This is a genomic window from Salisaeta longa DSM 21114, from assembly GCF_000419585.1.
Taxonomy (GTDB): domain Bacteria; phylum Bacteroidota; class Rhodothermia; order Rhodothermales; family Salinibacteraceae; genus Salisaeta; species Salisaeta longa.
This window is the reverse complement of sequence record NZ_ATTH01000002.1, coordinates 1-115,343: the sequence shown is the minus strand read 5'-3', so window position 1 is coordinate 115,343 and position 115,343 is coordinate 1. Positions and strand designations below refer to the sequence as shown.

The 115,343-nt window shown below is 63.2% G+C and carries 89 protein-coding genes and 1 tRNA gene (1 of these 90 running past the window's edge); 39 read left to right on the top strand and 51 right to left on the bottom strand.

From position 1 onward, the window contains the following. Positions 1-1,179, top strand: the 3' portion of a protein-coding gene (locus SALLO_RS0113820) for an ABC transporter permease (protein WP_022836893.1). The gene continues 15 nt to the left of window position 1, outside the view; 1,179 of the gene's 1,194 nt are visible here — the last part of the coding sequence; its start codon lies off the left edge, out of view; it ends in the stop codon at positions 1,177-1,179. A 382-nt stretch (positions 1,180-1,561) separates the two neighbouring features. Here SALLO_RS0113820 and SALLO_RS0113815 read toward each other — a convergent pair whose 3' ends face one another. Further along, positions 1,562-2,884: an ABC1 kinase family protein gene (locus SALLO_RS0113815; protein WP_028567280.1), complete on the bottom strand. Its 1,323-nt coding sequence runs from the start codon at positions 2,882-2,884 to the stop codon at positions 1,562-1,564. A gap of 31 nt (positions 2,885-2,915) precedes the next feature. Next, on the bottom strand, positions 2,916-3,584 hold the full coding sequence (locus SALLO_RS0113810; protein WP_228702832.1) for a hypothetical protein: 669 nt from the start codon (positions 3,582-3,584) through the stop codon (positions 2,916-2,918). A 146-nt stretch (positions 3,585-3,730) separates the two neighbouring features. Between SALLO_RS0113810 and SALLO_RS17425 the strand changes: the two genes are divergently transcribed. Further along, entirely contained in the window at positions 3,731-4,630 is a 900-nt protein-coding gene (locus tag SALLO_RS17425) for a sterol desaturase family protein (RefSeq protein ID WP_022836891.1), read from the top strand. Positions 4,631-4,635: 5 nt separating this feature from the next. On the opposite strand, the gene SALLO_RS0113800 is transcribed toward SALLO_RS17425, so the two are convergent. Beyond that, positions 4,636-5,511, bottom strand: a complete 876-nt coding sequence (locus SALLO_RS0113800; protein WP_022836890.1) for a glycosyltransferase family 2 protein — start codon at positions 5,509-5,511, stop codon at positions 4,636-4,638. Between the two features lie 2 nt (positions 5,512-5,513). After that, on the bottom strand, positions 5,514-6,239 hold the full coding sequence (locus tag SALLO_RS17420; protein WP_022836889.1) for a DUF2459 domain-containing protein: 726 nt from the start codon (positions 6,237-6,239) through the stop codon (positions 5,514-5,516). A 78-nt stretch (positions 6,240-6,317) separates the two neighbouring features. On the opposite strand from SALLO_RS17420, the gene SALLO_RS0113790 reads away from it, so the two are divergent. Then, positions 6,318-6,521, top strand: coding sequence for a hypothetical protein (locus tag SALLO_RS0113790; protein ID WP_022836888.1), 204 nt, complete (start codon positions 6,318-6,320; stop codon positions 6,519-6,521). Positions 6,522-6,543: 22 nt separating this feature from the next. On the opposite strand, the gene SALLO_RS0113785 is transcribed toward SALLO_RS0113790, so the two are convergent. Further along, positions 6,544-6,900 (bottom strand): DoxX family protein, encoded by a 357-nt coding sequence (locus SALLO_RS0113785; protein ID WP_028567278.1) that lies wholly within the window; start codon positions 6,898-6,900, stop codon positions 6,544-6,546. 32 nt (positions 6,901-6,932) lie between these two features. After that, the gene (locus SALLO_RS0113780) at positions 6,933-7,850 is read right to left on the bottom strand and encodes a calcium/sodium antiporter (protein ID WP_228702831.1); all 918 of its coding nucleotides are present in this window, start codon (positions 7,848-7,850) and stop codon (positions 6,933-6,935) included. Positions 7,851-8,097: 247 nt separating this feature from the next. On the opposite strand from SALLO_RS0113780, the gene SALLO_RS17415 reads away from it, so the two are divergent. The 9 genes from SALLO_RS17415 (at position 8,098) to SALLO_RS18320 (ending at position 18,047) form a co-directional block, all read left to right on the top strand. Next, positions 8,098-8,529, top strand: a complete 432-nt coding sequence (locus tag SALLO_RS17415; protein WP_022836886.1) for a LexA family protein — start codon at positions 8,098-8,100, stop codon at positions 8,527-8,529. A 79-nt stretch (positions 8,530-8,608) separates the two neighbouring features. Next, a complete protein-coding gene (locus SALLO_RS0113770; RefSeq protein ID WP_022836885.1) occupies positions 8,609-9,961 on the top strand; it encodes a Y-family DNA polymerase in 1,353 nt (450 codons plus the stop codon). Positions 9,962-10,240: 279 nt separating this feature from the next. Continuing rightward, positions 10,241-10,645: a hypothetical protein gene (locus SALLO_RS0113765; RefSeq protein ID WP_157621522.1), complete on the top strand. Its 405-nt coding sequence runs from the start codon at positions 10,241-10,243 to the stop codon at positions 10,643-10,645. A gap of 192 nt (positions 10,646-10,837) precedes the next feature. Then, on the top strand, positions 10,838-11,203 hold the full coding sequence (locus SALLO_RS0113760; RefSeq protein WP_022836883.1) for a DUF2294 domain-containing protein: 366 nt from the start codon (positions 10,838-10,840) through the stop codon (positions 11,201-11,203). Positions 11,204-11,476: 273 nt separating this feature from the next. Continuing rightward, the gene (locus SALLO_RS0113755) at positions 11,477-12,967 is read left to right on the top strand and encodes an NADP-dependent isocitrate dehydrogenase (RefSeq protein ID WP_022836882.1); all 1,491 of its coding nucleotides are present in this window, start codon (positions 11,477-11,479) and stop codon (positions 12,965-12,967) included. A gap of 100 nt (positions 12,968-13,067) precedes the next feature. Next, positions 13,068-14,474: a proton-conducting transporter transmembrane domain-containing protein gene (locus SALLO_RS0113750; protein WP_022836881.1), complete on the top strand. Its 1,407-nt coding sequence runs from the start codon at positions 13,068-13,070 to the stop codon at positions 14,472-14,474. Next, positions 14,464-16,836 (top strand): DUF2309 domain-containing protein, encoded by a 2,373-nt coding sequence (locus SALLO_RS0113745; RefSeq protein ID WP_022836880.1) that lies wholly within the window; start codon positions 14,464-14,466, stop codon positions 16,834-16,836. Before SALLO_RS0113750 ends, SALLO_RS0113745 begins: the two co-directional genes overlap by 11 nt. A gap of 31 nt (positions 16,837-16,867) precedes the next feature. Continuing rightward, positions 16,868-17,203 carry a P-II family nitrogen regulator gene (locus SALLO_RS0113740; RefSeq protein ID WP_022836879.1) on the top strand — a complete coding sequence of 112 codons (336 nt, stop codon included), beginning with the start codon at positions 16,868-16,870 and terminating at the stop codon, positions 17,201-17,203. 55 nt (positions 17,204-17,258) lie between these two features. Beyond that, on the top strand, positions 17,259-18,047 hold the full coding sequence (locus SALLO_RS18320) for a VOC family protein (RefSeq protein ID WP_022836878.1): 789 nt from the start codon (positions 17,259-17,261) through the stop codon (positions 18,045-18,047). A 107-nt stretch (positions 18,048-18,154) separates the two neighbouring features. Here SALLO_RS18320 and SALLO_RS0113730 read toward each other — a convergent pair whose 3' ends face one another. After that, a complete protein-coding gene (locus SALLO_RS0113730) occupies positions 18,155-18,898 on the bottom strand; it encodes a hypothetical protein (protein ID WP_022836877.1) in 744 nt (247 codons plus the stop codon). Positions 18,899-19,065: 167 nt separating this feature from the next. On the opposite strand from SALLO_RS0113730, the gene SALLO_RS0113725 reads away from it, so the two are divergent. Both SALLO_RS0113725 and SALLO_RS0113720 read left to right on the top strand, forming a co-directional pair. Then, positions 19,066-19,917, top strand: coding sequence for a PhzF family phenazine biosynthesis protein (locus SALLO_RS0113725; protein WP_022836876.1), 852 nt, complete (start codon positions 19,066-19,068; stop codon positions 19,915-19,917). Between the two features lie 12 nt (positions 19,918-19,929). Next, a complete protein-coding gene (locus SALLO_RS0113720; protein ID WP_022836875.1) occupies positions 19,930-20,961 on the top strand; it encodes a DUF2279 domain-containing protein in 1,032 nt (343 codons plus the stop codon). A 39-nt stretch (positions 20,962-21,000) separates the two neighbouring features. Here the strand turns inward: SALLO_RS0113720 and SALLO_RS0113715 are convergent, their stop codons facing one another. Further along, entirely contained in the window at positions 21,001-21,318 is a 318-nt protein-coding gene (locus tag SALLO_RS0113715) for a hypothetical protein (RefSeq protein WP_022836874.1), read from the bottom strand. 62 nt (positions 21,319-21,380) lie between these two features. Beyond that, positions 21,381-21,578, bottom strand: coding sequence for a hypothetical protein (locus SALLO_RS0113710; RefSeq protein WP_022836873.1), 198 nt, complete (start codon positions 21,576-21,578; stop codon positions 21,381-21,383). Between the two features lie 504 nt (positions 21,579-22,082). Here SALLO_RS0113710 and SALLO_RS17995 point away from each other — a divergent pair. Further along, positions 22,083-23,099 carry a winged helix-turn-helix domain-containing protein gene (locus SALLO_RS17995; RefSeq protein WP_084696344.1) on the top strand — a complete coding sequence of 339 codons (1,017 nt, stop codon included), beginning with the start codon at positions 22,083-22,085 and terminating at the stop codon, positions 23,097-23,099. Here the strand turns inward: SALLO_RS17995 and SALLO_RS17990 are convergent. Next, on the bottom strand, positions 23,030-25,798 hold the full coding sequence (locus tag SALLO_RS17990) for a serine/threonine-protein kinase (protein WP_022836871.1): 2,769 nt from the start codon (positions 25,796-25,798) through the stop codon (positions 23,030-23,032). The two genes, SALLO_RS17995 and SALLO_RS17990, sit on opposite strands and share 70 nt — an antisense overlap. Before the next feature lie 709 nt (positions 25,799-26,507). On the opposite strand from SALLO_RS17990, the gene SALLO_RS17400 reads away from it, so the two are divergent. Continuing rightward, on the top strand, positions 26,508-26,873 hold the full coding sequence (locus tag SALLO_RS17400) for a Crp/Fnr family transcriptional regulator (protein ID WP_022836869.1): 366 nt from the start codon (positions 26,508-26,510) through the stop codon (positions 26,871-26,873). A gap of 15 nt (positions 26,874-26,888) precedes the next feature. On the opposite strand, the gene SALLO_RS0113685 is transcribed toward SALLO_RS17400, so the two are convergent. After that, the gene (locus tag SALLO_RS0113685) at positions 26,889-28,955 is read right to left on the bottom strand and encodes a tetratricopeptide repeat protein (RefSeq protein ID WP_022836868.1); all 2,067 of its coding nucleotides are present in this window, start codon (positions 28,953-28,955) and stop codon (positions 26,889-26,891) included. 188 nt (positions 28,956-29,143) lie between these two features. Here SALLO_RS0113685 and SALLO_RS0113680 point away from each other — a divergent pair, with 188 nt between their 5' ends. Further along, a complete protein-coding gene (locus tag SALLO_RS0113680; RefSeq protein ID WP_022836867.1) occupies positions 29,144-30,235 on the top strand; it encodes a mechanosensitive ion channel family protein in 1,092 nt (363 codons plus the stop codon). A gap of 24 nt (positions 30,236-30,259) precedes the next feature. Here SALLO_RS0113680 and SALLO_RS17395 read toward each other — a convergent pair whose 3' ends face one another. The 11 genes from SALLO_RS17395 to SALLO_RS0113625 all read right to left on the bottom strand — a co-directional run bounded on the left by SALLO_RS17395 (position 30,260) and on the right by SALLO_RS0113625 (position 45,478). Further along, positions 30,260-32,038 (bottom strand): acyl-CoA dehydrogenase family protein, encoded by a 1,779-nt coding sequence (locus SALLO_RS17395; RefSeq protein WP_022836866.1) that lies wholly within the window; start codon positions 32,036-32,038, stop codon positions 30,260-30,262. Between the two features lie 71 nt (positions 32,039-32,109). Next, complete coding sequence (locus SALLO_RS0113670) at positions 32,110-33,933, bottom strand: dihydrolipoyl dehydrogenase family protein (RefSeq protein WP_022836865.1); 1,824 nt, start codon at positions 33,931-33,933, stop codon at positions 32,110-32,112. Positions 33,934-34,101: 168 nt separating this feature from the next. Next, positions 34,102-35,004, bottom strand: a complete 903-nt coding sequence (locus tag SALLO_RS0113665; protein ID WP_022836864.1) for a hydrogen peroxide-inducible genes activator — start codon at positions 35,002-35,004, stop codon at positions 34,102-34,104. A gap of 409 nt (positions 35,005-35,413) precedes the next feature. Further along, a complete protein-coding gene (locus SALLO_RS18545; protein WP_022836863.1) occupies positions 35,414-35,587 on the bottom strand; it encodes a hypothetical protein in 174 nt (57 codons plus the stop codon). Between the two features lie 112 nt (positions 35,588-35,699). Then, the gene (locus SALLO_RS17985) at positions 35,700-37,073 is read right to left on the bottom strand and encodes an SDR family oxidoreductase (RefSeq protein WP_022836862.1); all 1,374 of its coding nucleotides are present in this window, start codon (positions 37,071-37,073) and stop codon (positions 35,700-35,702) included. A 112-nt stretch (positions 37,074-37,185) separates the two neighbouring features. Beyond that, the gene (locus tag SALLO_RS0113650; RefSeq protein WP_022836861.1) at positions 37,186-37,575 is read right to left on the bottom strand and encodes a RidA family protein; all 390 of its coding nucleotides are present in this window, start codon (positions 37,573-37,575) and stop codon (positions 37,186-37,188) included. Between the two features lie 82 nt (positions 37,576-37,657). Then, a complete protein-coding gene (locus SALLO_RS0113645; protein ID WP_022836860.1) occupies positions 37,658-38,131 on the bottom strand; it encodes a DUF4440 domain-containing protein in 474 nt (157 codons plus the stop codon). A gap of 72 nt (positions 38,132-38,203) precedes the next feature. After that, positions 38,204-39,262 (bottom strand): nuclear transport factor 2 family protein, encoded by a 1,059-nt coding sequence (locus tag SALLO_RS0113640; protein WP_169577939.1) that lies wholly within the window; start codon positions 39,260-39,262, stop codon positions 38,204-38,206. A 556-nt stretch (positions 39,263-39,818) separates the two neighbouring features. Further along, complete coding sequence (locus SALLO_RS0113635; protein ID WP_157621520.1) at positions 39,819-40,223, bottom strand: hypothetical protein; 405 nt, start codon at positions 40,221-40,223, stop codon at positions 39,819-39,821. Positions 40,224-40,513: 290 nt separating this feature from the next. Beyond that, positions 40,514-44,758 carry a hybrid sensor histidine kinase/response regulator transcription factor gene (locus SALLO_RS0113630; RefSeq protein ID WP_169577938.1) on the bottom strand — a complete coding sequence of 1,415 codons (4,245 nt, stop codon included), beginning with the start codon at positions 44,756-44,758 and terminating at the stop codon, positions 40,514-40,516. A 222-nt stretch (positions 44,759-44,980) separates the two neighbouring features. Continuing rightward, the gene (locus tag SALLO_RS0113625; RefSeq protein WP_022836856.1) at positions 44,981-45,478 is read right to left on the bottom strand and encodes a Uma2 family endonuclease; all 498 of its coding nucleotides are present in this window, start codon (positions 45,476-45,478) and stop codon (positions 44,981-44,983) included. A 152-nt stretch (positions 45,479-45,630) separates the two neighbouring features. Here SALLO_RS0113625 and SALLO_RS17385 point away from each other — a divergent pair, with 152 nt between their 5' ends. From SALLO_RS17385 to SALLO_RS17375, 5 genes are all read left to right on the top strand, one after another. Continuing rightward, a complete protein-coding gene (locus SALLO_RS17385; protein WP_040606381.1) occupies positions 45,631-46,797 on the top strand; it encodes a DUF3179 domain-containing protein in 1,167 nt (388 codons plus the stop codon). A gap of 13 nt (positions 46,798-46,810) precedes the next feature. Next, on the top strand, positions 46,811-47,371 hold the full coding sequence (locus SALLO_RS0113615; protein WP_022836854.1) for a peroxidase-related enzyme: 561 nt from the start codon (positions 46,811-46,813) through the stop codon (positions 47,369-47,371). Between the two features lie 61 nt (positions 47,372-47,432). Next, on the top strand, positions 47,433-48,158 hold the full coding sequence (locus SALLO_RS0113610) for a flavodoxin family protein (RefSeq protein WP_022836853.1): 726 nt from the start codon (positions 47,433-47,435) through the stop codon (positions 48,156-48,158). A gap of 156 nt (positions 48,159-48,314) precedes the next feature. Further along, positions 48,315-49,289 (top strand): hypothetical protein, encoded by a 975-nt coding sequence (locus SALLO_RS17980; RefSeq protein WP_022836852.1) that lies wholly within the window; start codon positions 48,315-48,317, stop codon positions 49,287-49,289. 212 nt (positions 49,290-49,501) lie between these two features. Next, positions 49,502-49,795, top strand: a complete 294-nt coding sequence (locus SALLO_RS17375) for a cupredoxin domain-containing protein (RefSeq protein ID WP_022836851.1) — start codon at positions 49,502-49,504, stop codon at positions 49,793-49,795. A gap of 168 nt (positions 49,796-49,963) precedes the next feature. Here SALLO_RS17375 and SALLO_RS0113595 read toward each other — a convergent pair whose 3' ends face one another. Beyond that, complete coding sequence (locus SALLO_RS0113595; RefSeq protein ID WP_028567270.1) at positions 49,964-50,782, bottom strand: class II glutamine amidotransferase; 819 nt, start codon at positions 50,780-50,782, stop codon at positions 49,964-49,966. 196 nt (positions 50,783-50,978) lie between these two features. On the opposite strand from SALLO_RS0113595, the gene SALLO_RS0113590 reads away from it, so the two are divergent. Continuing rightward, positions 50,979-51,578 carry an RNA polymerase sigma factor gene (locus SALLO_RS0113590; RefSeq protein WP_022836850.1) on the top strand — a complete coding sequence of 200 codons (600 nt, stop codon included), beginning with the start codon at positions 50,979-50,981 and terminating at the stop codon, positions 51,576-51,578. A 4-nt stretch (positions 51,579-51,582) separates the two neighbouring features. Beyond that, positions 51,583-51,912, top strand: a complete 330-nt coding sequence (locus tag SALLO_RS17370) for an anti-sigma factor family protein (protein ID WP_022836849.1) — start codon at positions 51,583-51,585, stop codon at positions 51,910-51,912. Positions 51,913-51,984: 72 nt separating this feature from the next. On the opposite strand, the gene SALLO_RS0113580 is transcribed toward SALLO_RS17370, so the two are convergent. The 3 genes from SALLO_RS0113580 to SALLO_RS0113570 all read right to left on the bottom strand — a co-directional run bounded on the left by SALLO_RS0113580 (position 51,985) and on the right by SALLO_RS0113570 (position 55,091). Further along, on the bottom strand, positions 51,985-53,022 hold the full coding sequence (locus tag SALLO_RS0113580) for a replication initiation protein (RefSeq protein ID WP_022836848.1): 1,038 nt from the start codon (positions 53,020-53,022) through the stop codon (positions 51,985-51,987). A gap of 784 nt (positions 53,023-53,806) precedes the next feature. Next, on the bottom strand, positions 53,807-54,223 hold the full coding sequence (locus tag SALLO_RS0113575) for a hypothetical protein (RefSeq protein ID WP_022836847.1): 417 nt from the start codon (positions 54,221-54,223) through the stop codon (positions 53,807-53,809). Positions 54,224-54,281: 58 nt separating this feature from the next. Then, entirely contained in the window at positions 54,282-55,091 is an 810-nt protein-coding gene (locus tag SALLO_RS0113570) for a ParA family protein (RefSeq protein WP_022836846.1), read from the bottom strand. 413 nt (positions 55,092-55,504) lie between these two features. Here SALLO_RS0113570 and SALLO_RS17365 point away from each other — a divergent pair, with 413 nt between their 5' ends. Further along, positions 55,505-56,461, top strand: a complete 957-nt coding sequence (locus tag SALLO_RS17365; RefSeq protein ID WP_022836845.1) for a fructose-bisphosphatase class II — start codon at positions 55,505-55,507, stop codon at positions 56,459-56,461. Between the two features lie 115 nt (positions 56,462-56,576). On the opposite strand, the gene SALLO_RS0113560 is transcribed toward SALLO_RS17365, so the two are convergent. From SALLO_RS0113560 to SALLO_RS17355, 5 genes are all read right to left on the bottom strand, one after another. Further along, on the bottom strand, positions 56,577-57,134 hold the full coding sequence (locus tag SALLO_RS0113560; protein ID WP_051141463.1) for an iron transporter: 558 nt from the start codon (positions 57,132-57,134) through the stop codon (positions 56,577-56,579). A gap of 102 nt (positions 57,135-57,236) precedes the next feature. Then, positions 57,237-60,446: an efflux RND transporter permease subunit gene (locus SALLO_RS0113555; protein ID WP_022836843.1), complete on the bottom strand. Its 3,210-nt coding sequence runs from the start codon at positions 60,444-60,446 to the stop codon at positions 57,237-57,239. A 64-nt stretch (positions 60,447-60,510) separates the two neighbouring features. Next, a complete protein-coding gene (locus SALLO_RS0113550) occupies positions 60,511-61,743 on the bottom strand; it encodes an efflux RND transporter periplasmic adaptor subunit (RefSeq protein WP_022836842.1) in 1,233 nt (410 codons plus the stop codon). A gap of 26 nt (positions 61,744-61,769) precedes the next feature. Continuing rightward, on the bottom strand, positions 61,770-63,314 hold the full coding sequence (locus SALLO_RS17360) for an efflux transporter outer membrane subunit (protein WP_022836841.1): 1,545 nt from the start codon (positions 63,312-63,314) through the stop codon (positions 61,770-61,772). Positions 63,315-63,327: 13 nt separating this feature from the next. Further along, positions 63,328-63,978, bottom strand: a complete 651-nt coding sequence (locus tag SALLO_RS17355) for a TetR/AcrR family transcriptional regulator (protein ID WP_022836840.1) — start codon at positions 63,976-63,978, stop codon at positions 63,328-63,330. Positions 63,979-64,208: 230 nt separating this feature from the next. Between SALLO_RS17355 and SALLO_RS0113535 the strand changes: the two genes are divergently transcribed. The 3 genes from SALLO_RS0113535 (at position 64,209) to SALLO_RS17975 (ending at position 69,565) form a co-directional block, all read left to right on the top strand. Then, positions 64,209-64,922 (top strand): Bax inhibitor-1/YccA family protein, encoded by a 714-nt coding sequence (locus SALLO_RS0113535; RefSeq protein WP_022836839.1) that lies wholly within the window; start codon positions 64,209-64,211, stop codon positions 64,920-64,922. A 551-nt stretch (positions 64,923-65,473) separates the two neighbouring features. Continuing rightward, positions 65,474-66,517 carry an endonuclease gene (locus tag SALLO_RS17350; protein ID WP_084696340.1) on the top strand — a complete coding sequence of 348 codons (1,044 nt, stop codon included), beginning with the start codon at positions 65,474-65,476 and terminating at the stop codon, positions 66,515-66,517. A gap of 114 nt (positions 66,518-66,631) precedes the next feature. Further along, positions 66,632-69,565, top strand: coding sequence for a lamin tail domain-containing protein (locus SALLO_RS17975; RefSeq protein ID WP_022836836.1), 2,934 nt, complete (start codon positions 66,632-66,634; stop codon positions 69,563-69,565). Positions 69,566-70,212: 647 nt separating this feature from the next. On the opposite strand, the gene SALLO_RS17970 is transcribed toward SALLO_RS17975, so the two are convergent. Beyond that, positions 70,213-71,826: a T9SS type A sorting domain-containing protein gene (locus tag SALLO_RS17970; RefSeq protein ID WP_022836835.1), complete on the bottom strand. Its 1,614-nt coding sequence runs from the start codon at positions 71,824-71,826 to the stop codon at positions 70,213-70,215. A gap of 348 nt (positions 71,827-72,174) precedes the next feature. Between SALLO_RS17970 and SALLO_RS0113510 the strand changes: the two genes are divergently transcribed. Both SALLO_RS0113510 and SALLO_RS17965 read left to right on the top strand, forming a co-directional pair. Beyond that, the gene (locus SALLO_RS0113510; protein WP_084696339.1) at positions 72,175-74,742 is read left to right on the top strand and encodes a TonB-dependent receptor; all 2,568 of its coding nucleotides are present in this window, start codon (positions 72,175-72,177) and stop codon (positions 74,740-74,742) included. Positions 74,743-74,796: 54 nt separating this feature from the next. Next, positions 74,797-76,842 (top strand): alkaline phosphatase D family protein, encoded by a 2,046-nt coding sequence (locus tag SALLO_RS17965; RefSeq protein ID WP_022836833.1) that lies wholly within the window; start codon positions 74,797-74,799, stop codon positions 76,840-76,842. Between the two features lie 87 nt (positions 76,843-76,929). On the opposite strand, the gene SALLO_RS0113500 is transcribed toward SALLO_RS17965, so the two are convergent. Both SALLO_RS0113500 and SALLO_RS0113490 read right to left on the bottom strand, forming a co-directional pair. Next, positions 76,930-78,738 carry a PepSY-associated TM helix domain-containing protein gene (locus SALLO_RS0113500; RefSeq protein ID WP_022836832.1) on the bottom strand — a complete coding sequence of 603 codons (1,809 nt, stop codon included), beginning with the start codon at positions 78,736-78,738 and terminating at the stop codon, positions 76,930-76,932. Between the two features lie 282 nt (positions 78,739-79,020). Then, positions 79,021-81,447 carry a TonB-dependent receptor gene (locus tag SALLO_RS0113490; RefSeq protein WP_022836831.1) on the bottom strand — a complete coding sequence of 809 codons (2,427 nt, stop codon included), beginning with the start codon at positions 81,445-81,447 and terminating at the stop codon, positions 79,021-79,023. A 172-nt stretch (positions 81,448-81,619) separates the two neighbouring features. On the opposite strand from SALLO_RS0113490, the gene SALLO_RS17330 reads away from it, so the two are divergent. Beyond that, positions 81,620-81,985, top strand: coding sequence for a DUF4112 domain-containing protein (locus SALLO_RS17330; RefSeq protein ID WP_022836830.1), 366 nt, complete (start codon positions 81,620-81,622; stop codon positions 81,983-81,985). Positions 81,986-82,005: 20 nt separating this feature from the next. Here SALLO_RS17330 and SALLO_RS0113480 read toward each other — a convergent pair whose 3' ends face one another. The 6 genes from SALLO_RS0113480 to SALLO_RS0113455 all read right to left on the bottom strand — a co-directional run bounded on the left by SALLO_RS0113480 (position 82,006) and on the right by SALLO_RS0113455 (position 92,531). Continuing rightward, positions 82,006-82,221: a hypothetical protein gene (locus tag SALLO_RS0113480; RefSeq protein ID WP_022836829.1), complete on the bottom strand. Its 216-nt coding sequence runs from the start codon at positions 82,219-82,221 to the stop codon at positions 82,006-82,008. 20 nt (positions 82,222-82,241) lie between these two features. Beyond that, positions 82,242-82,607 carry a DUF6686 family protein gene (locus SALLO_RS0113475; protein ID WP_022836828.1) on the bottom strand — a complete coding sequence of 122 codons (366 nt, stop codon included), beginning with the start codon at positions 82,605-82,607 and terminating at the stop codon, positions 82,242-82,244. Positions 82,608-82,621: 14 nt separating this feature from the next. Then, a complete protein-coding gene (locus SALLO_RS0113470; protein WP_157621518.1) occupies positions 82,622-82,984 on the bottom strand; it encodes a hypothetical protein in 363 nt (120 codons plus the stop codon). A gap of 642 nt (positions 82,985-83,626) precedes the next feature. Next, complete coding sequence (locus SALLO_RS17960) at positions 83,627-84,073, bottom strand: fibronectin type III domain-containing protein (RefSeq protein ID WP_022836826.1); 447 nt, start codon at positions 84,071-84,073, stop codon at positions 83,627-83,629. 94 nt (positions 84,074-84,167) lie between these two features. Then, a complete protein-coding gene (locus tag SALLO_RS17955; RefSeq protein WP_022836825.1) occupies positions 84,168-89,876 on the bottom strand; it encodes a T9SS type A sorting domain-containing protein in 5,709 nt (1,902 codons plus the stop codon). A 264-nt stretch (positions 89,877-90,140) separates the two neighbouring features. Further along, positions 90,141-92,531 (bottom strand): hypothetical protein, encoded by a 2,391-nt coding sequence (locus SALLO_RS0113455; protein ID WP_022836824.1) that lies wholly within the window; start codon positions 92,529-92,531, stop codon positions 90,141-90,143. 736 nt (positions 92,532-93,267) lie between these two features. Between SALLO_RS0113455 and SALLO_RS17315 the strand changes: the two genes are divergently transcribed. Beyond that, positions 93,268-94,965: a helicase HerA domain-containing protein gene (locus SALLO_RS17315; protein WP_051141461.1), complete on the top strand. Its 1,698-nt coding sequence runs from the start codon at positions 93,268-93,270 to the stop codon at positions 94,963-94,965. Between the two features lie 159 nt (positions 94,966-95,124). Continuing rightward, complete coding sequence (locus tag SALLO_RS0113445) at positions 95,125-99,231, top strand: ATP-binding protein (protein ID WP_022836822.1); 4,107 nt, start codon at positions 95,125-95,127, stop codon at positions 99,229-99,231. Here the strand turns inward: SALLO_RS0113445 and SALLO_RS0113440 are convergent. Then, complete coding sequence (locus SALLO_RS0113440; RefSeq protein WP_022836821.1) at positions 99,228-99,947, bottom strand: ABC transporter ATP-binding protein; 720 nt, start codon at positions 99,945-99,947, stop codon at positions 99,228-99,230. The two genes, SALLO_RS0113445 and SALLO_RS0113440, sit on opposite strands and share 4 nt — an antisense overlap. Positions 99,948-100,327: 380 nt before the next feature. Here SALLO_RS0113440 and SALLO_RS18540 point away from each other — a divergent pair, with 380 nt between their 5' ends. Next, a complete protein-coding gene (locus SALLO_RS18540) occupies positions 100,328-100,495 on the top strand; it encodes a hypothetical protein (protein ID WP_022836820.1) in 168 nt (55 codons plus the stop codon). A 115-nt stretch (positions 100,496-100,610) separates the two neighbouring features. Here SALLO_RS18540 and SALLO_RS0113430 read toward each other — a convergent pair whose 3' ends face one another. From SALLO_RS0113430 to SALLO_RS0113415, 4 genes are all read right to left on the bottom strand, one after another. After that, entirely contained in the window at positions 100,611-101,375 is a 765-nt protein-coding gene (locus SALLO_RS0113430) for a sulfite exporter TauE/SafE family protein (protein ID WP_022836819.1), read from the bottom strand. A 125-nt stretch (positions 101,376-101,500) separates the two neighbouring features. Continuing rightward, entirely contained in the window at positions 101,501-102,952 is a 1,452-nt protein-coding gene (locus SALLO_RS0113425; RefSeq protein WP_022836818.1) for an MBL fold metallo-hydrolase, read from the bottom strand. A 79-nt stretch (positions 102,953-103,031) separates the two neighbouring features. Beyond that, positions 103,032-103,514, bottom strand: coding sequence for a DUF6691 family protein (locus tag SALLO_RS0113420; protein ID WP_022836817.1), 483 nt, complete (start codon positions 103,512-103,514; stop codon positions 103,032-103,034). A 50-nt stretch (positions 103,515-103,564) separates the two neighbouring features. Then, positions 103,565-104,125, bottom strand: coding sequence for a YeeE/YedE family protein (locus SALLO_RS0113415; RefSeq protein ID WP_022836816.1), 561 nt, complete (start codon positions 104,123-104,125; stop codon positions 103,565-103,567). Between the two features lie 371 nt (positions 104,126-104,496). Here SALLO_RS0113415 and SALLO_RS0113410 point away from each other — a divergent pair, with 371 nt between their 5' ends. Then, a complete protein-coding gene (locus tag SALLO_RS0113410) occupies positions 104,497-105,081 on the top strand; it encodes a hypothetical protein (RefSeq protein WP_022836815.1) in 585 nt (194 codons plus the stop codon). Positions 105,082-105,152: 71 nt separating this feature from the next. On the opposite strand, the gene SALLO_RS18535 is transcribed toward SALLO_RS0113410, so the two are convergent. Then, positions 105,153-108,239: a hypothetical protein gene (locus tag SALLO_RS18535; RefSeq protein ID WP_169577937.1), complete on the bottom strand. Its 3,087-nt coding sequence runs from the start codon at positions 108,237-108,239 to the stop codon at positions 105,153-105,155. 157 nt (positions 108,240-108,396) lie between these two features. Between SALLO_RS18535 and SALLO_RS18530 the strand changes: the two genes are divergently transcribed. Beyond that, positions 108,397-108,972, top strand: a complete 576-nt coding sequence (locus SALLO_RS18530; RefSeq protein WP_157621514.1) for a BrnA antitoxin family protein — start codon at positions 108,397-108,399, stop codon at positions 108,970-108,972. Positions 108,973-109,016: 44 nt separating this feature from the next. On the opposite strand, the gene SALLO_RS18835 is transcribed toward SALLO_RS18530, so the two are convergent. The 3 genes from SALLO_RS18835 to SALLO_RS0113370 form a co-directional block, all read right to left on the bottom strand. After that, entirely contained in the window at positions 109,017-109,196 is a 180-nt protein-coding gene (locus tag SALLO_RS18835; RefSeq protein WP_084696347.1) for a CPXCG motif-containing cysteine-rich protein, read from the bottom strand. A 122-nt stretch (positions 109,197-109,318) separates the two neighbouring features. Beyond that, entirely contained in the window at positions 109,319-109,516 is a 198-nt protein-coding gene (locus tag SALLO_RS0113375) for a hypothetical protein (protein WP_022836810.1), read from the bottom strand. A 193-nt stretch (positions 109,517-109,709) separates the two neighbouring features. Continuing rightward, positions 109,710-109,913, bottom strand: a complete 204-nt coding sequence (locus SALLO_RS0113370) for a cold-shock protein (RefSeq protein ID WP_022836809.1) — start codon at positions 109,911-109,913, stop codon at positions 109,710-109,712. Positions 109,914-110,229: 316 nt separating this feature from the next. On the opposite strand from SALLO_RS0113370, the gene SALLO_RS0113365 reads away from it, so the two are divergent. Further along, positions 110,230-110,303, top strand: a tRNA-Asp gene (locus SALLO_RS0113365). 75 nt (positions 110,304-110,378) lie between these two features. Here SALLO_RS0113365 and SALLO_RS0113360 read toward each other — a convergent pair. Continuing rightward, the gene (locus SALLO_RS0113360) at positions 110,379-110,660 is read right to left on the bottom strand and encodes a GNAT family N-acetyltransferase (protein WP_022836808.1); all 282 of its coding nucleotides are present in this window, start codon (positions 110,658-110,660) and stop codon (positions 110,379-110,381) included. A gap of 208 nt (positions 110,661-110,868) precedes the next feature. On the opposite strand from SALLO_RS0113360, the gene SALLO_RS0113355 reads away from it, so the two are divergent. After that, positions 110,869-113,484 (top strand): AsmA family protein, encoded by a 2,616-nt coding sequence (locus SALLO_RS0113355; RefSeq protein ID WP_022836807.1) that lies wholly within the window; start codon positions 110,869-110,871, stop codon positions 113,482-113,484. Positions 113,485-113,545: 61 nt separating this feature from the next. Here the strand turns inward: SALLO_RS0113355 and SALLO_RS0113350 are convergent, their stop codons facing one another. Next, a complete protein-coding gene (locus SALLO_RS0113350; RefSeq protein WP_022836806.1) occupies positions 113,546-114,877 on the bottom strand; it encodes an APC family permease in 1,332 nt (443 codons plus the stop codon). Between the two features lie 214 nt (positions 114,878-115,091). Here SALLO_RS0113350 and SALLO_RS17310 point away from each other — a divergent pair. Beyond that, positions 115,092-115,343 (top strand): hypothetical protein (locus tag SALLO_RS17310; protein WP_157621512.1); only part of this gene is annotated, 252 nt, incomplete at its 3' end.

The window sequence follows — 115,343 nt, the reverse complement described above, 5'->3', positions numbered from 1 at the left end:
ACCGTCTTCAAGAAAGAGCTGATTGACACGCTGCGTGACCGCCGCACCATCATTGCCATGGTGGTAGTGCCGCTCGTGCTGTTTCCGCTACTGTTTGTAGCGTCGACGTGGATCATGCAGTCGCAGAGTGAACAGGCCGCCCAGCGGACGCTGCGCGTGGCGCTCGTCCACGGCGCGCAGGCCGACGGGCTGGCCGAGCGGCTTGCGGCGGCGCCCCAGGTGGACGTCGTCACCAGGCTGGCGCCGGACTCGGCGCGGGCGCGCGTCCGGCGCGAGGTGCTGGATGCGGCCTTCATCGTAGCCCCGTCCTTCCAGGACGCCGTGCAGAACTTGCGCGCGGGCGCCATCGAGTTCGTCTACAAGTCGGGCGACAACACCGACATCCTGCGGCGCCGGCTGCAGCAAGTGCTCGACGGCTACGAGCGGCAGCTGTTAGAGGAGCGGTTTTCGACCCTGCAGCTCTCGCTCGACGCCACCGAGGCCGTGCAGGTGCGCGACGTGGACGTAGCCACCGCGCAGGAGAAGATCGCGCGTAGCATCGGCGGCTTTCTGCCCTACGTCTTTATTCTCTTCTGCTTCCTCGGCAGCATGTACCCGGCCATCGACCTGGGCGCCGGGGAGAAAGAGCGCGGCACGCTGGAGGCGCTGCTCTCCACCCCGGCGAGCCGCCCGCAGATCCTCCTCGGCAAGCTTGGCACCATCGTGCTGACGGGCGTGGCCTCGGCCGTGATCGCCATCGGAAGCGTCGTCATCTCGCCGATGCTCGTCGACGACGTTCCGCAGTCGCTGCTCGACGCGGCGTACGACATTCTCGACCCCGGCGTCATGGCGGCGCTGCTCACGATGCTCGTGCCGCTGACGCTCTTCTTCGGTGCGGCGCAGCTCTCGCTCTCCTTCTACGCCAAGTCGTTCAAGGAAGCGCAGAGCATCATCAACCCGCTGACCATCGTGGTCATCTTCCCGGTCTTCATCGGCCTGCTGCCGGGCATCGAGCTCGACGCGGTGACGGCGCTCGTCCCGGTGTTGAACGTCTCGCTTGCCACCAAAGGCGTGATCGCGGGCGACATCGCCCTGGGCATGCTGGCGCTCGTCTACGGCTCGCTCGCGGTGTGGGCCGCGCTGGGGCTGGGCGTGTGCGCCTATCTCTTCCGGCAGGAAAACATCATCTTCCGGACGTAGTGCACGGTCCATCGTGGTGTGCACGGTCCATCGTGGTGTGCACGACCGACCGATGACGCGTCCTCTCGGACGCCACGGACACCCTCCGCGCACGCCTCCCCGCCGGACTTGCCCCTGGCTCGTACCGCTACGCCCTTCCGATCCATGCGGACGAGGATGCGGCAAATTCACGGCCTGTAAATGTTACGCCCCCATCGTTTACGGTACGTGCCCCGTAAGCGGCACGCTGGGGCATGCCGGGGGGTGTGCGCTTCACTCCCGCCGCAGCAGGCGAGGCGAAATTCGCTGCCTTAGAACCGATGCTGGCGAGGGATCCGACGACGCCCGCTGTGGATCAGCGAGACGCACGCGCCCGATCGAGGAGTGCGGTCCCGCCCGGTTGCTACAGCGCCGTGACGGTGCCTTCCAGCAGGGTGCGGCTGCGTCGCGTGTCGATGACCGGCCCCAGCTGGCCCATCAGGTTGAAGATGCCCACCAGCACCTTGTTTAAGAACACGAAGTGCGGCGAGCCGGTCGTTTCGCGGAGCTCCGAGGCTTCCCGAAAGCGGGCCTGCAGCTCTTGGTGGAAGGTGGGCGCGCCGAAGTCGAAGCGGTCGGTGCGGTACGGGCGCACAATCAACGACCCGAAGCGGTCAAAGAAGTCCCGCAGGCGCGCGCGGGCCGCGGCATCCATGCCTTCGTGCAAAATGTCGAGGCGGTAGAGCAGCGGCTCGATGGCCGCGCTGTCATCCGCAATGCGCGCCCGCCACAGCCGCAGCATATCGTCGCGAAAGTCCTGCGGAAACGTCTTCACGCACCCAAAGTCGATAACGCCCAGGCGGCCGTCGGTGCGAAAGAGGAAGTTGCCCGGGTGCGCATCGGCGTGGATGGTGCGGTGGTCGCTCGCAATCTGTTCGTGGATGAAATCCCACAGGCGCTGTCCAAAGTGGTCGCGGCGCGCTTGGGGCGGGTCGTCGGCCAGAAAGGCGTCGAGGTGCTGCCCCTCCACGTACGTCATGGTAAGCACGGTTTCGGCGGTGTACGCCCGAACCGGCTGCGGCGTGACGACCGCATCGCTCGCATATTGCTCGGCAAAGAAGGCGATGTTTTCGGCCTCGTTCAGATAGTCGGTCTCTTCGTTCAGCCGGGCGCGCACCTCGTCCATGTACTCGTCGAGGTTGGGACTCTTCACGATCCGCTTGATGATGGAGCGGGCCATCGCGAGGTCCGAGGCAATGGTTTCGCGAACGTTGGGGTACTGCACCTTCACCACCACGGGCGTGCCGTCGTCGAGGCGCGCGCGGTGCACCTGCCCGATCGACGCCGCCGCCAGGGCCTCGGCTTCAAACGCGTCAAACAGCTGCGCCGGGTACGCGCCCAATCCGTCGCGGATGCGCTTTTGCACCAGCGCCTTGTTCATCGGCGGCACCTGATACTGCGCCTGCGCCATCACATCCATGAACTCCTCCGGCAGCACCCCCGTGTCCATGCTCATCGACTGCGCCAGCTTCAGGGCCGTGCCGCGCAGCTTGGTAAACTCGCGGAAGAGCTCCTGGGCGTTGCGGGTGTTCAGGTCACGCTTGCGCGTGCCATCGTCTTTGCCCTTGGTGACGCGGTCGGCCAGGTACTTGGCGTAGTTGGCACCCACCTTGAGCCCGGTCTTGGCAAAAATCTTTCCACGGTCGAGCTTAGAGGCGGGAAAGGAATCGTCCGATGCGTCCGACATGCAGGTCCATCATTATCCAGCAGAGCACGTGTTACGACCCAAACCAGCGCCCCACAACGGGCAAGCGCTTGAGGCCCAGCAGATCGGCCCGGGCAAGGTACCAGGCGAGGTCTACGCCGCGTTGCACGCCACCAAACATCACGAGTTCAGCAATGAACGCAACGAGCTTGTCGACGAGCGCGGTGGTGGCTTGCTGCTCGGCGCTCTCGTCGGCCACCCAAAAGCGGAGCACCGCCATCGTCACCTCAACGAGGACCGCCTGCACCGGCCACAGGCCCGTGATGAGGCGGTTGGTGTTGGGCACATCGGCGCTGGTGAGCAGCTCCTTGAGGGCCGCGCGAAGGTCTGCACGCAACGACGAGCGCGTGCGCACGGCCGTCTCGAAGGTGGCCTGCACGAAGGCACGCTGCTCGGCCAATCCATCGAGCAAAATGTAGTGGAACGACGCCAGGCGCTCCTCGAACGAGAAGTCGCCAAACCCTTCCGTGGAGGCGGTGATGAGGCGATACTGCGGCACCAGCAGGTTGTAGAAGGCCGTGAGGGCCTCCTCGGGATGGGTGAAGTGACGATCGAACACGTCGGGCGGCTGCCCGCTGCGCTCGATGATCGCGGCCCGCGTGCACGCCGCCGCCTCGTCTACGTAACACGCGGCCGCCGCCTGGGCAAGCGGCTGTTGCTCGGCAAAATCGTCGGGAGACACGCGCACAGAAGCACTAGGGAACGGACTGGCGAAGCGTCGTACGTACCGGCGGTCTGCGGTTGTTGTTTTGCGCGCGCCGCGGAACCTACGCCCTCACACCGAATTTCTACAGATGTAATAACATGTCATACAAATAAAAAAGCACCATGGCGGCCCTACTCGGTGCCCTTCAGCAAACCCAGACGCTGGCCATGCTGGCCGGACTGGTGGTGTTGCTGCTGTGGGAGCACGCCCATCCGTTGTTTGATTTCTTTCGCGGCGATGCCCGCGCCCGCGGCACACATGCGCTGCGGAACCTGTTGCTGGGCGGACTCAACGCCGTCATCATCTCGGTGGGCTTTGTGGGGCTGTGGGGCGCGGCGGCCCTGTGGGCGCAGCAGCACGACGTGGGGCTGCTGCATGCGTTGCCCGCCGCGGCGGGATGGACGCCCTGGGTGCATGCCCTGGGCGCTGTGTTGCTGCTTGATCTGTGGACGTACCTGTGGCACCGCCTGAACCACGTGGTGCCGGTGCTGTGGCGCTTCCATCGCGTGCATCACCACGACCCCACGATGGACGTAACGACGGCGAGCCGCTTTCACACCGGCGAAATTGTGCTGTCGTCTCTTTTCCGCATCGGCATCATCGTGGCGGTGGGCGTGCACCTGTGGGAGCTGGTGCTGTACGAAACCCTAATGTTTGCGGTCGTCCAGTTTCATCACGCCAACATCGCGCTCCCCCCGGCGCTCGACCGGGCACTGCGCGCCGTCATCGTGACGCCCAACATGCACAAGATCCACCATTCGCGCTGGCAGCCCGAAACGGATTCGAACTACAGCGCGCTGTTCTCGTGGTGGGACCGCCTCGGGCGCACCTTTCGGATGCGCGCCGACGTGTCGGCGATCCGGTTTGGGCTGGACGGATGGGATGCCCCGGCGCATCAGTCGGTTGCAGGCGTGCTGCGCACCCCGTGGCGCGCGCCCGATCCCGCAGGCGACGCCTCGGCCGACGCGGCACCTGCAGATGCTGCGTCGTCGGTTCCACCATCGCCCGATGCGTCTACTTGATTGTTTTACAATAACGGATCACGTCCGGCGCAAACGGCCCGTAGCCCGCGCTGCCAGCCCCTGCAGCGCGCCCGGTCGCCGGCCCGCCAAAGCGCCAGCCCCTCACCCAGCGCGGCCCACGCGTAGGCCAAACGCTCCCACGCTGCAAAGTGCTTGCGCACAAACCACCAGCGGTGGATGAGGGCCCGCTCGGTGTAGCGCGCGCGGTCGAAGCGGGCCGTAGGCGTGCGCCGATGCTCCAACACGGCCCCTGGCACCGCCCGCAGCGGATGCAGCTGCCCCACGCGAAACGAGAAGTCCAGGTCTTCCAGCATTGCATACCCACGCAGGCGCTCGTCGAACCGAAACGCATCAAAAACGGCGCGCCGGTAGGAGCAGGCACACCCCGGCAGCCACTCGACGGGCGTAGGCCCCGGGGGCGCCGGTTCCGGATACGAGGTGTGTCCCGAGGCAAGCACGCGGCCCGGACGCGGGTGGTCGAGCAGAAAGAGGCGGCGGAGCGCCGTGGCGCCCGGCGTGTGGGCGTGGGCCTCGACGACGCGGCCGCCCACGCCGCCCCATGACGGATGCGCACGCAGCGCATCTGCCAGGCCCGGCCGCACCGTCACGTCGTCGTCTACAAAATGCAGACAGCCGACCGATGGCGGGAGGGCGTCGACGCCGGCGTTGCGTTGAGCGGCGGTCGAGGGCGGCTTTGCATAGCGTCGGTAGTGCATCGATGGACCCTCGCAGCAAGCCGCCGTGGCTTTAGCCTGCGCCGCATCGCTCGCATCGATCACCCACAGCGTGCGATGAGCGCCGAGGGCGTGCCGGATGCTGCGAAGCGTGATGCGCAGTTCCGCCGGGCGGTTGCGCGTGCAAATGACGATGGCTTCGTGCATGGCTACTGTGCTGTGCGTGATGAAGGCATTGCGGCTTCGCACCGGCGCGCCTGCCGAAGCACCGCGCCTACGGTAAGCGCCCGCCAGCGCGTCGTTGAGCACCCGGCCGCCTCCAGCGCCTCGGCCACCCAGTGGTTGCAGTTCTGAAATAGGTGGTACGTGAGCGGCGAACGCACAAACTGGCTGGTAGGATACCATCCCGGAGCCGCCCCCACGGCCCGCCCCGTGCTCCGAACGACGACGGAGGCGCGGAGGTAGCGCAGCAACGCAGCAAGACTCGGCTCGGTGATCCGAAGCCGCACCATAGGCTGGCGCGGAAAGCGCGCGGTGAGCGCGGTTGTCACCGGCACCAGATGCACCACGCTGCCGGTCGGCCAGGCGCCCGCACGCACCGTGGCCCACCATCCGGGATCGGGCGCCGGGTAGTAGCGGGCCTCGCCCCACCCCATTTCCACAAACTGCACCGTGGGCCCAAGCACGTCCTGCACCCACGCCACCGAATCGAGCGCGGCGCGCGGCACCGCGAGGCCCGCGTGCCATCCGTGGCGAATCAGTGTAATCGTGACGCGGCTTGTGTCCGCCGGCGCCCGCTCTGTGCGCACAGGCTCCGGCAATCCGCACCCCACAAGCAGCACCGCCAGGGCCCACCACGGGCGTCGCAGCAGCGAGCAGCCGCCCGTACCGACGGTAAAGAAGCGTTCTCTGAAGAGGAGCATGAGCGGTTTCATACGCCGGTGTCCGGTGCGCGCGTCGTGCTACGCATAAAAAGAAACCGTCAGTTGTTGAACCGTTTCCACCCCTTACGTATGGAGTTATTTGAGCGCTTACCGTTCATTGCCGCCTTTGTGGGCCAGCTCTGCCTGTTTGGCGGCATCGTTGGCCTCTTCGAACTATTCGTGCAGGGGCCGCTGGCCGTCCTCAACAGTGCCTTCGCGCACATCCCGCTGCTCGTGCTCGCGCTTCTTTTGGAGCTATACGCCATCCTGTTCTTTCTCAATCGCGGGCAATGATGCCCTGTAGCCGCCGGCCCCGCTACGCCACGGCGGCCGCGTACACCCAGGCGATGAGGACCACCTGTAAGGGCAACCGGAGGTAGAGCGCCCACGCAGGAATTGGCCGAAAGGCCGCGGGATGCAGCGCCATGTGGACGTTGGCGGGGAAGACGGCGATGAGCAGGAGGATGAGGCCCCATCCGGCAAGCGGGCGCCAGGTGGACACCAGCAACCCCGCACCGCCCGCTATCTCAAAAACACCGCTGATGTACACCAGCAGCAGCGGACGCGGCAGATACGGCGGCACGATGCGCACAAACGTCTGCGGCATGATGAAGTGCAACAACCCCGTGCTCACAAAGAGGGCGGCGAGGACATAGCAGGAGAGTGTCGCCATCGGTGGGTTTGATCCATAAACTTGGCAGCCTGTCAGGTTACCAGATACGCAACATACGCGGCGTAGATCACGAGGAGGGGCCCCCCTTCCCAGCGGCGCAGTTGCCCTTCAGTGCGCATAAGCGGAAGCAGCAGCACCGGCAGTCCGACGAGCATCGCGCCGTCTGCCCATTGCAAATCGGCGGTTGACAGCGGCTGCACCAGGGCCGTGATGCCGAGGATGCACAGGATGTTGAACAGGCACGAGCCTACGGCATTGCCAATGGCGATGTCGCCCTCGCCGCGCCAGGCCGCCACCACGGACGTGGCCAGCTCCGGCAAGCTAGTGCCCACGGCCACCACCGTAAGTCCGATGACGGCTTCGCTGACGCCCAGCGCCCCGGCGATGGTAATCGCGCCGCCCACCAGCAGATTGGCGCCGCCCACCAACAGCCCGAGTCCGCCGGCCACGTACAGCGCATCGAGGCCCCACGCGCGCTGCGGCGGCACCCCCTCCTCGTACTCGGCCGCCACCGCCGGATGCTGTTCGCGCCGGGCCGCCCGGATGCTAAAGACGAGGTACGCCACCAGCGCCGCTACGAGCAGTCCGCCTTCGAGGCGGCTGACGGTGCCATCGTAGAGCAGCGCCAGCAGGCCCGCCGATACCAGAACGAGCAGCGGCACTTCCACGCGAATGACTTGCGCATTGACGTTGAGGGCCTGGATGAGCGCGGCCGTTCCGAGGATGAGGCCGATGTTGGCAATGTTTGAGCCCACCACGTTGCCCAGAGCCACCGCGCTGCTGCCGCGCAGGGCTGCGCCCAGGCTGACGACGAGCTCCGGCGCGCTGGTGCCAAACGCCACCACCGTAAGTCCCACCAGAAGAGCCGACATGCCCAGGCGCCGGGCGAGCGACGACGCGCCGCGCACCAGGCCTTCCGCGCCGATGGTGAGCAATGCGAGTCCTGCCATGAGTGCCAGGGCAGCTGATGCCATGGAGGTGCGGGCTTTCGTCTGTGGAGAACCGGCGCGCTCCAAAGAGCAACCTGAGGCGCAGTTCCCCAGGCGGTGTGCGCTTTGGGCAACGCGCCGGGTATCGTTCCCACGTGGCGAGCGGATCGCGCGGGCATCGTAACGAAATCAAAAACATGTTTGAAATATGTGTGGGCGTTCGTATGTTAAGAAACCGCCTGCTATCAATCACAAACGCCATGCGCTCATGCCGCTTCTTGCCTCCTCGCCGGGCCCCCTCCGGCTGCACGGCCTTGCCCATCCGCTCTTTTTGTCCACCGTTCCCGCCGGCTTCCCCAACCCGGCCGACGACTACGTGGAGACGGCTCTCGACCTAAACGAGTACCTCACCGGCGGGCGGCCCTCGGTGTTTTACGTGCGCGTTCGGGGCGACTCGATGACGGGCGCCGGCATCCACGATGGCGACCTGCTGGTGGTTGATCGCGCGCCGCGGCCGCGGGCGGGCGACGTGGTCATTGCTGCGCTGGATGGCGACCTGACCGTGAAGCGCTACGAGGTGCGGCGCGGGCAGCCGTACCTCGTGCCCGAGAGCCCCCATCACGCGCCCATCCGCATCGCGGACGGGCAGGACCTGATGGTGTGGGGCGTGGTGCAGCATGCCATCCACGCGGTGTCTTGACGGCCGGATCGCGGCGCGCGGCTTACGACGCGGCATTCACCAACACGTATTCGTTTGTCTCACGTACCCGGTGCCTCGCATGTCTGCTGCAGACGTGATTGCGCTCATCGACTGCGAAAACTTTTACGCCTCGTGCGAGCGGGTCTTCGATCCGTCCTTGCGCGGGCGCCCGGTGGCGGTGCTTTCAAACAATGACGGCTGCATCGTGGCCCGTTCATCGGAAGTGAAGGCGGCGGGCATCCCGATGGGCGCTCCGTTGTTTCAGTGGCGCGCCGCCCTCGATCGCATCGACGCAGCGGTGCTGTCGAGCAACTATCCGCTGTATGCCGACATGTCGCAGCGGGTGATGCGGGTGCTGGAGCGGGCGGTGATGGACCTGGAGGTGTACTCGATCGACGAAGCCTTTGCGACGCTGCCCGCGCTACCGGTCGATCGGCTGCGGCGCGTGGCCCGCCGGATGCGGCAGACCGTGCGGCGGCACGTGGGGGTTCCGGTACGCGTGGGCATCGGCCCGACGAAGACCCTCGCGAAGGTAGCCAATGCGAAAGCAAAAGCGACCGACGGCGTCTTTGTGTGTCCGCCCGAGCCGGCCCTAACGGAGGTGCTGCGCGCCACGCCCGCCGGCGACGTGTGGGGCATTGGCCGCGCGCATGCCAAGCGCCTGTCGGCCCGCGGCGTGACGGACGCGGCGGCGTTTCGGGCGCTTCCCGACGCGTGGATCCGGCAGCACATGGCCGTGACTGGGCTGCGCACCGCGCGGGAGCTGCGGGGCGAGCGCTGCCACGCCGTTGACCCGCCCGCGCCCCAGCGCAAGACGCTGATACGCAGCCGCTCGTTTGGACAGCGCGTGTACAGGCAAGATGTCCTGGCCGAGGCGCTGGCCCACCACACCCAGCGCGCCGCCGAGAAGCTGCGCCACGAAGGGCTGGACGCCGGCGGAATGCAAATTTTTGTGACCACCAAGCGGTTTGGGCCGCCGCCGCACTACAGCAACCGCGCCGCGCAGGCCCTGCCGCAGCCCACCAGCTACACGCCGGTACTTGTATCCACCGCCCGCCGCCTGCTGGCCACCGTCTACCGGTCTACCATTGCCGGCGAACGGGTGGGCTACAAGAAGTGCGGCGTGCTGCTCTATGCCCTCCGCCCGAAGCGCGCGCGGCAGTTGGGGCTGTTTGCCGCCGATGCAACCGGCACCGCCCCCGCAGCGCCTGCACTACGCAGCCAAGACGCCTTGATGCGCGCCGTGGACGCCCTGAACGCGCGCATGGGGCGGGGCACCGTCTACATCGCCCGGACGGGCCGCGGGCACGTCCGCGAACCCGACGCTTGCGCCTGGGCCATGGCGCAGCACCAACGCTCGCCGTGCTACACCACGCGGTGGACGGATGTGCCCCGGGCCATGGCCCGATACGTGCGCGGGCCTGCGGGTTGAGCTGATTGAACCCGCAAACCATGAAGAGCAAGCAAACAAGTATTGCATTCGATTTCTTTCTGCCGTATGTCTTAAATCTGAACAGCTTACCTTAGAGCTGAAATGCATCCGCACAGCAGCGACCATGCGATGTCCAGAAAAAGCGACATCTGCCCTTCGCGCTACGCCGGCGGCTGCAAGGACCAATACACGTGGTCCTGAGATCGTTGGCATAGCCTTATCTTCGCCGCCGCGCGGGTGCCGATCGTGCGCTCCGTTTCACTACACGCATGCTCCGTTATGAAACGCTTACCCTCGGTTGTCTCCGCACTCCTGTTATTCATAGCCCCCGCGCTCTGCCATGCGCAAGGAACCGCTCCGACCTATACGGTGCAGATACGCGCTGCGGATGGAGCGGCCCTCACAACCGTTGAGGTGCTAGACTGGAGCGCCCTGGACAGTCCGCCGAAGAAACCCTCGCAGCTCACCGTGCCGTTTGAGACCACCACGCTGGCCAAGCGCTTCAAGGCCGTGGTGCGCGCGCCAAAAGAAGCCGATGGGCGAATCCGAGTGCGCGTGATGAAAGACGGGGTTCAGCAATTTATGGCCATTGGCAAGCGTGTCGCTGTGCTGTACGACGAGCTGCGCGAGGCACCCTACATAAAAGCGTGGGATACGCGCACGCCCCAAGACGCCCGGCGTTAGTCCACCGCATACATCATGACATGCGTACGGGCTGCGCGGCCGTGCGCGGCATACGACACGACGTCGTGAGGCGCGCGTTAGGGCATGGTTCACCGGATGTCCACCGCGCGGCGGTTGCATGCGTCGCGGCCATCGGATAGATTTGATGCGCCCCTGTGCGCCTGTCCGTTCCCGTTTGCCTACTCCCCGCCGATGCCCACCAAAGGACAAGTCGAAGCGGCCGTTACCGAGGCCATCACCAAGTTCGAGCGCGACTACCTGGGCCGCGGCCCCAAGGAGGCGCGCACCTTCATCATTGAGGACCTCGTGGTGGTGCGGCTGCAGGGCATCTTGAGTCCGGCCGAACAGCAGCTGAGCCACGAAAACGGCGGCGTCGACCTCATCAAGCAGATGCGCTCGCGCCTCATCGAAAGCTCTAGCGACGCCCTGCGCGCCCTCGTCACCGAGGCCACCGGCACCGAGGTGGTGAGCCTGCACACCGACATCAGCGCACGGACCGGCGAGCGCGTGTTTGTGTTCAGTATGGCAGACGACCTTGCGGCCGCCTTTCGCTCGTAGCTCCGCGCCCGGTGACGCGTGAAAATGCCGTGAGCCTGCCGCTGCGGCTTGCATCCACCGCCCGGCGCTTGTACCATGGCTCCCGATGTGTGGGCGGAAGGCCCCCGGCAAGCCGCGCGCGCATCGCTCCACATATATCTGGCCCAAGCCGCGCACAGGCTCCGCTTCGCGAAGCAGGTGCAACGATTGATAGCCGACATCCGACCTCCGTGTGCAGGGGTTGCGTGTCGGCTTTTTTCGTATGCCTCCTTCACTTAAGCTTCCTTCTTCGATATGCCTACAGCTGCTGATCCATCCACGGCCCCCGCGCCCACCCTCGATACGCCCACTCCCATCGCGGTCGCATATGGCGACGGCATCGGGCCGGAGATTACCGAGGCGGTGCTGCGCATCCTCGACGCGGCCGATGCACCCCTGCAGTACGACGTCGTTCACATCGGCAAGGCGGCGTACGAACGCGGCATCACCTCCGGCATTCCCGAGGACGCGTGGACGACGATCCGCAACAACAAAGTTCTGCTGAAAGGCCCCATCACCACGCCGCAGGGCGGCGGCTACAAGAGCCTGAACGTGACGCTGCGCAAAGCCCTCAGCCTGTTTGCCAACGTGCGCCAGGCGAAGGCCTACGCGCCGTTTGTCGACTCGAACCACCCGGACATGAACGTGGTGGTGATCCGCGAGAACGAGGAGGACCTCTACGCGGGCATCGAGCATCAGCAGACGCGGGAGGTGGCGCAGATCCTGAAGCTCATCACGCGCCCCGGCTCCGAGCGCATCATCCGCTATGCGTTCGAGTATGCGCGGGCCTACGGCCGTGAGAAGGTGACGTGCATGACGAAAGACAACATCATGAAGCACACCGATGGCCTCTTCCACGAGGTCTTTGATGAAGTGGCCGCCGAGTACCCCGACATCGAGAGCGATCAGCTCATCATCGACATCGGGGCGGCGCGGGTGGCGGCGCAGCCCGAGCAGTTCGACGTGATCGTGACGCTCAACCTCTACGGCGACATCCTCTCCGACATTACGGCCCAGATTGCAGGCTCGGTGGGACTCGCCGGCTCGGCCAACATCGGGACGGATGTGGCCATGTTTGAGGCGGTGCACGGCTCGGCGCCCGATATTGCCGGGCGCGGCATTGCCAACCCGTCGGGGCTGCTCGTGGGGGCGACGCAGATGCTGGTGCACCTGGGCGCGGCCGACGTGGCGCAGACCATCAAAAACGCGTGGCTGAAGACGCTCGAAGATGGAATCCACACGGCCGACATCTACCAGGCGGAAACGAGCCACCGCGAGGTGGGCACCGAGGCGTTTACCGACGCCGTCATCGCGCGGCTGGGGGCCGAACCCGATACGCTGAAGCCGGTGCGCTACCGCTCGGGCGGAATCCACGTGGAGCCCGCGCCCACGCCGGCGCAAGAGAAAGTCCTGCGCGGCGTTGATGTGTTCATCGACTGGGACGACGACGGGCGCGATCCGGACGTGATTGGCCACGGGCTGGAGGAGGCCGCCGCGACGGTGAACTGGGGCCTCAAGATGATCACCAATCGCGGCGTGAAGGTGTACCCCGACGGCCTCCCGGAGACGTTCTGGACGGATCACTGGCGCTGCCGCTTTCTCCCGGCCGATGCCGAGGCTATTGACTTTGCCCGCATCCTCGACCTTCTTGGGGCTTTGCACAACGCCGGCTGGGACGTCATTAAGACGGAGCACCTGTACACGTTCGACGGACGCCGCGCCTACTCGCTGGGGCAGGGCGAGTGACCGTTGTACCGTGCCGGCGGGGGCGGGCCTCGGCACAGGGTTTGCCCCTGCCCCACGCCTTGCGCACATTCGATTGTTTTCGCACCAATTGCTCTTCTGTATGCCACGTCTGTTGACACGAATGGTCTGGGCGCTGTTTGCCCTGAGCACGCTCGCCATTCTGGGGTATGCCTTCTACGGCGCGCCGTGGACGTCGCCCTTCGTTCGCTTCGATGGCCTCACCGTCTTTATGGGGGGCGTCGTGACCTTCGTGAGCGGCATTGTGCATAGCTTTGCGCTGCGCTACATGCAAGGACAGCAGCGCATCAATGCGTTCTTCGGACGGCTCTTTGCGCTCACTGCCCTCGCGCTGCTCGTGGCGGCGGCCAACCACGCGGTGCTGCTGTGGGCGGCGTGGACGGGCATGGGCTGGGTGCTAGCGGATCTCATCGGCCACCTGAAGGACTGGCCACAGGCCCAGGCCGCGGCACGCTACACCCGGCGCGCGCTCCTCCTCGGCAGCGCGCTCTTGGCCGCAGCCCTTGCGCTGCTTGCGCTGGGCACCGGGCACGTCGTCGTTTCCGCGGCCTTGGCGGCCGCATCGGATCTCCCCACCGCCTGGCCCCTCGCCATCGGCGGATTGGTCGCGGGCGCTGCGGTGATCCAGTCGGCCCTGGTGCCGGCGCAACGGTGGTTGCTGTCCTCCATGACGGCCCCCACCCCGGTCTCCGCCCTGATGCACGCGGGCATCGTCAATGCAGGCGGTGTGCTGCTCGCGCGCTTCGCTCCGCTGCTCGCGCCCCACGCGTCGCTCCTCACCGTCCTGGTGGTGCTGGGCGGCCTCAGCGCGCTCCTTGGGCAAGCCTGGATGCTCGTCCAAACCGACGTCAAGCGCCAGCTCGCCTGCTCCACCACCGCGCAGATGGGCTTCATGGTGCTGCAGGTGGGCCTGGGCTTTGTGCCCGCTGCGCTGGCCCACCTCATGCTGCACGGCTTCTACAAGGCGTACCTGTTTCTTTCGGTTGGGGAAGCGGTGCAGGGCGGCGCCGCGGCGCCCGCGACCCGCCCAACGCCTCTCGGATGGATCGTTACCGGACTCAGCGCTGTGGGCGGCGCGGTGCTGTTTGCGGCCCTAACGGGCAAGTCGCTGCTTGCGCCCACCACCGGCGCGGTGCTCGCGTGCTTTGTGGCGCTCACGGTATTGCAAGCGGTGCGCACCCTCGCCCAAACGCAGGCGCTCTCGCGGGCCGCGCGGCTGGTGGGGCTGCCCCTGGGCATGGCCGGCGGCGTGGCGCTCTACGCCGCCATCTACAACGGCGTCAGCGCGCTCATCGGCCACGGCCCGCTGCACGCCCAACCGCTGAACGCCGCGCACGGCGTGCTGCTCGCGCTGTTCATTGGCGCCTACGTCGTGCAGCAGAGCGGCCGGCACCGCAACAGCCTCCGCCTCTACGCCCTGCTGCGCAGCACCTCACGCCCCCACCCCGCCACGCTCCTCACCCATCGCCCCGACTATCATGCCCATTGAACGCACCGTTCTGCGCGCGCGCATCGAGAATGCCGCCGCGGCGATCGGTCCGCTCTGGCCGCTGCCCCTCTTCAACTCGTCGAATCCCTTGTCGGGGTTGGAGGATCAGCCCTTTGCGGAGGCGGTCCGTACCGGCCAGCGCCTCTTCGGCGGCCGCGCCTATCCCGCCGCCGACTGCTTCCGCACGGCCTGGGCCGAAGGCGCCATCGAGCCCGACATCCTCACGCAACGCCTGTCCGACGCCGGCTTCGCGGCCACGCCCGAGGCCCTGCTCGATCAGATGGACCGCGCCCCTGCTCCGGCGCCCCCGCCCGACGAGACGCTGAACCAGCTGCTGACGGAGTGGCTTGCGGCCTTTGCCGATCGGGGCCAGGCCACGTGGCCCATGCCGGAGCGCGGCGATGGCTTTTACGCCGCCTGGCGCGCCCTCGCCCCGCACGAGCGCGCCCTGCCCACGGTGCGCGATGCGATGGATCTGCCGGAGACGTCGTGGGATGCCCTCCGCGCCGTGCTGGCGGATCATCCCGAGCCCACCTGGGAGCGCCTGTTCACCCATCACCTGGCCGCCCTGCCGGGCTGGACGGGCCACATCCGCTGGCGGATGCAGGCCGAGGCGCACGACTGGCAGTCTGAGGCCCCGCTCACCCTGATCGACTACCTCGCGGTGCGCCTGACCGCCGCGACGCTTCTGGATCGTCCCATCACTCCGCCCGATGACGCCGCGGCACCCGACGCGTCGGAGCACGCGGCCCTCGCGCAGTGCTGGCTCGCCGCCTGGGAGGAGAGCGCGCGCCGGCGGCTCCTGGATCGCCTCGACCCATCGGCCACCAACGCGCCCGCCGAACGCCCCGACGCGCAGCTCGTCTTCTGCATCGACGTCCGCTCGGAAATCATCCGGCGCCACATTGAGCACACCGGCGCGTACGAGACGCACGGCTACGCTGGCTTCTTTGGCCTGCCCATCGCGCTGCAGACGCACGACGAAGCGCATCCGCACAAGGCGTGCCCGCCCATCGTCGATCCGCGCCACCGCATCGCCGAAGATCCGCGCCCCGAGGCCCACGCGGCCGCCGACCGCTACGCCCGTGCGGACGCCTGGCGCGCCACGGGCACGTCGCTCCTGAAGACCCTCAAGCACGACGTCGCCGCGGCCTTCGGGTTTGTGGAGGGCAGCGGCGGCTTCTTCGGCGGGGCGCTGGCCGGCCGTACGCTCGCTCCACTGGGCCTGGCCGCCTGGCGCGACCGCCTGCGCCGGTGGGTACCCGCGGCCTCCGACGTCGCGGCGCCCGCGGTAGCCCGCGACCCCGACCGCGACAATGGCCTTCCGTACGGCCTTACACACGATGCGCAGGTGCTGTACGCCGAGGCCGCCTTCCGCCTGATGGGCTGGACGGATCGCTTTGCGCCCGTCGTCGTGTTTACCGGCCACGGCGCCCAAACACCGAACAACCCATACAAAGCCAGCCTCGACTGTGGCGCGTGCGCCGGTGCCCCCGGCGGTCCCAACGCCCGCGTGCTCGCCGCCCTCTGCAACACCCCTGCCGTGCGCGACGCCCTCCGCGAACGCGGAATTGCAATTCCTGAGGATACCGTGTTTCTTGCAGCCGAGCACAACACCACCACCGACGCCGTCACGCTGTACGACGACGCCACCGACCGCGTCGCGCCCGAGGCCCTCAACCGGCTGCGCGACGACCTGTCTGCTGCGCAGTCGAAGGCCGCGGCCGAGCGCGCCGCCACGCTGCCCGGCGGCGGTCCTGCAACCGGACGCGACGATGCGCGCCGCCGCGCCCACGACTGGGCCGAGACGCGCCCCGAGTGGGGGCTCGCCGGCAACTACGCCTTCATCATTGGGCCCCGCGCCCTCAGCCAAGATACATCCCTCGACGGGCGCGTCTTCCTGCACTCCTACAACTGGCAGACCGACCCCGACGGCACCGCCCTCGAAACCATCATGACCGGCCCCCTGGTGGTCGGCGAGTGGATCAACATGCAGTACTACTTTTCCACCATCGACAACGCCGCTTACGGCAGCGGATCGAAGATCACCCAGAACGTCACGGGCCGCTTTGGGCTCATCCAGGGCAATGGCGGCGACCTCATGAGCGGCCTGCCGTTGCAATCCCTCTATGCCTCCGATACCATGGCACACCACGCCCCGCTGCGCCTGTGGGCGCTCGTGCATGCGCCGCGTGATCGCGTGGAGGCGATCCTGAACCAGCAGTACGAGTTGAAACGATTGCTTGACCACCGCTGGATGTCGTTGGCGGTGGTAGATCCGTCCGATGCCACGGTGCACGAATACCAGCCGGGCGGCACCTGGCACCCGAGGGCCGCGCCCGCTCCGGCACCTTCCGCATAACCCGCAACCGCCTCAACGCTCCTTCCTGCCCATGCCCCCCGAGCATACGCTCCATCCGCTTAAGAAAATCGAAATCATCGTGCACGGCGAGAAAGAGATGTACGTGCGCAACCTGTTCGACGACGCCGGCGTGAGCGGCTACACCATCCACCGCGACATCGTAGGCCGCGGCGCGCACGGCTTCCACGAAGGACAGCTGCTCTTCAACGACCGCTCCTCGCTGGTCATGTTCTTCGCCGTCGGCCGCGAGGGCACCATCCGCCGCATTGTAAGCGGCCTTACGCCCCTGTTCGAGAAGAGCTCGGGCGTGATGTTCGTCTCCGATACGTCGGTGGTGCGCCTCGACAAGTTTACCGACGGCGACTGAGCGCTGCACGCGGCCGCCTACCACGCAATTTCTCTCCTACGGGCCCCTCCTGCCCATGCCTGCTCCATCGCTTCACGGCGTGCTCGAAACCAGCCTATATGCCGATGCGGTCGACGCGACGGCCGCGTTCTACGAGACGGTGCTGCAGCTCCCCGTGGCGCTCGACGAACGCCCGCGGCTCGTGTCGTTTCGGTGCGGCACGGGCATCGTGCACGTGTTTGACCACGCGGCCGCCGCAGCCGATGGCGCCGTGCCGCCGCACGGAACGACCGGCGCGGGCCACGTGGCCTTTGCCGTTCCAACCCACGCGCTCGACGCGTGGCGCGCCCGCCTGAACCAGCAGGACGTACCCATCGAGCAAGAAAAGACATGGCCCCACGGCGGCCACTCGCTATACCTGCGCGACCCGGCCGGCAACAGCGTCGAGCTGGCCACGCCCACCCTGTGGGGCGCCATGAACCGCGACGCGAGCCTGCAGCAGATTCGTCCGGATGTACCCGTCGACACCCGCGACCAGCAGCCCATGGAGCGGTTTCAGAGCCGCACGCTGCGGCCCCTCTGCAAGCTCCAAAACCCCCTCCTTCTGACGACCGTAAGCCGCTACCTGCAGAAGTACAACACCGGCTTTTCGCAGATGGACCGCGCCGATCAGGAGGCCAAGGTGCGCAACCTGCTCAAGGAAGACCGCCGCCTCAAGCGCTCGCTTGTGGGCCTCGTGGCCGGCCACTTTACCGAAGACGAGTACGCCTTCTACCTGGCGCATCAGCGCGAGGTGCGGCGCCGGCTGGTGGCCCTCTTCACCCAGCGCGTGGTTGATCAGCTCGATGCCCTCTCCGCTACGTGAGGGCACAGCGCCCTTACATGCAACGAGGACGCCGCCGTGCGTGGCTGCGTCCTCGCGTTCTGCTACGTGCCAATATAGAACCTGCGCGGCGTGATTGCGCGGCGCGACTACTCGGCGTACTGCCAGAGCGAGCGGCCCTCTTCGGTCTCTTCCTCGACGGCCGCTTCTTGCACCGGCTCTTCGTCCGACGCCCACGACGGCTGTTCGTCGACGTTGCCTTCCAGCGCATTGGCCTGAAAGAGCCGGATGTTGGCTGACATGAGCCCGTGCTCTTCCTCAATTTCTGCCACCTGCGCCTGCAGCGGCTGCTTGAGCACCGCGGGCATTTCTTCGAGGCGCTTCGGCGTGCCAAACTGGTCGCTCACGTAGATGATGCCCGCGTCGAAGTCCAGGTCGCCGGCGCACAGATCAAGCGCCTCACGGATGGTGAGCGACGTATGAAACAGCACCTTGGTAAGAAGTGTGCTCTGCTCCTTCTCGGAGGCCGCTTTGTCGGCCGCCGTTGGCGCCGCGGCCGGCGCTTGGGCCGTGTCCTCGCGCGCCCACGGCTCATCGGCCACCGGCGTATCGAGAATTTCTTCAAACAGGAAAATTACTGACCGGACTGCCTTCGACCCCGGCGACGTGTCGACTTGCTGCTGGGCTTGCAGGTAGTCGAGAAATCCCGGAACGTGCTCCGGCGACTTCCACGATTTGTCCTTGAGCAAGCAATACCGATAGTAGCACGCGGCCCACGCGCCGTAAATTTTGGCGCGCGCAGCCGGTACGTCATGCGCGATGGCGCGGCGGCGAACCGATTGTACGAAACGTTCGAGGGGGCGCGAGCTTTTGGCCTGTGACGCTGTAGTCATAAACGAATGGTGAGGAAATACACACTTGCCGGGGAGCATGAGGGAGTACGCACTTCGGCGCATCAATCTCCCATCTTTCGGATAATATGAGAGTCACGTTGCAAAATAGCAACATCCGGGCCATCCTTTATCCCCACAACCTTATTCCTCGCTTCACAAGCTGTTCTATGACGTGTTATCATGTGGATGCCTTTGCCGATGCGCCCTTTAGCGGAAATCCGGCGGCCGTTTGCGTGCTTCCGGGCGCGGCGCCCGCGCACTGGATGCAGGCGTTTGCTGCCGAAATGAACCTCTCAGAAACGGCGTTTGTGCATCCGTACACCGATGCAGCGGATGCCACGGCGGCTTTTGCCCTGCGATGGTTCACGCCCACGGACGAGGTGGACCTGTGCGGGCACGCCACGCTCGCGGCGGCAACTGTGCTGTGGCACACCGGCGCGGTGGACCCAAACGTGTCTATTACGTTTCACACCGCGAGCGGCGCATTGCACACGTGGCGCGCCACGGGCTCCGATGGGCCTGCCCTCTGGATGGATTTTCCGCGGGCGTCGGTAGATTCTTCCGCTGAGGATGAAGTTCTTGCCGCTGCGCTGGGCGCTCCGGTCGAGCGCACGCTGCGCACCCCGTTCGACGTGATGGCCGTCATGCCCGATGCCGACGCGGTTCGCACGCTCACCCCCGACCTTGCGGCGCTCAAGGCCATCGACGCGCGCGGCGTCATCGCAACGGCGCCGGCTGCCCCCAACCGCCGCTACGACGTCATCTCGCGGTTTTTTGCGCCCCGCGTGGGCGTACCGGAAGATCCGGTTACGGGATCGGCGCACTGCGCGCTGGCCACCTACTGGGGCAACCGGTTGGGCCGCGACGCCCTGGTCGGGTATCAGGCGTCGGCGCGCGGCGGCATGGTGCACATGGAGCGCCACGGCGCGCGCGTTCACCTGGGAGGCACAAGTTGTGTGGTGTTTCGTTTGTCGCCTGTCGACCCGTCGGTTGAACCGCCGCTCGTTTCCTCGTCCTAACCTTTGGTGCCCATGCTGCGCATTGCGTGCCTCACCGTTCTTCTGATGGGCCTGCTTTCTGATGCGGGCCTCGCGCAAGAATCACCACGCCTCGTCGAAGATCGTGCGCCGCAAGGCGTAGCGGAAGATCGTGCGCCGGCCCGCTTGTCTCCGCCCGCCGTCCTCGGCACATCGCCTCATGTTGCCCCGGTGCCTGCCAATCGCCAGGCGCTCATGCGCGACTCCCTGACCTACCGCCCGCGGCGTTTTTGGTGGGGCGTGGGCGGCGCGGCGGCGCTCGATGTGGTGGGCATGACAGCGTTGTACCAGTTCTGGTACCGGGGCACCGATCGTACCGCGTGGCACTGGTACGACCGCGCCGGTGGGACGCGGTGGTACGACGACTGGTTCACCTACGTGCAGCAAGACAAACTGGGCCACCTGTACGGGTCATGGGTACTCACGCGGGCGGCGGCCGCGTATGGCCGGTGGAGCGGCCTCTCGCGCCCCCGCTCGGCGGTGCTCGGCATCACGGCGAGCACGCTCTTTCAGGCGCAAATCGAGTTTTTCGATGGCTTCTCGGATGCCTACGGCGCCTCGCGCACCGACCTCCTGGCCAACCTCGCGGGCAGCGTGCTGGGCGGGGCGCAGTATGCCTACCCCGAAGCCCTCGACTGGTTTACGCTCAAGTACTCCTATCATCCCTCGCCCTACTACGTCCCAAGCAAGCTCCTGGGCAATGGCATCCAAGACTACCAGGGGATCACGTTCTGGCTGTCGCTGCGCCCCGAGCGTATGCTTCCACCCCGTGCAAAACCGTTGTGGCCCGACTGGCTTGCGGTGGCGGTGGGACACAGCGGCACGGGCCTGGCCCATCCCGTCTCCGGCCTCAATGGCGGCGTCCACCAGCGGCAGCTCTTCATTGGCCCCGATGTCGTCATCGGCGAGCTGATCACCCTGCCGCGCCCCGTGCGCTTTCTGCAGCCGGTGCTCTCCTTCATCCGCCTCCCCCTGCCCACCTTTCAGATAGCCCCGGACGCCCGCATGCGCTGGTTCTACTTCTGATGCGGCAGCTGCGCGGCTGGCAAGATGGTGCGCGGCGCGTTAGGCCGCGTCGTCGGACCGACCCGCCACATCGTATATGGACGGCGGCGCCTGGCGCCAGAGCCGTATGGTGAGGATCGCCGTTCCGGTCTCTTTCTCCACATCGGTCATCCCCATACGCGCAATGCGCCATCCGTCGGCGAGGCGTTCGGTGAGCGGTGAGAGGTCTTGCTCCTCGTTGGACGCTGCGCCTTTCACCGCACTTCTTACCGTGACATCGTAGTACGCAACGTCACGCGCATCCTCCGGCGGCTCAAGGATGGCGTCGTCGGAAAAATCGGGGGCGCTAAAAAGTGCTTCAAGCGGAGAATTACTCATGTGCGGGTGAGATGGACAGGCAGGGTGGGCATGGGAAGGCATTGACCGTATGCGGCGACGCATCACGAGAGGGTACGATAGCAGGCGGGAGGCAGGCGATCTTCGAATGTGTTGTGAACGGCGTCCTCAATCGCTTCAATGACCGTAGGATCGTAGCACCACGTAACCGACTTCAACTCGTGAACTGTGGTGATGCCATGCGGCGCGAGCGCCTCGGTGGCCGCTCGCATCACGGTCAGCTCGGCCGAGCGGCGCATCATCGGTGATTGGGTGCGTTGCCGAATCCAATGCCATAGGGAAGGGATGTGAAGCGCGACATCTGCGTCGGGGTCGTCTAGCATGCACCTTGTCATGTGCGCGGTGGAGTGAGCAATACAGGCGGGCTGTACTTTCCGCCGCACGATAGTGGCGTATTACAAAACAAGCTAGGGCACGCGCCACACACAATAATACAAAGAATCTCATTTTTATATCAAAGCATTGTCCGTCTTGAGCTTTTACGTTTATTAAAATAAAATATGACAGTATGTTTTTATGATCTTTTCTTTGTGGTATTTTATTTGCTGTGTGGGACGACACATCTTATATATCAAAGATGGCATAGTGTCGGCTGCACACCGGCGGCCGCGTTCTAAACGGCCGTAGGAAGCGGAGCGACCTACGCTTCGGTCGTTTCCCCACCCCTTAAGTCTTCCGTCTACAGCGGTGCCTCGAAACGACACTCCCTTGCCATTTCATCTAGCACCAGCGAATCCTTCCCCCCTATGAACCTCGTTGATCCCACGACTTCTTTAACCATTTGTCTCGTCTCTAAGACAGACGCCGTCGCGTCTGCTGTGCGCGTCGCCCTTCTGCCGCCGCACACCCTCCATGTTTTTCCCCTCGCTGACCTCCTCGACGCCGAGACGCACGCCTTTACGCCTGCCGGCCAAGACGTCCTTTCATGCGCCGAGACGGCCGACGCCGTACTTTTGGAGTGGTCCTCGCACCAGGGCCCTCCGGTAAGCATGCTAACCCACGCCATCCATCAAAAGATGGCCGAGCACCGCACATTTGTCCCGTTAATTGGCCTGTGCACCGGCAGCACAAACGACATGCTGACCGCGTGGGAAGCCGGTGTGGACGACGTACTGCAGTTTCCCCTGCATGCTGCCGTACTCAAGGCCCGCATTGGGGCCTACCGGCGCATGGTAGATCGCGGGCAGCGCCAGCAAATGCGCGTACTGGAGCACATTGTGGATGGCGGAGATGAGACCTTCGAGCATTTAGCTTCTGCTGAGCTCCAGGATGCCGTGCACGAGGCCCTTCAGGGTGACGCGCCGGACGATGTCTCTACGGACGATGCGCCCCCTCCTGCTTCTACCCAGGCCCTTGAGACAGCCGTTGAACGCGTGGCCCGCGAGCTTGTGGAGGAAGTGAGCCGCGTGATGCACCGCCTGCTAGATACCGAGCGGGCCGCCCTCAACGCCCAGCATGAGCAGTTGACCGTGGGCCCGCTTACGCTCGACTACGGAACGTATCGGCTGTACGTGGAAGACGAATCCATTGAGCTGACGCCGAAGGAGTTCGACCTGCTGGCCTACCTGATGCAGCAGAACGGCGCGGTGTGCACGCGCCACGAGATTTTGACCGATGTGTGGGAGATGGACTTCGACACGGGCACGAGCATGGTCGACTCATACATCTACTTCCTGCGCCAGAAGCTTGAGCCCTACGGCTTGCGATCGGTCATTGAGACGGTGCGCGGCCGCGGGTATCGACTTGCAACGGACGACGCGTAGGTAACGGCGGCCTGGCGCTGCTGCCACGTTTGGGCCTGGGCCGATTGCCCGGCCGCTCGATAGGTTGTGGAAAGCACGCGGGCGGCGACCTCGGCCCCCCGACGCTCGCGCCCTTCCGCGGTCGCTAGCAGACGGTCGTAGCCGTCTTTCAGCTGCTGCAGCCCGGCGGCCCGGCGGCCGCGGGCCACCGCAACGGCACCCTGGTACACCGTAATCACATGCCGAAACGGGTGTCCTTGGGTGCGCTGTTGCGCGTAGATGCGCGCCGCTTGTTGCAGCGCGCGCGCCGCGGTGGAGTCGTTGCCCGCGAGGTGTTCGCACCAGCCGAGCGCGGCCCACGTGCGCCCCGTGCGGGGATGATCGGGGCCTAGCAGGCGCGTGCGCAGGTCAAGCGTCTGCTGCAGGGTCTTGCGGGCCGCGGCGTAGTTCCCTTGCGCCCGCAGGATGAGTCCGTAGGTGTGCAACACGTCGGCCTGTCCGGGATGCGACTCGCTGTACACGGCAGATTGCAACACCTGTGCACGCTCGCTGAGGCGCCGTGCCTCGGCATAGTTGCCCGCGTAGTAGAGCGCTTCGGCCAAATTGTGATACGAGATGGCGGTGCGCGGGTCTTCCGTGCCGTAAATGGCACGCCGCATGGCCAGCGCCTTTTGTAGATGCACCCGAGCGGTGTCGAGCATGAGGGCGTCTTTGGCAATGAGGCCCACATTGGTATGCCCCGTCGCAATGTACGGATGCGGCGCTTGCCGCAAGTCCTGTACGATACGGAGCATGGTGCGCGCATGCGGCAGCGCCTCGGCGTAGCGTCCCATGTTTTGGAGCATGACCGCCAGGTTATTTGCCCCAGCCGCCACCTCAACGCTTTCTTCGCCATAAAGCTTACGCGCAAGAGCTAAGCTCTGGGCGCGGTACGTCGCAGCCTCCTCCATGCGGTACAGCTTGCTCATGGCGATGCCCAGCCGGTTGTACGTCTCCGACAGCAACTCTTGCGGGGGGGAGGTTTGCTGCTTGAGCAGGGTGAGGGCACGCTGCAAAGGGCCGAGGCTCTTGGCGTAGCGCCCTTGTTGCCAATACAAGCCGCCCAGGTCGCTCAGGGCCTGGGCGCGTTCTGCGGGCGCTTCGTCGGTTGTGGTGCGGAGGGCCACGGCCTTGGTGAGGAGCGACTCGGCCGTGGCGTATTCGCCCAACGAGGCGTACACGTTGCCCATCACGTTGGTCATCTCTGCGTACACGCCCGGTTGGTCCTTGAGCGCGCCGATGCGGGTGCGGCCGCGGGCGAGCAGCTCGCGGGCGGTAACTTGCAAGCCGCGGCTTTCGGCGGGATCGCTGGCGTCGAACAGTCGCACGAGGAAGTCGGAGACGGCCTGCGCCTCGGCGGCGTTCTGCTGGGCCTGGTCGCGTTGTTGCTCGGCCACGCGCGCCTGCCACAACGAAGTGCCCAGTCCGCCTAGCAGAAACACCAGCGCCAGGCTAGCGGCCACAACGGTCGCCGTGTTGCGCTGCGCAAAGGTACGGGTGCGGTACCACCACGTCGCGGGCCGCGCCTCAATGGGACGATGCGCTAGCACGCGCTCCACGTCGCGGGCGAGCTGCTCGGCCGAGGCATACCGCTGCTCCGGTTCCTTGCGAAGCGCCTTTTGGCAGATGACGTTGAGATCGCCACGCAGCATGCGCCGCAGGCTGGCCGGATCGGTCTGGCGCTCCAGGGCCCGAACTTCCGCATCGCTCGCGGAGGTGCTCACCGCGTCGGCCAGCGCCACCGGGCGCGCCTCCAGGATGTGCTGTTCGATGACGTGTGGCGTGGCATCGTTGGGCCAGTCGTACGGCAGCGCGCCCGTCAGCAGTTCGTAGAGCAGCACGCCCAGCGCGTACACATCGGTGGCGGTGGTGATTTGCTCGCCGGCAATTTGCTCGGGGGCGGCGTACTTGGGCGTCATCAGGCGGCCGCCGGTGCGGGTCAGTCCGTCCTCCTCGGGGTACAAGGGCTTCGCGATGCCAAAATCGAGCAGCTTTACCGTACCCTTTGGGTGCGACGTATCGCCTTTATCCGTAATGAGGATGTTTCCGGGCTTTAGATCGCGGTGCACCACCAAGTTGCGGTGCGCGTAGGCCACCGCCTCGCATACCCTCTCAAACAGCCGCAACCGCTCGCGCACCGACAGCTGATAGGCATTGGCGTAGGTGGTGAGCGGCACGCCGTCCACGTACTCCATCACCAAAAACGGCACGTCCGCGTCGGTGATTCCAGCATCGAGCACGCGGGCGATGTTGGGATGCGTGAGCTTGGCATGGATGCGCCGCTCGGCCAAAAACCGCTCGCGCAGCTTCTCGGAGGTGCGTTCGGGGCGTATCATCTTGAGCGCCACGCGGGTGCCCACGTCGGTGCGGCGCGCCAGATACACCCGGCCCATGCCGCCCTTCCCCAGCGGCTTGATGACGTCGTACGGATCGGGAAGCTGCGGCCCCTGCTGTTCCTGTTCGTCTGACCATGGCGCGTCGGACCAGTTGGGGGGCTCGTCGAGGAACGCCGGGGCGTCGCCGTCGGTCTCCAGCAGCGCCATCACGTCGTTGTAGAGGGCCTCGTCTTCGGCACAGGTCGATTGCAGGAATGCGTCGCGGGCCTCCGGATCTTGTGAAACCGCTTCCTGAAACACCTGCTGGACGCGGTTCCAGTAATCGGCGGAGCGATTGGATGACATGCGTCTCCTCCACAACTAACCATTAGGGGCCAACGATTTCGTCAAACGAGCGCGCCCGTGAGGTCCGCGCCACATGCACACCGCGCAACGCCACACGCCAAGGCGGTGTCCTGAGCGACGTGCATGGCAAAGCGGCATGCACCGAAGGCTCTCCGCACCCTGCGCAACGGATTACGCAAAGACATGCCTTTGTCATCCACTACGACGGGGATAAAGCATGTATTCTGTATAACACTTATGAAGGGGCGTGTTCTCTTTTGTGCCGCCTTTAAACCTGTTTTATTTTGAATCAGAATCTGCAAGCGGTCCTCATCGGCAAAGACAGCGTCTACGGCGTCCGCATCGCCGGCGCGCATGCCATCGAACAAGCGCTGAAGGGTGGCCCGTACCGCCGCGGCCGTCGTGTTGGGGCCCGCCTGGGCATGCAGGGCCACCGGAAGCCCGTCGTCCCACAGCAGCAGGAGCACCCAACCGCCCACCAGCGGCTCATCCGCTCGCCTCGGAAAGATACGAGATTGTATTCGTTTGTGTCTTTGCGGTATGGTATAATGGGTTAGGTTCTGTTCGAACACCTTCCGGGGGGATGGCGTTGGGCCGTGCAGCACTACGCTCGGCTACGGACTCACTCAACCACCGACTCACTCAACCACAGTCTTCTCGAGCAGTACTTGGCACGTGCTCTCATTTGCAGATTTTCATTTGGCACCACATGGCAAAGGATTTCAACTTTCTACGCAGTTCGCATCATGTCGAATCGTTTGAGGCCGGCGATACGATCTACGACGCAGACGACTCGCCCGGTTCTATCTATGGTATTTTGGAAGGCACGGTAACCATGAACATTATTGGGGAGCCTCCGTCCTTCGTGGAGGAGGGCTCCATCTTTGGCACCTACGAGTTTGTCACCGACCGCCCGCGACGCGCGAAGGCGGTGGCCAAAACACCGGCGCGCATTGCGGTTATTGACCGGCGCGCCTTCCTCGATGTTGTGCAGGAAACCCCGTTCTTTGCCCTCCGCGTCATGGAGCGCGTGGCCGAAGAAGCCAAGACGTACCTGGCTGAGTGCACGGCGTAGGCACCGCCTGCGGCGCTACGGCTCTACGGTGTCGGCCGGACGTTTGGCGGCGCTGCCGCTGGTGTCGGCCGGTACGGGCGGCGGCGTCTCGGAAGCCGAAACACTGTCCGGATTCTTCAAGGCTGCCCTGATACGCTGCGCGCGCTGCGTGATGGCGGGTGCATCGGGGTTCACCTTTCGCGCCTGATCCAGCGCCCACTTTGCCCCCTCCCACATCTTGCGCTCGATGTAGATATCCGTCAGGAGCGTGTAGAGTGCCACGCTGTTGTTATTGAGCGGCTCGCACCGGCTTCGGAGCACGTCGATGGCGTCGGTGAGGCGCTCCAGACGCACGAGCGTTTGCCCCTTGCGGAAGTAAATCGTCCAGTACGGCTGGTCCTGCAAGGCTTCGTTGGCCATCACGAGCGCTTTGGGATACGCTTGTTCGGCCATGGCCAGCTCAATGAGGGCCAGCGTAGGCGGCACGTACGTGTCGTCAATGACGTGGGCGCGGTTGAAGTATTTGCGGGCAGCGGCGGTGTCGGCCTGCGCCAGTGCAATGTCGCCCAGCGCGTAGTCTACCACCGGGAAGGGGCCCAACCGCTGCCGGGTGGCCTCGTAACGGGCCTGGGCCGCCTGCAACTGCCCTTGCGCCTGCAGGGCTTGCGCCGCCGCGATGTCGGCCCACACGTCTTGTGAAAGCCGTTCGGGGGCCGTGTTCGAGACGATGCTCCACTGCTGCATCCGGTGGATGAAATTGGACGCGGTGGCTTTGGCGAGCGCGCGGGTCCATGCCTCCTCGAAAGCCGCCTGCTCGCCGCGGCCCAGCGCGTTCATGCCGGCCATCACCTCGTAGTAGGGCCGCGGGGCGGCCGGGCGGCGCAGCCGCAGGTTCTGCATGATGATATCGCCAAACACGCGCTGCTCGTTTGCGATGTTGGCGTTTACGAGCTGCACGATGTTTTGAAAGTGCGCCCAGCTATTGACCGCTTCGAGGCGCTGGCGCAGCGGGGCAAAGGTCGCGTTGTTGAAGGGAGCGGTGCGCAGCGTATCCAGTTGCGGCGTTCGGTCGTTTACCGCGCGCGCCGGGTCGAGCAGCAAGTACATGAGCCCGTCCAGGATGGCCCCGAGGCGCGGACTGGCAAACGTGCCGCGCTGCAGGATGCGGAACTGCTCGTCGCGGTACGCCGAGCGCGCGCTCGACTGCAACCCTGCGACCGACTGCGCGAGAAAGTCGATTTGGCGCCGGGCCATGGCGTGCTTGCGTTCCTCCTGCTGCACGTAGGGCTGTAGCGCGGCCTTCAGGCGCTGCAACTGGGCATTGAGCGTGTCAATGGCCACCAGGCGCTCTGTGGTAATGGAGTCGGGGAGCTGCTGGAGCGTTTCAAACGACGCCGTCACGCGGTCCAGCGCGTCCACCACCGCGGTATCGAGCAGGGCACGGGCCTTGGGGGTAAACGACAGCCGCTCAACCGAATCGGCTGAGGCCACAAATGGATGTAGCGCGATGATGGTCTTTCGGGGACGCTTCTCCTCCATGAACGCCTGCGCTTGCTTCCAGGCTGCATGCAACGACGCATAGCCGCGCAGGTAGGCTTCGTCGACGGAGAGCGGAGCGCTCGTTCCGGCAGCATGCGAGAAGACCACCGGCGCGCCCAGGTTGAGCGTATCCTTTGGAACGCCCACCAACGCCGCCGATTGTTCAGTATCTGGTGCCAGCATGCGCACCCCGCTGGGCTGCACCAAGGTTTCGCCCTGCTTTATTTTGATTTGCTGCAAGGCGGCAATGTCCTCCATCGTCAATGCCCAGTCGCCCTTTGGCGTATAGCGGAAGTACACCCGATCTGCGCTGCGAAACTGCGCCGTGTCGGGGGGCACCGTACCGTCGCGGTCCGACAGCGCAATGGCGATCGTTCGGGCGTCTTTCATAAAGCCCGATTCACGGTACAACAGGTCCACAGAAGGCGCTTGCTGGGCAACGCTGGGCGCGGCGGCCGCGGCAGCGAAAACGAACAGGGCAACCAGTAGCTTCTGGATGCCGCCTGAACGAGGGATGGATGAGCCATACGTAGGATTCATCGACGGATCGAGCACGGTGAGCATGAAAATTTGGAACTTGGGAGAGCAGCGTGTAACTCACGGGCTACAGACAAGCGTATGCGGGGTAATTTTCCCGGATACGCAATAGTAAAAGCACGCGCCGCGAATAAATAAAGGATGAGTCGTATTTTTCACGTATCGCGTAATCCTTCCCGTTGCCTTCTCTTGCCGAATCACGATCCACGATTTTCATGATTGAGTCGTTTCTTCCATCGGCTGCGGCGCGCAGCATCCTGCTTGTCCTTGGCGCGGTAGCCGGGAGCTTGCTGGCGCATCGGGCCGCGGCGTGGCTGGCGCGACGCACGCTCCGGCAGATGCCCGGCACGCAGACGGTACGCCAAGCGCTGTGGCGGCATCTCAAGATGCCCTCGCGCCTTGCCGCCGTGCTCATGGGCGTGTACGCCCTGCACGCGGCCCGCCCGCTCCCCCTCGATCTTGCCCTCGTGAACGGCAGCTTGCGGGTGATGGCGGTGCTCGCAGGCGCCTGGGCGCTCATCGGCATACTCGGCATTCTCGAAACGCTGGCCAGCGACCGGCACGCCCTCAACACAGCCGACAACCTGCGGGCACGCAAGATCTTGACGCAGGTGCGCATCTTGCGGCGCATTGGCAGCGTAATCATCGGCGTGTTGGCGCTGGCCGTGGTGCTCCTAAACTACGAGCCGTTCCGGCAACTGGGCACGGGCATCTTGGCCTCCGCCGGCATCCTTGGCATCGTCGTGGGCGTAGCGGCGCAGCGCACCCTGGGCAACGTGATCGCCGGCCTGCAAATTGCCATCACGCAGCCCATCCGCGTTGACGATGTGGTGATCGCGGAGGGCGATTTTGGGTGGATCGAGGAGATTACGCTCACCTACGTGGTGGTGCGCGTGTGGGACCAGCGGCGGATTGTGGTGCCCATCACGCAGTTTGTGGAGCAGCCCTTTCAAAACTGGACACGCCACACCTCCGACCTCCTGGGCACGGTCTTTTTCCATGTAGATTACACCGCACCGGTGGAGGCCCTACGCACCGCGCTGCACGACATTGTGGAGCAGTGCCCGTATTACGACGGCCGCGTGTGCCGCCTGCACGTAACCAACGCCACCGACCGCACGCTGGAGCTACGTGCCCTGGTGAGCGCGCGCAACGCCTCGGACCTGTGGGAGCTGCGCTGCGCCGTCCGCGAGGGCTTCGTGGCGCACCTGCAGGCTGAACACCCCGCGGCCCTTCCCAAAACGCGTGCGGTGGTGGATACCGACCGGCCGCCGGTCGCCGCCGCCTCGGACCTGTCCGGGAGCTGACGGGGCATACCGTCCGGGGGTACCTTACGCCGTCGTTGTATCGGCAAAGTCGGTGAGCGTATCGCTTGCGGGGGCACCGTCGCCGCTGCCGGTGTGGCATTCAAAGAGCGTCGGGCAATTGAAGTCCCACGTAAGCACGTACGCGTCGTGCGGGTCGAGGCGGGCAATGTGGTTGATTTTCTGCTCGGCGAGCCGCTCGGCGGCCGCGGCCGAGCGCCCGTCGCTTTCTTCCTGCACCGCCCACTGCGCGTGGCACGCGGTGAGCGCCACCTCCATCACGTACCCCAGCGTCAGCGCAAAGCGCCGCGCCCCCGCCTGTAAGTGCTTTTCGGCCTCTTCTTTTTGCTGGGCCGCCTGCAGCCATTGCACGGCCTCGCGGAAGGCCTTCACCGCCGCCCGCATCGGCTCAACCATCGTCTGGATGGACAGCATCGATACGCAGCGCCGCAGCTCGTTGCGGATGGCGAGCAGCCCGTCGGTGCGATCGAGCGCGCGCAGCACGTCCAACGACAGCACGTTGGTGGTACCCTCCCAGATGGGCAGCACCTGGGCGTCGCGCAGGAGCTTGGGCAGCCCGGTGTCTTCTACGTAGCCGGCACCGCCAAACGCCTCCAGCGCCTCGCTGGTAACTTCCACCGCTTGCTTGGCCGTAAGCAGCTTGGCGACGGGCGTGAGCACCCGCAGCAGGTCGCGCTCCTCGTCGGTGGCAGCGCCCGCCTCGCGCCGACCCAACAGCTCGGCCACCCGAAACGACAGATGGAAGGCTCCCTCGTAGGTCGCCTGCATGTCGGCAATGGTTTCCTGGTGCAGCGGGTGGTAGGCGATGGGTTCGCCAAAGGCTTCGCGCTTCTCGGCATAATCGCGGGCCAGCGCCACGGCGCGGCGCATCAGACTGGTGGCCGTCACCGCGTTCCAGGTGCGCGTGATGTTCAGCATGGGGCTGATGCGGCGGGTGCCGTGCTCCAGGCCGTCCACCGGAATTGCGCGGGCGCCGTCGAGGGTCAGCTCGGCGGTGGGCAGCTTCCACGTGCCCAGCTTGTCCTTGAGCCGGTTCACGCGGATGCCGTCGTTGAGCGCGCCGTTCTCGTCGCGGATGGGCACGTAGAAGAGCGCAAGCCCGGCGCCGCCTTCCGGGTTGCCATCGGGACGCGCCAGGGCGAGCGCCATCTGGGCTGTGATGGCGCTGGTAAACCACTTGCGCCCGTACAGCCGCCAGGTCCCGTCGTCGTCCGTGCGCGCGGTCGTTTGCGTCTGGCTGACATCCGACCCGCCGGAGAGCTCGGTCATCCACTGGCCGCTCGTCCAGAACGCTGACGGATCGCGCGCGGTGAGGTGCGGCAGCGCCTCATCGATCAACGCTTCATTGCCGCTGTCGAGGAGCGTGCGGGCAGCGCCGTCGGTCATGGCCAGCGGGCAGCCGTAGAAGTCGGTGGCGGGGATGAAAAGGTGCGCCAGCGCAAACTGCACGATCCGGCTCTGCGGGCCGTGCGCCATCTCGTACGGGCGGCGCACCAGCCCGTATTCCACCGCCAGGCGTTCGGCTTCTTCCCACAGCGGCGTCACCGTAATCTCGTCGATGCGCGCGCCCCAGGCATCCCACTGCTTGAGGGTGGCTTTTTTGCCGATGTCGGCCTGCTCCATGGCATGCAGCCGCTCGCCCGCTTCGGCCCCGAGCGCCTCTAGCGCGGCCTCCGCATCTTCAGCGGTTTTGCCAGACAGCGTGCGCTTTACGTAGCTTTGCAGCACGCGATCGGTGATGTACTGATTGCCAAGGGCGGGAGGGTCTTGAACGACGTCTTCCATGAGGCTTAAGGGGATACTGATCGGTGAAGAAGAGCGAGCGGCTCACACCGGACAGTGTGAGCGATGGTTTGTTAAATGATGCGGTCCGGATCGGGCTCCATGACGGGGCCCTCGTAGCCAAAAATCGTCTGCAACGTGCGAATCATCCAGGGCTTTTGCTTCTCGCCGTACCACTGGTCGGCCGCGCGGCGCGCGGCAAGTCCGTAGCTGGGATAGGGGTGGATGGTGTCTGCAATTTCGCGGAGCGACACGCCGTTTTTCATGGCCAGGGCGTACTCGCTGATGAGCTCCCCGGCGCGCGCGCCGAGCACGCTGGCGCCCAGAATTTTTCCGGTGCGGGGCGTGGCGTGCACCCGAATCTCGCCCAGGGTGTCGCCGTCGGTGATGGCGCGGTCGACCTTGGCATACGGAAAGCGGTACGTGGTGTAGGCGGTGCCGTCATCTTGCAGTTGCGCCTCGGTGGCCCCCACGTGCGCGAGCTCCGGGTCGGTGTAGGTGACCCACGGCACGTGGGCGGCGTCGATGGTCATGGGCACCTTCAGCAGCGCGTTGGTGGCGGCCACCTTGGCCATGTGCTCGCTCATGTGCGTGAACTGGTAGCGGCCGGTGACGTCGCCCACGGCGTAAATGTGCGATTGGCTGGTGCGCGTGCGGTCGTCCACGGTGATGCCTTGGGGGGTGTAAGCCACCCCGGCGGCGTCCAGGTTGAGCGTTTCGATGGTGGGCCGCCGCCCGGCGGCCACTAAGAGCGCGTCGGCGGTGAGCGTGTGCACGGTGTCGTCTTTCAGGGCCGTCACCTGCACCGTACCGGGCGCCTCGCCCGGGGCCACGCGCTCCACGCGCGCCCCAAAGGCATAGCGGACGCCCTCGGCCTCCAGCCGCTCCTGCAGCATGGATGCAAGCGCCGGGTCGTCGGCGCTTAGGATGCGGTCGGTCATCTCCAGCACCGTCACCCGGCTGCCGAGGCGCGCAAAGGCCTGCGCCATCTCGGTGCCAATGGGCCCCGCGCCAATGATGGCCAGGTGCTCCGGCTGTTCGTCCAGGTCGAACAGGTTCTCGTTGGTGAGATAGTCGACGTTGTCGAGCCCGTCGATGGGGGGCGTAGCCGCGCGGCCGCCGGTGGCAATGACGATCTTGCGCGCCGTCACGTGGCGCGTCGTGCCATCGGGCCGGTCGATGGCCACGGTGTGGCTGTCGAGGAAGCGCCCCGTGCCCTCGGCCACCTCAATGCCCATCTCCTCGTAGATTTCGGGCGCGTCGGCCTCCTCGTACACGTCGCGTCGCAGGGTGCGCACGCGCTCCATCACGGCCTGAAAATCGACGGCGTCGAGGGTTGCATCGAGGCCGTACTCCTTGGCCTTGCGGATCTGCTGTGCGACCTCGGCGCTTTTCAGCAGCGCCTTGCTGGGGATGCAGCCGGTCCACGTGCAGTCGCCACCCAGCGCGTCTTTTTCGATCATGAGCGCCTTGGCGCCAAAGTTGGCCGCCACGCCCGCCGATGTGAGTCCGGCCGCCCCGCCGCCAATGACGACCACATCGTAGCGATCGCGTGCCTCGGCATCCGCCGCACCTGCTGGTGTGTTGTTGCGCACCTTTTGCACCGTGGCCAACGCGCCGTAGCCCACCATGCCCAGCACAAAAAGATACACCCACAGCGGCAGATTCTCGCCCACCGCAAACAGGTAGAGGTACGCCGACACCAGAAAGAATCCGGCGGACAGGACGGGCGCCGCCACCGACCGCCCGCGCCGCACGTTGCGGATGAGCCATGCCACAGAGGCCGAGAAAAACGGAATGGCCCCCACGTAGATGGCGCCAAAAACGATGGGGTCGACGCCGTACTGCGCCCCCAATCCCATAAACCACTGCGTAAACGATTGAACGATGTCCGCCATGAGCACGTGCCGCTGAAAACAAAACGAGAGGGTTTCCCATCAACAATAGACGCCCATTCGTTGCCGGGCGGGGGAAAGCGTTACAGCGGCTCCCCGCCCCAAGGTTTCTTCACAATCGAGCGTTTCCGGTACCACCGGCCGGTTGCTGTGCACGCGCTGGACGCGCCCTTAACGTTCCCCGAGCTGTTCGGGCAGGGCGGCGTCGAGCGCCGTTTCAAACGCGGTGACGAGGTGCGCCTTGTGCACCCGGCGTTGCACCAGGCGGATGCGGCGGCGCGGGGCCGGCGCCTCGAACGGCACGACGTACGTCTCCTGTTGCGCATCCGTCAGGTAGCACTGCGCGAGCGCCGGGAGCAGCGTCATGCCGCCGGAGCGCTCCACCATGTGCACCAGCGTTTGCAGCGACCCGCTTTCAAACTGAGCCGGCCGCTCGGTCCGTTCCTGATCGCCGCATACCGCCAGCACCTGGTCGCGGAAGCAGTGGCCGTCGCTAAGCAGCCACAGGTCGTCGATGGACAAGTCGGTGGGCGCGATGAATGCGCGGCCTGCGAGGCGGTGCTCGGGGTGCACGTACGCCACGAAGGGCTCCTCAAACAGCAGCGTCTCGTGCGCGGCCGCCGGCGGCGGTGTCGCGATGAGGGCCGCATCGAGCCGGTCTTCGCCCAGGGCCTCCAGGAGCACCGCCGTGGGCCACTCGCGCAGCTCCAGCGTCATCTCGGGGTATTGCGCGCGCACCGCGGGCACCAGCAGCGGCATAAGGTACGGCGCGAGGGTAGGCAGCATGCCCATACGCAGCGTACCCCGCACGCGATTGTGCGCCGCCGCGGCGATGTCTTCAAGCGCATCGCGCGACTGCAGCACACGCCGCGCTTGCGCCGCCACCTGCTCGCCGATGCCCGTGGGAACCACCGGCTGATGGCTGCGGTCGATGAGTTTTACGCCCAGGGCTTCTTCCAGCTTGCGGACTTGCATGCTTAGCGTGGGCTGCGTAACGCCGCACTGCCGCGCCGCTTCGCTAAAGTTACGGTGGTTGACAACCGCCAGCAGATACGTTAGTTGGGTGAGGGTCATGGCGTACTACAGAAGGTGATAGATGCGATGTGGAATGGGAGGCCGCTTGCGCGGAAGGACTCAAGGTACGTGTTGGCCTTGCAAATAGCGATCCAGTCCCTACGCTGTGGTGCCGCCTATCACCAGCAGCCTGCAATCGGCTTCTCTATTTGCTGATATTGTCCTTGCGCCTATGTATTTTTTTGAAAAAATCATACATAGGAGAGATGTGCAGACGGGCCCCGGACACGGCATGCGGTTGCGGGGAGGCGCGGGCGCTGTATCAATAGGCCGCACGTATTCTTTAAGCGTTGCTTGGACAGCATGTACCAGCGAGGAGCATCCCAGCGCTTAAGCGCCGTCTGGCGACAGGACGCGGTGAGGCACGCCCGTGGCGAAAGGTGCTGCTGCACGAATCCAGAACGGATGTTCAGGCAGCGCTAGCCGTGCAGGTGGCACGCCACCTGATGCTTGCTGTCGCCGATCGCTCCGCGCCCATCGGCTTCGGCTCCACGGCGAGGTGCATCTCGTCGTACGTGGAGCGGGTGGCGTACCGGCTGATCGGCTCCAGCAGCAGCGCGGCGATGCGAGCAGAGGCAATCATAGCACGTCGGAGAAATCGTCTGGGGCCATGAACACATGAAAACACGTCACGCAGCGCGATAAACCCACCGCCGATCGCATGGGCGTGGGGTAGGCGGATGAGGCACAGCAGATCACGGTTTGTGATGAATGGGATCGTTAGGGTTTGTACTGGGCGTTGGCGGATCGGAAGACAGAGCTGCCATGGAGGCGGTCTGGAGCGTTCCCTCGTAGCGGAGCATGCCACGCGGCCGGTCGAGTGTGAAGTCAGCGGTGCCCGTGATCGCGCCGGAGCCGATGCGGTCCGCGTAGGCGCCCGTCGCGTGCTCCACGTGCCATGTCCCCGTCACCTTAGCTTCGGCAGGGTTGCTGAGATCCACGGCCGCATCGCCCGTTAGGACCAGTGTCCCCTCGGCACCCGTGACCGTTCGCCAAAACGTCGCCACCATCGGGCGGACGCCTTCGGGGCTGGATACATCAAGAATGTCTTCCGTCGTGCCCGCGTCCGAGATCGCGCCAGACGATTCGAACGTACCGGCGAATGTGCCTGGGCCCGTCGCGGTCTGTTCGAATTCAAACGTAATCGCGTGCCGGTTCGGGCTGTGCACGTTGACGTCTCGGACCGCCAGGGTCGCGAACTCCGTCATGCCCATCGATTCGAGCAGACCGGCATCGAGCGGTTCGAGGAGCGCGTTCCGTTCACGGACGCCGAGGTCCATGCCAAGACACGTGCGGAACGGGCGCGTGCCCGGTGCCATGCCGATGAGGCCAGCAATGGCATCCACGACGATGGCCGGATCGGTCGGCACGTCGGGGTCCGTGAGGAAGCCCTGGAAGGCTTCGCTCATGCCCGCGAATGTCTCGTGGACGACCGCCGGATAGGTCGCCGTGCGGCCGTCCGCATCCTCGGGGGCCACGAGGTTGGGGAAGAGCTCCGTTTCGAACGGCCCCGGCTCCACGAGCACGACATCCACGCCCGACGAGGCCAACTCGCTGCGAAGGGCTTGCGTGTACCCTTCGAGGCCCCACTTGCTGGCGTGGTAGATGCCGAAGAATGGGATGGCCGCACGTCCGGCCGTCGAACTGATGTTGATGACGAGGCCCGATCCGGCCTTCCGCATCGCGGGCAGGAAGGCCCGGTGGACGCGGTGCACGCCGACGACGTTAACATTGAGCTGGTGTCCGAACTCGTCGGCCGTGAACGCCTCGGTAAAGCCGCCGAATATCTGCCCGGCGTTGTTGACGACAACGTCAGCGGCACCAGACGCGTCGTTTACGGCCTGTGCAGCCGCCTTTACGGAGGCGTCGGAAGTCACGTCGAGGTCCAGCACGCGGAGGTCGAGTGACTCGGCGCTGGCACAGTCGCGCAGGGATTGAGCGGCGTCGGCGTTCTTGCCGTCGGGTGCGCGCATGGTCGCGTAGACGCGGTCGCCGCCGCGGGCGAGGGTGAGGGCGAGGGCGTAGCCGAAGCCGGAGCTACAGCCGGTGATGACGATAGTCTGATTCATGGCTTTGGGATTTGGTGTGGATTGCAGAGCGTTGGGTGACAGGGGTACGTATCTCCGTGTGTTTTCTCTGTCGTCGTTGTTCAGCCGTCAGATGCAGCCGCACGGCTCGTGGTCAAGACTTGTGCGCTTCGAGTTCGATCTCGATCAGGAGCTCGGGCAAGGCCAGCCCCTTCACCTCCAGCCAGCTTCCGGTCGGGAAGTGCTCCATGTAGATCGTGCTGCGGTATCCGGCGGCGTCGAGGAATCCCGCCATGTCCGTTGTGAAGACGTTCTCGACAACCACGTCGTCGAACGTGCAGCCGTAATGCCCCAGGACGCTGCGCAGGTCGGCGTAGACGTTCTTCATCTGCTGCGCCAGGTCCCCGACGGCGGTCGGATTGCCCTCGTCGTCCATGCTCACCGCGCCGGAGACCTTGATGTCATCGCCGATTCTCACGGCGTGCGTGTAGCCGTAGGCCTTCTCGATCTCCGGTCGCAGGTGGAAGTAGTCTGGTCTGCTCATCGTTTTTTTTCCTCATTCGGTTGCCTCATCAAAGGTACTGCACGGAAGCGCTTCGCCGGATGCCATATCGCCAGCTGCATGCTTAGTTGGTGTTCGTAGGCGGGGCATTTTCGCTCCACGCATCGGCGACGATCCTCCAGCCGTCTGGCGTGCGGCGGTACACCGTGAGATACTTGCCGCCGTCCCACGCCCCGATCTCGTAGGCCATGTCGCCAGACGCCGAGACGACGACGTCTTCGGTGACGTACGTGAGGTTTACCGGCTCGGCGTGGACCCTAGCGAGGTAGGCGTCGATCGCCGAGCGCCCGCTGATGGAGGGTTCATTCGGCGGGTGGAGGATGGCGTTGTCGGCGTGAAGCGCACTGACGGCGGCCGCGTTGCCGGCCTGCACCGCGGCGGTGTATTCGGCGGTCATGGCCTTGATGGCCACGCGGTCGGACGCCGGATCAGACGCGTTGGTGACGGGCGGTGCCGCGGGCGCGGCGGACTCAGTGGCTGGGGTCTGGCAGGCAGCTACCATGAGCGCCAGGGAGGAAAAAAGGAGGATGCGTTTCATGGAAAGCACGCGCTGGGTCAGGAAGTTAAAAATTCGCTGGGCGTCCGCGTGGAGGCCCGGCGACAGGAGGTGTCAGTTTTGGTTGCTAGCGGCCTTCACCAGCGCATTCGAGCTGTACATGTCACGGGCGCAAAGCCACTTGCCATCCACCAGCGTCCAGACCTCGAGGGTCTTGGCGCGGTCGACGACTTCACCCTCCGAGCTGGTGATGACATTGGAGCGCCGGATCGCGATGTCACCGGACCGGTTCACCTCAACCGTCTGGATGTCCACGCCGGAAGCAATCATCCCCGCCATGTGGTCACGGATGGCATCGCGGCCCTGGATGGGCGACAGGTCCGGGGCCATAACAACGGCGTTTGGGGTGTAGAGCGCAGCGATAGCATCGGCGTCTCCGTCGGCGAGGGCCTGCTCGAAGCGGCGGTCACTCCGTTCCATGCCGATACGGGCGAGCATGGTGCGGGCGTTCTCGAAGCGCGCATTCTTGGTGAGCGCCATCTTGTACTGTGCCGCGGCCTCGTCGAGCATGCCCTGATTGAGGTAGAACTCGCCGAAAGAGTCGTACGGGTTCGCCTCGTCGGGGGCGAGGCGAATGTACTCACGAAACGCCTGCTTAGCGGCGGCCATGTCGCCGCGTGCGACCTCCGCGTAGCCCATTAGGTTGTACGCCGGCGCAAACGACGGGTCGGCAGCGAGCGAGCGGCGGGCGGCGGCGACGGCAGCGGCGTGGTTGCCCCGGTTCGCCTCGGTGTTGGCCCACCAGAACATCGGCATCGGATCGCTCGGGTAACGCTCGGCGAGGGCGGTGAGTAGCGCTTCTTCGCGGCCGTGATCGTTGCGCTGGTTGGCCGCATACGACTCAATCATCTGACGCTCGGCGTCCGATGCCTGCGCGGCGTTTACTGTTGCCCGGCGCAGGTGCTCGACCCGCTCGTCACCCCCGGAAAGAACAGCGCGGTAGAGGTATGCCATGGCAAAGGTGGAATCGGTGGCGAGGGCAGCGTCGAAGTGCATCCGGGCGCGCTCGAAGTCGACGTTCCCCGTGGCGTGCTTCCCTTGAACGTAGTGACTGCGAGCGGCGTCTGAGGTCGTAGTGACTGGCATCTTCTGTGCATGTGCGACCGTAGCCATGGTGAGAAAAAAAGTGATGGAAAGTAAGATAAAGCGTTTCATCGTTGTAGGCGTTGGTTAAAGAAATGAAGCAATGAAGTCGGGCCCGTTGGAATGATCAGGGATCAATGGTCCGTGCGTCGACCTGTCAGCGCACACAGCTTGACGATCCCGCGACTCGTCCGCATAACGCGCTGGTAACGGGCTGTTGACGCTGCGTTACGTGTTACCAGCAGGCAAGCATCTGTAACCTGACGACAAGGGACGCCGCATTGAGCGGCTCTTTGGAATGCACATCCACACGCTTGGTCCTCCTGTGCACCTTCCGCTGCTCGGCTCGTTCGTCTGTCGGAGAGCCCTCAACGCACGCAACGAGAGATAGGAATGCGGCCTAATGCTCGCGAGCGCACCCGCAGATGGTAGCGTACCCGCGAATGGCAATGTCTTAAGACAGAGCAGACTGCCTTACCGTTGGCGCGGGACACTGCGCCCCAAGTAGCGGGCACACAAACAAATGCGCCCCGGGAGGAAAGGCTCGCCGGAACGCATCTTTGCACTACATATGTGACAGGCAGCATCAGGTGCCAATGCGACGCCTTTCGTACGACCTGAGGACGCTCTGAACCTGGTCGTCCAGGCGCTTCGAGGATACCACCCCGCGCTGTGTCCATCCTAGTATGTAGGAGTAAGCCATCTTGCTGTCGGTGGCCTCTAATGCCGTGAGCGCAAGAAGGCGCAGTTCGTCGCTCTGGCGTGGATCTTCGAACGTGGCAAACAGCCCAGGAACCGCAGCGGCTAGGTTCACGCCCGGGTCGTTGCGCTGTGCAAGCTCTATGACGAGAAGGATGGCGCTTTGGCGAACGCCTGAGATGTTGCTGTGCAGGTTGATATCAATCTGTTTGCTGAGGAGTTGCGACCAGCACTCCGAGGATTTTTCGCAGCGCTCCTGCGCCATGACAGTCCCCGCAGAGAGAACAGGCATGAGAAACAGGAGGGCGATGGCGGCGATCTTTATTCTCTTCCTAATCATGAGTCTGTAGGCTTTACGTGAGAGGTACTGTACGTGAGAGGTACTGTGCGCGGCCGATCAGAGAGCGACCACGTCGAAGGCTTTCGTCCTGTCGACATTCGCAGTGTAGGGCAGAGAAGCATTCTTCACCTAGCATGCACGTTACCGATCGTCGCTGTTGCGTTACCTGTTACCAGCAAGCCAGGGTGGGCAACCGGACGGTAAGAGGCGCGCTCACTCGTCGGTACGGCTGCTACAAAGCATTACTCGGGGGGCGTGTCCACCGGGTGCTCGGAGGGGACGTGGCCGTACTGCTTGCGGAAGACCCGCGAAAAGTGAGAGACGCTCTTGAAGCCCACGCCGTATGCAACTTCGCTTACCGAACCGGCCTGTTGGGCCAGAAGCTGGGCCGCGCGCTCCAGGCGGAAGGTGCGGATCAGCGCGGACGGCGATTCGCCGAGCGTCTGCTGCAGGCGACGATACAGGTGCACCCGGCTGATCCCTACAGCGCCAGCCAGTTGATCGACGGTGAAGTCCTCGTCGGCGAGGTGGGCCTCAATTGTGGCACGCACCAACTCAAGAAACGTGCGGTCTACGGAGGACGCCTCCACCTCTTCTGCATGGAGCGACACCGGGGCATCACGAAACCGCTCGCGGAGCTGCCGGCGCGACCGTATCAGGTTGCTGATGCGTGCCTTGAGCTCATCGACGTCGAATGGCTTCGTCATGTAGTCGTCCACGCCTTCTTGCAGCGCATCGATCCGGTCGTACATCTCGGCGCGTGCGGTGAGCAAAATGACCGGAATGAAATCCGTTGCGCGCGTCTCTTTGAGCGCCTGGCAGAGTTCCAGACCGTCCATTTCGGGCATCATCAGATCGGAAAGTACCAGATCGGGGAGATGGGTGCGCGCCTGCTCCAGGCCGTCTCGGCCATTGACGGCTTCGAGAACCCGATACTCTTTTGCCAGGTGCAACCGAATGTACGTGCGAACCTCGGCGCTGTCCTCGACGAGCAAAACGGTGGTTCGGTCGGCGGCCTCGGCTGCTGCGCCTGTTGGGTCCGCAGGCGATGGTTCCGCGCGGCTAGGCGATCGCACGTCGGAGTCCTCGGCCCTGCGGGTGTCCATCCCAGAAAAGAGCACCGCGGGGGCTTCTTCGGGAAGCAGGTCGGGCGGCGTCCCGCCGTCTATCATCTCATCCGGCCGGAGGTGATCGTGCCCACGCCGTAGCATCAGCGTAAACTGGCTCCCGAACCCTTCCTCGCTTTCCACCATGAGCGTGCCCCGGTGCAGGTCGACCAGCTCTTTGGTGAGCGCCAGTCCAACCCCGGAGCCCGCCGGCCCGTGTGCGCTATCGGTTTCGGTGCGGTAGAACCGGTCGAACACGTGTGGCAGGTCCGTAGCGGAGATGCCGGGGCCGTTGTCACGGATTGTCACGCGCACGTCATCCGCGCCCCGCGCCACAGTAACGCGCACGTTTCCACCCTCGGGCGTGAACTTCAGGGCGTTCGATAGCACGTTGCTCAGGATGGTCTGAAGCTGCTCCGGATGGGCCCACACGGCGGGGCCAGCGGAAGCGTCGGTCGTGAGCGGCTGCACCGATAGGGTGATGGCATTCTGCTCGGCCAGCGGCATGAATGCCTGCACCGCCGCCTCGACGAATGCCTCAATGTCGACCGGGCGCGCCTGCAGTTGCACCTGTCCTGCTTCGAGGCGCGCCACATCAAGCAGCTGGTTGACGAGGTCGAGCACCCGACTGGCGTTGCGGCGGGCCATCTCCACCTGCTCGCTGACGGGACCGGGAAGCGCCCCGTAGAGCCCGTCCCGCAGGTCATCGAGCGGGCCGAGGGTGAGGGTCAGCGGCGTGCGGAACTCGTGCGAGATGTTGGCAAACACGCGCGTCTTCGCGTTGTCGAGCGACCGGAGCGCGTCGGCCTGGGCCAGGACCGTCTCTTTTTCGGCCTGGAGCTGCTGCGTCCGCTCGTCCACGAGTGCGTTTAGCATGCGCTGACGGCTCTTCAGCGTGCGGATGCGAATGCGATACGCAACGACCCCAATGCCCAAGAGGCCCAACGCGCACAGCCCCGCAAACCACCACGTCTCGGTAAACCGGTGCGGCACAGTGAAAGCGAGGGTGGGCCCTGCGGATTGCCACACGCCGCCTGCGTTCATGGCCTGGAGGTGGAACGTATAGTCCCCTGGCGGCAGCCCGCCGTACGCCACCGCACGGGCCGCGCCCTGGTTCACCCAGCCGGCATCGCGGCCGTCCAGGCGCGTGCGGAAACGGACGAGCGACGGCGCCCGCAGGTCCGGGGCGGTGTATTGGATGATGAGCGTTCGCTCGCCCGTGGGAAGCTGCAGGCCGCCGGTAAGGGCCGGGGCGGTGCCCTGTGCGGTCTCCAGCGCCTCGATGTATACCGGAAGCGGCTCGGCATACTGCTGCGCGTAAAACGCTGGATCGACGCGGGTAACCCCGCTGAACGACGGGAACCAGAGGCTCCCATCGCGGGCATGCGCGACCTCGACCAGCTTGTTGCTCGATCCCAGATGGCCGGCCGACGGGAGCAGCTCCACGACGGCCACGCGGCCGCGCCGCCCGTCCAGCACCGCGTTCACGTCGTCGTACGAGGCCCGATAGAGCGCTTGTCGCCCACTCAGCCAGAAGAACCCGAGGGCATCTAGCACGACGGCCGAGAGGTGGTTGGCGGGGAGCCCATCGTCGGTGCGCAGCGCCTGCACGGTGCCCTCACGCAGACGAATGAGTCCGCCGCCCGCGGTGGCCACCCACAGCGCGCCCTCGGGCCCGTTCATCAGGTCGCGCACGGCGTGGCCCGCCCCCGCATCATCCGCCGGGCGGACGAGTGCGCCTGTTGCCTCACGAATCCAGAGGCCGTCTTCGGTGCCCACCCAGAGCCGTCCGCGCGGCCCGCGATGAATCTGGTACACGCGTCCGGTGGCCTGCATGGAGTCCGTGACCGTATCTCGGCGACGGTCGTAGCGGTACACGCCCCCAGCCACATCCCCCAGCCAAAGGGCATCGGCATCCGCCGGATCGGTGTGAAGCGCCCACAGGTTAGCGCCGCGTGTCGACCACGCGATGCGGGCCGTTCCTGCGTCCAGCCGCAGCAGGTGGCGGCCCACAAGCGCCCAGCGGTGCCCCTGGGCATCGGCGACGACGTGGCCCAGTTGGACGCGGCCGTCGTCGCTCATATCGGCGCGCAATCCCGGCGGCGCAGACGGCAGCCGGACCGTCTGCGGGGTGATGTTTCCGTCCTGGATGACGGTCAGGTTGGGCCCCTTCACGCCCCACTCGCTGCTGACGAGGATTGCGCCGTCCGGGCCTTGCACGGCACGAAGCGCAAACCGAGGAAGGCCGTCAGCCGTGCTGAACCGCCGGAACGGTTCTTCGGTGACCTGGATGAGGCCCGAGCTGCGTGAATGGAGCCACACGTTGCCCTGCCGATCTTCGAAGACCTGCTCGACCCAGGTGCCCCCTGCCGGCTCGATGCGTCCCAGCTCCACGCCGTCGCGTTCGATGGTGATTACGCTGAGCACGCCGTCTTTCATGCGCTGTACCCACACGCGCCCGACGCGGTCGACGAGGCGCGCAATGGCGGACGCGCCGTTCGACCAGAACCACCCGCGCACGGTGCCATCGGCACGGGTGAGCACGACGCGGACGCGCTCGCCAGACCGAGCGGCGGCCAAATCCTCCACGGAATGAAAGAGCGGCCCGTGCTGCGTCGCAACGAAGCCCTGCCAGCGCTCATCCGGCACCGGCACAAATCGCTGCCCGTTCCACCGCGCCACCACACCCGCACTGATGAGCGTCTCGGGACGACCGGGCGCATCCTCGGCGGCGAGGAGCGTCCATATCGTACCATCGGCATCGGCCACGAGCGGCGTCCACACGTCGCGGATTGGCTGCGAGACGTGCGTCCACGACGTGCCATCGAAGCGAGCGACGACCGGGCCGGTACTTGCCATCCACAGCGTGCCATCCGCCTCCTCGGCAAATGCCTGCACCCAGTGGCCGTGCAGGATGTCGCTTAGGTCGTACGCCGTCCACGTGCCCTCGCGCAGGCGGTAGACCCACCCGTCGCGGCCGCCGGTCCAGAGCGCGCCGTCGTGGGTTACGTACAGCCCAAGGAGGTCGTGGCTGCGAAAAACCGGCGTGGTATCGGTCGTATACCGCGTAAACCGGACGCCATCGAAGCGCACCAGGCCGTCGAACGTCGTGATCCACAGGTAGCCATCGGGCGTTTGGGCGACCGCTTTTAGGGGCGTCGGCAAGCCTTCATTGAGCGTCCACCGCCGCACGCGGAAGGAGACGTACCGGTCGGTGCTGCGCGACGTGTCGGTTGGAAGCGCGTGGATGACGACCACGGCGAGCGGCCCGGGCGGCACGCCCCCCTGTACCGGCACACCCGCCCACAGCCACACAACCATCCACCACCCAAGGCAATGGACGCTACAGCCGGTGCCGCTGAGGAATGCTGTGGTGCGCATCGCTCCGTGAGGCGGGCGCCGTAGCATGCTGTGCAGAACGTACGGCCTGCGCCGCCGCAACGGCAACCATTGGACAAGAAAGGGCTTGCTTAGACTGTGTTTGAAATCCCCTCGCGGGCTCGCGCTCACGTTGGTTTTTCAAGCACAGCCTAGCGGAGCATACCGAATCCCTGGTCATCAAATTGTAACGTTTTCAGCTGCCAGGCCGTGTCGTTCGGTACGTCAGAGCTGATGCGGGGCCGCGGGCACGAGGGCGGAGGCCTCCAGCGCCTCCTCAGCATAGAAGCGGATGGTGCCGTCCGCGGCGACCAGCCACACCTCTTCCGCGCCCGCCGCGCGGTAGAGCGCGCGCTTCGCGGCCATCCCCGCCGCCGTATTCGCTGCGCTCAGCACCTCCACGCAGATCTCCGGCGCGAGCGTCGAGGGGTCGCCCGTGGCTTCCATCGCCGACCGGCGCGCGTCACTCATCCACACCACATCGGGCACCTTCACGCCTTCCGGCGTAGCCAGCGCAAACTCCGGCGCGACCGTTCCGGGGGGCGCATGCGTGCGGAGCACCTCCTGGATGGCGGCTTGCTGGAGCGAATGACGGTTGGAATGCGGGCTCAAAACCAGCTGATCGGCGGCGTTGGTTTCAACTTTGTACGGCAGGTCGCGCAAGAGCGGATCGTCGGTTAACGCCTGCCAGCGGGCCTGCACATCCGTCGCGGGTATAGGCATAACGCATCAAGCAGCGATGAAGGACGCACGTGGGCATTAGGTCTTATGGGAAGGCGGGGCGCCGGGTTGCACGTAACGCCGGCCTCCTGCCGCACACGTACAAGATGCTGTTTCGGTCGCTGTCTTTTCCATCGTCGACGCCCGCCGTTGCCATGCCCCTCCTTCGATTGGTTCTTTGTGGGAGCCTCCTCGTTGCCCTGACGGCCGGCGTGTCGCCCAGCGTCGCGCAGGATGCCTCGTCGTGCATCGACGCCTCGTCGGTGGCCTTCAGCACGCGCGGCTGGGATACCAACTTTTGCAAGCACAGCGTACCGTACGACGAAATTCAGTCGGGGGGCGTGCCGCGCGACGGCATCCCGCCCATCGACGACCCGGTGTACGTGTCAACTGCGGCGGCCGATGCGTGGCTCGCGGGCCACGAGCCGGTGATCCGCGTAACGCTGAATGGCGCCGCATATGCCTTTCCGCTGCAGGTGCTCATCTGGCACGAGGTGGTGAACACCACCGTGGGCGGGGTGCCGGTTGTGGTTACGTTCTGCCCGCTGTGCTACACGGCGCTCGCGTTTAAGCGTCCGGTGGTTGCGGGCGAACGCCTCACCTTTGGCACCACGGGCAACCTGCGCCACAGCGATCTGATCATGTGGGATCGCCAGACCGAGTCGTGGTGGCAGCAGTTCAACGGTACGGCCATCGTGGGCGCCCTCACGGGCCGAACACTCCCGCGCGTGCCGTCGCAGATCGTGGCCTGGCGCACCTTTCGGCAGGCCCACCTCGAAGGCCGCGTGCTATCGCGCCAAACCGGCCACAACCGGCCGTATGGCCAGAATCCGTACGTGGGCTACGACACCATGTCGCAGCGGCCGTTTGCCTACAACGGCCCCACCGATGACCGCCTCTTGCCCATGCAGCGCGTGGTGGGCGTGCGCCGAGGCACTGCGGCGCGGGCCTATCCCCTGAAGGGCTTACGTACCGCTCGCGTGGTGCACGACACGCTGGGCGGCACGCCGCTGGTGGTGCTGTGGAGCCCCGGCACCGCCTCGGCCTTAGACGAGCGCCGCATCCGAAACAGCCGCGACGTAGGCACCGCCGGCGTCTTTCGGCCGGTCGTTAACGGGCAGCACTTGACGTTTACCGCAAACGCCGACGGCACGTTTACCGACCGGCAGACCGGCTCTACCTGGCGCGTCACCGGCCGTGCCACAAGCGGGCCGCTGGCCGGTACCACTCTTGACACTGTGCCGCATCAGTTCATTTTTTGGTTTGCATGGTCCGTGTTTCACCCGAACACGGCCCTTCACGCCTTCGCCTCTTCCTCTTGACGTACCCGTACCTATGGCCTGGATTGACATCATTGACGAAGCGGATGCCGACGGCCCGCTGGCTGCCATCTACGATGAAATTGCCGATCAGCGCGGCAATCTCTCAAATATCATGCGGGTGCACAGCCTGCATCCGAAGGCGATGCGTGCACACATGGATCTGTACCTGGAGCTGCTGTTTAGCCGGTCGGATCTGTCGCGGGCCACGCGCGAGCTGATTGCCGTGGTGGTGTCGGACGTAAACGACTGCCCCTACTGTGTGGCGCACCACCGCGCCGCCCTGAGGGCCTACTGGAAAGACGATGCCCGCATCGACGCGGTGCTTGCCGGCGACCTCGCCGCGGCCCGGGTAGGGGCCAAACAGCGCGCCCTTATCGATTACGTGCGGCGCCTTACGCGGGCCCCGCAGTCGATGACCGAAGAGCACGTGGATGCCCTGCGCCGCGCCGGTTTGTCTGATGCGGCAATTCTAGACATTAACCTGGTGGCCAGCTACTTCAACTTTGTAAATCGCATCGCCCTGGGCCTGGGCGTATCGGCCGACGCTGAAGAAGTGGACGGCTACGACTACTGAGAAGCCGCTTGGCCCACGCTGTCCCATTGCTTTCATCAACTACAACTGTTTAATCCTCCACATGAGCGAACCCTCCCACGATTTTTCGGACCTCTCGGCCCTGTTCATCAACTGCACCCTCAAAAAATCGCCGCGCAGGTCGCACACCCGCACGCTGCTCGACGTTCCCAAGACCATCATGCAGAAGCACGGGGTGGACGTTGAGATTGTGCGCGCCGTCGACCATCCCATTGCCAACGGGGTGTACCACGACATGACGAAGCACGGATGGGATGAAGATGCCTGGCCTGCGCTCTACGAAAAGGTGCAGGTGGCCGATATTTTGATTCTGGGTACGCCTATCTGGCTGGGCGATAAATCATCGGTGTGTGCGCGCGTCATCGAGCGCCTCTACGGCGAATCGGGCAATCTGAATGCAGCCGGGCAGTACGCCTACTACGGCAAAACCGCCGGCTGCATCGTGACGGGCAACGAGGACGGCATTAAGCACTGCGCCATGAATATTCTGTACTCGCTGCAGCACCTGGGCTACAGCATTCCGCCGCAGGCCGATGCCGGATGGATTGGCGCCGCGGGCCCTGGCCCCAGCTACGGCGACGAAGGCCCCGACGGCCCTGTGGGCTTCGACAACGACTTTACGAAGCGCAACACCACGTTCATGACCTGGAACCTGATGCACCTTGCCCGGATGCTGCGCGATGCGGGCGGCTTTCCGGCCCACGGCAACCAGCGCGCGGCGTGGGATGCGGGCGCGCGCTTCGATCACGAAAACCCGGAGTACCGGTAGGCCCTCTGGACCATCAGCCGACACCACACACAGTTTTTTGTCAGGCATGTAACGGTTTCCGAGCATCACATACCAAAGGGCACGTCTGGCAGGCACGCTACGCAAACGGCGGGCCTGTCGTCATTCCTCGCTCCATTCAACCGATCCCTTTTGGTTATGTGTAACGTAACGAAGCATCGCATGTGCGGCGTCCGTCTGCTACTTTCTGCTTTTGTCTTGCTGTTCTTTGGCGCATCGGCTGCCTTCGGCCAAGCGCCATCGAAGGCTGAGAAGATGGCGCGGCTTAAGATGATGGCGCCCGCCAAGGGCTACGTGAAGGCGCACAAGGGCGTCAAGGAGCCCTTCACCTTGTTAGGCGGCCCTATCGAGGTAGGCATTCAGCAGCCAAGCGGCGGTGTCTTTGTTGCCCTTCCCGCCCAGCGCACACTCGACATGTACGTGTTTGGCACGCCGCAAATGCCGCGTTCGTTTGCGGGCACGCCCGGCGTAAACGGCCTACCGCCCATGGCCCGCGCCACAGCCGACGGGGCCTACACCAAAGCGAAGCCAAAGTCGCCGTTCGGTGACAACTACACCGTCATGCCTGGCGGTACGCTGAAGCTGCAGGCCACGGATGCGACCGCAACAGACGCGGCCGTAACCGACGACAAGGTCCAGATGATGGCGGAATGGAAGGACAAGCAGGGCAACACCTACGCGGTGCGCTGCTGCAAAATGCTCGCCACGCACGGCATGGAGTTTCCCACGTTTGGCGGCGTCGTTACCAATCACATCCTGCATGGCTTCACGCGCATCGGCACGGCGCAAATGCCCAGCGAATACACCTACTTTGCGTTCTGGGGCATGGGCGAAGTGATCAAGAATGGAGAAGTAATCGATAAGCCGCGCCTGGTGCATGGCATGCTAACGGAATACGTGCGCGGCGAAAACTACAAACTGGTGACCGACGAGAACGTGGGCCCCACACGCCGCCATTTTCACCTGATGGTTGCCCCCTTCATGCCCGATCCGAAGAATCTGTCGTTCAAGAAGAGCCCGGTAAACACCGGCTTCACGATGAAAAATGGCATGAAGCTGCCCTTCTGGCACGTGATGTTTGAAAACCTCACCATCAACGGCCAGCGGCAATAAGCTGGGCCCGTTGCCCGGTAGCCCGTGCCGGTACCCGCGCTATCTGTCTTTTATCTCTTTCTTTTCCTATGCGCTTTATACTCGATGCTGTACCTTCTCGATGGTTGGTAGGCCTTGCAGTTGTGGCCCTTGCGGCCGGTCTTCTGGCGAGTCGTCCGTACCACGGCCCGACGGAGGTCCAAGCTGCGTCGCCACCTGCAGCGGTTGTTACCATGACGAACACGCTCAAGTTTAGGGCCGACACCGTAACCGTTACGGTGGGCGAAACGGTGCAGTGGAAAAATACGTCCGTCATTGCTCACACGGTGACCGCCGACCCGGCGGAGGCCACGCTAGAGGCGAGTGTCCGGCTGCCGGATGGGGCGGAGCCGTTCGACTCGGGCATGATGGATGCGGGCGCCACGTTCCGCCATACGTTCACCGTGCCGGGCACCTACGGCTACTTCTGCAAGCCGCATGAGGTGACCAAGATGCGCGGTGTCGTGATTGTCAAGCCGAAGGGTTGACCCAGCGCCTCCCTCCGTTGCCTCACACACGCGCTGCCCACATTCTAGCGTGCGCTGGGTGCTCTCCCTACTGCCTCCGAGGGACGTCGTATCAGGCACCTTGCGCCCTGCGGGCGTCCGCCACCTGGTGGGCGCCCGTTTTCGTTGCGGCAAAGTCCTTGGTGGGGCCTACAGCGCCGCCTGCTGCACTATGCCATTGGGGGTGACGGAAAACACCGTGGCGTTGGGCACCTCGGTCCAGTCCTCGTCGGTAATGCGCTCCGACGCAACCGTAACCGACCGGTAGGCCGCGGGCCCCGGATGGGCGTGTGCTTCGCCGCACATCGGGCATTCGAACGGCGCGGTGCGCGCGATGCGCCATAGCGACCGGTTGAGGCGGCTGCCCACCAGCTGCGTACCATCGGTCCACAGCAGATTCAAGGCCAGCGTGTGCTCCATATCGTCCGGCAGGCCCGCGGGCACCCATTGGTCGATCTGATGGATGGCTCGGCCGGTAATGTCCTGCAGGCTGGCCTTCGGGTATGTTCGGCGCATCTGCAAGATGTACGCAAACACGTGCTCGCTGTCGGTGCTGCCGCCCACGGCTTGCTGCAGGTCGTCGTCGAGGGCCGCAAGCAGGTGGGGCTTCACTTTCTCTTCGAACGCTGGCACATGGCCGTTGTGAATAAGCAGCTCGTCTCCTATCCGAAAGGGGTGCGTGTTGGTGTGCGCCGGGGTGCCCACGGTGGCGCGCCGCACATGCCCGAGCAGTGTGGTGCCGGTGGTGTTGAGCGCTTCTTCTCGGTATGCGGGACTTGATGAAGCGGGGCCCACTTGGCGGAAACAGTGCACATCGCTCGTGTCTACGCGGCCCATGCCCCAACCGTCGGGGTTCGACAGCCCGCGCGCATCCTCACGGCTTTGGTCGATCAGAGCGTTTTGCGCGTCGAGCAACGCACACGCCGCCTGCGTTGGGTGGGTGGCCTGGAGTCCGTACAACCGGCACATAAGCAACAGCGATTGGTGAAAGAGCGGCGTGGAAGCCGTTGCACGAACACACCGCCCGCTTGTTTATTCCCATGAGACCGTCCGTGATTTGTTTTGCAGATGCCCACTGAAAACGCTGATACCTGTCCCGATGTGACGCTTGCCCCGATGTAACGCCTTCGGCCCTCGTTTCACCCAACCATACGACGAGACTGTTTTGTCTTCTACAACTTCAGATGCGCCCTACGACCCCGATGCCGTGGTGGCGGGCGACCGCGCGGCGTTCGAGGCCCTTGTGCGCCACGAGACGCCCCGCCTGTTTCGCATCATCAAGCGGTATGTGTCGGACGATGAGTCGGCCCGCGGCCTTACGCAAGAAACGTTCTTGCAGGCCTACAAAGGCCTCGACGACTTTCGGGGCGACTCGAAATTGACCACCTGGATTTTTGGCATCGGCATCAACCTCGCCCGCTCGCATGTGCGCAAGCGCCGGCGCGAGCAGCCCATGGACGAGGACACGATGGACCGCCTCCAGCCGCAGTTTCGGATGGGCCACTACGTGGATTCCTTCGATCCGTGGCACCCGGAGCAGTCGACCGAGCGAAACGAACGGAAGCAGCTTGTGCGCGATGCGCTCGACGAGCTCTCGGACACGTACCGCGAGGTCATCATCCTACGCGATTTGGAGGAGCGCTCGACCAAAGAAACCGCCGAGCTGCTAGACATCAGCCGCGGTGCGGTGCGCGTGCGCTTGCACCGGGCCCGCCAGGCGCTGCGCTCCTTACTGACCCAGTATTTTTCTGACGACACCGCTTAACCCCATGACGAATCCCCTTACGGCGCTGCGGCGACGCTTCATGCTTACGTGCAAAGAGGTGAACGACTTTCTGGTCGCATACCAGGAGGGCACGCTCGATGCGCAAACGACCCGGCAGTTTGAGCGCCACATCAGCAAATGCGATAACTGCCGCAACTACCTTCAGCAGTACAACAAAACCATCGAACTCGTGCAAGAGGCCTGCGCCGACGAGACGGATGACGAAGCTGCCCAGGAGCTTGTTGCCGAGACTATGCACTTTCTCCGAGAGCACCTCGACGATGCGGACAACGGTTCAACAGACCGCACGGGCGGCGATGGCTCGCGGGCATAGGCGCGGGCACAGGCGCCGACTGATGCGATAGGGCTGATGCGATAGCGGGCCCCGGGTGGGGCATACTCCGCGCTATTGCCGGTCGGCCCACAGACGCTTCATGACGCGGTATACCTCGCTGGCCCGATACGACGACCCAACCTCCGGGTGCTGGTCCGATACGCGCTTCTCGGCGGCCTCACGGAGCTCCTGAAGCTCTTTGTCGCCCATCGCCTCTAGTTCTTCCTGGGTGCGCTCCGTCAAAAACATCTGATAGCCGTCGAGCTTCAGGGGCGCGTCGTCGCCTTCGTTTCCATTCGCCGCCTCCGACGCCCGCGCGCCGTTGCCGGCTGCGTCGTCGTCGGGGACGCGGCGGGCCTTCAGCCGCTTGATTTCGTCCTGACTCACCGCGGGCTCTACGTCCCGATTGGAGTGAATCATGAAGTTGATCGCGACGGGCGTGCGGCCTTCGCGCTCCACGTGATACGTGAACAGGATGTCGCACTTCTCCTTGATCTCCTCACGCGCAGGCTCCAGCACCTTCGCTTTGACCTGCGAGAACGACCCGGTGTATTTGTGCGTGATCATCAGCAACTCGCGCAGCCGCTCCACGGTAACTCGATAAAACCCGAGGCCCTCGCGCATCTTTAGCATCTCGTAGATGCGGATGGAGTACTGACTTCGCAAGCGCATCACATACTGCAGCTGGTAGATGGTAAACCGCCGCCGCAGCTCCAGCAAAAACGGCCGCATGTCCTCGTTAAACTTTGCCTGGATAGCGCCCGATCCCTCCGAATAGCGGCACGTGGAGAGCAAATTGTAGCCCTCATACTCCCGCAGGCCCTCGGTGTCGGTCGTGCGAATCTCAATTTTCTGCGCCAGCAGCTTCTGGCAAATCTCCTCGCCGCGACTGTACAAGTCCTTCGAGCGCGTTTCGGTCATCTCCCGAATGTCGCGGATGTGAATCGTTTGCACGTCGAACGACTCGTCGTCTTTCTTCAACTGCGCAATCATCATCGCGATGATGCGGTGCTCCGTGGGCGTCCAGTCGTATTTCGCCGTTACAAACCGATTCGACTTGACAACGAGCTCGTCCTGCGAGGCAAACTGTATTTCCTTCTGCGTACTCATGCGACCGTGCAGGCGCTCCTTCTGAAGAATCGAGCAGAGGCAGCAACGGGCCTCCTTACATCGTACGGACGGGCGACGGCCGGGCCGTGCTGCACGGACAACCGTGCGGGAATCGTACCGTGTGTGATGGTTTCGTACCGAATACCGCTGTATCTGGGTGTTTTTGGGGTAATACCTGCGGATAGTGTACTGCAGAGACGCCAGAATGGCCATGCTCGGTACGAAACTCGCACACTTAGCTGCTGCCGCTTCACTTTTGAGCCTCACGCAGCCCGTTAAACCCGCCCTTGAGGCACGATCCGCGGCTGCTAGGCGGGGGTGGTACGATTCTCTCACACTTAGGAGCCTACGGGTACGATTCCCTCACACTTAGCATCGTCTCGGTACGATTCTCTCACACCAAGTACGAAAGTGTCACACTTAGCCCCCCGTCTATCGCTGTTAAACGGGGGTGGGGTACGATTCTCTCACACTTAGGGTACGAAAGTGTCACACTAACGGTACGATTCCCTCACACTTGGAAGATGTCCGGTACGAAAGTGTCACACTAACGGTACGATTCTCTCACACTTAGGGTACGAAAGTGTCACACTAACGGTACGATTCTCTCACACTTAGGGTACGAAAGTGTCACACTTGCCCACATCGAAGCGCTTGGGTTTGCTGGACTTAGCGAAGGGGTGTAATATAGTTAATGGTATAATAGAATAATATAGTAATAGGGCGCGCGGCATTTTTGGCTTGAAATGTCCGGTTTCACTCGCGCGTTTTTGCCTCTGATCTGCTACGGATTCGTGTCTTTGTCTCCGCTTCGTTCTGCTGCGACTGTCTCCTCTAACACCTCGTACAGGCGGCTCTCCTCGCCCTTCTCTCTAAACTCTTCAACGGCAAGACGCAACGCGGCCTCCACAACCACACCCTTGTTGAGCTTCGGATCTACTGACAGAAGCTTGACCCATGCAGCCCGCCAAGCCTCAGCAACCGTTTCGTCAATGTGAACGCCGATTTTCTGCCGGTTGATGGTTTCTGCAATGGGGAATAGCGCTGATTCAGGGGTCGGGGCTTCGTCTTTTGATGCTCGCGGCGATGGCTCCTCGGACGACTGAGCATCGCCTGACCCCCCATCATCTTCTTCAAGGTCGAGATCAGGAATTGAAAGCACACTACGCCGTGAATCGGTGTCTTTCTTCGGCTTTGGCATGTTGAAAACCTACGGGGCTTGCTAGAAAGGATGTGGAGGGATTAACCAACACCGAGGCCTATCCCGCTGGTACCGGCATCCCAACACCCGTGCGTTCCACGACTTCGTCGACCAGCGCGTTGTAGTACGCACGAACATCGGTGCCCGAAGCGTGTTCGTGGAGGTCTCTTCCTGCCGTCGCTTCCACGATGCGTGCCCGCAGCGGAATTTTGGTGCTGAACAGCTTGCTTCCGTACGCGTCTTCGAGCTGGGCCACACCTTCCTTCACCTGTCCGAACCGCCAGTCGAGGTTGTTCATCAGAATGCCCAGGATGGAGAGATCCTGATTGACACGTTTGATCGTCTTCGCCGTCTTGATGAGCTGCCCCAGACCGTCCATTGAAAACTCGTCTGCTTTGATGGGCACGATCATTCCATCGGCGGCGGTGAGGCCGAGCATGACCAGCGTTCCGAGGGAGGGCGGGCAGTCGATGAGGCAGAAGTCGTACGCATGCGTCTCGGATGCTTCAACCTCTTCGAGGCGATCATTCAGCAGAAACAGGTTATTGGCAAGTTCTGCATCCGCGCTCGACAAGTCCATGTTGGCTGGCACGAAGTCGAAGCCAATGTGCGACGTTTCGATGAGGTCAGCCAGGGGCCAGTCGGCGGCACCCGTCCGGTCTTTCTTCTTCGCCACGAGCGAGTCGTAGACCGACGCTTCATCCTGCGAAAGCTGGCGGCCCAGCATCCACTTTGTGGCGTTCATCTGCGCGTCGAGGTCAACGACCAGCACGCGATAGCCGCGGTGGTGAAGAAAGGTTGCGAGCGCAACGGTGGTCGTGGTTTTGCCAACGCCGCCCTTCTGATTGACAACCGCAATGGTGTACATGCCGCCTCTCGTGGTTTGATGGTGGTACCGTGGTTCTGTAGTTCCAGCGTTCCATGCTACTATGGTTCTGTGGTACCAAAGTTCTGTAGCACTATGGTACTGTAGAACTATAGTACTGTAGAATCATGGTTCCACGGTACTACGGTACCACAGAACCGGGTATCAGGTGCGATAAAAGGGCTTTTGGTGTCGTAATTGTCGACAGAACCGTAGAATCATAGAACTGCGGTTCCATAGTTCTACAGTACCGCAGAAGTGACGTACCACAATTCTGTGGAACCATAGAATCATAGAACCACAGTTCCATAGTTCCAACGTACCGCGGTCCTGTGGTGCGATACATCATATCGGAAACGCGTGAGGCTCCCGCTCGTGGGGTAGGTCCCTTGCGTCCTTCACCACACGCCGCCCCCATGGCTACGGAACGATCACGGTTTGCGCAGCGCCTCACAGAAGCAGCGGCCTGCGCGGTGTATCCCTGGATTGGCCGAGGCGACAAAATCCGCGCCGACCGGGCGGCTGTCGATGCGATGGAGCAGGTCCTCTCATCGGCACCATACCGGACGTGCATCGTCGTGGGCGAGGGCGCAAAAGACGGCGCCCCAATGCTTCCTCCGGGCGCATGCTACGGCCCCGCAGGCGGCGCGCGGTATGACATAGCCGTCGACCCCCTCGACGCCACGACCCGCACGGCAGCGGGCGCGGATCGTGCCACGACGGTCGTGGCTGTTGCTCCGCAGGGGACACTGCGCGACCTCGCCGCGGCCCACTACCTGATGAAGGTCGTCGGCCCGCCTGCCCTCCGTGGATGCCTCCCCCTCGATGCACCGGTGCCCGTGCTTCTGCGCGCGGCTGCAGACGCCCTCGGCCGCCCCATCGCAGCGCTCACCCTCGCGGTGCAACAGCGGCCCCGGCACGCAGACCTCATCCAGGCCATCACGCAAACCGGCGCCCATGTCCGTCCCTTCGACGACGGCGAGATTCCGCTCACCCTGGATGTCGTCACCGGCCATGGTCCTGCCGACCTGCTGTGGGGCATTGGCGGGGCGCCCGAGGGCGTACTCGCGGCTGCGATGGCACAGGCGGCCGGTGCCGCATTCCACGCGCGTCTCGCACCGCAGTCGGCCGACGAAAAAACGCGCGTGACGGAAGCGGGCTACAGCACAGGCACGCTGCGTGCGAAAGACCTCGTGCGCACCGAAGACGTGGCGGTCGCCGTGTCGGCCGTAACCGATGGACCGCGCCTGAGGGGCGTTCGGGCGACGCCTGAGGCATACGTTGTGCAGACCTGCGTGCTTGCGCCGGGGACGGCGAAGATGCACGAAACCACGTACTCGCGATCCTCGACAGAAGGGAGGTCTAGCCCCTAGCTTCCCCCAGCGACTCGTACACGCAGGCCGTGCGCAGCGAAACGGCCGGCCGCAAAAAAAGTGCGCCCCGTGAGGATTCACGGAGCGCACTCAGCAAACAAAACGTGTCTCTTGGCTACTCGCGCGAAGCCTCAACCACGTCGAGCAAGTTCACATTCTCGTAGGTGAACGTCTGCGGTGCAAAAACACCATCGCTGCCAAACTGCTCGCGCCAATCGGCGTGGTACGCCACCTCCGAGGGCTCGGGCGGCTCCAGGCTAAACGTGACCGTGTAGGCATCGTCTGCGCGCCCAGGCAGCGCGATGTTGCGGGCGTAGTGGAAGCCATCAGACAGGTTCAGGTGCGGAATGAGCGTGACGAAGTTGGTCTGGTCCGTGCGCTCATTGGTAACCTGAGCGTACATCCGGACATACGGAATGAAACCGCCAGCGGGAGACTTCACCGCGGCCTCTTCCGTCCACGTCGCAAGCACCTCCAGGTGCAGGTCGGATGCAATGGCCGCTAGGTTCTGACTTTTCGGGGTCACGTCGCCTTCAGGTGCCCCAATAAACGTGAAGCGAATCCCGGGATCAATCACTTCCTCACCAAGCACCAACTCCTGCGCATGGGCCGAGGGGAGGGCGAAAAAGGCGAGCAGGACAAACGCTGCGATCGTGCGAGACAGGGTACGCATGGATTGTTCGTTGTAGTGAACAGGCAAGATATAATCGATCTAAATAACATACGCGACGCGTTGCTAGAAGTCGACGGCTCATTGAATGTTCACGAAGCAGCGTTAAGGGGCCTCAGAAGCGCTGTACGGACCGTAGCTGATGGACGGCACGTCGTAGCCCAGCAGGCGCGTTTGTACCCAGGCCACCGCATCGCGCTGAAAGACGGCCAGCGCGGGCACAATCATCATAAGCACGGCCGTGCCAAAGAGAATCCCCAGCCCGAGGCTCACGGCCATTGGGATGAGGAATTGCGCTTGCACGCTCTGCTCAATAATGATCGGGAAGACGCCAAGAAACGTAGTGAGCGACGTGAGGAGGATCGGCCGAAAGCGTACCTGCCCCGCCCGCACAACGGCGTCAACCCAATCGGTGCCTTTCGCGCGCTCCTCGTTGGCAAAGTCCAGCATCACCAGCGCGTCGTTCACAATCACGCCGCTGAGGCCTACGATACCGAAGATGCTCAAGAGCCCTAGTGAGATGCCCAGCACGAGATGACCGATGATCGCGCCAATCCACGCAAATGGAATGGTACTCATGATAACCAGCGGCTGCAGGTACGAGCGCATGGGGATGGCAAGCAAGGCATAGATGGCAAAGATCGCTAGCGCAAATCCAATGAGCAGCGACTGTTGCGCCTTGCGCTGCTGCCGTTGCTGGCCACCAAACTGAAACGTGAGCCCTGGAATTTGCTCTTTGATATTGGGCAAGATGCGCGATTCTAGCGTGGCCGTCACCTCTTGGCCCGTTACGATGGCCGCGTTCACATCAGCCGTTATCGTAATCACGCGCCGCCCGTCTTGTCGGTTGATTTGGGTGGGCGCATAGCCGAGGCTCGCATGGGCCACCTCCTCCAGCGGCACCTGTGCACCGTTGGGCGCCTGGATGCGGTACTGGTAGAGGTCTTCAATGGCGTTGCGCTGATGATCGGGCAGGCGTACGTACACCCGCACCTCGTCGCGCCCGCGCTGCAAACGGTACGATTCGACGCCAAAGAACCCGGCGCGCACCTGCTGCGCGAGGGTGTTGAGCGTAAGCCCGAGGGTACGAGCAGCCGGTTTGAGGCGGAGGTTCACCTCGCGCTGGCCCTGGGCCCGGTCGCTCTTGATGTCAAACACGCCCGTAAAGCGCCCCAGCGAGTCTTGCACGGCCCGCACGGCGCGCTCAAGCTGCTCAGGCGTACCAGCGGAAAGCTCGGCGGATACCGGTTCTCCAATCTGCACCACATTGGCCGTAAACACGAGCGAGCGCACGCCAGGTACCGCACCGGTTGCTTTACGCCACGCCTCTTCAAACTGCGACGACGTTACGTCACGCCGTTCCGGGTCAATCATCTCAAAGCTCACTTCCGCCACATTAGCCTTTGTAGCGGTAAACCCGGCGCTGTTGGGGCCGCTGTTGGCCCGCGGCTGCCGCCCGACGGTTACGTACAGGTTGTCGATGAGGCTACCGCGCGGCACGCCCGCCTGCCGCTCCAACTGGTGGATGGCAGCGTAGCCGGTGCGACGGAGCTGCTCGGCTACGCGCGCGGTTTCTTCAGGCGTAGTCCCGGCCGGCATCTCCAGTTGGGCCGACACCAACTTCCCCTGAATCGCGGGAAAGAATTGGAATGGAATGTAGCCATTTGCCACAAAGCTAAACGCTACGATGAGCAGTGCGAGACCGCCCGAGAGGGTCAGGCCGTACCGACGCGTAGCAAACCGCAACGCATGCTTTAGCGGACCGGTTACAAACAGTCGCAGCCGCGCGCCCACCCAGGTGCGGGCCCGCTCTAGGCCCTGTGCCACCATGTTGCGTGGCTTTTGGGTGCGGTCGACCAGCGACAGGTGGTGCGGCAGGATAAGCAGCGCCTCCAGCAGCGACAGCGCCAGCACAATGATGACGATGGCCGGGATGTCGCTCAAAAACTTTCCGATGGTGCCCGCCACAAACAATAGCGGCGCAAACGCAGCCACGGTGGTTAGCACGGCAAACACCACCGGAATGCTGACGCGCTTCGCGCCCTGAATGGCGGCCTGCAGGGGCGAGCGCCCGCGTTCCTGCTCCGCAAAAATGTTTTCACTCACCACAATGGCGTCATCCACCACGATGCCAATGGCCAGGATGAAGCCAAAGAGCGACAGCAGGTTGATCGAGATCCCGACAAACTGCATGATGGCAAATGCGCCGATGAACGACAGCAAGATGCCCACCGACGACCAAAACGCCAGGCGCGGCTCCAGAAACAGCGTGAGCGCGACGATGACGAGGAGAAGCCCCAGCAGTCCGTTTTCAATGAGGAGGCTCAGGCGGCTGCGCAGGTCGCTGGCGTTGTTTTGCCAAATGGCCGCTTCGATGCCCGCGGGCATCGTGCGTTGAAGCTCGCCGTCCAGGTACTGCTTCACAACCTCCTCAATGGCCAGCACCTGCTCGTCGCCAACCTGGAAGATGTTGAGGAGTACGGCCGGCTGGCCGTTAAAGCGCGTGATGAGGTCGGCGTTTTGGTCGAATCCATCAACCACGGTGGCAATGTCGCCCAGGCGCAGCTTCGTGCCATCGGGCTGCGCGCGAATCACGATGTTCTCGAAGTCGCGCTGCGTGTAGTTTTCGCCCTCCGTTTGGATGGTGACGGTTTGCTCGCTGGTTTCTACGCTGCCGCCGGGCAGGTCGAGGCTGCCCTGCCGAACGAGCGCGGCCACCTCGGCAAGCGTCAGGCCATACGCACGCAACCGTTCGCGCGGCACTTCAATGGAGATTTCGTAGCTGCGCACGCCGCCAATCTGAACCAGCGAAATTTCAGGCTTAAGGGTGAGTTCGTCTTTTGCCTGCTGTGCCAGTTCTTTCAGGACGCGTTTGCTTGCGTTCCCATACAGCGCAAGCTGCAGGGCCTGCTGGCGATTTTCAAGCTGAGCGACCACAGGCTCTTCGGCCTGCGGCGGAAATGAGGTGATGCGGTCCACCTCCTGCTTGATGTCGTTGAGGGCATTTTGGACGTTTGTGCCCTGTTTTAGCTCGGCCGTCACGACGCCCGCGTTTTCCGTGGCAACGCTCACAATTCGGTCGATGCCTTCCACGCCCTGAATGCGATCCTCGATGCGCTGCACAATGGCATCCTCCACTTCCTCGGGCGAGCCGCCGGGGTAGGCCACCTGAATCTGGATGGCGTCGAGCGCGTATTCCGGAAACACTTCCTGCACGGTCGTAGAGGCCGCAATGCCGCCGCCAAACAGCAACAGCACCATCAGTAAGTTGGCAGCAACGCCGTTACGGGCAAACCACTCAATGGCTCGGTTCATCTGCGGTTAGGCGGTTGGGGAAGGGGAAATTGGGCAGGCGGTGGAGGATCGGCGTGCGGGGGCATCATGGCGACACGCGCACCCGCATGCTGTCGGTTTGCACGCGGATGTCGGACGTGATGATGGGCGTGCCTTCGGAGAGGCCCGGGGCAAGGTACGTCTGCTCCTCTACGGTTTGGAGTACACGCACCGTGCGTTCCACGAGCATGGTGTCACCAACCACCGTCCACACCACCGGCGGCTTGCCCGGGGTGCGTACGCGCACGGCGCGCTGCGGCACTACGGCGTATGGGGCGGGGCTGCGGCTCTGGATGTCGACGGTTACGTAGTGCCCCACGGCCAGCGGCGGGCGCTCGGGGCGGTATGGCTGCTCGGGCATCTGCAGGGGTAGGCCGCGGGTGGCGGAGCGCTGGTAGGGCCGCGGAACGCGCACCACCACGTCCACGGTGCGCGTCTGCCGGTCGAGGGCGCCTTCAACACGGTCTACGTAGCCGGTCCAATGAAAGGTAGCGTCGCCGTAGGTGAGGTGCACGCGGGCGGGCAGGTCGTTGGGCCGCCGCCGCGCGCGGGTACTCCACAGGCCCGGAATGAGCGCGGCCGTGCGTGCCGAGAGCGACACAGTCACCTCGGCGGCTTCCGTCGAAAACACGGTGGCGATGGGTGTGCCGGGCGCCACAAACGCGCCCAGATCGGCCTGCTTGGTGCGCACGATGCCGTCAAACGGAACCTGCAGCGACGTGCGGTTCAGGTTGGCGCGGGCCGTTTGCAGCCGGGCTTGTGCGCTTTTGAGTGCCGCCTGCGCCTGTCGCAACTGCGGCTCCTTAAAGATGAGCGACCCCAGGGCCGTGGTGTCTACGTTGGGCGCCTGCCCGGTGCGCTGCTTGATGTTTTGGTATTCCAGCCGTGCAACTTCCACCTGCTGGCGCGCCTGAATAACGTTGAAGCGCGCCTGGGTGACCTGCGCCTGGGCCTGCGCCACGGCGCTCCGGTAGTCGGTGGGATCGATCTGGGCGAGCACCTCGCCGGCGGAGAAGCGGCCGCCGGTTACGAGGGCGTCGCTCACGCGCACGAGGCGGCCCCTTACTTGGGCGTTCAGCTGAATCTCGCGGGCGGGCTCAACAGTGCCGGTGCCCTGCACGGTGAGGCTGCCGGTGCGAACGGTGACGGGCGCCGTGCGCACCAGCGGAGCCTGCGGCGGTGGGGGCTGCGTGGGCGGCTGGGGGGCCAGCACGCCAAGCAACACCGCAAGTCCGATGCTGCCTGCAATGAGTCCGGCCCCAATCAGGTATGATTTCATGGCAATACGGAAAGCAGTGAAGCGTGTCAGTGAAAGAGGCGCGGATCGCTGGGGGGCGGGGCGTCGGTCCAGGCGCCGCCCAATGCCCGGTGCACCCCCAGGCGGGCCTGCACGAGGGCCAGCTGAATGGTCGCCCGGCGCTGTTGCGCCTGCACCAGCGCCCGCTCGGCATCGAGCAGGGCAAAGTAAGTCCCAATGCCGCGCCGGTAGCGCAGCCGCTGGGTGCCGAGGGCGTTGCGCGCGGCGGCCACTTGGGCCTGCACGCGGCGCCAGCGCTCGCGGGCCCGGTTGTACGTGACGAGGGCCGCCTGCACCTCCTGGTAGGCCGTCAGCAGCGTTTGCTCGTAGGCCGCCAGGCGTTGTTTGTACGTCGCGCGCGACACCTCAACCTGCGCCCACAGCGCGCCGCCCTGAAACAGCGGCTGCGTGAGCGACGCCATAAGGTTGGAGAACCACTGTCCGGGCGAAAACAAGTCCTCCAGGCTGCTGCTTTGCAGGCCCACCTGACTGCTCAGGGACACCGTGGGCAATAGATTGGCGCGGGCGGCCCCGATGCGCTGGCGGGCGGCCTCCAGCCGGGCGGCCGCAGCCATCACGTCGGGGCGCTGGCCCAGCAGCTGCAGGGGCACCTCGGCCGGTACGCGGCCCAACCGGAGCGTATCGGGGCCGAGGGGGCCGCCGGTGGTGCGCAGCAGCGCGCGTTCCCATCCGGCGTAGGCGCCCGCGAGGAGGGCGAGCCGCGTGCGGGCATCATGGAACTGGGCGTGCAGGTCGGGTTGTTGGGCGCGGGCCGCGGCGAGCTGCTGCTTGAGCTGATACACGGCAAACGCCGTCGCCTGGCCGCGGGCGTACCGGCTGCGCGTGAGGGCGAGCCGATCGCGCAGCAACGTAATGTCGCGTGCTACCAAGCGCACTTGCGCATCCAGCGCAACAGCCTGAAAGTAGGTGCTCACCATCTGACTGATGGCCGCGAGCCGCGCGCCTTGCAGGTCCGCCGCGGTGGCAAAGAACTCGCTCAGGGCTGCCTTCCGCTGACTGCGAATGCGCCCCCAGAAGTCGATCTCGTACGACAGGCCAAGCGAGGCGGTGTACGTGGTGAATGAAAACCGGCTGGGGAACTGCTGGCCGCCCCCGCCAATGGCTCCGCCAATGCCCGTGTTGGCCGGCTGACTCTGCCGCGTGACCGATCCGCTGCCTTGCACGCTCGGAAAGAGCGGCGCCCGCGCAATGCGAAACTGAGCGGCCACCCGCTGTAAGCGTGCGCGGGCCGCTTTAAGGTTGAGGTTGCCCACAAGCGCACTGTCGATGAGCGCATTGAGCGTGGGATCGTGGAAGGCCGTCCACCACCGAAGCGCGCGGTATGCAGCCGTGTCGCGGGCGGTCGGCCGGTCATCTGCAGCAGACGTCGTGGTGTCGGGCAGGGCAAACAGCAGGGAGTCGGGCAGGGGCCCTGCGTAGCTTTCCGGTAGATTTTGGCGGGCCTCGGGCACGGGCATGGTGGGCGTAAGGGAGCACCCCGCGAGGGCCGCGGCGCAACAGACCGTAACGAAGACAACAAACCGAGAGCGCATAGGGCGTGGGGGCTTACGAGGCGTCGCGAGGGGCCAGTCCGTGGTAAATAAGGTCGAAAATATGCGTTTTGCGGGCCTCCACAAACGCCGGCCAATCGTCGTGGGCGGCGGGGGCAAACACGCGAACGGTGGGTTCCATCACAAAGAAGAAGAGGCAGGACGACACAATGGTTAGTGTGGCGTGCTCAGGAGCAACCGGCCGTACGGTCCCCTCAGCAATCGCCGTTTCGATGCGGTTGGTAATGATGCGCGGCGGGGCGCCCTCCATAGACCGAAACTGCCCCATGTGCTCAGCCAGCAGGGTGCCGCCGGAGAGGTTTTCGCCTACCATCAGCTTCACAACGGCGCGATTGTCCTGTATAAAAGAGACGTACCCATCAATGAAGGCGCGCAACGTTTCTTTGAACGTAGCAGCCTCGTGCAGGGAGGCGCCAAACGACTGCATGAAGCGCTGCATGGTGTACGCAAACACCTGTTCGTAGAGCTGCTCCTTGCTGCGGAAGTAGTAGTGCAGCATCGACTTGTTGATGTCGGCGGCATCGGCGATGGCCTGCATGCGTGCCCCGTCGCGGCCCTTGCGCGCGAACTCATGCAGCGCGGCGTCAAAGATCGCGCGCTCCGTGTCGGAGTAGTCATCGAGGGGCTGCGAAGAGCCAGAAGCCATTGGCAAAAGGCACAAGGGGAACAACGAACATCCACATAAACGGATAGCGCGCTGTCAATGTCAACCATCTGGTTGAACAAAATGGTTGACAATGGTGTTACGGATGCGCTTCTATGTGACGGGCCCGCAACGCACGTGCAGGTTGAACGCCGTGTAACGGAGGGAACGCCCCATCATAAATCTGCGTTGCGGGGCCCGACCTCTCTTCTGTCAAACCTTCTGGCTCCGCTATGCCGAATGCCTCTACATCGCTTGATTCTGCTGCGCTATCGTGGACGCCGGTGGCGCAGGCGGACGCCTCGACGCGCGCGACCTTCATCTTTCGGACGTACCTGCACGTAGCGCTGGCCATTGCTGCGTTTGCTGGCATTGAGGTGGTGCTGTTCGCTTCGGGCCTCGCCGGAACGATCGCGCAGGCTTTGTTGGGCGTAAATTGGCTGCTGGTGCTGGGCGGCTTTATGGTGGTCGGCTGGCTGGCGAGCCGCACAGCGCACCGGACGCAGTCGCTCCCCCTGCAGTACCTGGCCCTGGCGGGATTTGTAGCGGCCGAAGCCATCATCTTCGTGCCGCTGCTCTACGTGGCGCACTATGCCGCGGGCGGTGGCGTCATTGAAAGCGCCGCGTACATCACCCTGATGGGCTTTGGCGGCCTCACGGCGCTCGCGTTTTATACGCGTAAAGACTTCAGTTTCCTGCGCGGGGTGCTCATGTGGGGCGGCATCGTGGCGCTGGTGCTCATCGCAGCGGGGGTGCTGTTTGGCTTCCAGCTGGGCACGTTCTTCAACGTCGCCATGGTGGCCTTTGCCGGTGCCGCGATCCTGTACGACACCTCCAACATCATCCACCACTACCCCAAGGACCGGTACGTAGCAGCGGCGCTGGAGCTGTTCTCGTCGGTTGCGCTGATGTTCTGGTACGTCCTCAGCTTGCTCTCCAACGACTAGCGGGCCCCGGGCACTTGCAGCGTATCAGCAGGCTCCACGACCATCGGTCGTGGAGCCTTTTCGCTGTGTAGACGGATCAAAGCTTCGGGGCCGCTCGCGAACGGGCGGCTGGCGTCCTGCCCGGGTGCCGTCTGCTGTATGTTGCCGTAGGTAGAACCATAGAACCACAGTTCCATGGTTCTATGGTTCTGTAGCATATGTGCGCTGCGATTCTGTAAGATAGCACGAACCGCTCGGGCCGCCACACGCTGTCGGCAGCTCAAGGCCTCGTCGATAGGCAGGCGTGCCACCAAATGCGCTGATGTCCTAACACCTCATTACATAGACTTTATACTTTTGTAATATCCGAGATACATAATAATTCATTAAAATAAGAACACTTCTGTGTGTATTATGCGCATACATATCTAATTTGAAAAATTTATATATTAATAGTGACATAATTTGTGAGCATACAGTGACCATTACCCTGTAATGCGGTTGGCGTGCACTGATTACCACCCAGGCGCGCGCTCCCCTGTCTTTTTCCCCACCCGCATTACAAGTCCCGTATGCCTCTATCGGTCCCTTCGTATGTACCTCGTTTCCATGCGCGTCAGTTAAACCCGGCACACCAACGCCCGACGCACCGCTGGTTGCGGCTGCTTCTCGTGGGCATAGTCGTCGTTCTTGCGTTGTGCGTGTCCACTGCACACGGGCAAACCCAGCAAACGCTTTATCCCGGCTTGAAAGGTCAAGCGTTGTTGGATGCTATCCGCCAGGATTACAGCCCAACCAGCACGCTCGGGTATGATGTGGCACGCGACAAACTCTACCGGTATCTCGATACCCGAGACGGCATGCTGATCGGTGTTTACGGCGGGTACTCGGTAGACATCCCCCAAGGGCAAGATCCAAGCAGTACTGCGTATCAAAGTGGCGCGGGCATCAGTGCCGAGCACACCTGGCCGCAGTCGAAGGGCGCCGGCAGCGAGCCGCAAAAAAGCGATATGCACAACCTCTTCCCTGTCAAGCAGTCCATCAACAGTGCACGCAGCAATTATCCGTACGACGAAATATCTGACGCGTCGACCGATACCTGGTATATTCAGGACCAGTCGCAGCCGGACACACCCACAAGCTCCATTGATGGATACAGCGAGCTCGATGGGGCCTTTCCGAATACATCCTACACCTCGCGCTTTGAGCCGCGTGAGTCGCACCAGGGCAATGCCGCGCGCGCCATTTTCTACTACCGGGCTATTTATCCAAATACAATCAGCGACGCCAACTTCTTTGACGCACAAAAAAACCAGCTGCTCACCTGGCATGACGGCGACCCGGTGGACCAGAACGAATACGACCGGAGCGAGTGGATTGAGGGAAAACAAGGCAATGCCAACCCCTTTGTGATAGACCCGACGCTCGCCGAACGTGCATTCTTCCAGACAAGCGGTCCGGCGCTCGCGTTTAGTCAGAGCACGTTCTCGGTGGGCGAAGGCGACGGCAATGCAACGCTCACGGTGACGCTCAGCAATGCCAATGGGACGGCAGTGTCGGCCGACGTTGTATTGCAAAGCAGCAGCACAGCTTCAGCAGCAGACCTTGGGGGGTAAGTCACGCAGACGGTCAGCTTTGCCAGCAGCGCCAGCAGCGGCGCAACGCAAACCATCACCATTTCCCTTTCGGACGACACGAACGTAGAGGGCAGCGAAACCGCTACCTTTGCCTTGCAAAACCCCAACGGGGGCGGGGTTAGCACGCCGGGCACCGTGGACGTCTCCATCAGCGATAATGACGGCAGTGGTACGCCAACCGCCATTTATGCGGAAGATTTTGAGCCGTATGCGACCGGCACCACCAGCCCCGGCAATGGGAAGTGGACCCTAGAGACCAGCACGGCCGATACGGGCTTCATCTTTGAGGTGGCCAACGACGGAACCGATCAGGCGCTTCGAGCCAACGACATTGACGATGGAGATGGGACCACAAGCGTGGTAACGTGGACATCCGAGTCCATCGACATCTCGGCTTACGCGGGTGTTGATGTGGCGCTTACACTGAGCGAAACTGGTGATCACGAGGGGACGGACTTCGCTGATGTTCAGTACAGCACCGATGGCGGCACGACGTATACGACCATTACAAACTGGAACGGCCTCGGCAGCAGCACGCACACGTTGGTGGGCAACCTCCCGAACGATCAGGATTGGGGAAGCGCTACGGTGACCACCGCGGGCCTCTCGGGGACCACACTACGGCTGCGCGTACGACTCAAAAACAACGCAGGATCAGAGGATCTTTTCCTTGACGATATCGCCGTAACCGGCGGCAGCAGCGATGGAGGAGGCGGTGGCGGCGGTACGCCCGCTGCGTCGCTTCTCATCACAGAGGTCATGCAGAACCCGGACGCGGTTCCTGATAGTGATGGCGAGTGGTTTGAAGTGCACAATCCATCCCGTACGCCTGTGGATATGCAGGGATGGACCATACGCGACACGGATACTGACACGCATACCATTGGGAACAGCGTGGTGGTGCCTGCCGGAGGGTACGCGGTGCTGTGCCGCAACGGAACTTCCAGCGCTAACGGCGGGGTGCCCTGCAACTATGTTTACGCGAACATCGCCATTGCTAATGGTGCCGACGAGCTCATTCTTGAAGACGGCGGCGGGACAAAGATAGACATCATTGCCTATGATGACGGGCCCGCCTGGCCCGATCCAACCGGTGCCTCGATGGTGTACACAGGCACCGCAAGCGAGAATAACAACGACGGGGCCCTCTGGACAACGGCTACGGCGTCGCTTGGCCTGACGACTGACAACGGATCGCCGGGCCTGCGCGGCCCCGAGCAGACGCTGGCCGTTACCACCACCCTGCAAAGCACCGCGGGGTGGCGCATGCTCTCGGCTCCTGTAGGCGGTCTTACCGTGGGCGATTTGCCGGGGCTTGTGCAAGGCGTTAGTGGGTCATATCCCGGCGCCGATCCGAATATTTACCTCAGCTACGACGGCCCGGGAAGTGCCACAGACGGCCAGTACTGGACGGCTGCGACAAGCACCAGCGATCCGCTTGAGCCGGGCCAGGGCTTTATTTGGTACGTATTTGCGCAAGACCTGCCCCTTTCCGTCACGACCCGGCAGGCGAGCCCGCGCGTAACCCAGGACGTAACTGTAAGCATTCCGGAATCTAGCGAGTGGCATCTCATTGGCAATCCGTACGCAAACCCCTTCGACCTCTCGGGCCTCAACCTGGGAACTGGATTTTCAAGTACGGTGCAGGCATGGGATCCAACGGCCGGAGACGGCACCGGGAGTTACCGCCTGATTACCCAGGCCACTGATGACAGCGACGTGATACATCCCTGGGGCGCGTTTTTTGTGGAGTATAATACCTTCACCGAGGGGGCAACCACGACTAGATCCGTCACCTTCAATCACACGGGCCAAGCGCCGCGGGCAAGCATCCTCTACAAACGTACGCCGCACGGGGCATTATCGAAGGCAGCCCCCAAGGCCGCCCGCACACAAGGAAGCGTGGCATTTACGCTCACCGGGCAGGCCAGCGGACAAACTGTCACCTATGATGCAGCAACGCGCCTGGTGCTTCGATCTGACGCCCAGGAAGGCCAAGATGCCTACGACGCCAGCAAGCTCGAACCTCTCGGGACAACGTATGGGGTTCTTGCCTTTGGGCCAGTTTCAGGCGACAACCTGCGCGCACAAGCCTCATACGCGCTGGATCTCTCGGGGCAGAGGTTAGAAGTGCCCATGCATGTGCAGCGACAGGGGACGATTGATGCACTCACCGTAAAGGTAAATCGTCTGGCATTGCCCGACGGATGGGGAGCCCAGCTCATCGATCAGGTCGAGGGCAGCACACGGCGCCTCACCGACGGCTTCAAGTATACCTTTGCGCCGCAGGCGAAGGCTACGCAGCAGACGCAGACTACGTCACAGGCGAAAAGAACGCACAGCAGCGCGCTGCCGCAACCGGTTACGCTGACTACGACGCTCCCCAACGCGAAGACACGCGCGGGGTCGAAGGCAACAGCATCATCGCCGCGCTTCATGCTGCACGTAGCGCCGATCGGTGCTCTCCCCGTGGAGCTGTCGGGGCTTACGGCGACCGCTGACAAGCGGCGGGTACGGATGACGTGGCAGACAGCGAGCGAGACAAATAACGCTGGGTTTTACATCGAGCACAAAGGAGATCAGGGCCAATGGACGGACCTGGGCTTTATTGAAGGGGCCGGGACGACGCAAACCCCGCAAACGTATCGCTTCACCACCAGGCGCCTCAACTATGGCCTTCACACCATGCGCCTGCGTCAGGTTGATGTGGACGGCAGCGCGCACTACAGCGACCCGGTCACGGTGCGCATTGCCTTACAGCAGCGCGCGGCGCTCTCGCAGCCCGCTCCGCATCCCTTTCGGCAAGAAACCACCGTGCAGCTTACGGTACGTGCGCCGCAACAGGTGGAAGCCGTGCTCTACGATGTGCTCGGCCGCCGCGTGCGCACTATCTACCGCGGACCGGTGGCCGCGCAGCAGCAAAAACGGTTGCGCATCGACGGACAGGGCCTGGCCAGCGGACTCTACCTCTTGCGCGTCAGCGGAACGGAGTTCACCAAGACGCTCCGGCTGATGCACATTCGCTAAGCAAAGCAGCCTTCGGACCGGCTCGCAGACCTGATTCCCCAGACGCTGTTTCCTTTTGCTGTTCTTCTTCAGCAGCAAAGCCAGAAGAAGCAACAGGGGCTGTGTCGAAAGGCTGTGTGGCAGCTATGCGGCAAGAGCTACGACGCTGCAAGGCACGATCGCCCCACCACAAATCGCAACAGATAGATGCTCATGATGCTACGTTTTTTGCGCCGCCTGGCACTTTTTGTGCTCCTTTGCGCGCTTTTTGAGGCACCTTCCGTACATGCGCAGGTGGGAATGCCGCAGCCGCCCCTTCCACAGAGGGCCGGGGATCTGCCAGGATGGGCTGCTCCACAAGCGCCTGGCCACCGAAGCGCTGGCGTCAGAAGCGCGTCACAAGCTCCTCATAACGCTTTCCATAACAAGACGGGAATTGCAGGGATTGAGCAGCCCGGAGGCGCTCGGCCCAACGCCCCCGCTTTCCCAGCGACGCCTACACCGGCTCCACTCGGCGGACACGCCTGGCTGGCCCTTGCCGGATTGGCGTTTGCTGCGCGAACGCTTAAGAAGAGACGCAAAGGCGCAGCAGACTCAAAATAAAACGGCGGGCCTGGGAAGCCCCAGACACCGCCGTTTGACGAAGTGCACAACGTGCTTCCGATCATTTACTGAACGATCGACAGCCGCTTCGTATAGGTGCGCGATGCGCCCTGTACCTGCACAAAGTACAACCCGCTCGCTAGGCCCTCGGTTGAGAGGCGCGTTTGCAAGCGTCCGTCGGCACCGGTCGTGCCCCGTGAAATGGTTTGCACGCGCTGGCCGAGTACGTTGTAGAGCGATACGCGAACCGCCTGCTTGCCCGGCAGCTGAACCGAGATCGGGACGCTACGTCCAGCGGTTACGGGATGGGCCCCTTGCAGCACGAGGCCCGCTTGCTGCCGCACGGTGATGGTGCGCAGGTCGCTCAGCGTCGCGGTCCCATCGAGGTCTACCTGGCGCAGCCGGAAGGCATGCGTGCCAGGGGATAGCGCCTCGGCCGTGAAGGCATAGCGCTGCGGCGTGGTGGTTGTCCCTGCACCCTCAACAAAGCGGAGCGTGGACCAGGAAGCGCCAGGAGCGCGGTGCTGCACGTAGAAGCCGGCGTTGTTGGTCTCCGAAGCGGTTTGCCACCGGAGGGTGACGGCCTGTCCATTGGCCGTGGCGGTGAAGGCGGTGAGCTCCACCGGCAGGGGCGCGGCGCCCGAAGCCGATGCGATGTAGTCGGTGCTGCTCGATCCGTCACGGCTTCCGACGTAGAGCGTGCCGTCGCTGGCTACGGCCAGTGGATCGGCAAAACTGCTGGTGTAGCCGCCCGCCGACGTGTTGCTGACAATGTCGGCCCCTTCAAACAGCAGGTCGATCTGCTGGTCGCTCGTGCGGATGGTTGCAAATTCGTCGGCGCTGCCTTCGTTGTACGCGACTAGGTAGTCGGTGCCGCCAAACGTGACAAAATCCAGATCCGCTAAGTTTAAGTTATCGTCGCCCGTTGTAAGCGGGCTGCCGCTTGCGTAGGGATCCACAAAGACCTGGAACGTGGGCGAAGCGGCGGTCAAGTCCACCGATACAACCTTTTGGCCGAAATTCCCGTCGGCAAAGGAGTTGGAGTATGCGTAGAGGGTGCCTGCATCATCGATCGCGATGTCGGTGCCTAGCGACAGGTCGGCGTTGGTGGCTACGGCTGTGGGCGTGCCTGAAAGGTCCAGCGGGAGCTTGTAAATGCCATCCTCACGCGTGCCAGTGTCATCGAAGAAGGCGTAGCTGGCAAAGTACAGCTCGCTGTTGTACACCTCCACGCTCAAAACGCCGTCTAGCTCCACGAAGTCGAAGTCCGTGGCATCAGCAACGCTTGTTCGGTAGATGTAATTGGGTTGATTGGTCTCGTTGCTCGCGCGCAGCGAGAAGTAAATCGACCCACTCGTGGCATCGTAGAACACTCCGTCGCACCGGTCGATATTTTCGCTCACCGCTGTGATGTTGCTCTGCAAGGTCGACGGGGCCGTGTGCACCGTCAGCGATGACCCGTCCCATTCGTAAATGCCCTGCTCAGATGTGTTGTAGAATACGACCGTGCCACCGCCGACCTGCGCAAGGCACTGCGCATCGGCCGCGCCGCCACTCGGCGTCAGGTCTGAGGAGGAGGCGTAGATCGAAAACGTTTGTGCAGCTGCCGGTTCTGCACTGCAAAAGAGCAGACCCATGAGCAGCATGCTGCTTGCGAGGTACCGTACCGTTCGATTCATGTGCAAACGTGTGTTGGAAAGTAGGTCAGTGAAAGCGTACCATGCAGCCTACAGGGTAGTGTGCCCGAGGTCAGACATGATTAGCTAAGCCTTTCAAATCAAAGTCAAGGTAATAGATACAAAGAGCAAAATGAAGGATATTTCGGATTGTAATCAAATGATAATGAGACAGGTATTGACGGCCTAATCCCTTATACAAAATAGGCTGCGTAACCGTTTGATAAACCAATGGTAAGTGCGGGGTAACACAAGGAGCGACGGCCGCTCTTTTACTACAAGTCCACCCTAAGCGGTGCTTGTGTTCTGCAAGCGCTGCGTGTTCTCCTCCATCTAATCTGCGATGTGTTCATGCCCCGCGATACGCTGCGCTGTACCGTGCCCCTCGACATCACAAAGGTTCTTCTGCCGCTCCTGTTGTTTTTCGTGCTCGCGCCTCGCCCGGCGGCCGCGCAAGAAACCGGCACCATCACCGGTCAGGTGCGCACCGCCGCGGGCCGCGCGTTGCCGGGCGCCTCGGTAATCGTGCAGGGGACGACCTCCGGACGGGGCGTTCCGCTGGGCGACCAGACCAACGCCACGGGCTACTTCCAGATTACCGGTGTGCCGTATGGCGAGCAGACGCTGATCGTTACCTTCGTCGGCTACCGCCCGTACCGCGAAACCGTTACGGTGGATGGGGACATGCCTGCGCTGTCCATTCGCCTCCAAGAGCAAACGCTTCGCCTGGAGGGCCTTACGGTGACCTCGCAAAAGCGCATCCAGCAGATCCAGGAGGTGCCCATTGCCCTCACCTCGTTCCAGGGCGACTTGCTGGACGACCTGGGCGTGCAGGAGCTCGATCGGTTCGCGGCATACGTGCCGGGCCTGCAGGTGCAAATCCAGAGCGTAAACAACCCGGGCTTCGTGGTGCGCGGTATCACCAGCGACAACGGCGACTCGCGCATTCAGCCGCGGGTATCCGTCTACCAAAACGGCGTTTCCATCAGCAAGTCGCGGGGCTCGGTGGTGGAGCTCTACGACCTGCAGCGGGTGGAGGTGCTTAAAGGGCCCCAGGGCACGTTGTTTGGCCGCGCTGCCCAAATTGGCGCCATCAACATCATCCAGAACCGCGCCGAGAACACGCGTTCGGGGCGCATCGAGCTGGGCACGGGCACCGAAAACGAACGCTACCTCACCGGCTACCTCAACACGCCGCTGGTGAAAGATCGGTTGTTTGTACGGGTGGCCGGCATCTACAACAAGCGCGACGGCTTCATCGAAAACGTGACGGGAGATGCCCTCAACGGAAAAGAAACCTTCGCATCGCGGCTGGCGCTTCGCTGGCTGCCGACAAATAGCACGGTGGTCGATGTCATTGCCAATTACCAGCGCGATACGCCGCCCGGTACGTCGTTCAAAAGCGGCACATTTGCACCGCCCGGAGGCACCACCGACCCGAATGGCATTGCCGCCATGGGCGCCGATCCGGTACTGGCCGACGACGACCTGTTTATCGATCGCACCGTGTGGGATGCTACCGTGCTGGTGGATCAGGCGCTGTCGGCGCGGTGGACGCTTAACACCATCACCGCCTACCGCGAATTCGACTCGCTGGAGCGCTTCGATGCGGATGGCACCGCGGCGCCGGCGTTGCAGTTTGATGAGGATGCCGAGGGGCAGCAGTTCAGCCAGGAGGTGCGCGTAACCTACGAAAGTCCCGGGCGCTTCTCCGGCTTTGGGGGGCTCAACTTCTTCTGGGAAGACGGCTTCCAGCGCGTGCCCTTCCGCACCGATGAGCGCAGCTTCATCGCGCTTCTAAACCCCAACGTGCCGCTCGTTGATGAAAACGGCCAGCCGGTGCTCATCCCGGCGATCCCCAATCCGCAAACCGGCGCCCCCATCCCGCTGAAAGCCTCGCACGAGGAGGCGTTCACCAACTTCGGGACGACCACCGCGGCTGAGGCGTTTATCGACGGCACGGTGGACGTGACCGATGCGCTGTCGCTAACCGCGGGCCTGCGCGGCACTTTTGAGGACATGACGGGAGCCTATGAGGTGACCAACAGCGCCACGCCGGGCCGCCTGGGCGCGCTACTGGGCGCCGCCCCCAACAACCTGTTTGCGCCCACCAATGGACGCCTCTCGGCAAGCGAGACCTTCTGGTCGGCGGTGGGCCGTGTGGCGGCCGATTATGCCATTACCGAGGGAATCAACGCCTACGCCACGGTGTCGCGCGGGCGGCGGCCGAACGTCATCAACGTGGAAGCGGACGGCGCAAACATCCTGGATGCCGAGACGGTGTGGAGCTACGAGGCGGGCTTCAAGGGCTTGCAGCTCAATGACCGATTTGAGTACAGCCTAAGCGGGTTTATCTACGACTACAGCAACTTCCAGACCTCGGTGGTGGAGCTCGACGAAAACGGTGAGTTTATCAACCGTCCCCGCGATTCGGGGGAGGCATCCGCCATGGGGCTGGAGACGGAGGCCCGGTTTGCCATCGCGGACGGCGTCACGGTGTTCGGCAACTACGCCCTCATCGATGCGACCTTTGACGAGACCGATGCACAGGGCGACCCGCAGGAGCTGGCCGGCAATACGTTTCGCCTGACGCCGCGCCACAGCGCAGCAGGCGGCGTGAACGTCGATTATGCCATCACCCCGCGGGTGAATGCCTTCCTGCGCCCCTCCGTTCGGTACAAGTCGAAGGTATACTTCGAGGAAGAGAATGAGGAAAACATCAGCCAGGACGGCTACGCGTTGGTGGATGTGCGCGCCGGGGTAACCGTTGGTCGCTTTCGCGTCGAAGGCTACGTGGAGAACCTGTTCGACGTGGAATACATCATCGACGCGGGCAATACGGGCGGGGCATTCGGGGTGCCCACCTTCATTGCGGGCCCGCCGCGGTTCGTTGGCATCCGGTTATCGGGCCGGTTCTAAACGCACTGTATCGCCGCGTGCACATCCGTCATTCCTTCGTATCTACCCGTTGCCATGAGTACCAATCGCCGTTCGTTTCTCAAGACGTTTCTTCGCGGGGCCGGCTGCTTCGCGGTATCCGTAGCCGTCCCGTTTCGTCCGCTCCACGCGGCACGCCCGCGCCCCAACCCGGCGCATCACTTTCCGCAGGGCGTAGCCTCGGGCGATCCGACGCCGGACTCCATTTTGCTTTGGACGCGCGTGCAGCGGACCGAGCCGCCACCCACACAGCGGCCCGTTCCGCTCACGGTACAGATCAGCCGCACCGCCGACTTCCAGACGGTGCTGGCAGAGCGCCGCGTGACGGCTACCGCGGCCAGCGACCACACCGTGCGCGTGTTCGTGCACGGCCTGCCGACCGATACGGTGCTGTACTACCGCTTTCTGGCACCAGACGGCACGCCCTCGCGGCGGGGCCGTACCCGCACGGCGCCTGCGCCCACGGCCGACCGGCCCGTTCACCTGGCCTTTGCCTCGTGCCAGGCCTACGAGGCCGGATACTACGGCATCTACCGCACGCTCATCCGCGAAGACGAGGCCGCCCCGCCCGAGGAACAGATCGACTTTGTGCTGCATCTCGGCGATTTTATCTACGAGGGCCTCGGTTACGGCGGGGCGCGGTCGGTGTCGCCGTTTCCGGCGGGCGGCCGCCACGGCGACGGCACCTGGCACGCCGAAACGGTGGATGACTACCGTCACCTCTACCGGACGTACCTGTCCGATCCGGATTTGCAGGCCGCCCGGGCGCGCTGGCCGTTTGTGCAGGTGTGGGACGACCACGAGTTTACCAACGATGCCTGGCAGAGCGCCTCGACCTATGACGCGGGCGACGAGCCGGCGCAGGCGCGGAAGGTAGCGGCCAACCAGGCGTGGTTCGAGTACATCCCCGCGCGCCTCTCCGAACACGAAGGGTCGCCCGCCGCGCCCTCACAAGCCGATGACTTTCGCTCGGCGGCCGTTCGCAATGCGCCGCTCGATGCCACCGACCGTACCGGGCTGGTGAACGAGCCGAACAACCGCGCGGCCGTGGGCTCGATGACCATCTACCGCAACTTCCGATGGGGGCAGCACCTGGAGCTGGTGCTCACCGACGGCCGCTCCTACCGCACGCCGCATCCCGTGCCGCCGCCGCTGAACCAGCAGCTGGCGGGCTCCGACCGATACCTCACGCCGCTGGACGTGGTGGAGGTGTTCGACGCGGGCCGCGCGTACAACAACGGTACCCCGCCGGAAACGGTAACGGTGGGCGAACAGGAGATCCCCAACACGCGCCGCACCGCCGCGCCCGGCAGCATGCTGGGGGCGCGCCAGAAGGCGTGGTGGAAGCAGGTGGTGCGCGAAAGCACCGCCACGTGGACGGTGTGGGGCCACGGCGTGCCGCTCATGCCCATGCGCCTCGACCTCGACGCCGTCGACCCGAACGCCCAGACGGTGGTGATGACGACCGACACGTGGGACGGCTACCTGACCGAGCGCCGTGAGCTGCTTGCGTTCGCTAAAGAGGCCGGCACGCCGCTCGTCTCGCTCTCGGGCGACAACCACAATTCGTTCGCGGGGCAGCTCTACCCCTCGTTTGCGGGCGATGGAGCGGCGCCGATGGGCACCGAGTTTTCCATCTGCGGCGTAAGCTCGCCGAGCCTGTATCGGGCGTTTGCGCAAGCGCTGCCCGAGGACAGTCCCCTGCGGCCGCTCGTGACCTTTGACGACCCCTCGGCCGGCGAGGCGGTGGAGGCCCTCAACCTCACATTCCTGTACGGCGCAAAGGCCAGCGCCGTGGCGGCCCGAACCGGCAATCTCGCGCAAGCCAAGACCGCCGGAAGCCGCCTGAACGACCACCTGGCGTACGTCGACAGCAACGCGTACGGCATAGGGCGGGCGACGGTGCATGGGGAAGGCGTCGACGTCGAACTGCTCACGACCCCGCCGCCCACGACCCCGCCGGGCGATGACGGCATCGCCGTGGTGCGCCGCGCGCGATTCACGACCACGAAAGCGGGCGATGGAGCAGCCGTAGCGCTTCAGGGGCCCACGATCGACGGGCCGGCGCCCTTCCCGCTGTAGGGCCGCTTCGGTTGCGCTGCAGAACCGTGGTTCCATGGTTCCATGGAACCGGTTGTTAAACTGCGATGCCGCACGGCCGAGCGCGCGCTACGAGGAGGGCGGCAGCGTAGCCCCGGGCGGCAGCGTGACGCCTTTGGCCGGGCCCGATCGCTTGCGCCGCGCCTTGCGCTGTAGCGTCTGCCGCTTCGCGCGGAAGGCGCGCACCAAAAGCATCAGCCAGCCGGCAATGAAACCGGCCGTGAGCACGAGAAACGCCCCCACGACCCCCCACACGCCGTTGGGAACGCGCGGCCAAGCAGGCAAACTTGCTGCTTGGACGCTTGGAGTCCTGGGAACGGCAAAGGCTGCGCGGTGCGTGGTGCCGTCGTGCTGCGTGAGCGCAAGCTGCAGCGTGTCATTGGGGGCGGCCGTCACGGTGGCGCGCGGCGCACGCGCGGGGCCCTCTAGGGCAACCACCGAATCACCGGGTAGCACGAGCGCTGCGCGCTGCAGATTTGGCAGGCCCGCGCCCCGGAACTGTGCGATGAACGTGGCCTCGCGGCCTGCATCGCAGGGCATGCGGCACTGCACGTCGAGGCGAAACGGCCCGGCCGCAAGGTCGCTGGCCACCGTTTTGGGCGCGGGCGTAGGGGCGTAATAGCGGATGCCCTGGACGGTAGACACGCTCACGACGCCAAAATAGGCGAGGACGAGCGCGGTAGCCACCACCGCCCCACGCAGCAGCGGCACCGGCCCGAGGCCCGCGTCCGACGGTTCGGCCGCTTCGTCGCCCGACCGTTGCGGCCGGCGCTGCCGCGGCATGGAGCGCACCACCCACAGGTACGTGCCCGAGAGCACGGCAAACGACAGGATCAGGCCGAAGACGCACCACAGGATCTTTGTGGCCAGTCCGCCGAAGTAGCCGAAGTGCAGCGGGTCGGCAGCGTCGGTGATGAAGGGCACCACGCCCAGGCTGCTACTCCGCTGGACCCCGAGGACTTCGCCGGTAAAAGGATGCAACAGCACCTTGTTGGCGCGGTCGCGCGTGAGTGGATTGCCGGCCTGACCGGCTACGTACACGGCATCATCGGGGGCAGTAGGCATCCGGACGGCGTGCGCTGTCAGTTCGGGGAAGGCAGCCGTGGCGCGCGCGACGTACGTACCGGCGGGGAGCAGTTCGGGCCGGGGGCCGAAGCGGTCCAGCGTGGCCTCGTTGACCTGCGGCAGCGGTTTGGGCAACAGCGCTGCATAGTTGCCAGCGCCCTGAAACCCAATTTCCACAAAGTAGAAGATGCCCGTGAGGGCGATAATGAGCGAAAAGAGCAACCCCCAGATGCCCGCGCCCTTGTGCAGGTCCGACCACCGCAACCGCGGCCCGCGGTCCCATCGCAGCGTGATCATCTGTTTCAGCCAGCCCTTGTAGAACAAGAAGCCCGACAAAATGGAGAGCAGCAGCGGGACGCCCATGAGCGTGACGATGACGATCCCGCGGTTGCCGTCGAAGAAGCGGCGGTGAAACGAACGGAAGAAGCGCTGCGCGTTGAAGAAGCTGGTGTCGCCCTGCAGCGCGCCGGTGTACGGGTTCAGGTAGACCTTGCGGACGGCGTCGTTGGCTTGTTCTACGTACGCTACCGCGGCGGCATCCGGCAGCGCGGCCACGTACGGCGAGCCCGTCACGTACACGCCCAGGTTGGTGCCATTGGGGAACGCCGCAGCGAGGGTCTTGTGCATCGCCGTCCAGTCGACGGAGGCATCAGCCGGAACGTTTTCCACGCGGTGCGACGGGTGGATGAGCGCGTCAATCTCGTACGAGAGCGTGGCGACGGTCCCCGAGAAGCAGATCACGAACAGGAGCAACCCCAGGTTCAGCCCGATCCATCCGTGCAGCCGGAACAGCGTTTTGCGCCAATTACCCATCGTCTGGATCGTATCGATTGTTGGTTGCGTTGCCGTCAGCGGTGTGCAGATTGTTGCGGCTATTGCGGGCAATAAGCAGCCGCTTTATGTCCCATATTGGCTGGATCCAAAACGGGACCCAAAAGATCACGCCGGCGCCAAGATCACCTGAGGCCAGCGATTCGCTCGCTGAAATTCTCGCAACTCCGCCTTTCAGGCGTCAGACATCGAGAATTTCTAGGCGCATGCTTCCGCTGACCTCCGGGCGGGTGATCTTGGCGAGGGCGAAGGGTGCTTCCTCCATCAAAACGTATAGCCCACCTTTAGCAGCATCGTCCGCGGCGCGCCGGGGTAGAGGCGACCGAAGTTGTAGCCGCCCACCCAGTAGGTTTTGTCGAACACGTTGTTGATGGTGGCCGTGATTTTGAAATTGTTCACCGTGTAGAACACCGAGGCATTGGCCACGGTGTAGCCCGGCAGCTGCAGGCTTTCTTCGAACGTGTTGCGCTCGGTGACGAAGTGCGCGCCGGCGCCCGCGCCCAGGCCCTCCAGCGGGCCGCCATCCAGCGTGTACGTCGCCCAGAAGCCGCCCATGTGGTGCGGGGCGTTTTCCTTCACGTCGCCCTCGTTCGCGGGCTGCGCGGCTTCCGTTATCACGGCATTGTTGTAGGCATAGTTGGCCGTCAGTTGCAGCCCCTCAACGGGCGAGCCGGCCACTTCGAACTCGATACCGCGCGAGCGCTCCTCGCCGCGCTGCACGAGCCGCTCGGGGTTACCCGGGTCGTTGGCGCTCACCAGCACGTTCTGCTTCGTGATCTGGTAGATCGCCGTCGTGGCCGAGAGGCGTCCGCCAAACAGCGTAGCCTTCGCGCCGCCTTCGTAGAGCAGGCTTTCCTCTGGATCGAAAGGCCCGCCCACCTGCGGGTTGATGATCACGCTGGCGGCCTGCGGCTGGAAGCCCTCGGTGTACGTGCCGTAGATGTTGAGCCCGTCGAGGACGCTGTACACGACGCCCACACGCGGCAACCACGACGTCTGCTCGACCGTGCGCGTCGTGCCATCGCCCTGCGGCAGGATGTCGTAGTACCACTCGTGGCGCATCGACAGCAGCACGCGCAGGTCGTTCCACTGGATCTGGTCTTGCGCGTACAGGCCGTATGTGCGCCGCCGCACCGGATCAATGAGCCACGGCTGCGAGAACCAGTTCGCCACGTACGTCGACGGGTTGCGGCCTTCGATGGTGTACGTCGGGTTGGTAAGGCTGAAGTTGCCCACATTGCCGCCCGGCGTCCGCGTGCCATCGGGCAGGATGAAGAACTCCGCGCCGCGCGCGCCCCACTGCGTGCGGTTATCGTCCTGTTGCAGGAAGTCGAACCCAAGGAGGCCCTGATGCGCCAGCGCGCCCGTCTCTCCGTCAATCGTGAAGTAGTTGGTCACGTTGTCGACGGTGCGCGTCTGTTTCCGCTTGATGAACGCCAGCTGCAGCGTTGTCGGGTCGTTGGGGAGGAAGACGTTGCTCGTGCGGTGCTCCTCCAGGTCGTGGTCGTAGCGGAACTTCATATACGAGCTGTTAAACGCGAGCCAGTCGGTAAATTCGTGGCTCAGCGAGGCCGTCACGTGAAAGTTCGTGTTGTCCATAAAGTCGCCCGGCTGGCTCAGCGAGAAGCTGATGGGCGTTGAGGTCAGGTTCTCCGTTTCGTTGAAGATGGGCTGCCCGCGATCGAGGCGCGTGCTCACCGTGCTGTACACGAAGTCGACGTTCACGCGCGTGTCCTCGGTGGGCAGGAACGAGACGGAGGGGGCAATCAGCAGCGACTCGTTGAATTGCAGGCGCCGGAACGAATCGGCATTTTCGTAGCCCACGTTCAGGCGGTAAAGCACCGTGCGGTCGTCCGTGAGCGGGCCGGTAAAGTCGGCCGTGGCGCGGTAGGTGTCGTAGCTGCCCAGCGTAAAGTCGATGGCCTGACGCGGTGCGGCGAGTGGCTTTTTGGTGACCATGTTGATCGTGCCGCCGGGGTTTGTGTTGGCAAACAGCGCCGACGCCGGCCCTTTGATGATCTCGACCCGCTCAATGTGCGGCAGGATCGGGTTCGTCCAGAACGAAAAGCCCGCCTTGAGTCCATTGATGAGCCGGGCATCCTGGTTGCGGAAGCCGCGCGACGTGTAATCGTTGTAGCCGGAGAAGGTGGTCACGCCCGCCACGTTCTTGAACACGTCGTTGAGCCGGTAGATCTGCTGGTCTTCCAGCACCTCTTTGGTGACGACGGACACCGACTGCGGCACGAGCGGCAGCGGCGTGGCCGATTTGGTGGCGACGAAGCTGTAGTCGGTGGTGTAGCTTTGCGCGCGGCGGCCAATCACCTCCACCCCCTGCAGCTCAATGTCGGTGGGGGCAAAGGCGAGGCGCACCCGCGTGGTCTCGCCCGACGGCACGACGATGGTGCGCTCAATCGTTTCGTAGCCGATGAAGGACGCCGCAAGCACGTACGTCTCCGGCGGCACATCCGCAATGACAAAGCGGCCGTCGCGGTTGGTGGCCGTCCCCAGCGTTGTGCCGCGCAAGCCAATGTTGACCCCACGCAGCGGATCGCCGGTGGAAGCGTCGACGACAACACCTGCGATGCGGCCGGTGGTTTGAGCCGCTGCCGGCGCGGCCCACAGGCCAAACGACATCAGGAAGGCCAAGAGAAGCGGCAGAGCCGAACGGTTGGAGCGAAACAAGCGATGCATAACGAGATCCGTAACTGATAGCAAACGTTTAGACTAATTATAAACAGTGAACGCGGCTGTATGCAACCACGGCGCGTCTTTCCGTCGAACCTTCAAAAACAGCGAGCCGCGGATCACCGCACGTTCACGGTTGTTTTGACCATGCACTTATCTTCATCGTACAGCATCTGCTATGACTGCCACTGCCACACGGTCTTCCGATACCGCGGCTGTTATCGAGCGACTGGATACTTTTGCGACGTGGACCGACGAGGTCTTCCGCATTCCGTTTACGCCGGTGCGCTTCGGGCTCGAATCGCTTCTCAGCCTCATTCCGGTAGCGGGCGACTACGCCGGGTTGCTGGTATCATCGTACGTACCTATCGAGGCGATCCGGCAAGGTGCGCCGTGGCGACTTGTTGCCCAAATGATTGCGCGGAGCGTGCTCGATGCGCTCGTCGGTCTCATCCCGGTGCTGGGCGACGCCTTCGATGTGTGGTACAAGGCGAACCGCCGCAACGCCGATGCCCTCATCGACTGGTTGGAGCAGCACGCATAGCCCACCCGGCGCACGCTGATCTACGGGCGGTCTGCGCATTTGCGCGTGCGGATCGTCGCCAGGGCGGTCCGCAGCTGGACGATCAGGCGGCGGCGCGCTGTGCCCTGCAGGTCGGCAAAGCGTCCAGCCGCCAGGGCGGCAAGGGCGCGTTGATAGTGGGCCGCGGCGCGCTCTGATGCGTTGGGAGGCACAGCATCGGCGGGCGCAGCAAAGCCGTCGGGGTGAAGAGCAGGCATGGCGTAAGGAGGCAGAGCGGTTAGGCATCGGACGCGGGCGCATCGGGGTGAAGCGTCTCCTGCAGCAAGCCCTCCAGCTCCAGCATGGCGGCTGCCCCATCGAGGAGTTCGCGGAGGGCGCGGGCTTCGTCGCACGTAAAGCGGAACGCAAGCTTGTCGCCATCCGCCGAGAGGACGACCGGATGCGAGACATCCGGGTGGTCTGCACAGAGGGCGTCGAGGTCGAGGCCCGCCACAAGGCGATGAAACCGGGCAAACAGCGGCGGCTCCTCGGCCAGGGCAATGTTGCCAAACACAACCTCGATGCGGTTGCAGCAGGCGCACCGCAGCACCGTACCGTGTTCGGTTTGAAACAAAACAGACGTGTCGTCGGGGGCGTGGGGCATAGCCGGAAGGGCCGTTAGGCGGTGGAAACGGACATATCGCGCAGGATCGTCGACAGCTCATGCATGGCAGCGGCGCCATCGAGCAAGGCGTGCAAGGCCGCGAGGTCGGCCGCCGGAATACATGTGGGCGGCGCATCGGTGCCCGCTCGTCCAATGCGCAGCGGACGGGACGCGCCGTTTGCCTGCACCGCAGCGCGCACCACGCGCTGCAACCGCCGGACGTCGCGCGCCGACAGAAGCAGCACCGTCTCGTCGAAGATCAACTGAAAGCGCCCGCAGCACGCGCAGTGCAGGACGGTGCCCCGTACGGTGGCGTACAGGTACGGCGACGACGGATCGAGCGCGGCCGCCGCAAAAGCATACGAAGAGCACATCACGAAGCAGGGTGGAGTCAGAAAAGCACGCACGCGACGCATGAGACATCGCGCAAGTCGTTATTTAGACCATTTACAAATAACGATCGATAAGACAATAAAAGGCGCTGGAAGAAACGTCAAGCGAACGCTGGTCTACACGCGGTAAAGAAAACGTGAAGGGTTGGGCTGCGGCAACCGACCGTCTGCCGTCTGTACCGAGCGGTGGGGCGCCCGGTGCCACCCCCACCGGCAGCACCGAGCTATCATCCACCGCGTAGGGCGCGCAGGAAGTGCGGCGCGCCGGTCGAGTTGCATTCATTGAGGGGCGTTGATGGGGAGTTGCATCCGATGCGTAACATCGGGTACAGCAGGTACCACCCAGGACACCGAATGTCCGGCGTCCTGAAATACAAACGCTGACATTGAATTCAGCCCCTGTAATTTGTTTTCAGCCAGGAGTCCTTACGGGTTTTGTATCCTGCAGAGCACTCCATGAGCTACAAGTGTGAATTTTTTGTAGGCGTGTAGAGGTTCGGCGGAATCTCCTTTCAGGAAGACAAAAGATAAAGCCAGGAACGGCGTGCGGCCCGTTCCTGGCGGATGATTGGCAAAACAAAAGGTAGACGACCGTCCGTTTCGAACGGTACGTTTGCGATACAGGCCCTACGGGCGGGACGGCGGCGGGGAGAAGGGCGTCACTTCGGCCTCGTCTGACAGTTCGCTCTCCTCATCAGCGACGGCCGTCACCTGGTAATAGTACGTTACGCCGTTGGACACCCCGGTATCGGTATATTCGGTGCTCGTCAGTCCCGTCTCAACCGTTTCTCCTGGGGCCGACGGATCGGAAGTGGTCGCGCGGTACACGGTGTAACGCTCCGCTTGTGACACGGACGGCCAGTCGAGCGTCACCTGGGCATCGCCGGAGGTTGCGGTGAGGTTAGACGGCGCATCGGGAATGACGGGCCCGGGGTCGTCGGTGCCAGAGCCGGGATCGGTTGTGTCATTTCCGCCGCCCGAATCGCATCCGACAAGCGCGACCGTTAGCAGCAGTGCGATGCCGGCTTTTTGAGCAATATGGAATATACGGGATGGAGACAGCAACATGGGCATACAGGATCTGAATGAATAGTGCGTACAAGGCGGACAGCCGCCGGCCGGGCCCGCGCTGAGCGCGTTACGGCCGGGGCATGTGCCACGTGGACAATTACTGAACGATGACCAGCTTCCGCGTCAGCAGGCGGTCGCCCGCGCGCAGCCGGACGAAGTACATGCCGCTCGCAAGGCGCTCTACAGGCGGTTGAACCTGGTGGCGGCCCGCGGTCTGCTGGCCATCAACCAGGCGCACGACCTCTCGTCCGAGTACGTCGTACACGACGAGCTGCACCGGACGGGCCTCGGGGAGCGTGTACTCAAGCGTTGCCACCGAGCGCGCGGGGTTGGGATAGGCCCGAAGGCGCAGTTTCTTCGGACGCACCTTCTCTTGCTGGCGCGTAACGTACGCGGGCGTGCCTACCGCCAGTTGCAGTCGCGTCGTCCCTTCCGAAACTGTCACCTCAACCGCACGCCCTTCAATATCATGCGACCGACCGGCTTCAGGATGAATTAGGGAAGCATGATCGAAACGAAGCGAATCAAGGCCATTCAGCCGAAAAGTCAGGGGTGAATCACTTTTAGACGAGAGGCGGATGTCGAACGTGTGGCCCTGCTCCGGAACCGGCCGCCACTCCCGTGCGAGCATGCGTTCCCGCGCTGGTACGCCGTTTTCCTCAGATTTCGGTTGCACGAAGCGCAGGCTGACCGGCGAGAACTTCGTTGGAGGTCCCACCAGGTCTAAAGGATCAGGTCCTGTAGCCGCAGCGCTGCTGAGGCTGATAAGCGCTGTCGTGGCTACTCCATTGGGCCGTGTCGCCGTCAGCGCCAATGTTGCGGTTGCCACGCGTTGAGCTTGCACCGGTGGAGCCATCTCGCCCATGAACGGAGCGCCGGGGTACGGAATTGCCAATGAATCGAGGCCCGCGTCATTAAGGAAATAATACGCTTTTCCTGTGGTTGCAGAGGCGAGCGTATCGGCCTGTGCAAAGGTACCGTCGAAGGTCCAGGGAGACTGGAGCGTCGCGTCGGGATGCATCGCCTCCACACGCGTCCACTCGACATCTTTGTCTGTCGGGTTGGCAATGATGTTCCATCCGTCGTGCAGGTCGATCACCGCAACGGTATCGCCACGCAGCGTAATTGACGGTGCAGAAACGCTGGTCGCCCAGTCCTCTGGACTGGTGAGCCAGAAGCCGCGGCCGGGCGTGAAGGTGAATACGTTGGATCCGTCATAGCGGATAAGGAAATCGCTCGCGGAGCCATCATCCCAATACGCTTGCCAGTCGGTTCCGGCCTCTTCTCCAAGGCTTGAGGCCAGGGGCACTTCATCGCTACCAGGAAGCGCCACGAGGCGGTAGTCTTCCGGACCGCTGGCATCCCCAAATGTGCGTGTGATTGACGCCTCAACGGTTTCAGGGTAAAGGAAGACAGACGTTTGGGCAGACAATGCACTCTCGTTGCCTTCGTCGTCCACGGCAGCAACACGATAGTAATATGTTATACCACTATTCACATCAGTATCCGCGTAGCCCGGGGTGCTAATCACTTCATCGTTGAGCCGGACGGCATTTGATGCGTCACTGAACGGAGACTCAGCACGGTACACGAAATAGCCCTTCAAGTCCGCCTCAACATTCTCCGACCAAGACAATGTGACCTGCTGTGAGCCACGATCAGTTATGATTCCTTCAGGTGCGACAGGTGCAAGTTGCCTCTCATACAGTGCGCGGGCCTCGACCACCTCAACCGGGAAAGAATCAGCGTACTCAACACGAAGAGTGTCAAAAGCCTGGACACTCAGTGTAGGGTGATCGGCGGAGTTGGAAAACGAAAATGCAGCAGCAAAGGTGGCTGTGTTGGCACCCGTTTCATAAAGACGGAGATCGACCTCGTCGGTTACGGATTGTACTGTCAAGTCCACTGAGTCAACACGCGTACTGGATACATTCTGTTCAAAGTCAGATAATGTAACCGTGCCAAGCGCATCGGAGCCTATATACCGGGACGCGCCAAATGAAAGGTGAGCTTGAGAGCTCTTTTCGTTGGTTACGCGTAGAATGTAGGATAGTGAGTCGAGACCTCCAGCATTGTCAGCAACCTGAACACGCACATTGTGAACACCTGGGACCGACGTCCAGGAAACCACGCCGCTTGAACTTATCATCATGCCGTCAGGTGCCTCGAGTAGAGAAAACGACAGTGGATCGTTGTCGGCATCGTTCGCCGCAAATGTATAGCTGTATGATTCGCCCTCGCGACTTGTCTCTGGCGGTGTCGGATCCACAAATTTCGGCGGATTGTTTCCACTATTCCGGGTGTAGTTCACCGTTTGCGGAAGAGAAAGTGCACTGTAGCCGCCATCGTCGTCACGTGCAACAACGGCCAGCGTATAGGTGCGCCCAGAGGGAATTTCGTCCAAGGTGATGCCAGTGGTGTCTCCAACAGGAAGTGATGGTGACGTAAAGTTGACCTCTTCGCCCTCCTCGTAAAAGAGCGTGTATGTTACTGCATCTGGACTCGCAGACCACGAAATGTCCAGTACCGTATCTCGCACGGCCGCATCGAGATCGGTCGGCACTGTCAATTCGTTTCTTGGAGCCACCTGCACCGGCGTGGAAGCATAGCGGATCGCCGGTGAATTGATTCCATCCGAGGCGCGTGCATAGATGTAATAGGGACCCGGAGTGAGTCCGGTTGTCGGCCAAGTGTAACTGGTACCTGACACATCTTCGGCGATGAGCGTACCATCTTGGCCACCGGAGTCTGTATCATAAAAAAGATCAACGGTGACCGGATCATTGTCCTGTACGGTCCACGACAGCGACACGTTGTCTCCTGATACTTCAGGTGGGTCCAGGTCCAACGATGGCGCAGGATTCGCGCCGATCACGTCTACAGCGACTTCCGGGCCAGAGGGCAGGTTTACCGACCACATACCAGTGGTGGGGGCACCAAATGTAGCGAATGCTTTTCCACTGCCACTTTCTTCACTGAAGGTGATCTCAGCGGATGCATCACTCGCGCTCACGGTGCGACCGTTCGGAAGCGTTACGGAAAATGACGGTACTTCCCCTGAGCCGTCAACACGAATGATCAGTCCAGACTGGATAGTGTTGAGGGTAAATTGCTGCCGGATTGTATCTGCAGTCGCCCGAGCCTGTGCGTTGAGTTGCTGGTTCCCACCCAGAATGAGGCTCTGTCCTTCAAACCGATTCTCTTGTTGTTTCGCCAACGACGGCTTAAGTGCGGGAACAGGAAAGAGATCCTCATTGAGGTTCTCCATGTTGCGGGCAAAATCCGCCTCGATGGTGGGGTTGACATAGGCCAAGCCATACGCTACCCCAAAGGAAGCGATTTCCACCTCACCCGTGATCGCAGCGTTCAATAAATAATTCTCCGTTTGTGCAACTGTATACGGGAGTTCAACCTCCGGAAGCGACTCCAGCCAACCAAATGGAAAGCCATCGCCCAAAGACGGAACCTGGAGTTGGGCGCTCACCCCTCCAGAAACATCGTAACCTGTGGATACCTGATTGATTCCCGCGCTAATCTGGCCGTCTAAAATGTTGTTATCTCGAACTGTGAAACTCGCGTCTCCCTCGAAGGCGAGGCTTTGTGTCTCAACAGTGACCACAGCGCCTCCCACGTCCTCATCAAAGACAGTCACTCGTCCACTCCCTTCCAAGCGCTCGCCGAAGGTGTAGGCCAGCGTGAGGTCATCGAGCGTTACGGTCTCGATGGTTCCGGTCATCGGGGTGATGTCTGCAGAGACGAACAAGGTTGGGGGAGGCTCGACGATGTTCTCAATTCCTCCGCCTCCTCCAGAGAGGCCAAGTCCTGTATTTGCGATGGGGACAGGCGGCGATACCTCAATCTCTACAGCAACCGTATTGAGCAGTCCATCAAGCAGTTCTGCTTCGGCCTCCAAGCCAAGTGCAGGGGTCTTCAGGTCCGCTGCTCCCGAAAACCGATTCTCAGCGCTATCGAACGTGAGTTCGAGGCTTTCGAGGGTCGCGATGCCGTTTCGGAACGGCACCTCCTCAACTGAGAGGGTGCCCGCGATATCGAAGCCGCTACTCCGGGTAATTTGCAGCGTTTCAACGGCCACCTCCACACTGCCAATGACATCGGGAAGGACGATCTCACCTCCGATTCGAACCCCATCGCTCAGCAGTTCGATTTCTCCAACATGCACCGGTAAACTCGCAGCGGTAAGCAGACTGTTGGTCGCACTGAGCGCCTCGCCCTCCAGAGTCGTTGTAATCTCATCTGCCAAGTTGAAATCGAACGCTCCTTCATACAATACCACATTGCCCAGGGAAGGGATTTCTGTCACAAAGATAGACCCATCCCCTGCAATGGAGAGCGCCTCGGTATCGGCCGTAACAGTGCCTGAAAATTGAAGAATTTCGTTGATGCTTACGTTTCCCGTCGCCTCATAAACCGAGCCGGACGTGTTTTCGATGGCATCGGCGTAGAGCGTCACCGCACCGATCTCCAGAGTTTCGCTGATGCCACCCGGTGATGGAGTCGCGCTTGCCTCGTTGGAGAGTCCGCTCTCATTGCCATCGGCGTCAACCGCGGTGACGCCGTAAAAATAGGTCGTTCCATTCGTGACGCTGTTGTCCGTAAAAAACGGGTCTGCGATCGCTGTACTGTTGAGCTTCGTGGCATTCGCCGGATCACTGAACGACGATGTGGCGCGGTAGACGTTGTAGCCGTCGAGGTCGGCGGCGGTGCTGGCCGTCCAACTGAGATCGACTTGGCCGTCGCTGGACGTAGCGGTGAGACCGTTTGGGGCGGCAAAAGCGCTGGGGCTTGATTGCAGCCACGGCTCGTAGTCAACGTTGTCACTAACTTGCAGTCCGTTTCCGCCAGGGTTGCCAGGATGGGTGGGTCCATTGGCGCTCCCCCAGTAGTTATTTTCGGCATCGATAATGTTTGTGCCGTCGTTCTCTAAGGCGTAGGTGGAACTGGACGACAGGAAATCGTTGTTGTTTACACTTCCTGTAGACGTACCTTGGAAGTACAGTCGCATTTCGGAGAACCGAGAGTTGGTGATCGTGAGCGTGCCGCTTTCGTCTGCGGTGAGGTCGGTGTCGTTCCCCTCGAAGGTGACGTCGTCGGCCACCAGCGCGCCGCGGACGACGATGTCTTCCAGGAAGTCAATCTGCACGACCACCCCGCTTTGCACAGTTAGCGTCGCTGCTGCGTCTACGATTACCGTCTCGACGATCTTGACCGGCAGCCCCTGATAGGTGCGCATCGTGGCGTCGGCCGTTACCTCTGCGGTCGTCCCGGTGTCGTCGGCATAAACAAACTGGGCGTCTGCGTTGGAGAAGGCGTTGCTGCTGACTGTTGACGCTGGAGCCCCCAGTCGTTCGAAAAGCGGGCGGACTCCATCGAAGGTGTTGCCGTTGAGCGTCGAGGCGGATGTGCTGTAGAGCTTCACACGCACATAGTTGCCAGAGTCCGACGGAAACCGGGAGTTGGTGATCGTGAGCGTGCCGCTTTCGTCTGCGGTGAGGTCGGTGTCGTTCCCCTCGAAGGTGACGTCGTCGGCCACCAGCGCGCCGCGGACGACGATGTCTTCCTGGAAGTCAATCTCCACGACTACCCCGCTTTGCACCGTTAGCGTGGCTCCTGCATCAACGGATATGCTGGACTCTACAATGTAGGGACTTCCTGCCTGTGTCCACTCTGTATCGGTGACGATGTCCTCCGTGATGCTTGTCTGCGCGAAGGCACTCGGTATGGGAAAGAGGATCGCAAATCCAAGAAGATAGAGAACAATTTTCGGGATGATGATCTGACGTGACATGGTACAGACGGGAGGTAGAGGAAAGAAAATCGGAGGTAAGGTGCACGCACGAAGGCTGAATCCGTATGCAACCGAAAGCTTGTTCACTTCACATGTAATGTCCTCGCAATTCGCCCCTTCTGCTGAATTCCTTTTTGAAACGAAACTGTAACGACATTTGTGCCAGTCAGCACTACGACGCTTCGGCTGCCCCGTGTGGTCTGTTTGAAGTGCAAGACCTGTCAGGTGTCGGAGACCTGATCGGTCTGCTCCAGACGGACCGCCTCACTCCCACGCCCGGCTCGAATCTGCCCCCGGCCAATGCACCGTCGGCTCGGTCGTCCAGCCGGTGCCGGTCCAGTATGGCAAGCGCGCCAGGTAGGCCCGGCGGTCGCCATCGGTTGGGACGGCCTCCAAGGCGCCTGTGTCTACAAGACGCCGGGCCATCGCGTCGTATTCGCTGGAGGTGCCCATCGCGCGTGGCTCCAGGTCGAACGTGAAGTGAATCAGCGTGTGCAGGCCATTCTTTTTGTCCGCGTTGGTGCCCTCGGCAACCTTCACGCTGAACTGTCGCTGGCCTACGGCGCGCGAGACGACCGCCCGTGCCTGGTTCAAGTTGACGCTTCGCGCGGTGTGTACGACGGTGGGCGGAAATCGGATGTACGCAATGTGAGGGACCAGTGACTGTCCGCGCACAGCGTAGGGCGTCTGCGTCGGTGCATGCCCGTCCATGTCGCGTGGATCGAGGACAGCGAGCACGGCCTCCCAAAAGGCATTGCTCACCCCCGGCACCATAATCTCACGGACGCCATCGCCGTTGAGGTCGTACGACGCGAGCCGCTCCAGATGACCGGGATGCACGTACTGTTGCAACACGGCTCCGGTGAGCACGTCGATTTTGAGCAGCAGGCCGGGAAAGTACGGCTGATGATTGGCCGTGAGGTACAACTCGGGCGTCCCATCGGCATCCCAGTCGCCCGCCTGAAGATCCATCGCGCTGAAGACGCGGGTCGTGAGTTCCGGCTGATCCGAAAAGGGCACCTCAAATCGAAGGGGGAGCGCCCACTGTACCGTCTCGTCTCCGACGCCCCGGCACTGCACATACTCTAGTGGATGGGTCTGTCTTTCGTTTCGGGAATCGGTGTGTCGGGGACCGGCCCAACAGATCTCGTTCTGGCCGTCGCCGTCCCCATCTACCAGTGCATAGGCATTGAACGTCTCCCCATCGGTATCGGTCACTGCTTGCCTCACGATGTCTGGGCCGACATGCACGCGCTCCACAACCTGGCCGTTGTCATTTTGAAGGATCATGTGCTTGCCGCCAAAGCGCACCGCCACGGGGTTTTGATCAAGCGGACCGATAGTCATCCAGGCGATAATGCTGAGCAAGAGGAGAATCATAACGCCGCTGACGGTGGCCACGGTGGCGGTGGAATAGGTGCGAGCCACACGCAGGACGTATCGAAAACGATCGGTTGACACACGGCGGATGAGGGTGCGGTTGTGGTACACCGCACGGAGCGACGAGACGCCTACGATGGTGAGGGCACCGTGCGGATAGCGGTCTGCGTGCGCATCTCGGGCGGCGCGGGCGATGTCGGCCTGCGCATCCGGAACGACCAGCGTGGTGACGGGACTGAAAAACGCCGTTTGGACCTTGGTGGGGAGGGTCGTTTTGTTGACAGGACGGACGGCGCCGTTGGCCTCCAGAACGCCGGTAAAGGCGATCCGGGAACGGGGACGAAGGCGGACGCGCTGCGGATGCGTCTCCTGGAGGACGGTCATCAACTCGACAGCCAGGGCCAGATGAAGCGACCGCCCCGCAACCGGTGGCCCTGCGGTCAGACGGACACGTCCGTTCCAATGGCCCTGTGCCAAGGTGGGCGAGCGGTCGTTGAGCAGGTCGCGCACGGCCGACCAGACGGGCGCGAGAAGCGTATCCGCCGAGGTGGATGTGGCGTCGGCATAGCCTTCCAGCGTGAAAGCATCCGCATCCGAACGACGCCCCAGCAGGTCCACATGCAGCGCCGTGAATCCGCCGACCATGCGAGGCACCGCACGTTGCTTCAGGCGGTCGATGAGCGTTCCTGATGTGGACGCAGCTTCGTTCGAAAGGCACTCTACCGTTGGAATGGGATGTTCCGGCAGAGGCTCTGTCCAGGTATCCAGCAGCGTACGGAGCCGCTCGGCATCGGAACCATCGCTCTGTTCTGCCAGGGTAGCCAGGCGGTTGAAGGGAGCAACGTCCCCGGACGGGGCATCCCCGACCGCCTCGGCATGGATGGACTCGTCAAAAGGAGTCCCGTGCATCACGCGAAGAGCATGGCGCGGCGCTCCGGCATACGCATACAGACGGGCCGTGGCACGACGCAACCCATCCAGCGTAGCGGGCCACCCGGGCGCGGTAGACGGCAAGCGGTCGGAGATGACGACCAAGCGGTCGATCAGCTGGTGCAAGCGTTCGGGCGCCCAGCCGATTGGGGCCATCCGAGGCACGAGCAAGGCGAGGATGGATTGGATCTCCAGCACATACGTCTCGAACATGCCGGTCGCGTCGGGAAGGCACTCCAGAAACGAGACGACTTGGGCCAGTTTCCAATTGACGCTTGCAGGACGGAGCAGGTCGGCTTGTAAGCGTTGGTATTTGGTTTCAACCTGAAACGGGTCATCATGCATCAAATAGGGAATGTATGTGCGCGTGGAGAGTTGACGTTGCAGAGGAAATACGGGCGGTACGGAAAAGTGCGGATGCGAGAACGCTGATGCAGAGACGCTACCTATCGTATACGCCAAGACGTAACTGCGTCTTCAAGCCTGCAAGTCTCCCGCTCAGGCCTGTCCTTACGACGGCTTATGACGCTGTTCTGTTCGCTTGCTGTTCCAGATAGACCGGTGTTCGTTTGCTACGTCATTCCAAACGGAGTGGACAATCTTTTACAATGCGCGCATGTGAGTAGTTCGGCGATTTCCACTCTGATTCAACGCGGGTTTTATGCGACAAAATAGATCTCCTACAAGGATGACCCTTCGGGACTCTTTCTCACCTAACAGGCGCAATATTCCCGTAGGGTAACCTTTGCCCTACGTTGCTCATACTAACGAAAATATGAGAGTGTGAAGAGCCATCTGAATGTTGTCATGTAATGAGGCAGATAGCCCACTCCAGCACAACCGATGGCAGCCTTTTGTGCTAAAAATCTATTTCATCTATCCATAATCCCCAGTGTTTTTCGTTTGTCATGTCTGCGCTCCATTGCTTCTTTACACTGCGGGCGGCCCGCTCAATCAGGTCACGTATCAACTGCGAGTTGCCCCCATGTCCAGTTGCGCCAACATCTGAGCGGTTCGCGTGCTATACTACATGGCAAGCGCATCGCACGAACGCCCGCCTTTTGCACACGCCGGTTCCGCCATGCCCGATTCTCCCGCCCCCACGCCCCGCCCGCAGACGCTTGGCGTCATCACCCACGGGTCGCTCAACGGCGGCCTCGAAATGAAGCTGGATGCCTCTACCGGCGTTGAGTCCGTTATTGCAGGTACGTTTGTCGTTATCAAGGGCGAGCAGTATGCGTTCTTCTCGATGATTACGGATGTGGAGATTGAGGCGGCGAACGAGCAGATCCTCATCAACCCGCCGGGCGCTACCGACGACCTCTTGCGCGATGTGCTGCGCGGCACGGGCACGTACGCGACGGTCGCGATTAAACCGATGCTGATGCTGCCCAACGACACGGCGCTCGACCTCACCGAAGAGGAGCCGCAGTCGGTGAAAACCATTCCGGCGCACTTTGCGCCTGTCGCGTTGGCGACCGAAGACGACGTGGCGCGCGTGTTCGGCCACGAGGCCAATGCGGGCGGCGATACGTACTTTCACATCGGGCAGCCCATTGGCATGGACGACATCCCGGTGTGCATCCACCTGCCCAAGTTTGTGGAGCGCTCCAACGCGGTGTTTGGGAAGACGGGCACCGGCAAGACCTTCCTCACCCGTTTGCTGCTGGCGGGCACGCTGCAAACCGATCGGGCGGTGAACCTGATCTTCGACATGCACTCGGAGTACGGCTTTGGCGACCGGGCGGAAGGCGACGAGACGTTTGTGAAGGGCCTGCGCGCGCTCTTTCCGCACAAGGTGAGCATCTTTACGCTCGACCCCGAGACGACCCGCGAGCGCGGCCAGCAGGCCGACCACGAGGTCCACTTGCACGCCGACCAGATCGAGCCGTCCGACATTCTGCCGCTGCGCGATACGCTCAACTTAAATGCCACGGCGGCCGAGAGCGCTCACCTGCTACGCAACCGCTACAACACCGACTGGCTGCGCACGCTGCTGTCGGCGCGCGGCGAAGACTTTGAAGCGATGGCCGAGGAAACCGGCGCCCACCAGGGATCGCTGGAGGCGCTGCAGCGCAAGCTCGCCCCGTTTGAGCAGTACGACTTCTTCCGCACCGATCCGTCGCCCGCCAACTACGACGTGCTCGATGCGCTCCTCGAAAACCTCGACGATGGCACGTCGGTGGTGCTGGAGTTTGGCCGGTACGACGACCTGCGGGTGTATCTGCTGGTGGCCAATGCCATCACGCGCCGGATTCGCACGGCCTACGAGGAAAAAACCAACGTATACCGCCGCACCAAGCAGGAGGCCGATAAGCCGCGGCCGCTCATGATTACCATCGAGGAGGCGCACAAATTCCTGGCACCGGGCATCGCGCACGAGACGCCCTTTGGCAAGATTGCCCGCGAGATGCGGAAGTTCTTCGTGTCGCTGCTGGTGGTCGATCAGCGGCCCAGCGCCATTGACGAGGAGGTGCTCAGCCAGATTGGCACGAAGCTGGTTGCCAAGCTGAGCGACGAGAAGGACATGGGCGCGGCGCTCGTGGGCACCAGCGATGCGTCGTCGTTGCGGCAGGTGCTGGCCTCGCTCGATGCAAAGCAGCAGGCGCTTGTGCTGGGCCACGCGGTGCCCATGCCCATTGTGGTGAAGTCGCGCACGTACGGCACGGACTTCTACGAAGCGCTGCGGCTGCACCGGCAGCAGTACCTCACGGGCGGAGCCAACGGTGCGGGCGGCGCGGCCCCCGACCCGGATGCGGAAATGCAAGACCTTTTCTGAACGGCACGTACGTCTGAACCGCGTGCGCGCCGCGAAGCCTTCCCCAAAACAGCACGATACGCGCTGCCGCCGGCCCGTGCAAAAGAACCTTGTACACATGCGGTTCATACGATGCAACAATAGGTGAGCGGCTCCTCTCCCTCATGCGCATACGCCCTCGTGCGTTACCTCCTTGCCCTCTTGCTACTGGCGTTAGGCGCCCCGCTCGCGGCCCCCACGGCCGTGGGGCAGTCGGCCAATGCGCACGGCTGGCCCGTTGTGCGAACCATCGCTCCGCAGCAATACCGGGGCACGCCCAGGGTCGCGACGCTCGCGCACGGCCGCACCGGACAGGTCTACCTGGGCCTTGCGGCGCAGGGCATTCGGCGCTACGACGGCACCGCGTGGACGATTCCGCCCGGCAGCGGGCGCTGGCACGTGCGATCGATCGCCTTCCGCAACGGGCACCCCTACGTTGCCACAAAGAGCGGACTGTTCCGGCGGAGCGCGCCGAGCGACGACGGCGCGTTGTGGCAGCGGGTGCCCCTCGCCAACACCGCTACCACCGACAGCCTCGCGGTGCGGCGGGTGGTGCATAGCGCGGAGGGCCTGTGGGTGCATGCGGACGATCGGGTGTACCGGGTCACCGGCGATAACGTGCAGGCGATTGAGCTGAAGGGCGCAGTGGGCACGCTGGTGCACGGCGCGGGCGGCGTGTATGCGCAGCGCACCGACGGCTTTTTGGTGCGGCTCGATGGCTCCGCGCCGCGGCTCCTGCCTGTGGCCCTACCGCCGTACACCGGCGCGTTGCAGGCCGTACTGCCGTGGAAGGACGCCCAACGGCTCATCGTAGCCGAGCGTCGCATCTACCGGTTCGATGGCACCTCCATCGCGCGCTGGCGCACGGCCATCGACGGGGTGCTGCTCAACGCCACCGTGCACGACGCGGTGCGGCTGCCCAACGAAGACATTGCCCTGGCCACCGCCACCCGCGGCCTCTACATCCTTACGCCGCAGGGCCAGCTCCGCTTCCACCTCTCTACCGCGGCGGGCCTGCCCTCCAACCGCATCCCCGATGTGATGGTGGGGCCCGGCGGCGCGCTCTGGGCTGCTACGGGCGCCGGCGTGGTGCGCGTGGCCTGGCCCGATCCGGTGACCCTCTTCGATGCCCGCGATGGCCTCGAGGCGTCGCTTCGGGATGTGGCGTTCCACGACGGGCGCCTCTACGTAGCCACGGCCCGTGCGCTGTTGCAGAAATCGGGTGATGGGTTCCGGGCCATTGCACGCCTCGGTGCCATTCACGCCTTGCTGCCCACGCGGTACGGACTGTTTGTGGCCGCGCAGGAGGGCCTCTGGCAGTGGACGGACGGCCGTCTTTCGCAGATTGCCCCCATCAGCGGGCGGGCGCTCCGGGTGGATCGCACGCAGGACGTGGTGTACGTGACGGGCGCTGAAGGGGCGGTGTGGATGGTGGAGCGCCGCGGGCGCCGGTGGACGGCGCGCCGTCTGCCAACGCGCACGCCCCAGCCGGGTACCTCCATTGCCCAGGATGCCAGCGGCACCCTCTGGATTGGATACGGCGGCGGCATTCAGCGCATCGACGACCCGTTGCAGCCCGCGCGGCGCGTGGCCACCGTGTACGACACCACCGACGGCCTCCCGACGGCCGCGCGCAACCGCACCCTGCAAATTGGATCGCGCGTGTGGGTGAGCACGAGCGCCGGACTGTACCGGTTTGCGCGGCCGCAACAACGCTTCGAACCCCTCTCCACCGACATTCCCACAGGCCATCCGGTAACGGCCGTCGCCGCGCAAAGCCCCGACCGGGTGTGGCTCGGGTTTGGCCTGCAGGCGGTGGGACGCGCGCAGCGCACGCCGGCCGGCGGCTACAACTGGCTGGCGGGGCCGTTTCAGCGCGTTATCGATGTGGGCGCCGTGCAGGCCATCACCACCCAAGCCGACTCCGTGGTGTGGTTTGCCACCGGTCAGACGCTCGTGCGGTATGCCGTGCGGCAGCTGTACCGCACGCAACACTCGTTTGCCACCGTCATTCGGGGCACGGCCACCGTCCGCGACTCGTCGGTTGCGGTGGAGGCCGCCGTTCAGGATTCGGCCGCGGGCCTCGATCCCTCGGCCTTTCCGGTGCGGGTGCTCATCGGCGCCATGACCTACGCGCAGTACCAGGGCCAGCCGCCCGCGGGGCACGCGGCCGTGCAGTACCGCTATCGCCTCGACCGGGCCGATGCGTGGTCGGCCTGGCAAACGACGCCGTACGTGTCGCTGGGGCGCATGGCACCCGGCGCGCATCGGATGGAGGTGCAGGCGCGTAACTTGTATGGCGTGGAGGGTGCGCCTGCGACCCTTTATGTGCACGTGCTGCCGCCGTGGTACCGCACGTGGTGGGCGTACGGCGCCTACTGCATCGTGTTGGCCGTGGCGCTCTATGGAGCGGGCCGCTGGCGGGCGCAGCGCACGCGGGCGCGTCAGAAGGCCCTGGAGGAGCAGGTGGCGCAGCGCACCGCCAAAATCCGCCGCCAGAAGCAGCAGATTGAGCAGCAAGCCCACGAGTTGAAGACGCTCGACGCGGCCAAGTCGCGCTTCTTTGCCAACGTAAGCCACGAGTTTCGGACGCCCCTCACCCTCATTCTGGGCCCCGCCCGCGCGCTACGCACCTGGATGACGGAGCACCCCGAAGCGCCCCTCCACCAGGTGGAGCGCATCGAGCGCAACGCGCACCGGCTCCTGCGGCTTGTGCAGCAGCTCCTCGACCTCGCCCGCCTCGATGCCGGCACCATGACCATCCAGGCGCAGCCTACCGACATGGCCGCGGCCGTCGCGCGCATCACCCAGGTGTTTGCTCCGCTGGCCGAGCAGCAAGGCATCACGCTAGAGCAAACGACCGAGCGCTCTGTGGAGGGCCTGGTGCCCACCACCTACGCCGACCCGGAGCTGCTGGAGCAGATCGTGAGCAACCTGATCTCGAACGCCATCAAGTTTACCCCCTCCGGCGGCCGCGTGACGGTGCACGTGCACGAGCAAACGACCGGCACGGCCATCATCGTGCGCGACACGGGCGTGGGCATTCCGGCCGATGAACAAGCGCACATCTTCGACCGCTTCGCGCGCGTCGCGCACGACCACCCGCGCTCGCAGGAGGGCACCGGCATCGGCCTTGCGCTGGTGAAGCAGCTCGTGGAGCATCACGGCGGCACCATCACGGTAGACAGCACCACCGACGAGGGCTCCACCTTTCGCGTGTGGATGCCTCGCGGGCGCGACCACCTGTCGGACGAGCAGGTGGTCGACAGCCTCGACCGGCCCAATGCCCTCACCTCGCTGGAAACCGCCGATACCGCTGCGCATGCCTTCAAGGCCTTGTACATGCACGCGGGCAACGGTACGTCGTCGGCTGACGCCGCGACGACCGCCCACCGCTCAGCGGCCGACGATGCGCCGGTGGTGCTGGTGGTGGACGACAACGCCGACGTGCGCGGCTACGTGCGCTCCATCCTGGCCGAGGACTTTCGTCTGGTGGAAGCGGCCGACGGGCGCGAGGGGCTGAACAAGGCGCGCGAGCACCTGCCGGACGTCATCCTGGCCGATGTCATGATGCCCGTGATGGACGGTCTGGCGCTGACCAAGGCCCTGAAGGGCGACCCGCACACCGCCGCCCTTCCGGTCATTTTGCTGACGGCCCGCGCCGAGGCCCACGATGAAGTGCATGGGCTGGACGCCGGGGCCGACGACTACATCACCAAGCCGTTCCACGCCGAGGTGCTGGAAGCACGGGTGCGCGGCGTCCTGTCGTTGCGCAAGCGTTTGCGGCGGCAGCTGGAACGCGAACAGGGCGCGGCCGCCGAGCGCTCGGCGCCGCCTCCCCCGCCCGACACCCTGGGCGACGGCGACACCGCGCCCATGCCGGCCTACGCGGGCGAGGCGCAGGCGCTGTACGAGCAAAGCCGCGCCGCCGTGCACGATCACCTGACCGACCCCACGTTTGGCGTAGACGCACTGGCCGAGGCGCTGGCCATGAGCCGATCCACCTTGTACCGGCGCTTTAACGAGCACAACCTGCCCTCGCCGGGCGACCTCATCCGCAACACACGCATGGAGCACGCGGCCCGCCTGTTGTGCGACGAGGAAGGCTCGGTGACCGAGGTGGCCTACGCGATGGGCTACAACAGCCTCTCGACGTTCAGCAGCGCCTTTCAGGAGTACTACGCGTGCTCGCCCACGGCCTACGTGGAGCAGCACACGGCCACCTCCGATGGGTCGACGGCCCATTAGGCCGGCAGCTCGTTCCAGAACGCCAGTTCGTCTTGCACGCCGGTCGACGGATCGGCGATGAACGCTTCTTTCGATGGATACACCCGCAGCGCGCCGTCGCGGATGAGGGCGAGGCGGTCGCCCATGCGCAGGGCCTCCTTCAGGTCGTGCGTCACAAACATCGTGCTGATGCCGTGCGCGCGGGCCAGGCGCTGAAACAGGTCCTGCATGTCGCGCCGCACGGCCACATCGAGGTTCGAGAAGGGTTCGTCGAGCAAGAGCAGCGGCGGCTTCACAATGATGGCGCGCCCAAAGGCGACCCGCTGCCGCTGGCCCCCGGAGAGCTGATCGGGCGACTTGCTGCGATGGTCGGAGAGGCCGAGGGCGCTGAGCATGCGCAGGGCGCGGCGCTTCACCGCAGCCGCGTCGACGTTGCGCAGGCGCAGGCCAAAGGCCACGTTCTCGAACACCGTAAGGTGCGGAAAGAGGAGCGGCTCCTGGTTCAGGTAGATGATGCCGCGGTTTTGGGCGCTCTCCTTGGAAATATCGCGGCCGTCGAGGGCGATCGTGCCCGCGTCGGCAGGCTCCAGGCCGGCGACAATCTTGAGCAGGGTCGTTTTGCCGCTGCCCGAGCGGCCCAGCACGGCCAGCGTCTCCTGGGCATGGACGGTGAGCGATACGTCGCGCAGCACGCGCTCGTCGCCGTAGCGCTTCGAAAGATCGGTAAGGTGGAGCATACAAGAGAGCCGCCGTGCGAAATAGCGCAAGCACGAAGCCCAACGCGTCGGTGGGGCGTAAGTGCCTGAAGCGTGGCAGGAAACGCCCCGGCGCCCGCGAATCCCCGAACCGTTTCGGCACGGAGCGGGCCGCCGCGGGGGGACAATGCGTTCGATTTGAATGTGGGGAGGGCACCATTGCCGTATCGGGAGGGGTGGCAGGCCGGGGCGCGGTGCCGCCATCGGACAAAAGGCGTCCGATACGTCCGGTGGCGCCTCTACCTTGCCGATACGGTTCAAATGAGCGTCGCGCAAACGATTGCGCAGACGGTCGGTTGGGCCGCGGGCCGCGGGCGATCCGCAGGCCCTACGTTGTTCTATCACCAATCGCTACCGCTGTTATGGAAATCAAGGAGATGCAAAAACGCCGCCGCGAGCTCGAAGAAACCATCGGGCGCCTTCTCAAGGACTTTGAGGACGACACGGAGGTGCCGGTTGCGGGCGTATGGCTCGAAAGCGATCGCCACCCCACGAAGCCGATAAAGGTGCAGGTCGACATCGACCTGTAGGCCGCGCACCCCGTTGGTTAACGTCTGGTTGCAGACAGCCCCTGCCGCCCGTCAGCGCGTACTGCCGCACTGGCGGGTGGTGGGGGTGTGTATGAAGTGCTGCTTCGGGGCCATTCTAGACAAGTCCCGTAATGTTTTGCCAGAACACGAACACGCCCATCAGCACGAGAAACACGGCAAACCCGCGTTTCAGGCGGCGCTGGGGGACGTATTGCCCCGCCCGGCCGCCCACAAAACTTCCGGCGATGCCGATGGCACTGAAGACCAGCATCAGGTCCCAGTGCATCGTCAGCCCGCTAGCGGCCAGCACGTCCATGTACTTGACGAAGCCGCTCGCGCTCTTTAGCGCAATGATGACGAGGCTCGTGCCCACGGCCAGGTGCATCGGTAGTCCGCCAAGCAGGACGAGCGCGGGGACGATCAAAAAGCCGCCGCCCACGCCCACAATTCCGGTGAGCACGCCCACCACAAGGCCCTCTGCTACAATTTTCCAGGCGGCGTGGGGCGCGCTCTCTTCTTCCTGCACAGGGGGATCGCGAAACATCATGACGGCGGCGGCGAGCATCACCAACGCAAAGATGGCCAGCTGCAGCGCGCCGCTCATGAACTGCGAGAGGTAGGCGCCGCCGTACGCGCCGGCCATGCCCGGAATGCCAAAAAAGGCCACGCTCCGCCAGTCCACTTGCTTGCGGACCGCAAACGGAATCGCCCCCACCAGGCTAATGAGCGTGACAATGCCGAGCGATTCGGCAATGGCGAGCTTGGCCGTTTCGTTGGCCAGATATACCAGCACGGGCACCGCCAAAATTGACCCGCCCGAGCCCAGCAGTCCCAGAACAAGTCCGATCGCCAGGGCACCGATCCATGCAGTCCATCCCATAATCTTGTATCGTTATTTAGTAGTGTGAGATGTGTGCGGTGGAGGTCGTCCACCCGCCGCGTGGGTCCCCGCAGCTCCCAGATGACGCGCGCGGCGCCATCTGGGGGCACGTGGGGGGGCATGCGTTATGCGGTGGCGCGCTCGGCAACCTGCTCGTCGGGGTGCGCCTCCAGCCACTCGTCGAAGGTGCCGTCGACGTACGTTAGGTCGAAGCCTTCGCGGGTCAGCAGGCTCGATGCGGCGGCCGCGCGGGCTCCGCTTCCGCAATGCACCACCAGGTGCTCATCGCGCGGTAGCTCGTCGAGCAGGGTGGTAAGCCGCGTGTGCGGGGCCAGCTGGGCGTTGGGCACGTGGCCGTCGCGGTATTCTGCGAGCGAGCGCACATCCACCACGTGCGCCTCATCCGCCGCGCGCGCCTCGTCCAGGGCGTCGATGGTGATCCGGTCGATGGACGCCAGCGCACCGCCCGCTTCGGCATAGGCCGCGAGGGTCTCCGGCGCGATGATGCCCTGCACGCGGTCGAGCCCGATGCGCACGAGGTTCCGAACGGCCTCCTCGGCGTCTGCGGGGTCGATGACGAGGTAGATGTCCTCGTCGGGCGTGACGTACGAGCCCGCGATGGTGGGAAAGGACTTGCTCCAGGCCGCATACAGGCTCCCGGGCAGGTGCCCCGCCATGAACGCTTCGCGGTCGGCGCGCGCGTCGAGGACGACGGTGTCGTCGGCGTCAAGGGCGAGCGCCTCCACGTCTGCACCATCGAGGACGTCAGGCGTGGGCAGCGTCCCCAGCAGCGGCACGCCGTCGCGGTTTTGCTGCTTCATGCGCGCGAAGTAGACCGGCGGCTCGGGTTGATCCGCTAAGATGAACGACACGAAATCGTCTTCGCCCTGCTGTGCGGCGTCGATGGCCGGACTGAAGCGCCGCTCGTATCCCACGGTGGTTTCCGGGACGGCGCCCAGCGCCTTGCCGCACGCGCTGCCCGCGCCGTGGCCGGGCCACACCTGCAGGTAATCGTCCATGGCGAGGAAGCGCTGCGTCGACTTGTACAGTCGCTTCGCCGATGGCTTCATGACGCCCGCGTGTCCGGCGGCGGTTTCAAGCAGGTCGGGGCGGCCGAGGTCGCCCACGAATACGAAGTCGCCCGTGGCGATGCCCATGGGCCGATCGGCCGCGCCGCCGCGATCGGTGATGAGGTAGCTGAGGTGCTCGGGCGTGTGGCCGGGCGAGTGCACCGCCTCCACTTCTATATTCCCAATGGAGAATGTGTCGCCGTCATGCAAGAAGGTCACGTTGTAGCCCTCGGTCCAGCCGTACTTCCAGTCGGCATCGCCCTCGTCGGAGAGGTAGAGGGTGACATCGTCGAGGCGTTCGGCGAGCTCGCGGGCGCCGGAGAGAAAGTCGGCGTGAATGTGCGTTTCGGTGACGGCCGTGATGGTGAGCCCCTCGGCCGCGGCGGCCTCGATGTAGCGGTCGATGTCGCGTTCGGGATCGATGACGAGCGCCTCGCCGGTTTCCTGACAGCCTACGAGGTAGGCGTACTGGGCGAGCTTCTCGTCGAACATCTGTCGGAAAAACATAGCAGGTTGGGTTGGTTAGGGAGTGCAAGTGGGGCGGTGAGCCGAAAGGGCCCACGCGCCGCGTGATAAACGTGCGAGATTAGTAGTGCGGAAGGTAGGGGCGAAGCGCGGCGTATGCCCATGTGCCAGCCAGGGCGCTCAGGAGCGTGACAACCATCACCTCCACGCCGGCCCCGATGAGGGCGAAGATGGGTCCGGGACAGGCGCCGGTGAGGGCCCAGCCCAGGCCAAAGATGATGCCGCCCAGCCAGTAGCGCGTGTTTACGCGGCCCAGCTTCTTGGGATTGAGCGTGATGGGTTCGCCATCGCGCGTGCGCAGGTCGTAGCGGCGAATAAGCCACACGCTCAGCGCGGCCACCGCAACGGCCGATCCGATGATGCCATACATGTGAAAGCTGTCGAAGCGAAACATCTCCTGAATGCGAAACCAGGAAATGACCTCGCTCTTCGTGAACACGACGCCCATGTAGAGGCCCATGAGGAGGTACAGCAGAAGGCCCCGGTAGGGCGACGTGGCCTCGCGGGTCTCCGTCGATTGGTGTGCAGCGGTTTTCGTAGCCATAGTGCCTTATATGTAGGGTATAAAATCAGGGGAAGGCGTGTGCGCCAGATCTACAAAATGAGCGGCAGCAGCACGTGCGTGACGAAGAGGCCGCCGATGAAGAAGCCGACCACGGCAATCAGCGAAGCCGCCTCTAGCGCCGCGAGGCCGCTAATAGCGTGCCCCGAGGTGCAGCCCCCCGCGTAGCGCGCGCCGAACCCCACCAGGAAGCCGCCCACCACCACAGCCACGATGCCGGGGAGCGTGCCAAGCGCCGAGAAGCTGATAAGGTCACGCGGCACCAACCCGGTAAAGTCGGTGATGCCCAGCGCCCGCAAATCGGCCACGGTAGCCGCCGAGATGCCGATGAGGCCCGTGGGCCCGTTGAGGTACGTCACCGTCAGCCAGCCGCCGAGGGCCACGCCCACCACGAACGTCAGATTCCAGACGCCCGCCCGCTTCCAGTCGTAGTCCAAAAACTCGAGCCCGGCCGGTGCCGTCGCCGCGCACATGTGGCGGAGGTTGGCCGAAACGCCAAACGTTTTGCCGCCCAGCAGAAGGAGCGCCGGAACGATGAGGCCAATGAGGGGCCCCGCGACGTACCAGGGCCACGGTTGTGCAAGCCAATTCATAAGTCGCTACTGTTTTTATGTCGGTACTTGTAATTACAAGTATATTATCGCTCAGCTATATAGTGGGTTGCATGCGTTGTGTTAACAAATGGCGAAACCTGGGCGTGCCAAATTCGCGGGCTCACCCCCCACGGATTCAACACCTGCCGTTTGGGCGCAACGGAGCGGATGCATCGGGTAGGGTGCTGCTGTACGGCCATCAAGTCATGCACCCCAGCGTGGACCAGGCGATGCGGTAGGGCGCCATCCGGATGGTTGAAAGCGGCGCAAACCAAGAATACAGTCGAAAACGATTCGTCTATTGATCAATGTATGGACGAGGCTCGTATTGTTCTTGACCCGGTTCTGCCACTTACATCCTTGGCCTCCTTATGCGAAACAAGACCCACGTCTCCATTCTGATTGGTTTGCTGGTTTTGGCATTCTTTGGCGCGCCGCTTCATGCCCAACACCACGGGGGGCAGCACCCTGCAGAGGCTCAGCACTCCGGCGGGTCGGTGACGCCTCTGCACGCCCCAGGGAATGCAATCTTCGGTACCGTGCAGGAGGCCATCAGGGCGCTCGAAAACGATCCGACCACCGATTGGTCGGAAGTAGACGTAGACGCACTGCGCCGTCATCTGATCGATATGCATCACGTGGCCATGCACGTGGAGATCGTGCAGAAGCGTCCGATTGAAAGCGGGCTGGAAGTGCACGTTCGTCCAACACACGACGCAGCGCGCGCTGCTCTGAAGCGTGTCCTGAAGGCTCACCCGCACATGCTGAAACAAGAGACGGGATGGACGATGGACGTGCGCCGGGACGGAGGCGTGTTCGTGCTCCGGACGACCACCGACACACCATCGGACGTACCTAAGATCCGGGCGCTAGGCTACATGGGCCTGCTTGCGTACGGCGGCCATCACCAGCGGCACCACTGGCATATGGTGCGCGGTCAGCATCCGCACAACTGAATACCTGAATGCCAGAGTAGCCGGCCGGTGTAATTTTTAATCTTTTTTATAAAAGCAATATGGATAACTTCTTATGCGTAGACGCGGTCAACCAACTCGTCCCAAGTGTCTGATAGGTAAAAAGATATGAGTGAAGCAATTCGAACAGCAAGATTCTGATGTAAAATATTCCCATTACTATCTCGCCGAGAAAGAACTTCAACCAAGCCATATTTCTGGAAAAGGGAAGGCAGACCATGGTATCGTTCATCGAGAGCAATCATTGCCTCAATAGCACTTTCTAGGCTGTGGCATAGCAATAGTCCGGCGCGGTCGGCCGTAAGTTGCATCACGCGAGAAGTCGCTAACAAAGCTCTTTGGTCAGGAGAAAGGGTGCTTCGTTTACTATTATTTTTGTCCTCGATTGCAATATTTTTAATGTTTTTAATAGATTTTTTACTAGTTAATATATCCAGAACAGCCTTGGTTTCTTTCTTATTTGCTACAATTGATGTAAAAGCCGACAAGCCTTGGCTAGGATGGACATCACGTTGCGCTGCGAACTTGCTAATCCCCTGAATAGCTTTTCTCGTAGCTGAGTTCTTCGAAAGCTTCTGTATCTGAGGAAGCTTCGATAGCATTGGTACAAAGTCGAGCGCGAGCTCCACTCCGCCTTGGAGCTTATTCCAAATTCCCTGTCGTACGTCTCGACCTGTGATGCGTGCGTGGTCAAAAGCAATGTGTGCTGCTTCACTACCTATAACAAAGCGGAGCGGTTCTTCTTTTAGGAAGACACCGCTACTTGGGTCAAGGTGATCTCCACCTATCAATAAACTGGGTGGATCATCGCTGAGGCTGCGAATACCTGTAGAGTGCTTTCCTCGCGATACAAAGACCTCCAACCCGGGAATCCCGAGAACAAAGGTGGCATCTGCAAGGGCATCTGCGAGTGGGGTACCAGCGTCCGCGGTGATGCGCTCACACTGTGAGCGTATTGCACTTTGATCGGGCTCTTCTTGCTCGGCTAGCATCTCTTTCAGGCTATCCATGAATCCTCCGTCCTGGGTTGCTGGATGCCGAATCTTCTCCAACTCCTCCGTACGCAGTGTACCGCTAACGCTGCGTTCTACGTCAGCTTTTTTTGATTCTTCTCCCTCAAGAAATTGCAGCGCGTGCACAGTCTTTTCTTTCAGACGTGGCTCTGCATGGCACTTAAGCTCGCGGAGTCGATCTTTTCGGAGAGGCTGAAGCTCAGCAAGACGCTGTAGCGTTCGAGGAATCTTATAGTCTTCCTGAATTTCTTTCAGCATGTCGAGTATGGCAACATGCAAGAGCTGTCCTCCCTCGCCTTCTGATAAATCTTCCTCTGGCGCTGGAAGCAGGTCCTCGTGTGTTTCGTCCGGAAGATTATCCAGATGAGTTTCTAGAAGATCAATTGCTTCCTCTGTATGGCCTGCATCAATTAAGCGCAGGGCCCAGTCAAGATCGACAAGAATCGCTTCTTCATCCTCATCTGTTTGCTGAAGCGCGGTTTCGTGTTGCACTCGGTACAGCGGCAGTGCCCATGCGGGCCAGTTTTCAATTTCTTTCGACACTCCTTCCACGGGCCATGTAGCCTGTATGCCACTTGGTGGCAAGTGCCATTCACTGAGCATCTCCGTGAGCGACTGAGCTGTTTTGGTGTGCTGCGCATGCCGTTTCAAAGCATCAGCCAGGTGTTTCTGCTCGGGCGTGGATAGGTCAGTATCGCTGCTTTCGGCAATAACTTGGAGAACATACGAGGCGATCAGCTTCTGGCTGGAAGATCCATCGTCAAGAACGTGAGATGCAAGACGAAGAAGATGTTTCTTGTCTGATTCGGTATGTCCTCCCCCAGACTTCGTCCAACGAGGAGCATCCCTGAGGGTGCCAGACAAGGCTCCTGCGTTGTCCAGAGGCGTTTGCTTCATGACTGACGTAGTCCACAGAGCATGCATCACTGCAAACACACGCTCGGTACCGTCTACTTGAGATGCTGCCGCGAGGTCTTGGTACAAGACATCATTGCTTAGGGTGGTCCGGAAGCTAACGTCTCCAATTGTCACGGTATCTTTTCCTGTAACGTCTGTCACCTCCAAACGATGTGCGTCAAAGTGTTGAACGTGGGAATATCCGCTATCTGATACAGCTACTAAAGCCGAACGTTGGTCTGTTAAGAGATAGCGTCCCGAAACTTCCTCACCCGTAGATGGAATTGTTAAAGTAGAGGACGTTTCAAGCCACGCCAGTAGCATCTCGTCTATCTCCAGAGTTTTGTGAAGCCATCCGTGTTCAACGAGGCGATCGTCCTCCGCATAACGATAGGGAATGGGAAACGAAGATTCTTCGTCGCTCTGGCTGTGTGCTGCATGGTACAGCACCTGCACGGCTTTCTGTCTTTCGCTTGCATGCTCATCAGAAGTTGAGCTGCACGCTAAATGGTCTGCAAGAAATGATAAAAGAAATGCAGCAGATGAGAGATTTTCCTCAAAGAGCATTGCTTTTGCTGCTTCATGAAGCCGGTCTTCCGGATCGCGCGCGGTTTGTGCTGCCAACTCACGCAACGGTGCAGATCGTAGACGGTGGCCTTTGAATACCTTTGTATTATCGGCCTGAAAAACGTCTCGACCGAACCGACTCGTTTCGCACTGCAAAGGTTCTGGAATTTCCTCCACTTCCGATCCAACAATCAGAACGGTACGGTGACCACTTACTGCAACCCAGATGTCCGTCTGCCCGCGTGTACTTCCTGTCTTTTCTACAGCAGTCCATCCCTCTCCAACATAAGTCGCTCTGAGGAGTGCACGTTGGAGAGACGTTGGAAGGCTGTCGTGGAGTGATTCGAGAAGTGTAGAAAGTTGACTGCGGATTTCCGTCCGGCTCACCGGAAAATGCTCGGTCCCGGGTGGACCCTTTTGCTCAACTTCATTGAGCAACGTTTCCCAAGTTACCAGGTCCTCAAAGATGATGATTGCTCGTTCTGTGTCTTTTTTGAGGCCGTCAGCCCTGACGATAGATTTCACTGCATATCCAATGGAGGTAAGGCTTTCGGCAAGAGTAGTGACTGATTGCGGATTCGATAGGCCTAGAATAGCGTTCATATCTGGTGGTTGGACATCAGGTGAGAAAGGCAATAGTAAGGAAACCTCTCGTAGGCTCACTTAAGAATACTCCATGACACAAGAAATCGTTCTTGATGTTTTGAAGCAAGTGTAGAGAGGAGAAAGTGACCAATCTGGAGACGGCTCGGTCCCCAGTCGGTATTGCTTCTTTATCGGTTAGTATCCGATAACTGTCCCTTATCGGAAGTTAGGATCTATGCGCTACGATTTGCCGCAATGGGCCCGGAAAGTCGGTGCGGCGCCAGAGCTTCACCCAGCACGGGGGATGATGTGCGAGCTGCTCGCACCGCTGCCCAGAAAGACAATAGAGAAGCCGGATCGTCGTAAACGTGTCCTCTCTCGCGGCACGTCAGAGGTGTTGAGGCGTAGTTTCAAACGTCGATCGCGTCCCTCCGACTTCGCGGTCGTCGTTGGAGCCTTTCAGCACGACGAGCCAGGGAAGATGAAAGCGAAAGATACTACGACGGTCTCGGCCGACGAACTTGAAGCGATGGAACGCCGGACGGATTGGGAAGCACTTGCGCAGCAGACGGATGAAGATATTCATCAGGCGGTTGCCAATGCCCCCGATGCGTTCCTGCTGGACGACGACTGGTTCCGTAACGCAAGACTGGTTACGCCGTCTGCTAAAAAGAAGCGTATCACGATTCGGCTTGACGAAGACATCGTCCGCTACTTCAAGCAGGGCGGCCGGGGCTATCAGCGCCGCATAAATGATGTGCTCAAGGCGTTTGTTCTTTCAAAGCGTTTTGAGCACGAGGAGGAGACGTAAGGCTGATAGTGCCTAAAAAGTGGAGGTCTGGGCTATGGAAGCCCTCACTGCGCACGTTCTGCTGTAAACCGAACGAGTGCACCGCGGCGCGCTTCTACCTGCAGCCGAATCGGCCGGCAGCACACCTCGCAATCTTCAACGTACGTCTGCGATCGGACCGATGGATCGACGAGCATCGAGATGGGCTCCCAGCAGTAAGGGCACGTGAAGGTGTGCTCGATCAGATCCATAGCTCGTTGCATGTTGCAGACGATTTGCGCTGTGCTCCGTGCCGCAGGGCCGCGTGCTAGAGGTGAAAAGGAAGAGGGGCGGTACGTCGTTCCGGATGAGGCATGAGGCGACACGTTTAGTTCCAGACGGTTGATGCCATCTGCTTCCACAACAACGGTTTGGCGGTGAGGCGTTCCCCACGGCAGGCCTGTGCGTACTCGTTTGCCCCCGAGAGCGCGTCGAGCTGGCGGGCCTGAAGGGCCAGGCGCCGGACCTCGGCATCTAACGCCAGTGCGCGGAGCGTTTGCGGATTGATGGATACGCGGTGCGCCATAAGCTGTAACGGAGCATAGCATGGAAACCCGATGACACATTTCCAAGACACAACTGCAGGGCATGCGTAACGTATGTTGCGAAGCGCAGCGGCCTGTTACAAACGCAAAAAGCCCGTCCTTGTGGGGACAGGCTTTCTGCTAATTGGTTGCAGGCGCGAGGCCTGCACGGTAATCATCCGCGGGAACGGGGCGCTAGGCCGCCAGATCCACATTGATGGCGCTCAGGCCCTTCGGGGTCTCTTCGACCTCGAATTCGACCTGGTCGCCTTCCTTGAGGTCGGCGTCCCATCCGCGGACATTACTCTGATGAACAAATACGTCTTTCGTGCCGTTGCTTGGGGCGATGAATCCAAAGCCCTTCTCGGCGCTGAACCACTTCACGGTTCCGGTCTCCATAATGCTGTTGTGTCTTGCATTCTGATGAGTGATGGACGGGCGTGAGCCACGCGGCACAATCATCAGAAGTGAGTACTTGATGTAGTGTAGCCTACTACACCCGCGTCGCCGTCAATAGTTCGCACCCAAGCGGCGCAGGTCACGAAGAAACGGCGCGCGCTGTAGCAAGACCCAGTGAAGATGGATGCGGGCGGTCGTTGACGGTACGGCCGCGGCGCATTTCCACTGTTGCACTTAGTGTTCATAGAAGCCGATGGAACCGATGACCGGTTGATCCTTCCAACTTGACCCGGAGCAGATGATTATCCGGGGACACGGTCCGGTAGTTCAGTTGGTTAGAATGCTGCCCTGTCACGGCAGAGGTCGCGGGTTCGAGTCCCGTCCGGACCGCCTCCACCATCGTTGATGTTGCTTGAAACGCCCGTGGGCCGCGCGCCTCCGGGCGTTTGCTCTGCCTACCGACGCTCAAAGAAGCCCATCGTACGCCGGGTGTTCGCGTAAGTACTCGATGATGAAGGGACACGCCGGTGTGACCTTTAAATCATTCGCGCGCGCGTACGCGAGGGCCGCGTGAATCAGCGCGGCGTCGATGCCACGCCCGGTAAGTCCGTGTGGCACGTCGAGTTGCGACAGGACAATGCTGGAGGGGGCTTCAATGTAATGCAAGGTGGCTGTCGAGGACCCCAGCTGGGCCTCAAAGCGCGACGCGGCGGCGTCTTGTGTAATCTGAACCGATGCTGCAGCCATAGTTTTCTCGTTAGGTTGCGCCGCGCGAGATGCACGACGTGAAGCACGTTATACGCAGCAAGCGAACGCCGGTCTCCTGGAGAGGCGTGGGCTGTCCAAAAATTCCAATGCACCGGCCTTCAACGGTTGCAACGCGGGCATCAGAACCCTTCGGGCGGGCCGCGTTACCACCTGTTGTGCATCGCCTCTTCCTTAATGACGTGCTGTTATGACCGCCGACTCTGCTTCGTCGCCTCCTTCACGCACGCGCCGCCTGCTCCGTTGGGTGGGCGTGCCGGTAGCCGGCTTGGTGATCGTGCTCCTCGCGAGCGCCTGGCTGATTCCGCAGTTGGTGCCCTCCAGCACGTTGCGCAAAGCGGTTGAGCCGCCCCTCGAAGCAGCAGTGGGGCAGCCGGTACAGCTCGGTTCCATCGAGCTCCAGGTCTTGCCCTGGCCCGCGGTGCGCGCGGAAGACGTGCGCATTGCCAACCCGGAGGGCTTTGGTGCGGCGCCCATGATGCACCTGCAGGCGCTGCGGGTGGAGGTGGCGCTGTGGCCGCTGTTTTCGGGAACCATCCGGCCGACGTCGGTGGTGCTTGTCGCGCCGGTGGTGCGCTACATCGTGGCAGAGAGTGGACGTTCGAACATCGACGCGCTCACGGCGGCGTCCGATACCAGCGCGGCAGCGTCGGGCGGCGGTGGCGCGCCATCCCTTGTGGTGGAAGATTTCCGTATCGAAGATGCGGAGCTGCTGTATACCGACCGCGCCACCGGGCAATCGGCACGGCTTGCGTTTGGTGCGCAGCTGCAGGCGTCTACGGCCGGATCGGCGGTTGCCAGCACGGGCACGGTGCGCATCGCAGCGTTGCAGGCGGTGCTGCCCGAGACGTCCTCCGACACCCTCGCGCTGCGTCAGGCCCGCATTGCGTACGACGTGCGCGCGGCCCTCGACAGTGCGCGGATTGGCGTGCGCCGCCTCGACATCCAAACGCCGCCGCTTACGCTCTCCACCAAGGGCAGCCTGCGCCGGATCAATGCCGGACCGGTGGCGGACCTCTCGTTTGCTGTCACCCAGGCCGACCTCTCGCAGCTCGCGGCGCTGCTTCCGCCCAAGATGCTTCAGGACGTGCAGCCACGGGGCGCGCTCACGCTCGACGGCTCGCTCGTGGGTCCGCTCGATTCGCTCGACGTCCTACGCCTCCGCGCGGCCGGACAGTTGCGCGACATTGGCGTCGATTATCAGGAGACCGCGGTGCTGCGTGGTTTAACGGCCGACGTGGCGCTGTCGCTCGACACGATGGCCGTGCGCTCGATGCGCGGGCAACTCCTAAACGAACCGCTGCGGGGCACCCTCGCCGCGCATCACCTGCGTACCGACACGCCGCGCCTGCGGGCCGCGCTGTCGGGCGGGGCGAACCTGGCGGCGCTCGCGTCACTGAGCGAAACGTCTACAGACATCGCGGGCAATGCAACCTACGACCTCACGTTCGCCGGGCCGGCCACCGATCCCGGCAGCGGGCGCCTGACGGGCACCCTCGCGCTCAACCAAATCCGTTACCCTACCACCGCCCTCCGCCACCCCTTGGAGATTCCGGAGGGGACGGTTCGGTTTACCGGCACCGGCCTGCAATTTTCCGATCTGCCGCTGCGCTCCGGCGATCAGTCGATGACGCTTAGCGCCGAGGTGCGGCAGCTGCTGCCGATAGAAGCAGCGTTCGCCGAACGCAATCCGGCCCTGAATACGACATTTGCGCTGCGTTCGGAGCGGCTCGATCTTGTGGAGCTGCTGCCGGAGCCTAAGGAGAGCGATCCGCCGACGTATGCCGACCTGTTTACGGCGCAACTGGCCGGCGCCAAAATCAACGGGCGCGACCCCGCGGCCATCGCGCGGGAGCAGTACGGCGACGTGACGCTCCCCGAGATGACGGTGAACGGATCGGTGGCGCTTGGGGTGCTGCTGAACGAGCCGCAGCGCTTCGAAAACTTGTCGATGGACATTCGTGCAGGCAACCGCCGCATGGCCATCCGCAACCTGTCGGGCCAAACGTATGGCGGGCAGCTTGCGGGCGGCATGACGCTCGATCAGACCCCGGCGGCGACGCAGGCCGCGGCGCGGCTGACGGGAACGGCGCCGCTCGTGGCCGCTGCCTCGTCCGCGGGGGGCGCTGCGGCGGTATCGTTTGCTCCGGCCCCGGCTACGGCGCTTAGCTACGACATCCAACTGAAAGATGCGCAGGCCGGTGCGTTTTTGAAGGAGTGGACGCGCCTGGGCAGTATCGTAACCGGAACGCTCGACCTCAACATGACCGGCGGTTCGGGACTAGGGAGCGGCCTCCTGCCGAATCCTAATGCCCTGCGCGCCGACGGGCGCTCCATCGTTGTAAGTGGCGGGCTCGACCGCAACTTTGGCGTGGTGGGCGCGCTTACAGAGGCGTTGGGCTTTCAGGTGCCGTCGTTTACCGACTTCAAGCGGCTGGGCGGCTCGTTTACGATCCGGAACGGCGCCCTGCAGATTGACGACTGGGCGCTGCAAAACAATCGCATCCAGAGCAGCGTGTCGGGCGCAATGGGCTTGGGCGGGCAGCTGGACCTACGGTTTACGATGCAGGTGCCTACGTCCATGATTGAGGGCTCGAAGCTTGCGGGACTGGGCGGAAGCGGTCTGAGCGGCTTGCTGGGCCGGTTGTCGGGGAAAGATAAGACCGTGGAGGTGACGGTGCGCATGGGCGGTACGGTATCCAATCCGCAGCCCGCCGTCGATACCGACGCGTTCAAGCAGGCGCTGCAGGATCTCGCGCGCGACGCGGGTGGGCTCATTCGCGGCCTGTTCAACAACAACCGCTGAGCACGGCTTGCTGCGTGGGGCCTGTCACGGCGCGCGGCCGGGTCGAAAGCGAAAAGGCGTGCTATGCGTCGTCGGGGGTGATCCAGGATTCGGCGACGGCGGCTTCCTCCACGAGGTACGAGCGCTCGAAGTACAACAGCTCAACCGCGATGACAGCCGCTGCAATACCCAGCACAGCAAAGAAGGTGGCGCGCTCGGCCCGGTACAGGTGCCAGAACATGAGCACGAAGAAGGCAAAAGCGCCCACGGCCCCAATCAGCGGCCACGCCGGCTGGATGTCGCGCGCGGCGCGCTCACGAAATGCCAGCACGCACATGCTTCCAAACACCACGATGAACGCGAGCGACGCAAACGACGTGATGGCGTTGAGGCTGCCGTACAGCGTGAATGCCGCCGTGACGCCGCCGAGGAGAAGGACGGTGCGGCGCGGCAGGCCCTTCGTGCTTGATTGGCCCACGCGGTCGGGCAGCAAGTCGTTGGCAATCATAGACTTGGCAAAGTAGCCGGTGCTAAAGAGCGTGGCGTTGATGGCGCTGCCGGTAGAAAAGAGGGCCGCGATGGAGATAATCAGGATGCCGTAGGGAATAAAGGGATCAGCCGCCACCGCCAGCGCGCGCTCCGGGTGGTGTCGAATCACATCCATGGGGGCAAGGCTCACCGTGGTAATCGCCACAATGACGTAGAGCGCCACCGCCACCGGAATGGCAATGTACACCGCCGACCGGATCGTATCCACCGCGTCTCGGATGCTCTCCTGATCGTAGTACAAGAGCTGCCACCCTTGAAACGCGACAAACGAGATGGCCGCAGCCATGATCGGACCAAACGACACCACACGGTCCCATCCGGCCACCAGCGCGTCGTGCGTTGCGCCGTAGTAGAGGCCGCCCAGACCGAAGGCCGCTAAAATGGCCAGTTTAACGCCCACCAGTACGTTCTCGGCGGTGCCGGTTGATTGCGCGCCCAGCAGGTTGAGGCCCACAAACCCGGCAATGGCGCCCACCGAGACGAAAGGACGTGCTGGGAGGCCAAAGAAAACATCGGGGATGAAGTTGAGCCCCACCGCAAAGCTCCCAAATGCGTAGGCATACATGGCCATCGAGCCGACGTAGCCCACGAGGAGCGTCCAGCCGGTCATGCCCGCGAGGGTCGACGAGCCGGTGAACTGCTGCACGAAGGTCACCGAGCCGCCGCCCGCGTCGGTCCACCGATTCAAGCGATTGAAGGAGTACCCCGCACACAGGGCCACCCCGCCAGCCAGGACAAACGCGAACCACGTGGCGCCGTGCACAATCTGCGCGACCACGCCGAGGACGGCAAAGATGCCGCCGCCAATCATACCGCCTAGAGCCATTGACACGCACGAGAAGCGTCCGAGCTGTCCGTCTGCCATGGGGGAGATGCTATTTCGTTGCTGAAGAAGAACCGTAGCAAGGTGACAGAACCCGGCGACGAATGCAAGACGATGCTGTTACATTTTCTGAAGTTGCACGCGACGTGAAGCATAAATTCGTCTTGAACAAGGAGGGGCGTGGTGCGTTGGGCGTTCGTGTTGCCCGCGATATTGCGCGCAGCTGTCGTGTGTTGCCTCCATGATTGCCCCAAGCATGAACGAATCCCTTCCGTCCCCTTACCGGCGCGCGCTGCGTATGCTCGACACGCCCGATGCGAAAGCGCTGCTGGGTGCGCCGCCGCTTGAGGCGCTGCAAAACGGCGATGGCGCCGCCGCGCGCCGCAGCCTCGACGCCACCCGGCGGTGGACGCGTTATCAGCTGTGGGTGCTCATGGTTGGCGCGATGGCGCTGGGCGTGTGGGTGGGCCTCATGTACGACGCGGTATCGCTCCGCGGCTGGGAGGGC

Excerpts from the sequence above, each read along its gene's own strand:
- SALLO_RS18545 (WP_022836863.1), bottom strand. The coding sequence starts at position 35,587 with ATGATTGCCTCTGCTCGCATCGCCGCGCTGCTGCTGGAGCCGATCAGC.
- SALLO_RS0113755 (WP_022836882.1), top strand. The coding sequence starts at position 11,477 with ATGCCTACAGCTGCTGATCCATCCACGGCCCCCGCGCCCACCCTCGAT.
- SALLO_RS0113650 (WP_022836861.1), bottom strand. The coding sequence starts at position 37,575 with ATGAGCAGACCAGACTACTTCCACCTGCGACCGGAGATCGAGAAGGCC.
- SALLO_RS17970 (WP_022836835.1), bottom strand. The coding sequence starts at position 71,826 with ATGAATCGAACGGTACGGTACCTCGCAAGCAGCATGCTGCTCATGGGT.
- SALLO_RS0113665 (WP_022836864.1), bottom strand. The coding sequence starts at position 35,004 with ATGACCCTCACCCAACTAACGTATCTGCTGGCGGTTGTCAACCACCGT.
- SALLO_RS17425 (WP_022836891.1), top strand. The coding sequence starts at position 3,731 with ATGGCGGCCCTACTCGGTGCCCTTCAGCAAACCCAGACGCTGGCCATG.
- SALLO_RS0113785 (WP_028567278.1), bottom strand. The coding sequence starts at position 6,900 with ATGGCGACACTCTCCTGCTATGTCCTCGCCGCCCTCTTTGTGAGCACG.
- SALLO_RS0113415 (WP_022836816.1), bottom strand. The coding sequence starts at position 104,125 with ATGAATTGGCTTGCACAACCGTGGCCCTGGTACGTCGCGGGGCCCCTC.
- SALLO_RS18320 (WP_022836878.1), top strand. The coding sequence starts at position 17,259 with ATGCCTGCTCCATCGCTTCACGGCGTGCTCGAAACCAGCCTATATGCC.
- SALLO_RS0113535 (WP_022836839.1), top strand. The coding sequence starts at position 64,209 with ATGCCGAATGCCTCTACATCGCTTGATTCTGCTGCGCTATCGTGGACG.
- SALLO_RS0113635 (WP_157621520.1), bottom strand. The coding sequence starts at position 40,223 with ATGCCTGTTCTCTCTGCGGGGACTGTCATGGCGCAGGAGCGCTGCGAA.
- SALLO_RS0113745 (WP_022836880.1), top strand. The coding sequence starts at position 14,464 with ATGCCCATTGAACGCACCGTTCTGCGCGCGCGCATCGAGAATGCCGCC.
- SALLO_RS0113730 (WP_022836877.1), bottom strand. The coding sequence starts at position 18,898 with ATGACTACAGCGTCACAGGCCAAAAGCTCGCGCCCCCTCGAACGTTTC.
- SALLO_RS17980 (WP_022836852.1), top strand. The coding sequence starts at position 48,315 with ATGTGTAACGTAACGAAGCATCGCATGTGCGGCGTCCGTCTGCTACTT.
- SALLO_RS0113500 (WP_022836832.1), bottom strand. The coding sequence starts at position 78,738 with ATGGGTAATTGGCGCAAAACGCTGTTCCGGCTGCACGGATGGATCGGG.
- SALLO_RS17370 (WP_022836849.1), top strand. The coding sequence starts at position 51,583 with ATGACGAATCCCCTTACGGCGCTGCGGCGACGCTTCATGCTTACGTGC.
- SALLO_RS0113640 (WP_169577939.1), bottom strand. The coding sequence starts at position 39,262 with ATGGCTACGGTCGCACATGCACAGAAGATGCCAGTCACTACGACCTCA.
- SALLO_RS0113550 (WP_022836842.1), bottom strand. The coding sequence starts at position 61,743 with ATGAAATCATACCTGATTGGGGCCGGACTCATTGCAGGCAGCATCGGA.
- SALLO_RS0113800 (WP_022836890.1), bottom strand. The coding sequence starts at position 5,511 with ATGCACGAAGCCATCGTCATTTGCACGCGCAACCGCCCGGCGGAACTG.
- SALLO_RS0113685 (WP_022836868.1), bottom strand. The coding sequence starts at position 28,955 with ATGCTCACCGTGCTCGATCCGTCGATGAATCCTACGTATGGCTCATCC.
- SALLO_RS0113555 (WP_022836843.1), bottom strand. The coding sequence starts at position 60,446 with ATGAACCGAGCCATTGAGTGGTTTGCCCGTAACGGCGTTGCTGCCAAC.
- SALLO_RS17985 (WP_022836862.1), bottom strand. The coding sequence starts at position 37,073 with ATGAATCAGACTATCGTCATCACCGGCTGTAGCTCCGGCTTCGGCTAC.
- SALLO_RS17355 (WP_022836840.1), bottom strand. The coding sequence starts at position 63,978 with ATGGCTTCTGGCTCTTCGCAGCCCCTCGATGACTACTCCGACACGGAG.
- SALLO_RS0113570 (WP_022836846.1), bottom strand. The coding sequence starts at position 55,091 with ATGTACACCATTGCGGTTGTCAATCAGAAGGGCGGCGTTGGCAAAACC.
- SALLO_RS0113510 (WP_084696339.1), top strand. The coding sequence starts at position 72,175 with ATGCCCCGCGATACGCTGCGCTGTACCGTGCCCCTCGACATCACAAAG.
- SALLO_RS0113625 (WP_022836856.1), bottom strand. The coding sequence starts at position 45,478 with ATGCCTATACCCGCGACGGATGTGCAGGCCCGCTGGCAGGCGTTAACC.
- SALLO_RS0113630 (WP_169577938.1), bottom strand. The coding sequence starts at position 44,758 with ATGCGCACCACAGCATTCCTCAGCGGCACCGGCTGTAGCGTCCATTGC.
- SALLO_RS17385 (WP_040606381.1), top strand. The coding sequence starts at position 45,631 with ATGCCCCTCCTTCGATTGGTTCTTTGTGGGAGCCTCCTCGTTGCCCTG.
- SALLO_RS0113725 (WP_022836876.1), top strand. The coding sequence starts at position 19,066 with ATGACGTGTTATCATGTGGATGCCTTTGCCGATGCGCCCTTTAGCGGA.
- SALLO_RS0113480 (WP_022836829.1), bottom strand. The coding sequence starts at position 82,221 with ATGCCTGCTCTTCACCCCGACGGCTTTGCTGCGCCCGCCGATGCTGTG.
- SALLO_RS0113475 (WP_022836828.1), bottom strand. The coding sequence starts at position 82,607 with ATGCCCCACGCCCCCGACGACACGTCTGTTTTGTTTCAAACCGAACAC.
- SALLO_RS0113740 (WP_022836879.1), top strand. The coding sequence starts at position 16,868 with ATGCCCCCCGAGCATACGCTCCATCCGCTTAAGAAAATCGAAATCATC.
- SALLO_RS17420 (WP_022836889.1), bottom strand. The coding sequence starts at position 6,239 with ATGAAACCGCTCATGCTCCTCTTCAGAGAACGCTTCTTTACCGTCGGT.
- SALLO_RS0113375 (WP_022836810.1), bottom strand. The coding sequence starts at position 109,516 with ATGGCGCACCGCGTATCCATCAATCCGCAAACGCTCCGCGCACTGGCG.
- SALLO_RS17400 (WP_022836869.1), top strand. The coding sequence starts at position 26,508 with ATGGCAAAGGATTTCAACTTTCTACGCAGTTCGCATCATGTCGAATCG.
- SALLO_RS17330 (WP_022836830.1), top strand. The coding sequence starts at position 81,620 with ATGACTGCCACTGCCACACGGTCTTCCGATACCGCGGCTGTTATCGAG.
- SALLO_RS17365 (WP_022836845.1), top strand. The coding sequence starts at position 55,505 with ATGGCTACGGAACGATCACGGTTTGCGCAGCGCCTCACAGAAGCAGCG.
- SALLO_RS0113420 (WP_022836817.1), bottom strand. The coding sequence starts at position 103,514 with ATGGCTACGAAAACCGCTGCACACCAATCGACGGAGACCCGCGAGGCC.
- SALLO_RS0113760 (WP_022836883.1), top strand. The coding sequence starts at position 10,838 with ATGCCCACCAAAGGACAAGTCGAAGCGGCCGTTACCGAGGCCATCACC.
- SALLO_RS0113615 (WP_022836854.1), top strand. The coding sequence starts at position 46,811 with ATGGCCTGGATTGACATCATTGACGAAGCGGATGCCGACGGCCCGCTG.
- SALLO_RS0113815 (WP_028567280.1), bottom strand. The coding sequence starts at position 2,884 with ATGTCGGACGCATCGGACGATTCCTTTCCCGCCTCTAAGCTCGACCGT.
- SALLO_RS0113680 (WP_022836867.1), top strand. The coding sequence starts at position 29,144 with ATGATTGAGTCGTTTCTTCCATCGGCTGCGGCGCGCAGCATCCTGCTT.
- SALLO_RS0113720 (WP_022836875.1), top strand. The coding sequence starts at position 19,930 with ATGCTGCGCATTGCGTGCCTCACCGTTCTTCTGATGGGCCTGCTTTCT.
- SALLO_RS0113455 (WP_022836824.1), bottom strand. The coding sequence starts at position 92,531 with ATGCATGATGACCCGTTTCAGGTTGAAACCAAATACCAACGCTTACAA.
- SALLO_RS0113580 (WP_022836848.1), bottom strand. The coding sequence starts at position 53,022 with ATGAGTACGCAGAAGGAAATACAGTTTGCCTCGCAGGACGAGCTCGTT.
- SALLO_RS18530 (WP_157621514.1), top strand. The coding sequence starts at position 108,397 with ATGCGCTACGATTTGCCGCAATGGGCCCGGAAAGTCGGTGCGGCGCCA.
- SALLO_RS0113355 (WP_022836807.1), top strand. The coding sequence starts at position 110,869 with ATGACCGCCGACTCTGCTTCGTCGCCTCCTTCACGCACGCGCCGCCTG.
- SALLO_RS17965 (WP_022836833.1), top strand. The coding sequence starts at position 74,797 with ATGAGTACCAATCGCCGTTCGTTTCTCAAGACGTTTCTTCGCGGGGCC.
- SALLO_RS0113425 (WP_022836818.1), bottom strand. The coding sequence starts at position 102,952 with ATGTTTTTCCGACAGATGTTCGACGAGAAGCTCGCCCAGTACGCCTAC.
- SALLO_RS17995 (WP_084696344.1), top strand. The coding sequence starts at position 22,083 with ATGAACCTCGTTGATCCCACGACTTCTTTAACCATTTGTCTCGTCTCT.
- SALLO_RS0113560 (WP_051141463.1), bottom strand. The coding sequence starts at position 57,134 with ATGCGTACCCTGTCTCGCACGATCGCAGCGTTTGTCCTGCTCGCCTTT.
- SALLO_RS0113750 (WP_022836881.1), top strand. The coding sequence starts at position 13,068 with ATGCCACGTCTGTTGACACGAATGGTCTGGGCGCTGTTTGCCCTGAGC.
- SALLO_RS0113670 (WP_022836865.1), bottom strand. The coding sequence starts at position 33,933 with ATGGCGGACATCGTTCAATCGTTTACGCAGTGGTTTATGGGATTGGGG.
- SALLO_RS18540 (WP_022836820.1), top strand. The coding sequence starts at position 100,328 with ATGGAAATCAAGGAGATGCAAAAACGCCGCCGCGAGCTCGAAGAAACC.
- SALLO_RS17960 (WP_022836826.1), bottom strand. The coding sequence starts at position 84,073 with ATGCCCATGTTGCTGTCTCCATCCCGTATATTCCATATTGCTCAAAAA.
- SALLO_RS17360 (WP_022836841.1), bottom strand. The coding sequence starts at position 63,314 with ATGCGCTCTCGGTTTGTTGTCTTCGTTACGGTCTGTTGCGCCGCGGCC.
- SALLO_RS0113610 (WP_022836853.1), top strand. The coding sequence starts at position 47,433 with ATGAGCGAACCCTCCCACGATTTTTCGGACCTCTCGGCCCTGTTCATC.
- SALLO_RS0113490 (WP_022836831.1), bottom strand. The coding sequence starts at position 81,447 with ATGCATCGCTTGTTTCGCTCCAACCGTTCGGCTCTGCCGCTTCTCTTG.
- SALLO_RS0113790 (WP_022836888.1), top strand. The coding sequence starts at position 6,318 with ATGGAGTTATTTGAGCGCTTACCGTTCATTGCCGCCTTTGTGGGCCAG.
- SALLO_RS0113410 (WP_022836815.1), top strand. The coding sequence starts at position 104,497 with ATGCGAAACAAGACCCACGTCTCCATTCTGATTGGTTTGCTGGTTTTG.
- SALLO_RS0113710 (WP_022836873.1), bottom strand. The coding sequence starts at position 21,578 with ATGATGCGCCGCTCGGCCGAGCTGACCGTGATGCGAGCGGCCACCGAG.
- SALLO_RS0113780 (WP_228702831.1), bottom strand. The coding sequence starts at position 7,850 with ATGGCAGGACTCGCATTGCTCACCATCGGCGCGGAAGGCCTGGTGCGC.
- SALLO_RS0113350 (WP_022836806.1), bottom strand. The coding sequence starts at position 114,877 with ATGGCAGACGGACAGCTCGGACGCTTCTCGTGCGTGTCAATGGCTCTA.
- SALLO_RS0113370 (WP_022836809.1), bottom strand. The coding sequence starts at position 109,913 with ATGGAGACCGGAACCGTGAAGTGGTTCAGCGCCGAGAAGGGCTTTGGA.
- SALLO_RS17375 (WP_022836851.1), top strand. The coding sequence starts at position 49,502 with ATGACGAACACGCTCAAGTTTAGGGCCGACACCGTAACCGTTACGGTG.
- SALLO_RS17315 (WP_051141461.1), top strand. The coding sequence starts at position 93,268 with ATGCCCGATTCTCCCGCCCCCACGCCCCGCCCGCAGACGCTTGGCGTC.
- SALLO_RS0113360 (WP_022836808.1), bottom strand. The coding sequence starts at position 110,660 with ATGGCTGCAGCATCGGTTCAGATTACACAAGACGCCGCCGCGTCGCGC.
- SALLO_RS17990 (WP_022836871.1), bottom strand. The coding sequence starts at position 25,798 with ATGTCATCCAATCGCTCCGCCGATTACTGGAACCGCGTCCAGCAGGTG.
- SALLO_RS0113770 (WP_022836885.1), top strand. The coding sequence starts at position 8,609 with ATGTCTGCTGCAGACGTGATTGCGCTCATCGACTGCGAAAACTTTTAC.
- SALLO_RS0113765 (WP_157621522.1), top strand. The coding sequence starts at position 10,241 with ATGAAACGCTTACCCTCGGTTGTCTCCGCACTCCTGTTATTCATAGCC.
- SALLO_RS17395 (WP_022836866.1), bottom strand. The coding sequence starts at position 32,038 with ATGGAAGACGTCGTTCAAGACCCTCCCGCCCTTGGCAATCAGTACATC.
- SALLO_RS0113430 (WP_022836819.1), bottom strand. The coding sequence starts at position 101,375 with ATGGGATGGACTGCATGGATCGGTGCCCTGGCGATCGGACTTGTTCTG.
- SALLO_RS17350 (WP_084696340.1), top strand. The coding sequence starts at position 65,474 with ATGCCTCTATCGGTCCCTTCGTATGTACCTCGTTTCCATGCGCGTCAG.
- SALLO_RS0113440 (WP_022836821.1), bottom strand. The coding sequence starts at position 99,947 with ATGCTCCACCTTACCGATCTTTCGAAGCGCTACGGCGACGAGCGCGTG.
- SALLO_RS0113715 (WP_022836874.1), bottom strand. The coding sequence starts at position 21,318 with ATGAGTAATTCTCCGCTTGAAGCACTTTTTAGCGCCCCCGATTTTTCC.
- SALLO_RS17955 (WP_022836825.1), bottom strand. The coding sequence starts at position 89,876 with ATGTCACGTCAGATCATCATCCCGAAAATTGTTCTCTATCTTCTTGGA.
- SALLO_RS0113645 (WP_022836860.1), bottom strand. The coding sequence starts at position 38,131 with ATGAAACGCATCCTCCTTTTTTCCTCCCTGGCGCTCATGGTAGCTGCC.
- SALLO_RS0113595 (WP_028567270.1), bottom strand. The coding sequence starts at position 50,782 with ATGTGCCGGTTGTACGGACTCCAGGCCACCCACCCAACGCAGGCGGCG.
- SALLO_RS0113575 (WP_022836847.1), bottom strand. The coding sequence starts at position 54,223 with ATGCCAAAGCCGAAGAAAGACACCGATTCACGGCGTAGTGTGCTTTCA.
- SALLO_RS17415 (WP_022836886.1), top strand. The coding sequence starts at position 8,098 with ATGCCGCTTCTTGCCTCCTCGCCGGGCCCCCTCCGGCTGCACGGCCTT.